Genomic DNA, 88387 nt, shown 5'->3' with positions numbered 1-88387 from the left:
TCTTCGAACAATTGAAGGATATATAGTTTCAACTCGAGTGAATGTTTGCTTCGCCCCATAAAAAATACTCCCCTTAGATAAACAGATTTTATTTTTTCATCTGTCTACCTAATAGGGAGCATATCACTAAAATATGTTTGGTCTATTTTTTTGTTTTGTTCGTTCTAACTAACAGAGCAGTTTAATGGAGTCTCATATACAGGGATTTCTCCAAAATTAAATCTTTTATGAGAGGAAAAATTTATTTAATACTTAGTAAGCCTAGTTTAATAGCTGTTACAACAGCACCTAAACGAGTTTCTGCATTTAATTTGCGAATAATAGAAGATATATGATATTCCACTGTTCTCCTACTCATACCTAATTCTAAACTAATCTCATTATTGGTTTTGTCCTCAGCAATACGTTCTAAAATCTCATATTCTTTAGGTGTTAACTTTATCATATGTAATAATCCCCCCCATTTATTTTCAGAAGATATCGTATCAATAAATTCCGTTTTATTCTATATTCTGGATAAAAAATATCGTTTAATCAAATGTAAATAGTGACAATTTTTCAAAAAAATAATTAAATTTCACTAAGGTTGCGGAAATTACGGATACCTTATTTGAGAAATTTTGTTAAATTTGAACTACAAAACAAATTAATATTTACATATTAATACCTAATAATTAATTGTTTTGTTGGAGTTATAAGGGATTTGAGGAGGTGAAAAAATGCTCAAGAGAATTAATCATGGTTTTAATAGTGCTAGCTCTAGATCTAAATGGTGTGTTTTTTGTGATGCAAAAGATTATTGCAATAAGTGTGATGCTATGGATTGGGGATGTGCTGGAGGCTGGGAAACTTGTTTTAGAAAAGATACAGACGGTTAAAACAAGTGCTTAATTTTTTATTTGGCAATGTAGAGTAAAATCATTATTTACTCTACATTGTATCAAGAAATGGGGGGTATTTATGATTGAATCTATGGAGAAAAAAATTAAAGTATCAAATTTTAAAGAGTTAGAAGTTAATCATAAAAAATATATTTATGTACCGAATACTAATGGTTTATTTGAAATAGATGATATTATTTATTCTATTATATCAAGTGACAATAAAAGCATAGTGGAAGTTTTTAATCAATTAAAAGATAAAATAGCTGAAAATGAATTTAATAATATTATTGAATCACTAATAGAAAATAGGATTATCAATGATACTACTGATAGAAATGCTGTTAACGAAGAAAATGTTAAAAACATAAGTGCACTCACATTAATGATGGTCCAAGAATGTAATTTACGATGTAAATATTGTTACGCTGGTGACGGAGAATATAACGAAAAAGGCAGAATGTCTATAATTACAGCAAAATCAGCAATAGACTATTTGCTAGAACAGTCAGGTGATCGTGATGATCTATCCATTGTATTTTTTGGGGGTGAACCTTTATTAAATTTTCCAGTAATTAAGCAAGTAGTAGAATATGCAAATCACAAAGTAAAATTACATAATAAAAAAATTGGCTTTAGTATGACATGTAATGGAACGCTAATAAATAAAGAAATCACAAAATTTATTTTAGACAATAACATCGCTGTTCAAGTAAGTGTTGATGGGACTAAAAGCGAGCATGACATAAATCGTTTTTACGGAAATAAAAAGGGAAGTTATGATGTTATTTTAAACAGAACAAAAGAATTAAGGGAGCAAAAACAACTAGGAGTTAGGGCAACCATTACTCCGAATAATGTTGATTTGGTAAATATATATGAGCATCTATTCGACTTGAATTTTAGGAGTATCTATGCTGCCCCAGCTATGCAGATGTTTACAGAAGATCAATTCATTGAATTGTCTAAAAGTTATGATGAATTAATTTGTTATTTCGAATATTTGGTAAATAAAAAAGAATATTATAAAGCAGTCAAACTCAATAATATAATGAAGAATTTAGAACGTATTCATATTGGACACGAATCAACATATTTTTGTGGTGCAGAGGTTAATTTTTTAGCAGTTGATATTAATGGTGATTTATATCCTTGTCATCGTTTTGTCAATAATAAAGAGTATAAACAAGGAAATATTTTTGAAGGAACATATTCCATTGCTAAGTCAAAATTTTTAGAAGAAGCACATGTTTCAAATAGATTAAATTGTAATAAATGCTGGGCAAAAAATTTATGTGGGGGTGGGTGTCACCATGAAAATTTAGAATCAACAGGTAAAGTAACGACACCACCTTTACATTATTGCATTTTAACTCAAAAGCAATTAGAAGCTACCTTGCATTTATATTTACGTTTATCAGATGAACAAAGAGAACTATTATTAGAAAAGAAAAATACAAGAGAGTTTGTTAAAAATGGAAATCAAAATTAAGAATTTAACAAAAATTTATAAAAATAAAAAGGTACTAGATAATGTCTCCTTAGAAATTCATAATGGTGTATTTGGTTTATTAGGGGAAAATGGAGCAGGAAAAACAACATTGATGGAAATAATCTCTACATTACTTCCATTTGATGACGGAGAAATTGAAGTTGCAGGGCTAAACGTAAAAAAAGAACCACTTAAGGTTTGTGAAATATTAGGTTATCTTCCACAGAAGTTCGATTTTTTCCCTAAGGTTACTTTAGAAGAGTCATTTGATTATTTATGTAAATTAAAAGGAATGAATAATAGCGCAAGCCGAAAACAGGAAATAAACTTAAGACTTCAAGAGGTGGGGCTATTAAGCGAACAAAAAAAATATATTCAAGAACTTTCGGGTGGTATGAAACAAAGATTTGGCATTGCTCAAGCTTTAATTGGTAATCCCAAAATAATACTTATTGATGAACCAACAGTAGGTTTAGATCCTCATGAGCGCATTTCCTTTAGAAATTTAATTACTCGGATTAGTCGAGATAAAATTATTCTGCTTTCAACCCATATTGTACAAGATATTGCTTCTACATGTAAAAATTTGATGGTGCTACAAAAAGGAAAAGTGAATTACTTAGGTAGTACAATAGACCTTATTAATAAAGTTCAAGGGAAGGTATGGCTTTATAATGTTTTAGATGATGAAATACCTCATGTGGATTTATTTGTATCTTTACAAGATAAAGGCAGCAGTATTGAGATTCGTTACATTGCAGATAGTCCGTTACAAGGAAGTATATCGACAGAGCCTACTCTAGAGGATGCATATATTTATATAAATAGAAAAGAGTTATCCATATGAGAGAATTACCTTTTTTAATAAACTTTGAATTAAAAAGACTCATAAAAAGTAGAGCTATTTCCGTCATTCTTATACTAATAATGTTGGTTCTTCCAATTATAATGAATAACTTAGACACTCAGGAAACTTTGATTGAAAAATGGTATGGAACACTTCAGTTACAAATGGTATTTTTACTTATTTTAATACCGAGTATGGTTTCTTATGTTTGGAAGGGGTATCTTCAATCTTTTGAAAGAGCAGTCATCCTACTAAAATTGACAAATAGATCGATGTATATAGTTGGAAAAATCGTAGCAGTTATTCTTTTTGTTTCAGTGTATCTATTTTTCTTCTACGTAGTTTTTTTTATCTTTTATGTAAATAAAGTTCCTATTAGCATTCTATTAATTACATTGTTTCAAGTCTTCCTTTCTATTTTCTACAGCATTACCTTTAGCTTTTTCATTTCCTTTTATTTGAAACGTACTGTATATCTACACATTTTACTAATAATATATTTGGTATTCAGCATTTATTTAAATTCTCCTTATTTTTCTATATGGTTTAATCCTGATTTTATACAACATCAAATGACTGACCTGCTATTTAATGTAAAGAGAGGTATTTTTCTAAGTATTGGCATACTATTTATGTTTGGAAATGTGTTGCTATTTAAAAGAAGGGTGAATGACAAATGAGAGATATCTTTTTATTTTGGTCGAAAGTGGTCTTACGAAGTGATTATTTGTTGACTTATTATGCTATCGTCATTCTATTATGTATCTCTCAGTATTTCTTTACAGTCAGTGATGCTCAAGCATTGATTCCTTTATATGGGATTTTCTCAAGTGTTTTAACGATTCAAATTATAACTTTGCATCAAAGGTATCATGTAGAGAAAATTTTAATGATTTCCCCAATATCGAATGGAAAGCTTTTATTATGGCAATGGGTTTTCAGCTTTATTTTGACCACCCCTGCAATTATGTTATTAGTTGGTTTTGTAAAGTTTGTATATGTAGAGACACCGATATATAAAATTCTCCTTATTGTTTTTGTTTTTCAGCTATTTACTATATCCATTCCATTTTTGATGGCAACAATTTTTAAAAATCAAGCAGTGTCTATAATTTTAATTGTCATCATTTATTTTTTATTAATGTTAATGCATGGTTATAGACTAGAAACGATTCAATATATAGCTCCTACTCTTAACTTTATGTATCCAGATTTCATTCATTACTTAAATGTTATAGGTGTTTTATCCGTTTGTTTGTGCTCTATATTGTTCGCGATTTTATTCAGCAGGAGGGCCACAAATAAAACGGAAAAGTGGATTGCTGGAATTATCACCAGTATGATGCTTTTCGTTCTATTAAGCTTACATTTTTATAATGGATATAAAGAAGAGGAACTGTTAAATAAACCTTATCAAAATTATCAATATAACGGGCTTACTGTCCAATACAAAGGTGTGAGTATAGAAAAAGTGAAGAATTATGCGAATGTTTATAAAGACATTATTCAAATAATGGAGAGCTTCGGTGTCAACAACATTCCGTATCACACGCTGAAAATAACGAGGGTTTTTAGCCTTCCAGATAACAATAGTTTAGAAAATATTATTAGTAGTTCTGGCAACATCATTGAAATACGCCCGTATTCTAATAAATTTTTTGAATTTAATTATGGCTATAATATTACAGAAGACATGATAAATACATTAATGGATGAACAGTGGGAAACCAAGGAACAAACTAATTGCTATGAGGTTTTAAAAAGAACAATTGAGCAAAAGGTTATATACACCAACAAAAGCATGCTCTTTAGTGAGGCGAAAAAGAAGTCAGTAGAAAACTTGTTCATAAGTAATGAAAAAGATCCGTATATGGAAAAGTTTCTACAAATATTACAAGAAGAACCGAAAAATGCTTATCTGTATATCAAAAGGTTATAAGAAAACCTTAACTAAATCAGGGAGACAGAGTATTATTTCATGAAAATATTAGGTGAGGTATTTAAGTATACAAAGCCATACAAAGCAAAATTATTTCAAGTAAATATATTGATGGGCATTTCAATGATTTTAAGTATAGTACACCCCCTTTTATTTGGTAAATTTATTGATTCTATAACATTAAAAGACCTCAATTCCGCATTCATAATTATAGTGTTTATGGCTTTTTTGTTTCTTTTTAATTTATTTTTTAAAGTAATCCAAAAATATTATTTAACGAAATTTGCCTGCTATCTACAAATGGATATTAAGTTAAAGATAATAAAAAGAATCATGGCTATGGACATGGATGAGTATCAATTAAAAGCAAAAGGTGAACTGATGAATAAAATAGAAAATGATACAAAGGCATTTTCTGAAGTAGTATCAGAGTTTTTAAATATTGTTGTAGATTTTATCAGTATAATAATTGTGTTCGTAATATTGATAAATCTTAATTTTATTTTAGCTAGTATTTTATTCATTGCTTGTCCTTTAGCACTTATCATTTTTAAATATTATGGAAAAAAAATAAGGATGACGGATACTGCCATCAAAAAAGATTTAGATTCTTATTTAACCTATCTGGGAGAAATACTGTCATCATTTAAATTATTTAAGATATTTAATAATGAGATAAACGCCATAGATAACTATCAAAAGAGAATTACCTTATTATACAAAAATACTCTTGATAAAATGCGTTTAAGTATAAAATCAGGATCAATAATAGAATTATTAAACTTTACAAGTTATTTAATTATCCTTATTATAGGTGCCTACTTTATTTATAAAGGCAGCCTCACCTTAGGAGTATTAATAGCATTCACAACCTATGCCAATAACTTTAGTCAGTCATTTTTAAGATTTTCTCAACTAAATTCCTTTTTACAAGAAGCAATTGTGTCTGTAAATAGAGTAAAAAACTTAATGGGAGACAATAAATACAATATAAGGAAATTGATAGTATCAGACTATGTAAATTCATCGCATCATTTTAGAAAAGACAAAATAGTGTTACGGAATGTAAGCTTTACCTATACTAATGCATTATCTCCAGTTTTAGAAAATATAAATTTCCAAATACCTTTGAAGAAAATTGTATTGATTAAGGGAGAAAGCGGATCAGGTAAATCGACATTATTGAATATATTATCAGGTTTATACATTAATTATCAGGGTGAAATATTTCTATCCAATCAAAATATTAGATATATTCCTAATGATGTTTATAGAAAAAGGGTATGTTTGGTAACGCAAGAGCATTTTATAATGACAGGGACAATAAGGGAAAATTTGTTATTAGCAAAGCCGAATGCAACGGATGAAGAATTAATTCAAATTTGTAAAATGGTTAACATTTATTCATATATAGAAACGTTGGACTATAAATTTGAAACTCTTATTGGGCATAATGGGCTTGAATTATCTACTGGGCAACAGCAAAGACTTTCAATAGCAAGATCGCTTCTAAGAGATGCGGATATCTATTTGTTTGACGAGATTACTTCTGCGCTTGATAAAGACAACCAAATAAATATAGAAACATTACTTTTATATTTAAATAAAGAAAAACAAAAGACTGTTATATTGGTTACTCATCACCCTGTTTTAATAAGTGAAGCAGATAAAATATTTGAAGTTAATAACAATCAGGTGAACGAGAGGGATTCATTTGTTGTTACAAGCTCTTAATAAGCCTAAATTGTTTGAATAGCTGGTTGTACTAAGTTAACACTCAAAAAAATTTTTCCTCTTGACACTAAAAAAGTTGTAAAGTAGATTTAACATAATTACATAAAAGCAATAGGTGCCCACTTGGGAGAATAGGGAATAAAGTGAAAAGCTTTAGCGGACCCGCCACTGTATAAGGGAGTTTCATAGTGTATGCCACTAGCGAATTGCTGGGAAGGTGCTATGAGATGTTGAACTTGAGCCAGGAGACCTGCCTACATGCTTTAGAAGATATAGATGATGGAAAAGTCTGTAGTTTATTTGTCATGACAATAAACTACAGACTTTTTCTTTTTGTCTTAAAAAGAGAGGAGCAATTATCATGCAATTACTACAAGACACGATACAAAACATCCAAGGTGCTGACCTGAAGGTGATGGAGCAAGCTAGACAGCGTATAGATGCCCTATGTAAACCCCCTGGCAGTTTAGGAAAACTAGAGTCCATTGCAGTGCAGCTTTCTGGCATAACTGGACAATTATTTCCGGTGATTGATAAAAAAGTCATAATTGTTTGTGCTGCAGATCATGGTGTTTGCGAGGAAGGTGTAACCACGAATCCACAAGATGTGACGGTCTTTCAAACATTAAATTTTCCTAAGGGAGGTACAGGCGTTTGTGCGATTGCGGGCATTACCAATGCAAAGGTTGTCACAGTAGATGTTGGGGTAAAAGAAGATATTCCACTTGATGCAGGAGTCCTTATTCATAAAATTAAATACGGTACCGATAACATGGCACAAGGTCCAGCTATGGCCAAACAAGAAGCCATTCAATCGATAGAAGTAGGAATCCAGGTGGCCACTGAGGAAATCATAAAAGGTGCTGATGTACTTGGGACTGGAGAAATGGGCATCGGCAATACAACACCAAGTGCTGCGATATTAGCTGTTTTGACGGGATGCAAGCCTATCGAAGTAACGGGGTTTGGTGCAGGAGTAGGCCAAGGAGGCATTGCCTATAAAGCAGCAGTTATTGAAAAAGCAATTACCTTAAATAAGCCTAATCCAAATGATGTTATTGATGTTCTGGCTAAGGTTGGAGGATTAGAGATAGGGGCGATGACAGGCATTATACTTGGCGCTGCTGTCCATCGTAAACCTGTTGTCATTGATGGATTTATTTCAACTATTGCCGCGCTCATTGCTTATAAGCTAGAACCAAAAGTAAAAGATTATATTATTCCTTCCCATGCCTCAGAGGAACCAGGGGCTAAAATTGCCGCTGCATTACTAGGCATTGAACCGATGTTGCACATGAATATGCGTTTAGGCGAAGGTTCTGGAGCAGCCTTAGCCTTTCCTATTTTAGATGCAGCTTGCTCGATGATGAAAAACATGGTGACTTTAGAAGAATCAATGCAGTTGTTAAAAAGGTAAGTTAAATGTCTCTTTTTTAATCATATAAGGAATGAAACATTAGCTAAAACAATAAAACAGCCAATGACTTAATTTTTGGTCATTGGCTGAATGGTGTTTATGCTCGATTTAATTTACGTAATGGCAAGCGCCACTTCATCATATAGGAAAAGATACGTAAAACTGTAATCACTGCGAATAAAATATAAAGGAAAATGTCCCCTGTAAAAACCTCGAAACCGATTAACAGTCCAGCAAGAGCTGCCCAAACTCCATAAACTTCATCACGGAGAACTAATGGTTTTCTTCTAGCTAATAAATCTCGTACAATACCACCACCTGAACCTGTCAAAACAGCAGCTACAATGACTGCGCTCACTGGCATATCAAGCTTGACAGCATAGAGTGCGCCTTGAATAGCGAATGCTGATAAGCCAATCGCATCTGTGAAGTTACCCCAACGATGCCAATGTTGAATCAGATGATGTGGAAAAATAAAGAATATCGTAATCGCAGCAAGCGCTATTTGAAACATCATATCCTGTCCCCAAAGTGTTGTGACAGGTAGTCCAATGAGTAAATTTCGAATAGCTCCTCCACCAAAAGCAGTCACAATACCAAGTATATATACACCGAATAAATCGTATTCTTCTTCCATGGCAATAATTGCCCCAGAAATAGCAAAGGCAATTGTTCCTATGATACTAAAAACCTCCCAAGCCATCCCTTTCACCCCTTCTATCAATAAATAAACTTTTTTAAAAGTTAAAAGACGTTTTACGTAACAGAATTTATGAATTTAATAGCCAAAATCGGTCATTAAATACGCTTCTTGAAATGAGTCCGCACATTAGCTTAGCGTAAAATCCTCTTAGAAACAATAGGCAAGTTTTACAGGTACACATACAAATTGATAAAATGTGATTAAAATAAAGAAAAACATTCGTCAAAAGCGTTCATATACCAGTAGTTGGTTAGGAAATTCTAGAGTGATTGAAGTCAATTTAGATAGTTAATAAATCTTACTGATTGAAATGCGAGACATTGTGAAATGGAGAAGAAAGAATGACGTTTACATCAAATTTATCAATAGAAACGCTATCGTTAGCGGCAAAAGTAGAGGAGCAAGTTCGGCCTTATCATGCCAAGGTAGAAGAAATGGCATTCTACAATCAGCAGAAGGTGCTAGCAGCTTTCAGAAAGCATCAAGTAAGTGATTATCATTTACATCCATCAAACGGCTATGGCTATGATGATGAGGGACGGGATAATCTAGAGCGTGTTTATGCGGAAGTATTTGGTGCAGAGGCAGCCATAGTCCGACCACAAATTATTTCAGGCACACATGCAATCACGCTTAGTCTATTTGGTGTTTTACGTCCTGGTGATGAGCTGCTTTATATTTCTGGTCAGCCATATGATACATTGCAATCCATTGTCGATGGTGGTGATAAAGATACAGGTTCACTAAAAGATTATAAAATCGGTTATCGACATGTGGATTTACTAGATAACCAGGCCATTGATTGGGTAGGTGTAGAAGCGGCCATTACAGCACAAACCAAAATGATCGCGATTCAACGTTCAAAAGGCTATGCAACACGTCCATCCTTTACAATTGAAGAAATTGCAGATATGTGTGTAAAGGTACGTAAAATAGCCCCGAAAGCTGTTATTTTTGTAGATAACTGCTATGGCGAGTTTGTAGAGGCGCAGGAACCTACAGAGGTCGGTGCTGACTTAATGGCAGGCTCGCTCATTAAAAATCCAGGTGGAGGCTTGGCTAAAATTGGTGGCTATATTGCTGGCCGCGCAGATTTAGTGGAGAAATGTGCCTATCGTATGACATCTCCAGGTATTGGCGCAGAAGCGGGGGCCACATTAAATACACTAGGTGATTTTTATCAAGGATTTTTCCTGGCACCACATGTTGTATCGCAAGCACTAAAAGGGGCGATATTTACAGCTGCAATGCTCGAGGAAATCGGCATGAGCACTTCTCCGAGCTATGATGCGAAGCGTACAGATTTAATTCAATCAGTATCATTCCAAACAGCACAGCAAATGATTGACTTTTGTCGGGAAATACAAGCGAACTCACCGATAAATGCCCATTATGCTCCTGAACCAGCCTATATGCCAGGCTATGAAGATGATGTCATTATGGCGGCGGGGACATTTATTCAAGGGTCTAGCATTGAGCTAACAGCGGATGGCCCAATACGACCGCCATATACAGCATTTATCCAGGGCGGACTAACATATGAACACGTTAAATTTGCAATTTGCAGTGCGGTTCAAGCCATTCAAAAAGCATAACAAGACAATAGATAAAGCCTAAATATGAATAGTTTTTTACAATTTTTAATCTGATTGAAAAAAATAGTGCCAACCATGTTAGATAACCTTACATGGTTGGTTGACAGTAAAAAAATTTCGTTATATGATAAGCGGGTATTGGAGGAGGACTTAAATGAGTCGTGAAATTAGACGAACTATGCCGTTATTATCGATGAGTATCGTGATGCAATTAACAGAGCTTTCGGCAAGACAAATTCGTTATTATGAAGAACACCATTTAATTGAGCCGCACCGAACAGAAGGCAATCGACGTATGTTTTCACTAAATGACGTCGATACATTGCTTGAGGTTAAAGACTACTTAGAACAGGGTATGAATATGGCGAAGATTAAAAAAATATTTGCTAAAAAGAAAAATCCTGTTGCGACAACTGATGAGCAAGACTTAAGTGATTCAGAATTACGACAAATTATGCGCGAAGAAATGCGTCAAGCACAGCGCATGCAAAAATCGTCCATCCGAAGAGGGGATTTATCTCGATTCTATTAATAAATAGGGTAGGGTAAACATAAAAGCTAGACAAATTATAGGAGTGTGGAAAACTGTGGGTAAATACACAAAAGAGGACATTAAACGTCTCATCGAAGAAAAAAACGTAAGCTTTATTCGTTTACAATTTACAGATATTCTTGGCACTATCAAAAATGTTGAGATTCCTGTAAGTCAATTAGACAAAGCACTTGAAAATAAAATGATGTTTGATGGCTCATCTATTGAAGGTTTCGTTCGAATCGAAGAATCTGATATGTATTTATATCCTGATCTTGATACTTTCGTAGTATTCCCTTGGACTTCTGAAAAAGGGAAAGTAGCACGTTTTATCTGTGATGTATACACTGCGAAAGGCGAACCGTTTGCTGGTGACCCACGTAACAACCTAAAACGAATTCTTAAAAAAATGGAAGAAATGGGCTTCTCAAGCTTTAATTTAGGGCCTGAGCCAGAGTTCTTCTTATTCAAATTAGATGCAAAAGGCGAACCAACCTTAGAAGTAAATGACCATGGTGGTTATTTCGATTTAGCGCCAACAGATCTTGGTGAAAATTGCCGTCGTGATATCGTGTTAGAGCTAGAAGAAATGGGCTTTGAAATTGAAGCATCACACCATGAGGTAGCTCCAGGACAACACGAAATCGACTTTAAATATGCGGATGCTGTTACTGCGTGTGATAACATCCAAACATTCAAATTAGTGGTTAAAACAATCGCTCGTAAACATGGCTTACACGCTACATTTATGCCAAAACCACTATTTGGTGAAGCAGGCTCTGGTATGCACTTTAACGTGTCGCTATTTAAAGGTAAAGAAAATGCATTTTATGATGAATCTACAGAATTAGGTCTTTCTGAAACAGCTATGCAATTCATGGCGGGTGTTCTTGCACACGTACAAGGTTTCACAGCTGTAACAAACCCAACAGTTAACTCTTATAAACGTCTAGTACCAGGTTATGAAGCACCATGTTATGTAGCATGGTCTGCACAAAACCGTTCACCATTAATTCGTATTCCATCTGCGCGTGGCCTTTCAACTCGTGTTGAAGTACGTTCTGTAGACCCTTCTGCAAACCCATATTTAGCGATGGCTGTTATTTTAGAAGCAGGTCTTGAAGGTATTCGTCAAAGCCTAACTCCACCTGCTGCTATTAACCGCAACATCTATGTGATGTCGGAAGAAGAGCGTCAAGCAAATGGTATTGAAAACCTACCTGCAGCACTTGATGATGCACTAACATTACTTGCTAAAGATCAAGTAGCACAGGAAGCACTAGGTGAGCATATTTATGCAAACTTTAAAGAAGCAAAAGAAATCGAGTTCGATATGTACCGTACAACTGTTCATCAGTGGGAACGCGATCAATATTTAAAAATGTATTAATCATAAAGATACCGAGTCCCTGATAAAGGTGACTCGGTTTTTTTCTGAACATATTAGGAACGATGGGGTCATATGACAACCCCATCGTTATTTTAGTATTAGCGCATATGTTTATGATGGTGTGGCATAGGCATATGGCAAGGGTTAGGTGGCATACCGCACATTGTATGTGTTTCACAGCATTCATTCACGACAGATTCTGTGCATGGGAAATAGTACTGATGATCAATCATATGTTTGTTGACTGTTGTAACATGTGCAGGTTGTACGTGTGGAACAACCGTATGGATATAATTTGTGCGTACATATTGCTCTGGTGGTAAAAATTGTGGTGGATCATATTGCATTGGCATCATTTGTGGCGGACAGCAGTGTGGACCTTTTGCCGGATGGCGTCTTCGTTGAAACATGTTATTACCTCCTGTTTTGATAAGTTGTAGTTCATTATTAAGATATGAGATATACGTCGATAGGGTCTATTTATTTGCCTATTAATGCATAGGTAAATCTAACAAGTAACTAAAATAGTAGAAAATCTATAATCAATTTGCCTACGTCTTTGAGTGAAATGAAAGCATGACATATTGTTGAAAAAAGATGATGTCAACGGCAGGAAAAGCAATTTTGCGGGCGAGGCGTTTTCCGTTCCCTCATTGTCCTTTCCAAAGGGCGATGATCCTCCCCTCAATCATGCTGCAAAACTTCTTTCATACTAACAGTAGTGAACAAAATAGCACATATTTTCGAAGTGAAAAGTAAAAGCCTCTAACAACCATCCACTTGCTTTTTTTTCAACGCGATGAATAGGTTTTTTAAATAACGTTCTTCCTAGCGGCATAATGTAAAATAAATTTTTATTGAAAAAGTATGTTTTTTGAAAAAATAGATATTGTCAATAAAACAATCGTACAGTATACTCTTTAATTGATAATGATTATCGTTGTCGATTATTTCTTAGGAGGAAATGTATGCCAAAATTATCACTGCAGAAAAAGAACTTTTTTGTACTGTTCACACTACTATTAACCTTCGCGTTATTATTAGTTGGGTGTGGGGAGAAAACATCGAACTCCAGTAGTTCACAAGAGAACGACAAAGCAGAAGAAAGTAACACAGAATCAAAATCTTCTAGTCGTGAGATTACACATGCAATGGGTACTACAACGATTGAAGGCACACCTACAAAAATCGTTACACTATATCAAGGCGCAACAGATGTTGCAGTAGCTATGGGCATTAAGCCAGTTGGGGTAGTAGAATCTTGGGCTGAAGCGCCTGTTTATAATTATATGAAGAATGAGCTTGATGGCGTTGCAATTGTAGGACAAGAAACACAACCAAACCTTGAAGAAATTGCAAAGCTTAAACCAGATTTAATTATTGCTTCTAAAGTACGTCATGAAGAAATTTATGATCAGTTATCGCAGATTGCTCCAACAGTTGCTCATGAAACAGTTTTCGATTTCAAAGGAACAGCTGAAATGATGGGTCAAGCAATGAATCAAGAAGATAAGGTGAAAGAATTACTTGGCGATTGGGATACGCGAGTAGCTGATTTCCAAACAAAAATCAAAGAGAAGCTTGGCGATAAATGGCCATTCCATGTTTCTGTTGTCAACTTTAGAGCAGACCATGCTCGTATTTATGTGACAGGTTATGCGGGTTCTATTTTATCTGAGCTTGGATTCCAAGGTCCTAAAAATTTAACAGATGATTCTTTAGAAATTGTGAAGCTAACGGACAAGGAAAGTATTACACAAATGAATGCTGATGTTATTTATATGTTTATGGAAAATGATGAGACAGTGAAAAAAACTTATGAAGATTGGACAAACCATCCACTTTGGAAAGAGCTTGACGCAGTGAAAGCGAATCAAGTTTATCAGGTAGATGAAATCAATTGGAATCTAGCAGGTGGTATTACTAGTGCTAATTTAATGCTAGATGATATTTATGACAAGTTTGAATTAGAAAAATAGTGAATGAAGAATGGGCTGTTAAAAGTGTTAGAGAATACTTGAATAACAGCCCTCTCATTGTAGTGTTTGAGCATAATTGAAACCTACATAAGATAAATTGTGGATCAAGAAAGTTGGCATAACATGAGAATTATTCTTTCCAGTAGACCGATGAAACAAATAGGTTTACTCATCAGCTGTTTGATTCTTTTGCTGGCATTTATAATCAGCATAGCTATTGGTCAAACGTCCATACCTTTTTCGTCAATCTATGATGCTATTTTTCATTTTGATGCTGCTAATAAGGAGCATGTCATTATTCGAACATCTAGATTTACAAGAGCTGTGATCGCTACAGTAGTTGGCGCAAGCCTTGCCATTGCGGGTGCATTAATGCGAGCATTAACAAGAAATCCTTTAGCAGCTCCTGATATTTTAGGTATTAATGCAGGGGCCATATTTTTTATTGTCAGTGCTATTACTCTTTTTTCCGTTCAGTCTTTAATGAGCTATATGTGGATTGCCTTTTTAGGGGCAGGTGCAGCGGGAGCAATGGTTTTTTTCCTAGGCTCATTAGGAAGAGATGGGTTAACACCGATAAAAATAGTATTAGCTGGTGCAGCGATTACAGCTCTATTTGTCTCGTTTACGCAGGGGCTTTTAGTCATCGATGAACAAGGTTTACAAAGTGTCCTGTTTTGGTTAGCAGGTTCTGTATCGGGGCGTAGTATTGAAATGCTTGTGCCTGTCCTACCGTTTGTTTTAGGAGTGACAGTTGTGGCAATATTTATGGGGCGTTCAATCAATATTTTACAATCAGGAGATGATATTGCCAAAGGATTAGGACAACGAACAATGATCACGAAAATCTCGCTAGGCATAATTATTATCATACTTGCAGGTAGTTCAGTAGCTGTTGCAGGTTCAATAGGCTTTATTGGCTTGATTGTCCCTCATATGGCGATCCATCTTGTTGGCACGGATTATCGCTGGATTATTCCCTACAGTGCCGTGTTGGGAGCAATATTGCTACTGTTGGCTGATATTGCGGCAAGATATGTGATTATGCCATTGGAAATGCCGATTGGTGTCATGACTGCCTTAATCGGAGCTCCTTTCTTCATTTATATTGCACGAAAGGGGTTAGCAAAAAATGCCTAATTATGTGACAGTACGAACGAAATCTAATCGTATATCTTTTCAAATTGCTAAAAGATCGGCTTGGATACTATTACTATTAAGCTTATTATTAGTCATCATAACGGTTCTGGGTTTATCTGCTGGTAGTGAGTTTATTCATCCAGTGACAGTGGTGAAAGAATTGATGGGCTATGGGAATGGAGATTATGATTTTGTCTTACATACATTAAGGCTCCCGCGTGTCTTAATGGCCTTATTAGTTGGTGCTGCGCTGGGAGTTGCCGGTTTAATTTTACAAGGAATTATTCGTAATCCTCTTGCTGCCCCAGATATTATTGGTGTAACGAGCGGAGCATCGATGGGTGCAATTATTTTTATCGTGTACTTTATGGGATCAGTCAGCATTCAATTTTTACCGTTAGCTGCTATATTAGGTGCTGGTATTGTCTCCTTCATCATTTATCTACTGTCATGGAGAAAAGGAGTCACACCCATTCGCATGGTATTAATTGGAATTGGCATCTCAGCCTTAGCAAAGGCAGTTGTGACGATGCTGCTTGTGATCAGTAATGTAGCCGCTACAACGAAGGCTTATTTATGGCTGACAGGTAGTTTGTATGGGGCTAATATGCAGGATGTCTATTTGCTATTACCATGGCTAGTCATTTTAGTGCCACTAACATTTATTTTAGCAAGAACGGTGAATGTGAAGGAATTAGGCGATGAAATAGCGATAGGGCTAGGCGTAAAAGTACAAGTGTATCGTGTACTTTTTCTACTCATTAGTGTAATGCTAGCTGGTTCTGCAGTAGCTTTTGCTGGTGGCATTGCCTTTGTTGGATTAGTGGCTCCTCATATGAGCAGAATGCTTGTAGGGCGTTCCTTTGCAGGATTAATTCCTGTGGCAGCTATTATAGGTGGAATCATTGTCATTGTAGCTGATATTGTGGCACGCACAGCCTTTTTACCAAAGGATTTACCTACAGGGGTCTTTACTGCTGCAATTGGCGCACCATTCTTTATTTATTTATTATTTAGAACGCGCAATCAATAAAGCTCCATGTTAAAAAGTTAAAAGCGGGAGAAGAAGGTGACAGGATTTTGAAAAATGTCTTAGAAGCACAAAATTTACATGTAAGCTATGGAGAAAATCTTATTTTAGAGGATTTGAATCTTCAAATACCAAAAGGAAAAATTACAGTACTAGTTGGGGCCAACGGTTGTGGAAAATCTACACTACTTCGGACATTTGCACGACTACAAAAAGCGAAGTCGGGTGAAATTTTTTTAGATGAGAATAAACTAGAGGCCATTTCAACGAAAGAGGTGGCGAAACGTTTAGCTATTCTGCCGCAGGGCCCTGTTGCACCAGAAGGATTAACTGTTCAGCAATTGATTAAGCAAGGTCGTTATCCACACCAGAGCTGGTTAAAGCAATGGTCTACAGAGGATGAAAATATTGTAAACAATGCGCTTGCAGTAACGCAAATGACTGAATTTGCCGATCGTCCAGTAGATGCATTATCAGGTGGTCAGCGGCAGCGTGTATGGATTGCTATGACATTGGCTCAAAAAACAGATCTTATTTTACTAGATGAACCTACAACTTATTTAGATATGGCTCATCAAGTAGAAATTTTAGATTTACTATTTGATTTAAATGAAAATGAAGGGCGTACCATCGTTATGGTATTACATGATTTAAATTTAGCCTGTCGCTATGCCCATCATATTGTGGCGGTGCGTAATAAACAGGTTTATGCCCAAGGGAAGCCAGAGGAAGTGGTGACAACAGAGATGGTCCAGACTGTTTTTCGTATGGATTGTACCATTATTAAAGACCCGCTCTTTGGTACACCTTTATGTGTGCCACATGGCAAGGGGCGAACAGTTCAATCAGTGGAATTAGAGGAGGTAGGGATCTGTTGAGCCTCACACTGTCAGCTGAAGAAACATCAGTGTTACTAAGAGACTATCGATTGGCGATAGAGCCTGCAGTAGATGCTACATACTCTTTATATGCTAAAAATTTATTGGACAATGAACAAGCTCTAGATTATTTACAAAAAATTGCCCATTTCTTTCAATCGCCCTCTATCCTAGTTACGGCATCGTTATTTGCGAAGCGCTATAGTGTCTTAACGATAGCTTCAGCATTCTATGCTATGTCCAGATACGATAAAGGACTACATTGCAGAATTGAAAATATGTGGGTAGAAGCGGAATATGCAAAACCTTGGCTTCCTACTATTCGGCTAATTGATCGCACAGTGTCAATACCTACTGAAGACCGTGAAAAATGGCGTGATGAGGTTCTTAGAGAAATCTTTGCGAATAATTTAGCGAAGGTTTGGCGGTCATTAGCGAAAATAAGTAAAATCCCAAAAACAATCTTATGGGAAAACACAGCTATTTATGTGAATTGGCTCTATGAAACAAAAATAGGGGAAGGGGCCAGCGAGCAAGAAAAGGCTCGTATACAAGAGGATTATCACTATATTGTAAACCTAGCACCAGGCTCCATTTTTGGAGAAAGGAAAAATCCTTTGACGAACTACTGTGGTCCTAAAGTGAAAATTATGGAATCGGAGCAACCTGTACGCTTGAGAAAAACATGTTGTTTCTATTATCATACCTCTGATGAAGCAAATGATTTTTGTATCTCCTGTCCAAAAATAAAAAGATGATCATAACACAAAATCTCTAACCACCAAAAGTGAGTAAACACTTATATCATTTCATAAGTGTTTATTCACTTTTATGTTGATCATCAATACCTGCCAATAAATAAGGAATTACAGGTTTGATAAATTCTTCGGGTTGTATCTCCTGATTGCTAGTTCGCCATTCTATAGAAGCCCCATAGATTCCCCAGCTTAATATTACAGCAGTCATTTTTAGCGCTTCGTTCTCTGTCGCTGCATTTTGTTTCAATAACATTTTGTAAAAGATAATTTCAAGCTGCTCTCTAATAATTCGAGCAATTGTCTCTTCATAGCCTCTATGACAACGATTAGACAATGACTTTTGAAAATTAGTTATCGCTTTAAAGAGAATAATGAAAGCGCCTTCATTAAGTTCGTTATACTGTAGAAAGTCATCATTCAAATTAATTAATAATACTTCTGACAGTACCTTCTCTAACAAATCATATATATCTTCAAAGTGATAATAAAAAGTCGCACGATTAATCATGGCCTCTGTCGTAATATCCTTAACCGTTATATCCTTGAACTCTTTTTTACTAGAAAGTGCAATGAAAGAATCCATGATTAATTTACGAGTCCGTATAACACGAAGATCTGTCTTAGATGAGGTCATTACTTAGCACTCCTTTTTAAACAATTTCTAAAAAGTGTTGTATAAACAACAATTCAAATAAATTATTGGTTTAATGATGGTTTTATTATGAATAAAATACAACTGTAAGGCAAATAAGAGAGTTATATATTTATTCTTAACGAAAGTAAGAAAAGGGGATAGTCAATTGAAGAATCATCCAATGGTTTGTGATTTAGAGACAGGTGTATGTGGAGTAGCTAGCGAGGATGAATTGGGGATGATTGATTTTAATCAACCAAAGAAATCCGTTGAAGTATACTATGTAACTGATCCAATATGTTCTCATTGTTGGGCACTCGAACCCGTTCTTCGACGTTTTATAGAGCAGTACGGACACTATTTTAACTTTCATACGATTATGGGAGGATTACTAGAAAAATGGGGTGATGGTCCAGTAGACCCTGCAAATGGAATATCAGGACCTGCGGACGTGGTAGGACACTGGAGAGAAGTTGGAGAATATTATCGCATGCCAATAGATGGAACAGTGATGATGAATAATCCAGTGCAATCATCCTATCCGCCATCTCGTGTTTTTAAAGTGATTCAAAAAAATCAGCATGATGCTACAGCATTTGAATATTTGCGCAGAGCAAGAGAAGCGTTATTCATATTTAATCAAAATATTGCAGAGGAATCCGTTATGATTGACATTGTAAATAAGCTGGGGCTTGATGGAGGGGCTATTGTACATGAATCAGAACAAACAAGCGGGCAACAGTTATTAAATGAAGATTTTGATCTTGCAAGAAATCTAGGCGTAAGAGGATTTCCAACTATTATTATGATGAATGAGGATAATAAAGGCTTAAAAATTGTTGGTGGACGTCCATTTGTAAACTATGTGGAAGGACTAAAACAAGTTCTCAATTTTGAAGAGCTGCAACCAAAACAACAGCCATCTCTTTTAAGCTTACTTGAAAAAGAAAAACTTCTATTTTCCAAAGAAATTGAAGTCATGTATGATTTGGAAAAGTCAGAGGCTATAGCTTATGTGAAAAAAGAGCTTTCATCAGATCAATATGAAATGAAGGAAATGCTCGGTGAATGTTATATTACTACTAAATAATGAGGAGAATGGCAATGACATACGTATTACAGGTAGATTTTAAATTGGATGGACCATTTGGTGATGAGATGGCAGAAGCGTTTTCTGATTTAGCAAAAAGTATTTATGAAGAGGAAGGACTTTTGTGGAAAATTTGGACAGAGAGCCCTGAAACAAACGAAGCAGGCGGCATCTACCTATTCGAATCTAAACGCACAGCTGAACAATATATAGAAATGCATTCCAAAAGGCTAGCTGAATTTGGAATCACTACTATCAACGCAAAAATCTTTGCTATCAATTCAAAACTGACTGAAGTCACGAAGGGTCCAGTAAAACAATTAAAAAAAGCTGATGCATAGTAGAATTGCTTGCTAAATCAAAGGAGTCTAATTTCTAATTAAGAAGTTAGATTTTTCTATATTTAAGGATGAATAAATATTCAGAATATTGTGAGGTTGAACCAAATATGTTGTAGCGTTTACAATAGTTTTATAACACGTTTATGGTATAAAAACATGAATAATGTGAGTGTTATTCTATTTAATGCTCAATACTTCAAAGCTTTTATAATAGTCCTATAACAGAAGGAGGGATGAGATGTTGAATGAAAACAACATATTTTTGCTTGTATAGTAGTACAACAATTGATAAATAAATGTTTCTTATAAACACTATTTTAATTGTTGGAATGCAAAATACATAAATTATTGAGATAAAAAGAGATGAGGTTTTAGAAAAAAATGAAAAAGTATTCTGTTGCTACATATTTTTCCTTCATTATTCCTTCTTTAATTGGTATCTTTCTATTTATGACCCCCATTTTAACGGAAGAGGGATGGAAAGTACCCATTGCCATATTAGCTAATGTTTTAGCGGGGTTAGTGGCTCCAATCATTAGCTATTTTACAATTGGAATGTTTGCCATTTCTGCAATTGGTGCACTCATAGCGAAATTTATACCACGTAAAAATGCTAAAGAACCTAGTATTTTATATACATTGTTTTATGTTAATTGGTTTTGGACAATTACTCGTATTATCGGTTTAGCCTTTGCTTCAATGGTGGTCTTCAATTTTGGACCTTCTGCCATCAATAATGAAAATACGGGTGGACTCCTAATGGATCCAAATGAGGGGCTTGTGACGTTTTTATTTACCATTTTTTTGTTTGCAGGTTTCCTTTTACCATTTTTAACAAACTTCGGTTTACTTGAATTTTTCGGGACAATGATGGTGAAAATTATGCGGCCACTGTTTAAAAGTCCAGGACGTTCTTCAATTGATGCTCTTACGTCATGGGTTGGAGATGGCACAATAGGTGTGTTAATGACCAGTAAACAATATGAGATGGGGAACTACACAAAAAAAGAAGCTGCGGTTATTGCCACAAGTTTCTCAGTAGTGTCCATCACATTCTGTATCGTTGTATTGGATACTGTACATTTGGCACGCTATTTTATTCCTTATTATTTGACAGTAGTACTTTGTGGAATTGTATTAGCCATTATTATGCCTCGAATCTATCCCCTTGCGAAAAAGGAGGACACGTACATAGATGGGACACCAGTAGATTATTCACGTGAGAAATTACCAGAGGGCTATAATTCTGTCTCACATGGCTTAGAAAATGCACTTGCTATTGCGCATGCAAATCGTGATCCTCGACAATTTTTCAAAGATGGCTCTAGAAATGTAATTGATTTATGGGTGGGTGTTGCCCCTATCGTTATGGCTTTTGGGACAATTGCCTTAATGCTTGCTGAATTCACAAGTGTTTTTGTGATTTTAGGTAAACCATTTGAGCCAATTTTATCTGTCCTTGGCTTGCCTGAAGCAGCAGAAGCGGCACAAACAATGGTTGTTGGCTTTGCTGATATGTTCCTGCCTTCTATTTTAGGTGCTGGGATTGAATCGGATGTTACTAGATTTGTCATTGCTGTTGTTTCTGTGTCACAGCTGATCTATATGTCTGAGGTAGGCGGCCTTATTCTAGGTACAAAAATTCCATTGAAATTTTTCGATTTAGTCGTTATATTTTTATTACGTACAATCATTACACTTCCAATTGCCGCATTGGTTGGTCACCTACTCTTCTAACTAAAATGCCAAGTCTTAAATGGACTTGGCATTTTTCATGTTGTTGAAAAAGGTAATATCAACGGTAGAAAATTTCTTAACGCCATAAAAAATGGGGAGGTAACTGGTATTGGTAGGGACGTTTCACTCCTTTTCCATTACTCTTGGCGAAATCGATCTACAATACGGCAACCTAGCAAAATATATGAATATGCCTTCTGCGTTTGAAAATAGCTTGCATCACAAAATATTATCAAAAAATACTAGTAACTTGGCTAGAGTTCCATTTTTGCATATGTGTCACATAACCACTATGCATATACTGTGGCAAGAGGGGGGGAGGTGAGCTTTTATGAGAATTAACTGGAAGGTTCGTCTTCAACATATTCCATTTCTACTAGGGCTATTTTCATTGTTGCTCTTACTTGCACAACAAGTGGCTGCAATTTTTGGCTATGATTTTACAGGTGTGATGAGTGAACAAATAGCATCTATTTTAAATACAATCTTATCCATTTTTGTGTTAATGGGGGTCATTGTCGATCCAACCACACGGGGCACTAGTGATAGTGAACGTGCCTTAATGTATCGGAGACCGAGATAAAATGAACAAAAAGTGTAATTTTACAACAAGAATAAATATGTTATAATGTTAGAAAATTGATAAAGTGGGGAGGATGATTGAATGTCCCTTGAATTGGAGCGCAGAATTGTGAAGCTCGAGGAGGAAATGGCAGATTTACGTCAGGAGTTGTCAGTATTAAAAGGTTCGCAAAGCACTGAAAAAATTAATACTCTTGATGCCAGACAGTCGATGATCAAGCAATCAGAACCAATTAAACCAAAACCAGTACTGGAGTCGAAGCCTATCCCGACTAAAGTAGCGGAAAAAGAAGTGCAACCACAGCCATCGATGGAGGAACGTGTTATGTGGGCACTTCCAAAAGTATTCATGGTTATTTTAGTAATGGGTGTACTTTGGGGTCTAAAACTTGTCAGTGACTATGGCTATTTATCGGATGGCGTGAAAATCATCCTTGCCTATGTACTATCGGTGGGATTGGCGGTTATTGCCTATGTACTAGAGCGTAGGAAAGTAGGCTCATCGGCTATAACGATTTCTTTATATGGTGGGGCATTTATTGTCGGTATTTTAACAACCGCAGCGAGTGCCATATTATATGAAATCATTGGTCTTATCCCAGCACTAGGCATTACGCTGCTTTATATTGGTTATGGCATTGCCATTAGCTATTTGAAGAAAAATGAAGCACTAACTGTTTTTGTTGCCTTTACATCATTATTACTACCTTACTTACTAGAATATATGGATTTTAGTGCTGTCATTATCTTATTATTTGTGGTCGTATTGTTTGCTGCATTGCAATTAGTTATTTACCAGCACAAGCAAAAAATAGCCCTTTATATCGCCACATTCTTTTCAGTGCTAGCAGTGAGTGTTGTAGCATTTATGAATAGTGATCAGCAAGTAGTTTTTGCACTTGGCTTACTTGTGATTCTAGCAATCTTTTACGCAATATGGTGTTTACTGTATAACGCACAATCCAAATGGAAGCCACTTCACATCGGACTCCAATTTTCTTTAGGCTCATTTAGTTTATTACTGCTGAACCTGATCATTCGTTCTCTTGAAAATGGAGAAATGCTACTCTTCATTTTAATGGCTTTATTTGGCGCTGTAGCCTTTTATAGCTATCGTCAAAAATGGCAGGAAGTATTGGATAGTGCTGTGACACTCATGTTTATCGCCTTCTGTAATATGATACTTCTATTGAATATTCCGAATAAAGTGGATGATTTATTGTATCCTTTGATTGCATTTGCAGGCGTGATGATGAGCTTACGAATACGTGCAAGTATGATGAAGGTTGTTACTTCACTTTCCCTTGTGATGACATTTACACTAAACTATGTTTTCCATGAACCAAGTCCATTTTTCAGCATCGATCATTTAAGCTTATTTATGCCAATCATCTATTTCATCATTATTTATTTATATGCAAGACGTCCAAAAGAGACACTTTCACCTTTTGAAAAGGTCATGAAGGATTTGTATGTAATCGATATTTTAGCAGTGGTCACAGCTGGCTATTTCTTAGCCTATATTAGCAAGCTAGATGCCGTATACTTTACAGCAACAAATGGCATTCCATATATGGTGTGTATCGTATTAGCTGCCTTATTTACTGGTTCTTTATTTGTAGAGGAAACTTACAAAGGACGTGCTTTAACGCCAGTACTTGGCGCATTTTTCCTACTAGTCTCCTTGATGATTAGCACTAGAGTGACAATGTTGGAAAGCTTAAACAGTATCACTAGATTAATTTATATAGCAGTGATTGTAGCGATTGTCGCTGATGTGCTTGTAAAAGGAATTATTTATCGATTGTACGAGGACCGTCTGGGGAAATATGTGGACGCCATTGTAAGTACGGGTATCGTGCTCACGATGATTTCGATATGGGGGCTGATCCATCAGTTCACGTTTAACAACGCCCTTGATTGGAAGCTAAGTATCGCCCTTACAACTATTACATTATTCTTAACAGCTAGTGTTTCACTATGGATTAGTTCCACACAACATTTAAAAACATTGCGCACAACAGGCTTTATTATTTTAGTTATCGCATTTATTAAGCTAATTTTCTTTGACTTATCTGCCCTTGATTTATTAATTAGAGCTATTCTATTTATTACCATTGGTGGTATTGGGATGTTGTTGTCGGGTAGGTTGTTGAGGAAAAATGATTGAAGTTAGTGTGTATAGGTATCAGTAAATGGTAACCATAAAAATGTCAAAGCGTAGTTTAAACAGCGCTTTGACATTTTTGTTATAAGTTCCTCATCTCAGAACAATTAACGATTATCATATAAGCAATTACTAACAAAAAAAGTTTTCCTTATGAAATTATGTAAGACGAAAAACAGCCATACAAAAAATTCTCATGGCTGTTTTATATGGCGCGTTAATTTTCAATCATACTTGTTTCCTCAGTCCAGAAAAGATTATCTTTTACGTTTGGAGTAGGGTAATCTGATGTTTCTGTTTCAGGTACAACACCTGGAGGTAGAGGGGTAGCAGGTCCTCCATATGTGATACTAGTACCTCCACTTGAGGATATATTATTTGCAACTACAATACCTGTAATATTTCCCCCTCCTTTCAAATTAATAGTGGCATTCGGTGCAATTATATATTGCCCATTAGTTTGCATGCCTCCACTAATTTCTATGCTTCTACCTCCTGAAATAATATTTCCGTAGATAGCTGCTCCTGATGTTAAAACCATGTTTGAGCTTTTATTTATAATAGATCCAGCTATTTTTGAGTTAGCATTAAGATTTATTGTAGATGATCCTTGATGATAAATATTTAATTGAGATGGATTCCCATTTTGGTTGAAGGGGCCAATGAAATTACTTATATTTTTTGCATATATATTTAGCTTCCCGTTCCCTTTAATAAAAATTTTCCCGTTTTTAATATTCAAATTATCTATATAAATATCAACCTCCTTATCTCCTACATCAATTGTGAAATCATTACCTGTATCCACAGTGAAATTTCTAAACTTAATACTTGAAGATCCTGTAGAAAGGTTTAATGTATATTTTGGATCTCTCCATGTATGGGGAGCGTTATAGTTTCCTTGATTGTCAATAACATCATACGGATTCCATTGATTTCCTATTGTTTGTTTAGATGCATAAGATATATTGTTTGCAGCTAAAAACTTATCATCTGGAAAAAATGTAGGGGGTAGATAACTTTTCGGATCGATATTCAACTTCGGAACGGTAGTATACGAAAGCCAGTGATCCGCAATTATATTATTTGGATTTTCTAAACTTATATCTCCATTAACTTTTGCTCCACCTTTAAGTGTAAAAGTACCATTTTGCAAACTTACATTTCCTGTAACAGAACCACCCTCTGTAATGGAGATATTTCCTGAAACAATTGAAGCATAGCCATCAGGGAAGCTACCAGGTGGTTGTTCATTATTATTTTCACCAGTGCCATCACCACTATCACCGTCCTCCGAAAACGGAAGACGAGGTTCAATTTCGATTTCTTGCGTTACCTCCCGTTCTTTGGCACCATCAATGCTGCCCTTTGATACAATATTAATTCGATAAAGCAATGGTGTTCCATCTGCTGGTAATTCAGTATCTAATGTAATGGAAGCCACTTTTCCAGTCGAAATGGCATGTGATTCTAGTATAGAAGGGGCATTTTTAAACGCTTTAAATTCACTATTTAAAATTCTTCTGTATTCAGCCTCAGCCTCAGCCTTTTTTAAACGAGGAAGCTGAGGTCGAGTGTTTTTTCTTCTTGTATTTTCACTATCAATCCATTCCGTAATTTGCTGATAGGACCTACTTTGAATTTCTGTTAATTCTTTTTTTACTTCTAATTTCGCTAAACTCATCCCCGCCTCAGCAATATAAAAGACAGCCTGATCTTTTCTCTCGTAGTCTACTTGTTTTAGACTGTTAGAAGAGACACTGAGTAAAGAAATACCAAGGATGGAGATAATCACAACTAAAAATAATGCAAGGGCAAGTGCTGAACCTCGTTGATTTTTAATTTGTTTACTCATTATTTTCCTCTCCTTTGAGTAATATCTGTTGTTGCTGTTTGACCGTCTTCACTTATAATTTCAATAGCCCCTCCACTGATCGTAAATGATGATATTTTATATGCAATGACTTCTTCCCTACCATTTGAATTTCGAATAATTTGATTATTTTCTAATCTATAAGTTGATACAACTTCCTCACCTAACAGTAATGAGTGTAATTCTGTCGGAGGGTCTGTTGTATCATCAGATTCTGTTATAAGGTTATCACTTTTTCGAAAATCCTTCGTAATTACTTTTAATGCAAAAGATAAATCCTTAATATCGCGATTATGTGTACTTTGCTCAAGTTGTTGCTTTGTAGCAGATGTTACAATACTAATACTCAGCATGGATACGACGGCAAGAATAACAACGACTGTGAGCACTTCAAATAATGTAAGTCCTTTACTATTTAGGAGCCATTTCATCTTATTTTGCCCCCCCAAGTATATACACATTTTCCATTGTAGCTTTACTATCTGTACTGTTTTCAATAACTTCTAGATGTACATAAACCGCATTTTTATAAGCGGTATCTGCAGGAAATGTTTCTAATATTAAATAGTAAGTAAAACGATCTTCTTCATGTGGTAGATATTTATACACTTGGTTAGTGGGTAGAGAAGATGAGGACGTTTTAGCATTCTCTTCATCTAATTCATAGCCACCTGCTAAATCTTCATAAGTAACAGCTCCGCCAGACGCATTATAAATCTCCTCCATCTTTACTTGTGCCGCATAAGTAGCATCCATAATATCATTTGACTTATGTGTTGTTTTATTTGACTGAACGAGCAAGCCAAAAAATGAAATTAACACAATGCCTATTATTAAAAGGGCGGCAACAACTTCGATCAAAGTCATGCCTTGATTGTTTTTAAGATATTTTATCAAAATCAATTCCCTCCCTATATTACTATTGATATATCAATAGTTTGGTCTATGTTGAGTAACCGAAAAATATATTGTATGTCTATATTTAGCTCTATTTTGTTTTATTGATTTATTTTACAGTATCTTTGTCCACTCCTATGATCATGTAGACCTCACGGAGGAACGCTTTATCAATAGATTGACCTCTAACAAAGCTTTCATCATTTGGTGTTCATAATCATAAATTTCATAAAAAAGTGTGTAAAACCTCCTAAATATCATAATTATTTTTAATGCTAAAGATATAGTTAACTTCAATTTATTATAAAATAAAAATTTCTTAATATGTAAGTAAGTTCAAAAAGATAATGAATTATAATAGTTAATTAAGGCTATTATAACAAATTTTAAATATGTATCGAAAGAAATTTAAGGTTATGTGTAGTTCTTTATGGCTAATCATTGAATTATTTTTGAATTTTCATGTGAAATATCTAGTCAAAATCGGAACAAAGTTGCATTTTGGTAGTGTCAGAATACCATAGTTGTAGTATCATTTGTATATAAATAGAAAAACCACTAAGTTAAATAAAGGATGATGTGGATGAAAACATACATAAAAATAATTAGCTTGTTTTTGGTAATTGTTCTAATTGTGGGATTTTTTGTTCCATCATTTGTGCTAAATGACACGGTTTTTGCTAAAGAAGGTCCCGAATCTTCCACCATTGGAGGTATTGAGATCCATGATGTGAAAACAGCAGATTTAGCCACAACTTTACAAAATGCAATCTCAGAATGGCAAGGTGCCGAAATGGAAATTGTTAGTGATGGTATAGCCAAAACCATTGACTCGAAACAATTTATTTTTGATCCATCAGCAGCTATTGCTCAGTACGAAATGCTGACAAAAAAGCCTTGGTATGCTTTTTGGCAAAAAGAAAAAGTAGTTCATATTCCCATTCCTGTTACCGTCAATGAAGCAATTACGCAGCAAATAGATGAAGCAGGTGTTTGGGATACAGATAAAACACTCCAGAAACTAATCTTACAAGCCAGCTATTTGAAGGAGCATAATGTTGAAGCCGTTATCAATGAAGGTTCCATGCAAACCGGGGAAAGGATTGCCTTTCAGATTGCCGAGCTACCAGCAAATAGTCAAGGAGTAGCGAAAATCATTCCGTTATTAAATGATGTAAATCTAGTTCCAAATCAATCAATCTCGTTGCTTACACTTTTAGGTGAACAGGCTGGGGTTGTCAATGATGCAGGTTTAGATTTTGTGGCATCAATGCTATATAGTGTAATTCTTCAAACGGATTACGAAATTTTAGAAAGACACTCTCAGGAAATAAATCCAAGCTATTTGCAACAGGGAATTGAGGCAGATATCAATGCAGCATTAGCAAAAGACTTACAATTTATTAATCGGTCTGAGCAGCTCGGTAAACTGAAAGCATCTATAGAGGGTAATCAATTAAAGATAGAAGTTTTTGCAGCCGCGCAAGACAAGGACATAACTGTACGTGTTAGCAAGGATAAAATTGTAAAGCCCCGCATTATTTATCGCTACTCGAAGGAGTTAAAGGCTGGACAAGAAAGAGTGGATCAAGAGGGTAAAGAGGGTTCAAGAGTCGAAGTTTATCGTTCCATTGTAGAGAACGGAGCAACAGAGGAACAATTCATTAGTAGAGATTATTATGCACCTCAAAATCGAATTGTTACGCGTTCTTCGCAGGAGCCTGTTATCATCACAACGCCTACTCAGAACGTAGGAGCGGGTGCATCAGATCCTGATTTAGAAGTGGATTTAGATGGCAATGGCTTACCTGATATGAAACCTTCAAAACCGGAGGAAACAAAGCAAGAAGATGGACCAGAAATTGTGTATGGCTACTATGATAAGGGTGGTAATTTTGTACAAACAAGTCCATAACGATTGGAGGTATGTTTATGGCAATGAAGCCAGGGCGTAAACGTTTAGGGGATTTACTGGTGGAATCAGGTGTTATCACAGCTGACCAGCTAGAGTACGCATTAACTACTAAGATGAAAAATGAGAAGCTTGGAGATTTCCTTATCAAAGAAAATTTCCTAACAGAGCAGCAGCTTATTGAAGTCTTAGAATTCCAGCTTGGTATCCCTCATATCAGCCTGAATCAGTTTTCAATTAGTCCCGAATTATTACAGCTAATTCCAGCGGAGCTTGCAAAGCGGACAAATATTATGCCGATTCGCAAAGAAAAAAATAAATTGTTTATTGCAATGGAAGACCCGATGGATTATTTTGCCATTGAGGAAGTTCGTATGACAACAGGCTGTCAAATCGAGACAAGTATTGCGGCTAAAGATGATTTATATCGGACGATAACAAAATACTATGATTTACAGGAATCAATGGATGCGGCCATGTTGGATTTGGCTGCCACAAGTACAGAAACACAAGAGGAAATCGAGAATGAAGATTCACCTATTGTTCGTTTAGTGAATCAAATTATTGCGAATGGTGTCGCACAGCGCGCTAGTGATATCCATTTTGATCCACAAGAAACAGAGCTTCGTGTGCGCTATCGGGTAGATGGTGTGCTACGTACTGAGCGATCCTTGCCAAAGCACATGCAAAATGTCGTATTGGCTCGTATTAAAATTATGGGGAATTTAAATATTACAGAAAATCGTATTCCGCAGGATGGACGTATTAAAACCAATGTTAATTTTAGACCTGTCGATATCCGTTTAGCTACACTCCCTACAGTCTATGGTGAAAAGGTAGTTATGCGTATTTTAGATTTAACCAATTCAGCCAATGATATTGATAAATTAGGTTTTAGTGCAAGTAATGAAGCACTTTTCAGGAAAATGATAGCCCATCCAAACGGTATGATGCTGATTACTGGACCAACAGGCTCAGGTAAGTCCTCTACGTTATATGCAGCACTTTCTCATTTAAATGAAGAAGGCGTCAATATTATTACGGTTGAGGACCCAGTCGAATATCAGTTAGATGGTATCAATCAGATTCAAGTAAAAGAAGAAGTTGGCTTAACATTTGCGGTAGGGTTACGATCGATTTTACGACAGGACCCCGACATTGTAATGGTAGGGGAAATTCGTGATCTTGAAACAGCTCAAATTGCTATCCGTGCTTCACTAACAGGCCATTTAGTATTAAGTACACTGCATACTAATAGTGCCATCGAATCTATTTCAAGGCTCCATGATATGGGGATCGAGCCATTTTTATTATCCTCTTCTCTTGTAGGAATCATGGCGCAACGCCTTGTACGAAAAGTTTGTCGTGATTGTGCTGAACCATATATATTCACTTCTCGTGAACTTGAAATACTTGAGGACAATGGGGTGGAGGGCGTAACACATGGTAAAAAAGGGCGTGGATGTCCTGCCTGCAATCATACTGGCTACAGAGGACGGATGGCGATTCATGAAATCCTCCCTGTTGATCGCCAAATAAAAGATATGATTTTAAATCGTGTTGGTGATCGCGTCCTCCGTGATTATATGAAAGAAAAAGGTTTCCATACCCTATTAGTGGATGGATTACAAAAGGTTGTAGCAGGCCAAACAACCACATCAGAAATATTACGTGTTGCAAGTGCAGACTAGGGGTGAAAAAATGACAGCATATTCAATCGTTGAATTATTAACACGTGCATTTGAAGAAAAAGCATCTGATCTTCATTTAACAAAAGGTATTCCACCGGTATATCGTATCCATGGGCAGCTGGAGCAATATGGCACAGTCCCACTTGAAACAGAGGATTTGAAGGAAATGGTAAAGGTCATTCTTCCTGTCCATAAACAACAGGAATTTGAGGACAAGGGAGAAACGGACTTTAACTTTTCATTGCCTGGGAAATGTCGATTCCGTGTCAATGCATACCATCAACGAAATGAAGTGACGATTGCAGCTCGTTTAATTGAGGCTAAAATTCCATCTATTGAAGCACTCAATATGCCACAGGTGTTATATAAGCTTGCGGAAAAACCACAAGGCTTAATTTTAGTAACTGGCCCAACAGGCTCAGGGAAATCAACTACCTTGGCAGCAATGATAGATCATATCAATGAAACTAGATCTAAACATATTATTACGTTAGAGGATCCAATTGAATATTTGCATACACATAAGAAGTCTGTCATCAATCAACGGGAGATTGGTGTCGATACAATGAGCTTTGCCAATGGTTTACGAGCATCGTTGCGTCAGGACCCAGATATTATTTTAGTTGGGGAGATGCGAGATTATGAAACCATTTCAACGGCTATTACGGCTGCTGAAACAGGGCATTTAGTCATGGCTACACTTCATACAAGTAGTGCACCAACGACGATCGACCGTATTATCGATGTATTTCCACCGCATCAGCAGAGTCAAATTCGTGTGCAGCTTGCGAATGTACTACAAGGTATTGTTTCTCAGCGTTTATTTGTACGTAAGGATGTAAAAGGGCGTATTGCTGCGACAGAAATTTTAGTACAGGCACCTGCTATTTCAAATTTAATTCGTAACGAAAAAATTCACCAAATTCCAAGTGTGATGCAGACAAGTAAAGCATTAGGTATGCACACATTGGAGTATTCCATGCAACACCTAATTACGACAGGTAAAATTTCTCTAGAGGATGCAAGACCATATATGAACGCTGGTGATTATAGTTGACGATATTTCGTTATAGTGGTCGTACCAAAACAGGAGCACCTAAAAAGGGCATTATCGAGGCACCGAATAAAAAGGTAGCCATGGAAAAGCTTCGAGCACAAGGAATTAATGCACGAGAACTTCAGGAGTCAAATAGCATTTTACATAAAGATATTGCTTTTGGGACAAAAGTAAAGCACCAGGAATTTGTTATTTATTGTCGACAATATGCGACATTAATTCGTGCTGGCGTTCCCGTCGTTGAAGCGACCCATATTTTGGGCGAGCAAACACGGAGTAAACCACTAAAGCGAGCATTGATGCAGGTTGAAGAGGATATTCGAAATGGTATGGCATTTTCAGATGCAGCAGGCAAACACCCAAAAGTGTTCCCATTGCTATTTGTTAATATGATGCGTGCTGGTGAGGCTACAGGGAACGTCGACGATACATTAGATCGTCTTGCAAGCACACTAGAGAAGCAATACAACATTAAGAAAAAAATTCAATCTGCCATGACCTATCCAGCAATTTTATCGCTTTTAACACTAGTGGTTGGTATGTTTTTAATGGTGTTCATTGTGCCAACCTTTATGGATGCATTTAAGGAAATGAATTTGGAAATGCCGTTAATAACGGTCATTGTAGTGGGTATTAGTGATTGGCTCATTCAGTTTTGGTACCTTGTAATTTTAGGGCTATTGGTATTAGTAGTGGGCCTACACTATTTCTATAAAAATAATAAAGAGTTTCATTATGCCGTCAATGTATTTTTACTGCGTATGCCAATCTTTGGACAGCTATTGCAAAAGGATATTATCGCTAGAATGACAAGAACCTTGTCAACACTCTTTAGCAGCTCCGTACCAATCTTACAAGCCTTAACAATTGTCGAAAAGGTTGGTGGTAATCCGGTAATGGGTAAAGTAGTACTGGAAGCGCGCGATAATTTAGAAAAGGGTGGCACATTATCAGAGCCACTTGAAAAAAGCTGGCTCTTTCCACCACTCGTTACACAAATGACCTCAATTGGTGAGAAAACAGGCTCCTTGGACTACATGCTTGAAAAGATCGCTGATTTTTATGAAGAGGAAGTAAACCGTGCTGTCGATACCATGAAGTCACTCATTGAGCCTTTAATGATTGTGGTACTGGCTCTAGTTGTAGGAGTCATCGTTTCGGCTATATTCTTACCAATGTTCCAACTATATGAAAATATGTAATGTTTACAATATTGATATGGATGCCCTTTTGTTCCGCTTAATGGGAAATATCTACTTAGATTTGCTAACAAAAGGAAGCGGCAAGTAGGTATCTTCATGGTTAAGTATTAAAGGAGAGACTGGACATGGAAATTAGGGTAAAGAACGAAAAGGGCTTGACATTAGTCGAGTTATTGGCAGTCATTGTTATTCTAGCTATCGTTGCTGCCATTGCAATTCCAGCAATAAGTAATGTCATTGATAATTCACGTTATAAGGCATTAAAGGCAGATGCCATCAATGTTATTCATGCCGCACAGTTTTATTTTATGGAGCATCCAACCGCTGATCAATGGCAAATCGTCGAAGTGGAAAAATTAGTATCCGACGGGTATCTAGACAGTGCCGGTAAAATATTAGAGGCAGATAAAGAAGGTCAGAGTGCCAATGTCCAATTTATCGAAGGCACCTACTACTTCAATGCACATGCGATTTATTACAGCAATGGAAAATATATAAATTTTGATAATGCCACCTTACAGCATATTGCAGACGATATTCGCAAGGGAAGCAAAGGAACAGGTGGCAAATGTATTGGGCGAGATTGTGCAGCTTCGCCATAATGTTCAGAAGCGCGTGTACACACACTTCATATAAAACTATTAAGGAGGATTTCATTATGTTAAAAAAATGGAAAAATAAAAAACTATTGAAAAATGAGAAAGGTTTAACATTAGTTGAACTATTAGCTGTAATTGTTATCCTAGCAATTATCGCAGCAATCGCTGTACCTGCAATTGGTAATATTATTAATAAGTCGAAGGACCGTGCAATTTTAGCGGAGGCATCAAATATTCTTTCAGGAGCAAAGATTGCTTATATTGATGGTGCATGTACTGATGGTAAATGTAATGCTGCTGCATTAAAACAATTTGTAGATGGTATTGATCTAAAGGACACAGCAGCAGAGTATGATGGAAAAGAATGGAAAGTGACATATTATAGATTCTCAGACATTAAAACTCCTGGCCTTAAAGTAGAGAAAACAGTTAATGAAACCAAACTAAATGAATTATTAACAAAAGCAGGGGGAGATGTGAGTCAAGAAGAAAAAGAAGAGTAATCAGTCCTCCCAACCCACTCAGAAGCGCAAGTAAATTTGCGTTTCTGGCTGGGAAATGGATGACTAATTGAAAAAATCATTTATACTGAATAGGATAAGGAGGTCTTTTCACATGTTTAAGAGAAAAAGAAAGTCGCATGTTTCGATTGAGCTGAAGGATTATGTGCTACGTGCGATTGTGGCGAAAGGACCAGAGCCTAATCAGTGGCAGGGCTATGAACACCCTTTAGCAGCTGGAATCGTTGAAAATGGAACTATTATCGATGAGGTAGCTCTTTTTGAGGTGATTAAAGAGCAAGTAATGAAATGGACAGGGAAAAAACAGGCTGTTCGCATGTTTGTCCCTGATACGACGGTTCTATTAAAAAACTTTGAGCACCCTAAAGATGTAAAGCCTCAGGAATTACGAGGATATGCTGAAATGGAATTGGGACATTCCATTCATTTACCATTTCAAGACCCTTTAATTGATGTGTATGATGCAGATGCCGAGGATGGCAAGGCTATCTTATTTGCTGCACCTTCTGAAGAGATTACGAAACTTGTAGGGATGCTGTTAGATGTTTCATTAGAACCCGAAGCTGCTGATATTCGTGCGCTTTGTAATATACGCTTATTAGAGCACATGTCCTTATTAATGCCTAATAAAACATATTTAATAGCAGAATGGTCGATTAATGAACTCTCAATCAGTATTTTTTCCAATGGCCAAGTGGAGTTTTTGCGCTATCAAACCATTGAAGTAGATATGACGCAATGGCAGGGGAAGAAAGAGAATGAATATAGCTATCAATTTATCTATAATGGCGAATCAGAGAATTATCAAATGGTCGTAATGGATCAGGTTCTAGAGATTGATCGGATGATGAATTTCTTTAAGTTTTCTTTACATAAAGGTGAAAAAACAGTGGATGAAATTATCATGCTTGGCGATAACCCACTATTGAAATCAATTGGGAACTTACTCGCTTCTAATTTAGAACCACCCCTGAGAGTTGTCGATGGGAAAAAAATTGAGAAATCGTTTCCTCGCTTTAAGCGAGAATTTTCAACGTTGCTTGGCTTAGCTTTGAAGGAGGTTCGTTAATGGTTCCAGATATAAACCTCTTACCACAACTTGAAAAAAGAGCAGCCTCTCCCAAGCTTTTTTATAGCTTGGTGATTGTCATTGTGGGACTTATTGTAGCTTATTTACTTTTTTTATTTTTTACATCAAAAGGTGAATTATCACGATTGACTGCAGAGGAACAGGCATTAACAACACAGCTTGATCAATTGCAGCAGGAGCTAGACGCACGACAAAGTGTCGATCAGGGTTCGTTGGAAGAGTCTGTGACTTTTATTCAAAGCGTTTCTTATCCTGTAACACCGTTAATTGATGAAACAAAAACTTTATTACCAACTCATTCCTATTTACGTAGCTATGTTTTCGGAGAGAACTCGGTGAATATTGAAGTGGATTTTGAAACGATGACAGATATATCGAAATATGTGGAGCGACTTTTAATGAGTAGCTATTTTACAGATGCTCAAATTAACACGGTCTCAAACTTCGAAATAGAGCTAGGTGAACAAAGGGAGTTAACACCCCAACAAAAATTTAAAGAAGTACCGCGATATTCAGTGTCTATCACAGCGACAATCGATTTTATGTATTTAGCTGGAGGACGACGCTCATGAATAAATTAACGAGTAGTAAAAATTCATCTATGATTTTGTTACTTGCGCTGATAGCTGCTATTTTATTTGCGCTGTATTATTATTTGCTGTCACCAAAATTGAATGAAGTGAATGAAAAAGAGAGTAATGTATTGCAGGTGCAGCAAGAATTAGCTAATGTCAAAGAACAACTAGCACAATTAGACAAGGAGCAGGGACAGTCTACTATCAATATATTAGCCTTAAGACAAAAGCTACCTGCCACAAGAGCCGTTGAAAAGATTATTCTTGATTTAGCTGAGATTGAAGAGGTGACAGGAACTCGTATACTGTCTTTAACGGTTCAAGGTGAGGACGGCACTGTGACACCTTCAGATGTATCGAATGACCTCAATATGTTGGAGCAGGCTGAAGCAGAGGTCAATGGTGATCAGGAGAACAAGGAGAGTACTACACCGATTGCCTCTCTTTCGGAGGACTCTTTACCAGCTAATTTAAAGCTTATTACTTTTATATTAGAGGTGGGTGCGCTTGATTTTAATTCTCTTGAAAGCTTTTTACAGGAGGTTGAACAATTAGAGCGTGTCATGAAAACCGATAAGATTGAATTTAAATTGCCTGGAGAGCAGGCACAGCTTGAGAAAGATGCAGATCTTACGTTAAAGGCAACAGTGCAAGTGACGACGTTCTATTACGAAGAACAACAATAACTTTATTTTATAGGCGCGCCATACTTCATTTGTATGGGCGCCTATTGGTTTAGGAGGACATGAAATTGGAAATGGCTTATACGATCTTTATTTTTTTATTTGGACTTGTCTTTGGGTCTTTTTATAATGTAGTTGGCTTACGTGTACCACAGAAGGAGTCGATTGTACATCCTCCTTCACATTGTCCGAAATGTCAGAGACGACTAACGGCGCTTGATTTAGTACCAGTTTTGTCATATGTATTTTTAGGAGGAAAATGTCGGGGTTGTGGCAATAAAATTTCTTGGGTTTACCCAGTCATAGAATTAATGACAGGTGTATTATTTGCCTTTGCTTATTGGCAGCTAGGCTGGGGCATAGAATTGATAGTAGCGTTCCTTTTTATCTCCTTATTAGTTATTATCGTTGTGTCAGATTTGGCCTATATGCTAATTCCTGATAAGGTGTTAGTATTCTTTTTACCTGTGCTAGCTATTGGACGAGTGCTGTCACCAATAACACCGTGGTGGGACTCTCTTGTGGGTGCTGTGGTTGGTTTTGGCATATTATATATCATTGCTGTGCTATCGAACGGTGGCATGGGTGGAGGCGATATTAAATTATTCTTTTTAATTGGTCTCGTTCTGGGTACGGTTGATACACTGTTAACACTATTTTTAGCAGCAGTTATTGGTATGATTGTTGGGATTACCATGTTATCGAAAAACAAACAGGGGAGAAAAACACCCATTCCGTTTGGGCCATCTATTGCATTGGCCGCAGTTATTGTTTATTTCTATGGCGATCTATTAATCAATTGGTATATAAGCTTTTGGTAATTGTTCAATTTTCAGGAATGTGGAGGGAAGCAAGTGAAACCGATTATTGGTATTACAGCCTTTGTTGAGGATGATTTATCCTCTCGATTAAATGTGGCTTACAGCAAAAGCATCATTGAAGCTGGTGGAATTCCATTGATTATTCCAATTGGGGTAGAAGAAGAGGCAGCACAGATTTTAGCCCTTACAGACGGATTATTATTATCTGGTGGTCATGATGTGCACCCATTTCTATTCGGGGCTGAGCCTTCATTAAAGCTTGGAAAAATTCATCCAGCGCGAGATACGATTGAGTTAGCATTAATTGAAGCCGCATTCCAACGGAAAATGCCTATTTTCGGGATTTGTCGAGGAATTCAAATACTAAATGTTGCTTTAGGTGGTACTTTATATCAGGATATTGATAGTGATCATTTTAGCACTAAATTACTTCAACATATGCAGCAATCAGGTCGAGCTGTAGCTACCCATTCTGTTCAGGTTATTGCTGACAATCTATTAGCGACTATCGTTGAACAAGAGAAAATAGCAGTGAATTCATTTCATCATCAAGCGGTGAATGTTTTAGCAGAAAAATTAAAAGTAGCGGCAAAATCTAACGACGGTATTATCGAAGCGGTAGTTCATGAGGAGATGCCATTTTGCTTGGCTGTTCAGTGGCATCCTGAGGAACTAGCCATAGCAGGAGATGAGGGTGCGCAAAAGCTATTTTCAGCCTTTGTGGAAGCGAGCTTAAAATTTAAGAAGGAAGCTTAGAAGAGGCATTGTACAAAGAATCCAATCGTATGTGGATTCTTTTTTTGCGTAAAAAAGAGGATACATGCTCTTAGAAGGAACATAATCCTCAAAACCTGCTTTAATCGTTAATGTACACGTCTGTAAAGACCTACAACTTGTCCTAAAATAGAAACTTGATCGACAATAATAGGTTCCATAGAAGAATTTTCAGGCTGTAAACGGAAATGGTTTTTCTCTTTAAAGAAACGTTTTACAGTTGCTTCATCTTCAGCTGTCATAGCTACAACAATATCCCCATTATTAGCTGTTGCCTTTTGTTTTACAATGACTAAATCTCCATCTAAAATCCCAGCTTCAATCATTGATTCTCCCATAATTTCTAGCATGAACAATTGATCTTCACTTGTGCCGTACGTATCGGGTAATGGGAAGTATTCTTCAATGTTTTCAATTGCTGTAATTGGAGAACCAGCTGTAACCTTCCCGACAAGTGGAACATGGATCACCTGTTGCTTTTGGATGGATTCTTCAGGCTCTAAAATTTCAATTGCGCGTGGCTTTGTTGGATCTCGACGAATAAAGCCTTTTTGTTCTAATCGAGCTAAATGTCCATGAACAGTTGAACTGGAAGCAAGTCCAACTGCTTCACCAATTTCGCGTACTGATGGTGGATATCCTTTAGCTCGTACCTCTTCCTTAATGAAAGCTAAAATGTCCTCTTGTCTTTTCGAAACTTTTTTCATGAGTGCTCACCTCTTTTTTCTAAAATCATTCTTCTTATTTGATAGTATAACAGAATGCGAACATGTATGCAAACATAGGTTCGAAAAGTGTTTGACAAAAACGTTTGTTCGCTTTATTATGGGAACATACATTCCGAACAAACATTCTTAAAAAGGGGTAATGATTATGACATGGTTGAAGAAAAACACACATATCTCAATTTTAATAGGAGCTTGTTTATTATTTGCAGCATACCTTTACATTACTGATCCAGGAAAAGTTAGTTACGCAGAAATTCAAATCGAACATGGGGATAGCTTGTGGTCGTTAGCCGAGCAATATCGTGGTAAAATGAGTACTGATGATTGGATAAAGCTTGTAAAAACTGAAAATGAACTAGCAGATATTAAAATTGTAGCAGGAAAATCTCTAGTTATTCCTGTAGTGAGTGATCAAGCCAGTCCCATCAATACTATCGAAATTGCGAGAAATGAACAATGATAAATAATCAACTATCGGCTGTTGTCTATTGTCGCGTAAGTACCGAAAAAGAAACACAAAGCTCCTCATTAGAGCGCCAACAGGAAGAGTTGCTGCGCTATGCTACAGAGCAAGGCTATGCGGTGAAGGGCGTGTTCAAAGATCAACATAGTGGCTATGATGTAGAACGTGAAGGCTTACTAGAAATGCTTGATTTTATAAAAGATAAGAACATTAATGCTCTTTTTGTCCAAGATGAAACTCGTTTAGGACGAGGCAATGCAAGGATGGCTGTATTACATTTATTACAAAAGTCAGCAACTGACGTTTTTTCTATGCGTGATGCAGGCCCAGTCCAATTAAATGAAATGGATACGATGCTGCTTGAAATTTTAGCGATTGTAGAGGAATATCAGCGTAGAATTCATAATGCTAAAATTCGACGAGGTATGCGACGTGCTGTAGAAAACGGTTATCGTCCAGAAAATAATTTATCGAACCGAGGTAATCCGCAGGGGCAGGAGCGTAAAGATCTACCTGTAGAGGAAATTGTAAAGCTACGCAAACGTGGATTTACCTTTGAAGAAATTTCTATAACGCTTAGAGGGTTAGGCTTTGAGGTAAGTAAGGCGACTGTACATCGTCGTTTCCAAGAGCACCAAGAAAGATTAGCAGGAAAATAATATTCCTGCTAATTTTTTTCTGTAAAAAACTACTGAAGGGAAGAAAAGCTTTCGATGATAACATGACTAGGCAGTTGGAAAGGGTGCTCTTTATTTATTCGATCATAAAACATGATGCCATTTAAATGATCGATTTCATGCTGTACAACGATGGCCCCATAGCCCTGTAACTGTACAATGATTTCATGTCCATCGATGTCATAAGCTTTGACTTTAATTCTCTCATATCTCGGTACAAAACCAGGAACAGGTCGATTTACAGATAGACAGCCTTCTCCCTCCGGTAGATAAATCATATTGATGGAATGACTTATTATTTTAGGGTTAAAGAGCATCATTTCTTGGTCATCAAAGAGTACAGCAAACATTCGTTTATCTACGCCAATTTGATTAGCAGAGAGTCCACTTCCAGGGCGAAGCTTATATTTTTTTGCTAGCGTTGGATTTTGGCTATTTTTCAGATATTGTAGCATGGCTAGGAGGGTATTTCGATCCTCAGTGGTCACTGGTATCGACACTTCTTGAGTTTGTTTTCTTAAAATTGCCGAGTGTTCTTTCACGAAGTCCTTCATTGTAATCATATAATTTGGGTGAAATTTAGTCATAAATAAACACCTCATCAATACGGCTATTAAGAACCTTAGCAATCTTAAAAGCTAATTCAAGAGTCGGATCATATTTATCATTTTCAATGCTATTAATCGTCTGTCTCACAACTCCACATTCTTTTGCAAGTGCAGCTTGTGTAATGCCTAATTTTTTTCTTAAAATTTTGATGATGTTCTTCAGAATTATCCCTCCATTTTGTCCAAAGTATTAGACATATACAATGGATGTCCAATTAATTGGACATTTCTTAGTGAAAAACAAAACAGTCAATTAAAGGGTAGAAATGGATTTCCGTTGCAGGCTACTTGCTTTCCTGTTGGCGAGCACTAAATCGCTTCCTCCGCTACCGCTCCGTTTAGAGTTTCGCCTGTTTCGCTATCCCACGGGAGTTAAGTAGCCCTCCACTCCAATCCATAAATATTTATCTTTTTTAGCAAATGTTTTCAGATAAAGTAAAGGTGTTCACTACTCTTTATAGAGGGGGAGACACGCATCACTTTTCCACATTGAAAATAAAAATCCCATCCCCCTAAGAATACAGATATTGGACTATTTGATTGCTCTGCTAGTATGAAGTAAAGACATTTTGCAGAATGGTTGATTGGAGAGGAGCCAGCGTCACAGATGAGACCCTTGAGCGAACGAAAGTGAGTAAAGCTGCTCTTCACCCTGGAAAGGACACTGGCGGAACGGAAAACACCGTTCGCCTTGTTAAAAGGTCTCATTCTACTAATGACATCATCTTTTTTCAACCACATGAAATGTCCGATTAATTGGACATTTGGGTTTTAGATCCTCACTTAATACCAATTTTCATCAAAATTTAGTTTTAACGCATGCCCGAAACAAATACCGAAAGGAATAAAACCTCTTCCTCTTGCTGTAATGATATTGCCATCTTGTACCACTAGTTCATCTGAATAGTTGTGAAGCTCAAAGCACCCTAACTGCTTCATGCCATCTAAAGGTAGTCCTACTGTATATTTTTTGTTTTTTAAGACACCTGCTTTTGCTAATAGGTAAGGGGAGCTAGAAATACTTGCAATCATTCCTCCTTTTGCAGATAGATGACGAATGAAATCTAGTAAGCTCTCTTCAAGTTGTAATGTAGAAATATCCATACAGCCTGATAATAGTAGACTATCAATATCGTCCAGCTCAACTTCATTCATGGATAAATCAGCTATACAATTTAAACCAGATTCTCCTCTAATAGGTTCGGTATTCGATCCTAGTGTGATGATGGGTTTACCTCCTTGCATTAATATGGACAAAGCAACACTCAATTCATATTCACTAAATTGTGGGTATAATAACACCGCAGTTTTCTTCATTTCATACACCTCTTCCCTTTAGATCATTCCATTCTTCCTCTAAAATAGCGTAATAATATTCATCCCACCAAGTCTCTCCATGAGGTATGCATTTTTTAAAAAATCCTTCTTGGCGCATCCCGATTTTTTCCATGACTCGGTAAGAAGCGATATTTTCTGGCTGGCATGTGGCAATAATTCGATGAAGTTTCATTTTAGTAAAGCCATAGTCTAATAGGGCCTGAGCAGCTTCAGAAGCATAGCCATGATTGTGATAGGCAGGATTCATAACCCATCCAATTTCATACGTATGGTCGCCAAAGTATTTGTGGAAAACAAGATGACCAATGACTCGCTGTTGTTCACGTAAAACAATGGCGAAATGTTTTGCTTGCTCGTTACTATTCTCTGTTATGAAATGTTGAACCTGATTTTCATTCAACACACCTTCTGGCATATAGTGCATGACTGTTTTATCTGACATATAGCTATAAACAGCCTGCCAATCTTGGGCTTCAAATGTTCGAATAAGTAGTCTAGGTGTTGTGATGTTCATGGTAGCTCCTCCTATTATCTATCAAATTTTTCCTTTTATTATTAGTTATACACCTCTAACATCTGGAAGTCATGTAAAGAATGGCTAAGAAGTGTTTTTAAGGGTTGGTATAACTGCATTTTAAGGGAAACCATGCTATACTTTGCATACTGAGGACATTAAGCTAGGTACTGAAAGGTGTGTAACCATGTTATCAAAGGAAAAAATTAACCGAATTAATGAATTATCTGCTAAAGCGAAAAGCGGACAATTAACAGAGGAAGAAGCAAAGGAGCGAACAGCGCTTCGCAAGGAGTACTTAGATACGTTTAGAGCAACGATGCGAGATACGATTGAAAACGTTAAAGTGGTCGATGCAGAAGGAAATGATGTAACTCCTGAGAAGGTAAAACAAGCGCAAAAAAATAAATTTCTAAATTAATGTGACACAATTCAATAAAGTATGTATGAAAACGCAAATAGTATAACAAAAGCATTGTTTTCTAAAGCAATGTTGACTAAACTGTAAAAGAACAATATATAGGACGAGAAAGGATGTCACAATATAATGACTCAACACGCGGATCTTTTAGCAATTAATGCTATCCGAACTTTGTCAATCGATGCTATTGAAAAAGCAAATTCTGGTCACCCAGGTTTACCAATGGGAGCAGCGCCAATGGCTTATACGCTTTGGACAAAACAATTACGCCATAATCCAGCAAATCCAAAATGGTTTAACCGTGATCGTTTTGTACTGTCAGCAGGCCATGGTTCAATGCTTTTATACAGCTTACTTCACCTTGGAGGCTATGGTTTACCAATGGAAGAAATTCAAAACTTCCGCCAATGGGATTCATTAACACCAGGACATCCTGAATATGGTCATACAGTAGGGGTAGAGGCAACAACTGGTCCTCTTGGACAAGGAATCGCTATGACTGTTGGTATGGCAATGGCTGAGCGCCATTTAGCGGCTACTTACAATAAACCAGGTCATGACATTGTTGACCACTACACATTTGCGTTATGTGGCGACGGTGACTTAATGGAAGGTGTTGCAGCAGAAGCGATTTCATTAGCTGGTCACTTAAAACTTGAAAAATTAATCGTGCTTTACGATTCTAATGATATTTCTTTAGATGGTGACTTAGAAAAGTCATTTTCAGAAAACGTTCAAAAACGCTTTGAATCTTATGGTTGGAATTATTTAAAAGTGGCAGATGGTACAGATGTAGATGCTATTAATGCAGCCATTGAAGAAGCCAAAAAATCTACTGGCAAGCCAACATTAATTGAAGTGAAAACAGTGATTGGTTTTGGTTCTCCAAATAAATCTGGTAAAGCAGATTCTCACGGTGCACCTCTTGGTACAGATGAAGTTGTCTTAACGAAGGCTGCCTATGAGTGGGCACATGAACCATTCCAAATTCCTGCAGAAGTTTACGATACATTTAATGCAGCTGCTGAAGTGCAAGGTGCACAGCCAGAGGAAGCTTGGAATGCAAAATTTGCTGCATACAAAGAAGAATTCCCAGAATTAGCAGCTCAATTCGAGAAAGCGATGAATGGTGAATTACCAGAAGACTTTGCTTCTGAGTTACCAGTATATGAAGCAGGTAAATCTGTAGCAACTCGTTCTTCTTCAGGCGATGCAATTAATGCTATTGCGAAGAAAACTCCTTCATTCTTTGGTGGTTCAGCTGACCTTGCTGGCTCCAATAAAACAACGATGAAGGGTGCAGGAGATTTCTCAGCAGACGACTATGCTGGACGTAACATCTGGTTCGGTGTTCGTGAATTTGCAATGGGTGCTGCTATGAACGGAATGGCTCTTCACGGTGGTTTAAATGTATTCGGTGGTACATTCTTCGTATTCTCTGATTACGTTCGTCCAGCAATTCGTCTATCTGCATTAATGGGTCTTCCTGTCACATATGTATTCACACATGATTCGATTGCAGTAGGGGAAGATGGTCCAACACATGAACCAATCGAACACCTTGCATCATTACGTGCAATGCCAAACCTATCTGTTATTCGCCCTGCGGATGCAAATGAATCAGCAGTTGCATGGGAGCTTGCAGTAGCAGCAGAAAAAACACCAACTGTTCTTGTATTATCTCGTCAAAACTTACCTGTTCTTGACGCCTCTATTGAAACAGTACGTGAGGGCGTAGCAAAGGGTGCTTACACAGTGTCTCCAGCTACAAAAGAAGTGGCAGATGCTATTTTAATTGCAACAGGCTCTGAGGTTTCGCTTGCTGTCGAAGCACAAAAAGCATTAAAAGCAGACGGTATAGATGTAGCAGTTGTTTCTATGCCATCTATGGATCGCTTCGAAAAACAAGACGCAGCTTACAAAGAATCTGTTCTACCAAAAGCTGTTACAAAACGTCTTGCAATTGAAATGGGAGCATCATTCGGCTGGCATAAATATACTGGCTTTGAAGGCGATGTTCTAGCAATTGATAAGTTCGGTGCATCTGCTCCAGGTGAATTAGTAATGGAAAAATACGGCTTCACTGTTGAAAACGTAGTAGCAAAAGTGAAAGCACTATAATTTACAACAAATACCACAACACTCAGCGGAATAAACATCAGCTAAGTGTTGTGGTACTTTTTTTAGCGGCAAACATAGTCATGTAAAAACTCAATAGGAAGGGTGAGCGAATGAAGAATTATAGCGTTGTGTTATTTGACTTAGATGGAACATTATCTGATCCCAAAATAGGAATCACTAAATCAGTGCAACATGCTTTACAGAAGGCGGGCATCATGGTGAATGATTTGGATGAACTGGAACCATTCATCGGACCACCCTTACAAGTATCTTTTCAAGAAATCTATGGATTCAATGCTGCACAAATAACGCAAGCAATTAGTGATTACCGAGAACGATTTACGGAAAGGGGAATGTTTGAAAATAAACTATATGAAGATATTCCTGCTTTGTTAGCTCATTTAAAGCAACAAGGATATATACTGACTATTGCCACTTCAAAACCAACTGTCTTTGCGGAACAAATCGTAAAGCATTTTCAGCTAGAGTCCTATTTCGATCTTGTCGTAGGAAGCCACTTAGATGGTTCCCGGTCTGACAAAAGTGAGATTATTAAAGAAGTGCTTCAACAGTTTGACTCCTATCCAAAAGAGCGATTTATTATGGTTGGGGATCGAAAATATGATTTAATCGGCGCTCGGGAAAATCAAATCGATGCCATCGGTGTGAGATATGGTTTTGGGTCACTAGAAGAATTAAAAAATGAAGAGCCTACATATATTGTGGACCATGTAAATGATCTCCTAAAATACCTCTAAAAACACGAAAAACTGCATGTCAGCATGCAGTTTTTTTATGTAGGGTTATTTAGCAAGTCCATTTTGGAATGCGTAGACGACGGCTTGTGTACGATCTTGAACTTCTAGCTTTGATAGAATATTACTAACATGCGTTTTTACTGTTTTCAAGGCAATATATAGCTCATTAGCGATTTCCTGATTGGCTTTACCCTGGGCCATTAACAATAATACTTCCATTTCACGTTCAGTCAATTGTTCGTATAGTGGCGTACTATTGCCGTGGCGCATGCGGTGCATCATTTTGGAAGTGACCTCTGGCTCTAATACCGTTTCGCCACCCATCGTTTTTCGAATAGCATCTGCAATTTGTTTGGCATTAGATGTTTTTAAAATATAGCTTACCGCGCCAGCCTCTAAGGCAGGATATACTTTATCATCATCTAAAAAACTAGTCACCATCATGATTTTTGCCTCAGGCCATGCTGCTAATATTTCCACTGTTGCCTCTGCTCCTGTCATAACAGGCATCACATTATCCATTAAAATAATATCAGGCCTTAGCGCTAAGGCACGTTCCACAGCCTCTTTACCGTTCTCAGCCTCACCTACAACCGTAATATCTGGCTGTGCTGAAAGATAGGCTGACACACCAATCCGTACCATTTCATGATCATCCACTATGAGCACTTGTATCATCGACATTGACCTCCTCCTTTTGTAAAGGAATTTTAACCTCTACAATTGTTCCTTCACCAGGCACTGATACAATTTTATAGGTGCAGCCAATTTCAACTGCTCGTTCAGCTATATTTTGTAAACCGTATGATGTGGATTTATCTTCCTCCACATCAAAGCCTAAACCATTATCTTGAATTCGTAAAATAGCTAAGTCGTCTCGTGCCACAAGAAGTAATTCCACCTCACTTGCTTTGGCATGACGCAGCGTATTGGAGAGAGCCTCCTGTGCAATACGAAATAAATGATCTTCCTCTGCTTTAGTTAAGGCCATTTCTTCTAATTCATATTCTATATGGAAATAAACTTTTTGCTGAAGTTCAATAATTAATTCCTCTAAGCCTTGTGCCAATGTTTTATTGTGTAAAGCTACAGGTCGTAAGTGTAGCAGTAATGCACGCATTTCTAGCTGTGCCTGCTGAACGATTTTCTCCACCTGTTTTAAGCTAGTAGCATGTTCGTCATTTTCAGTTAATGCAGAGAGTAACATAGAAGCAGCAAATAGTTGCTGTGAGACAGAATCATGTAGTTCTCTAGCTAGTCGTTGGCGTTCAGCAATAATACGCTCCTGAATAATTTTATCATTGGCCTCAGCCCGTTCATTGGACAAGCGCTGTAGACTTTTACGTTGCGTATCGATTAATTCACTCGTTTGGACAAGTGCCTTTTTTAACGATTTCGGAAGAGCTTCTTTTTTAGGAAAAACAAAATCAGGCTCGATCAGTTGTTTCACTATTCGTGTTGCCTGCGCTTCTCGTGCCCTTGCCGTCATACTTATCCAGCTGGCAAACAGGAAGCTAAGTATAAACAGGCTAACTATGATGATGCCACCTAGAGGGATATTATCGTAATTCTGCTGCCATAAGGGCTGCCATGTTTTTTCATCAGGATTGCCCCATAGTGCAACAAGAAGACCGAAAACAGCACTCATTAAAACAAAAAATAATGTAAATAATCTTGAGATAAAGGCAATCATTTTCGTAGCACCTCCAAATCTCCAAGCCAGGTTGCGACATGAATAATCAGTACACGTTTAGCATCCTCAGGGTTGCCGTCTGAGAAAGTAATACTTTCATTTAATATACGTTGCGGCCCTACATGTAAGCAGGTAAGCTCACCAAATAACGTCGTATACTGTAAACGGAATGGAATTTCATAAGGAACATAAATTTGAACTTTACCAATACCTTGTCGAATTGTAATAAGACTAGTGCCAGCTGGTAAAATCGTTTGCGTTGTATCGATGGTAATATCTCCAGCGAGGCGCTGAATTTGTACATCTTGCCATTTATAAGCTTCTATAGGCGCTGGCATTGTACCAATTAAGTCATTTTTAATCGCAGGGAGTTTTTCAAAAAGCTCTGCGCCAACTACTTTTGGCTCGTTTTCTCTTTGCAAGTATTGATAGAGCATATATAAGAGCATGATGACGATAAATAAACGTAAGCTCCACATCGTGAACAAAGCAATGGCAATAAAGAAAATTCCTGTCCATTTAAAAAATCGAACTTTTTTGGAAAAACTTAAATAAAGAAGTACAGCCCCAATCAATAAACAGAAGGCGCCACCATTATTAAATATAGTTAGCTCCACAAAGACGAGTAAAAAGAAGCAAAGAACCCAAAATGTGAGCTTATTTGTTGTGAAATTTTGCATGAGGGTCACCCTTCCTTCTACTAATAGTATAAGAGAGGGAATGGGACCCTCTATTCTTAAACGTGAAAGAATGCGCCTTTTAATGTTGGCGCATTGGTTTCATTATACCATGTTATTTATTTTCAATTAGCAGTGGTGAGCTTTCTTCTACTGCTTTTTTTTCTAATTCTGCCAGTCTTGCCTCAAAAGTTGTAAGCTCATGGTCTTTATCGATTTGATAAGCTAATTTATCGATATATGCTTCTAAATCTTCAAAGTTTGTTTTATTATTTTTGGCAATCATTCCATCCATTTGATGATGGGCACGAGTTACATTTTCTTTCCCCATCAGCTGTAATTGACGCACTTTCATATCTTTAATTTTATGCTTCATTGTTTCAAATTTACGCTCGAGCTCGAAGTATTCACGAGTACTTGCTTCAATGCTCGCTTGTAATGTAAGGTTACGAGCTGAATAAGCTGTTACTTCATCCGTAGCGAAATCAATTAAGTCCTGCTCTCCGCTAGATTTTGCTAATGCTAATTGAGATTCACGTTTCGCTAGTAAATCAGCGTTCTCTTTATATTCTTGCTCTAGCTTTTCTTTTAATTGCCCTTGTCGCTCTAATAATTTGCCTGTTTGTTCTGTTTGCTTTTCTGCTTCACGAATGTATTGATTTAACATCGCAATCGGATTTTTTTGTTCCTTCTTATCAAATAATTGGTGTAAGTCTGCCTCTACTGTATATCTAAAACGTTGAAATAAGTTCATTTAAAATCGCTCCTTTTATTTTGATAAATTTGACCATTCTTTTTCAAAGTTTGTAAATGGATCTTCTTCTTTTTTCCCTTCAATTGTTGGGATTTTTACATCTTCGCCATTCCATTTTTTATAGATAACATAGATAATGGCGATCGCAGCAAGACCAACCATTGCTGGAATGTTAGACACTGCTGATAGGACACCGATTAGACCAACTGTAAACCAGAAAATTTTACCGAAAGATGACTTACTAGCAATGTAGAAGTGCATGCCCAGTGCTACAAATAATCCAGAGAATAATAACCCTGCCAGTGGTCCAATTAACGCTAGTGCAACACATGCTGCAATGACGCCTCCTGTTAATAAAAGAAATTTTTTCATTTGTTTTAGCTCCTTTCGTTTGTACCTTTATGTTACCTATTTACAAGATTGTCTAAAACGGACTCGAAATTGATTTTGAACTAGGTCTTGAGGCTGAGAGTCATCTAAGCAACCGCAATAAAAGGTTTTTGACCGTGTTTAACAAGCTTTTTTTCTTGTTTTTGGAAAAATATTAATTATTTTTGGATGGAAATACCATTTGTCATAAAGTCATTTATAGACCCGAAACTAGAATTTTTTCGACAAAAATAGAAGAGAGATCCCTCCTTCGTTTGACAAATAAACAAGATTGAATGAGCTATACTTATGAAAAAGAAACTGAGCGAAGGAGGATTTCTGGTGAGAACCTATTCTATATATAAGATAAAAGAAGAGCATTTAACGTTTATTTTTGGCAGAGAGCGTAAGTTGTTAGAGATGATGCAAGGTTGTGAAGATGCCAATGAGAAATCCTTAAAAGAGCTTGCATATATATGTGAATCCGTTCGTTTTGAGGAGATTGCAGCCATGTTAGAGCATCAACTTGATTCCAAATATGCACACCTAGAAAGAGCTCGTAATGCTTTGTTTTTAGAACATCCGATAAAAGGTAAAATGGCTATTTATTTAGTAGATCGTAAAATTTGTGTTTATTGTGAAGGTTCGCGAATGCTAGATTTAGATTTATTTCAAATGCTTGCTAAAATGAGTGAACGTTTTATTGCTTTTAATAAACAGGATAATGAGTGTGGGTGGTTAAAGCCGATGAAGTATACAATGCACTAGGAAAATTCACTACAATATATAGTAACACGCTATTATTTGGTGTATAATGGAGCGTGGAGAGTTTTTTCTCGGTATATTGTAGTGGAGGAGGTTGGTTGTATGCCTACATGGGGCTGGATTATTATCGTAATTATCGCATTAGCAGCGGGCGCAGCACTTGGTTTCTATTTCGCTCGTCAAGCTATGATGAAATATTTGAAAGAAAACCCACCTATTAATGAGCAAATGATTCGTATGATGATGGCGCAAATGGGTCGTACGCCGTCTGAAAAGCAAGTACGTCAAATGATGGCGCAAATGAATAAATTCCAGAAGTAATTTGGAATGAACAGAGCAACTAGTTCAAGCTTAACTAGTTGTTTTTTTATTTTTAATATTATTTAAATAATTCTTAAAAATCATACAACTCTATCGGGAAACTATGTATAATGGAGTTACTATACGGAAGGGAGTTGCGTATTTTGCAAAAAGAAAAAACAAATGTAGAAAGTTTTGATCTAGATCATACAAAAGTGAAGGCACCTTATGTTCGTTTAGCAGGTGTTAAAACTGGCAAAAATGGCGATGAAGTATATAAATATGATATTCGCTTTAAACAGCCAAATAAGGAGCATATGGAAATGCCTGCATTACATTCTTTAGAGCATTTATCTGCTGACATTATCCGTAATTACTCTGATCATATTGTTGATTTCAGTCCAATGGGTTGTCAAACAGGCTTCTATGTATCATTGATCAATCATAATGATTATGAGGATTTATTAACGATTTTAGAGAACACATTTACAGATGTTACAAAGGCAACCGCAGTTCCTGCCTGCAATGAAGTGCAATGTGGCTGGGCTGCTAGCCATAGTTTAGAAGGGGCTCAAGCATTAGCAAAAGAGTTTTTAGCGAAACGTAATGAATGGCATATTATTTTTGAAGATTGAATAAAATAAAAACCTTGCGAGTAAAATGACGCAAGGTTTTTCAATGCACTAAAAATGGAATGGAATGACATTGGAAGAAGAAGAATCTCGATTGATTTTTTGATAAATAAAATTGTCTAAAAAATCATGAATTAAATCCTCATATTCATCCATATTTTCATTAAAGGACTGTGCATGTGCTCCCGTATCAAAAAGTTTTAATTTTTTTGGACCGGATTTTTTATTGTAGAGATCAAGTGACATGGAAGCTGGAATAAACGTATCGGGAATACTATGGATAAAGAGCACAGGTTTTTCAATATGTGTGACAGCTTCTGCAGGTGTTACACTTTTAAATGAGTAACCATCTCTGAGACGAACAAAAAAGTCAGCAAAACGAATAGGAATAATGGAGCCATATTTAAATTCAGTTTTTGCAATTTGTTTGAGTAACATAGAAAAGTCGGAGAACGCACAATCTGAGATATAAAAATCAGCGCCATCCTCGACTGTTCCTGCATAGAGGAGCATGGTTGCAGCACCCATCGATTCCCCGTGAATACCAAGAATAGCATCCTCTCCAATCATGGCTTTTACTGTTTTCACTACAGCATCAAGATCGTTTTTCTCATAGTAGCCATAGCTTGTTGTCTTGCCTCCAGATTCACCATGGCGGCGGTGGTCAAATATAACAGAATTATAGCCAAGTCTTTCAAAAAGGCGCGCATATTTCACGGAATTTATTTTATTTTCGGTAACACCGTGGCAAATGATGATAGTGTTATTTGTTTGCAATGGCTGAAACATAATGCCTCGAATTGTATAGCCACTTGGAGAATCAATATTCAGTTCACATTTCAAGTTTTTATTGTACCAAGCCTCATCAAAGCGCTTTGCGGTCGTTTCTCGTTCCCGTATAAATTCAGGGTCTTTTTGTTGGATATACATTAATTTATTGGAAAGCGCGAAGCCGAACAGACCTGTTGCAGCGGCGGCTAGCGTTGTTGTAATACCAGAGAATAAAAGCATCTTCTTTTTCATCATAAAACACCTCCACATGCTGTTTCTTATTTGTAATGTTCCCAACTAAGATTGTTTAAAACACGTCAACATTTTACAATATCTTTGGCAAAACTGCGATTATTTCTATTATCGAAAATCGTCATAATATTTGTTAAAATATACATATCTGCTAGTAGCATATGCATGCAGTGTTGATTCTTGAACGGGGAAAAGGGGAGAATGATTATGACAAACGAGGTAGTAATCGTGAGTGCGGTGCGTACAGCAATCGGCTCATTTCAGGGGACATTAAAAGACGTACCAGCGACAACGTTAGGTAGCATTGTCATTAAAGAAGCAATAGCGCGTGCTGGCGTAGCAGGAGAACAGGTCGATGAGGTCATTATGGGGAATGTTTTATCGGCTGGACTTGGACAAAATCCAGCGCGTCAAGCGGCAATTAAAGCGGGGTTACCTCAAGAGGTATCAGCCTTAACAATTAATAAAGTATGTGGATCTGGTTTAAAGGCTGTTCATTTAGCAACACAGGCGATTTTAGCGGGAGATGCAGAGATTGTTGTTGCAGGTGGATTTGAAAATATGAGCCAGGCTCCATACGTCTTAAAAAATGCACGAGAAGGCTTCCGAATGGGTGACCAAAAGGTAGTAGATACAATGATTCATGATGGCCTATGGTGTGCTTTTAACGATTATCATATGGGCATTACAGCTGAAAATTTATGTGATATGTATCAAATCTCTCGAGAAGAGCAGGATGCTTTTGCAGCTCGTTCTCAGCAACGCGCAGAGGCAGCGATTGCAGCGGGCAAGTTTGAAAATGAAATCGTTGCTGTCGAGATTCCACAGCGCAAGGGAGAGCCACTTCTTTTCAATAAAGATGAATTTCCACGAGCAGGTGTGACAGCGGAATCATTAGGTAAGCTACGACCAGCATTTAAAAAGGATGGCTCTGTCACAGCGGCGAACGCGTCTGGTATTAATGATGGTGCGGCAGCGGTAGTGGTGATGTCAAAGGAAAAAGCACAAGAGTTAGGCATTCAGCCAATGGCGATCATTACAGCGAATGCTAGTGCTGGTGTAGATCCTGCAATTATGGGTACAGGTCCTGTAAAAGCAGTACAAAAAGCGCTGACAAAGGCTGAGATTACTTTAAACGATATCGATTTAATTGAAGCAAATGAAGCATTTGCAGCACAATCAATTGCTGTAGATCGTGAATTAAGCTTTAATCATGATAAACTAAATGTTAACGGGGGTGCCATTGCTCTTGGTCACCCAATCGGTGCTAGTGGTGCTCGGATTTTGGTAACGCTATTACATGAGATGGAAAAGCGTGATGTGAAAACGGGCTTAGCCACATTATGTATCGGTGGTGGACAAGGCGTAGCAACAGTTGTGAAGCGCCCTTGATGTCAATAAGAAGGTGAATAAAATGGGAAAGAAACGTAAACAGCAACAACATACTGACAATAGCGTAACAGCTAGTCTACCTAAGCAAGAGGCCGTTACATTAGCAGATCAGCTAGGTGGCGATGTGCTAGCAAAACTAAAGGCAGCGAAGCAAGATTTAACTGCTAAAGAGCAGGCGGCAGAAGAAGAGCGTCAGGCAAAACTAGCCTTTGAACGTAAACAACGAGAAAAAAACAAATCGTTTGAAGAACTTTTGAACGAATACGGCGATAAAGGTACTAAATATTAAGAGAGAACAGTGAATTCACATAGGTGGGTTCACTGTTTTATATTTTACAGCATAAAATCTATATGGTTGTGGTCGATATATAGGGAGTGATTTTTGAAATTAATGGAACGGGAGACGCTGCCAATAACATATACCTAATTGTAGTTTAGTATCAATTAAATTATGTTAGGAGAACAACATGGTAGAATTACAAACAGAAAGAATAAGATTAATTCCTTTAAACGCCGAGTATCTAAAGTTACTAATAGAGCATGAGGAGCAAATGGCGGCGGAGTTGTCATTGAGTAAAGGTGTAGGGGGTTTAGATTGCGAGCTTAAACAAGCGTTGTATTTTAGACTTTCCAAAGTATTAGAAGATGAGCAAAATTATCTGTGGCACACGAATTGGTTACTTGTATTAAAAGAAAAAAATTGTGCTGTTGGTGGCATCATGCTAAAAGGTACGCCAAATGAGCAAGAGGAAGTTGGGATCGGGTATTATACTTTACCTCCTTATTGGGGGCAGGGCTATATGACAGAATCAATCATAGCTCTTAAAGACTGGTTACTCCATCAGCCAAATGCAAAATATGTTATCGCTGACACGGAAAAAGAAAATATGGCTTCCCATCGAGTTTTGGAAAAAGCAGGGGCTGTCTTGTTTAAAGAAACGAAGTCTCTCTATTTTTGGCGGTTCCACCTTTAAAATAAAAGACAAAAGGCTATAATTGAGCCTTTTGTCTTTTGTTTTTGAGTATTTTTCTTACTGCAACAACGAGACTAACAAAAACAATGGCTCCAGCTGTATCGACAAGCACATCTTGAGCACTCATTGTACGACCTGGCGTAAAGCCTTGACGAAATTCATCAAGCACCGCAATTATAGCTGTTCCAACGATAGCAATACTTGCTGTAAAACGCCTTTTTCCCCAGGCAAAGTAAAGGCCAAGTGCGATGCATCCAAATCCCATGAAGTGTGTCAATTTACGAATTAAAAACTCTACAAATGGAAAATAACCTCGCTCTTCCACTGAAACGATGGTTCCCCAATAGGGAATTTTTAAAATAGATAGTTGTTTTTCAAAAGGTTTATTGGCGAGCAAATCTTCTAATTCTGGTAGTATACTCTGTTGCTCATAGGTCATACTAGAGGAGATTACTAGTACAACTAGACAAATGAGTAAAATTAGCCATTTTTTCATCGATGTTCTTGATAGTACTCATTTTTTGTTAGCTCATTAGCTATTTTGAAATCTGCTATTGAATTAATTTTCTCGTAGGAAGCAAGTGTTTGTGTTAGTTGTTGTTGTGAGCTTGCGCCAATGACCGTAGAAGCGATTGTTGGCTCTTTCAGATTAAAAGCGATAGCCAAAGCATGCAAGTCATCATAGTGTAAAGCTAAGTCTGTTAACGTTGTTGTTAACTCCTCAGCAGTATAGGTGTTAAAACCATTAACATGTTGTAGACGTTGTTGCCAGCTATTCGTTAATAAGCCCTTTGCCACTGTGCCACGTGTGACAACAGATGCACCCTGTTTCGCAATAAAGTTAAACCATTCTTCAGGGCGGCGATCGAGGGCACTGTATTGCATCATGACGCTTCTAGCCGAGCTTGCAGGTAAAAATCGCTGCAATACATTCGGACGAATGGAGGATATACCATATTCACGAATAAGTCCTTCTTTTTTCAGTCCTTCAAATGTGTCAATTATCCCGTCCCAATCATCTTCGATTGTGCCACCGTGTAATTGATATACATCAATGTAGTCTGTTCCTAAACGTCGTAAGCTAGCATGGACAGCTTCTTTTATATAGGATGGTGATGCATCCCAATGCCAGCCATCTATCCCTTCTGCCCACCGATTACCTACCTTTGTTGCTAGGATGACATCGTGACGACGCTTACCTAACGTTGCGCCAATGATCTTTTCGTTTGCACCATAATCATATAAATCAGCTGTATCTATATAGTTAATGCCAGCATCTAATGCCATATCGACAATGGCAGCTGCTTGTGTTTTATCTGTCGAAAGAGACATGCCTCCTAAACTAATCTCTGAAATAAACAATTCACTTGTACCAAGCTGTCTTTTTTTCATACGAATGACCTCCTTCGATTTCTCTACTTGTAATGGTACAATGAACATATCTGAAGAACAAGCGAGGTTATCGTCAATGAAAAAGTTTGAGGAAAAAACAACGAAAACGACACCGATCTATGACGGAAGAATAATAAAACTACAAATTGATGATGTCACTTTACCAAATGGACAGGTTGCAAAGCGTGAAATAATTAAGCATCCAGGTGCCGTAGCAGTGATTGCTGTTACGGACGAGGGTAAACTAGTGTTAGTAGAGCAATATCGCAAAGCGCTGGAGCGTTCTATTATTGAAATTCCGGCTGGAAAGCTTGAGCCAGGTGAGGAGCCAGTGATGACAGCACGTCGAGAATTAGAGGAAGAGACAGGTTATGGCGCGCATCAACTTACTTTTTTACAAACATTTGCAACATCACCAGGCTTTGCGGATGAAGTTATTCATTTATTTGTGGCGAAGGGATTATATACAATAGACAATAAAGCAGATTTAGATGAGGATGAATTTGTCGAACTATTAGAAGTTTCGTTGGAAGAAGCACAAGTAATGGTGGCTGACCAGCGTATATATGATGCTAAAACAGCATTCGCAGTGCTATGGCTAGCTGCAAATTTAGAAAATAATCTTTTAGCATAATAGAGACGGACGAGCATAAGCTGTACAAACCTTGATAGAAAAGGAGCATGTTTATGTCTCGTACGGTGTCTATTTTTTATCACGCTTCCATCATTGCAGTAAGTTTTGTTTGTGGCGTTATTTTCTTTCATATTATTGGTGGACCGAAAGCGGAACCCTTTATATTATTTATAGAGCCTCGTTTAGCAGATGGGGACAGGCAATCCATTTTTCGTTTAGTACTGCCTGTTGCTATTTCCATAGGTCTTATATTATTACTAGCAACACATAGCGTCTTAAAGGTGTTAGTGCGTGTGACTGTAGCCATGCGTGCCACTTTTTTTGGCTTTAGTTCGGTTTTTTTATTACAAAAACTTGAAGCTTTTTGGCTTTATACGATTTGGTGGTTTCCATTTCAGCTCATCTATTGTATATTGTTGCTAGTCCTATGCAATTTACTTGTACCCGCTTGGTCAAAGCGAAAAATCGGGAAACAAGTATCTGGTCGGACAATTTTGTTGAATTTTATCGCATTTTTCATCATAATAGTTGCTGAGTTTATTGTTATTTCTTATGTGTTAAAATGATGGATTGAATAGACCAAAATTGTGATCAGATAAAAAAGTAGAAGCATGTTAGAAATCTATTCACTATCTTGTAATAGGATTTACTCCTTTGGTATAATGGAAAGAGTTTAGGGGGGCGTCACATGGAGAGCCGAATTGATCGTATAAAAAAACAGTTGCATAGTGCTAGTTACAAGCTGACGCCGCAGCGAGAAGCAACAGTTGCTGTTTTGCTTGAGCACGAAGAGGACCACCTAAGTGCTGAAGATGTTTATCTTTTAGTAAAAGAAAAAGCACCTGAGATTGGTCTAGCTACTGTTTATAGAACGTTAGAATTATTAACTGAGCTCAAAATTGTCGACAAAATCAACTTTGGCGATGGCGTATCGCGCTATGATTTACGCCAAGAGGGAGCTGCCCATTTCCACCATCATCTTGTTTGTATCGAATGTGGTGCTGTTGATGAAATTCAAGAAGATTTACTTGAAGATGTGGAAGCCGTTGTTGAAAAACGTTGGAACTTTATCATAAAAGATCACCGACTAACTTTCCACGGCATATGCTGGCGCTGTCATGATAAAAACGACGAATCGAATGAAGAAAAATAACGAAAAACTGTCTGTTTTAATCTTTGGTATAGATTGAATCGGGCAGTTTTTTGTTTTTTTATTGAAGTATAGACACCATTATGGTTGGTGGTTTATGTCGAATGGAGGGTCCTTTAGCACATTTCTTAAGGCCATGCTAAAATAGAGAATAATTGACAGTGAGGGGGCGTTGTGATGAATGAATTTCAATATGCAGTAGAGGACTATATCCATTTTATTCAGGTGGAAAGGCAGTTATCTGTTAATACATTAGCATCCTATCGCCGAGATTTAGAAAGCTATGTACATTTTTTACAGGAAGCAGAAGGTATGTCTGATTTTAGTGTGGTGGAACGGACAACTATATTACGCCATTTAGAGCAATTACGGGCACAGGGAAAGACTAGTCGTACCGTTGCCCGTCATATTTCATCGATTCGGAGTTTCCACCAATTTTTACTACGAGAAAAGCGCGCAGAAACTGATCCGACAGTCCATTTGGAGATGCCGACAATTGAGCAAAAATTACCTAATATTTTATCTATCGAAGAGATTGAAGCTTTACTAACAGCTCCAAATAAAAGTAAGCCACAAGGTATACGTGATCTTGCCATGCTGGAGTTATTATATGGGTCTGGTATGCGCATCAGTGAACTTATTGCACTGGATTTAGCTGATATTCACTTAACCATGGGCTTTGTGCGTGTATTTGGGAAGGGTGGAAAGGAGCGAATCATACCGCTCGGCAAAAGCGCACTTTCGGCAATAAATGCCTATTTAAATGGTGCTCGTGGTCAATTACAGGGAAAGTACCCCAAAACAGATGCGTTTTTTATTAATCAAAGAGGGAAACGTTTAACAAGGCAGGGTTGTTGGAAATTAATGAAGGAGCATGCGTTAAAGGCAGGCATCCAACATGAATTAACACCACATACATTGCGTCATTCCTTTGCCACTCATTTGGTTGAAAATGGAGCCGATTTACGAGCGGTGCAGGAGATGCTTGGTCATGCAGATATTTCTACTACGCAGATTTATACACATATTAGCAAAACAAGATTATCTGAGGTCTATAAGCAATTCCATCCACGTGCTTAAAAGTTAATAGGAAAAAATTATATTTCAGTCGGATGTCTGACCTTTATTTTTCGCATTTTTTTGGTAAAATAGAGTCATGAGATTAGGAGGCAACCATTATGAATAAACCATTTAACAAAATCCATGTTGTTGTCATGGATTCCGTAGGTATTGGTGAAGCGCCAGACGCTGCAAATTTTGGGGATGTTGGCGCACATACACTAGGACATATCGCTGAAAAAATGAATGGGCTTACAATGCCAGTAATGGAGTCATTTGGTTTAGCGAATATTGAACCATTGCATGGAATGCATGCAACTACTGACCCTAAAGCATACTACGGTAAAATGCAAGAAGCATCAGTTGGTAAAGATACGATGACAGGCCATTGGGAAATCATGGGATTAAATATTGATAAACCATTTAAAGTGTATCCAGATGGGTTTCCAGCGGAGCTAATTGATGAGCTAGAGAAACGTACAGGTCGCAAAGTGCTATGCAATCAGCCAGCAAGTGGTACACAAGTAATTGAAGATTTCGGGAAGGAGCATATGGAAACAGGTGCGATTATTGTTTACACATCAGCCGATCCTGTTTTACAAATTGCTGCTCATGAGGAAATCATTCCACTAGAAGAGCTATACAAAATTTGCGAAATTGCTCGTGAATTAACATTACAACCTGAATATTTAGTAGGTCGCGTCATCGCTCGACCATTTGTAGGTACGCCTGGAAACTTTACTCGTACATCCAATCGTCATGATTATGCGTTAAAGCCATTTGGTCGAACAACGATGAATGTTTTGAAGGATGCGGGATTAGATGTGATTGCTATAGGAAAAATCTCGGATATTTTCAACGGTGAAGGTGTGACAGATTCTGTACGTACAAAAAATAATAGAGATGGTATGGATCAATTTGCAGAAGTTGTACGTCGTGACTTCCACGGTCTGAGCTTCTTAAATTTAGTGGACTTTGACGCCAATTTTGGCCATCGTCGTGATCCACTAGGCTATGGACAGGCATTACAGGAATTTGATGCGCGTCTACCAGAAATTCTAGAGGCAATGTCAGAGGACGATTTATTAATCATTACAGCAGATCACGGCAATGATCCAACCTTCCCAGGGACAGATCATACACGTGAATATGTACCACTAATTGTCTATTCACCACGTTTCAAAGGTGGAGCGGAACTTCCGCTTCGAGAAACTTTTGCTGATATTGCGGCAACAGTTGCAGAAAACTTTCATGTAGAAGCACCACCATTCGGTAAAAGTTTCTTACATGATTTGAAATAAGGGGGTTTTTTTGTATGAATATGGTTCAATTGTTTGAAAAGAAAAAACAAGGATTAGAGCTTTCTCAAGCTGAAATTCAGTATTTTGTTGAAGGCTATACGACAGGCTCAATCCCAGATTATCAAGCAAGCTCTTTATTAATGGCGATACGTTTACTAGGCATGTCAGATGATGAGACATTTTATTTAACAAAGGCAATGATCGAATCAGGCGATGTCATTGATTTAACATCTATTGAAGGCTTTAAAATTGATAAACACTCAACAGGAGGAGTTGGTGACAAGGTCACACTTGTTGTTACGCCAATTATTGCTGCTCTCGGAATTCCTGTTGCGAAATTTAGTGGTAAAGGCTTAGGGATTACTGGAGGAACAATTGATAAACTTGAATCCATTCAGGGCTTTAAAACAGAGCTTTCATCCCAGGAATTCATTGATAATGTCAATCAGCATAAAATTGCAGTTGCTGGACAAACAGGTAATCTTGTACCAGCCGACAAAAAATTATATGCATTGCGTGATGTGACAGGTACTGTCGATTCTATTCCACTAATCGCCGCATCAATTATGAGTAAAAAAATTGCTAGTGGTGCCGATGGTATTGTACTAGATGTAAAATGTGGCTCAGGTGCGTTTATGAAGACGCAGGAAGAAGCACAGCGTTTAGCAGATACAATGACGGCCATTGGAGAAAAACTTGGCCGTAAAGTCATCGCACATATTAGTGATATGGATAATCCATTAGGGAAAATGATTGGTAATAAGCTTGAGGTAGTAGAGGCTTATGCCCTATTAAGTGGACGCTTGGAAGAAACGCATGAAGATTTGGTTGATGAATGTGTTGTCATCGCTTCCTTGATGTACCAAATTGCGGCTGGTGTGAATGAAGCGGAAGCGACAGCTGCTGTTAAGCGAGTGCTAGCAGATGGCTCTGCAGCTGCAAAATTCGAGGAGTTTATTGTGGCGCAAGGCGGAGTAGTCACTGATATTGTTCAAAATGACACAGCTCATAAAGTTGCAGTGACAGCGGTTTCAGTAGGCACTGTGGAAACTATAAATGCTTTATTAGTTGGTGAAGCAAGTGTTAGTCTAGGCGCTGGACGTTTAACGAAAGAATCAAAGCTAGATTATGATGCAGGTATTCAGCTAATCGCCAAAAAAGGTGATCATGTCACTAATGGCGATACGATTGCTTATTTGTATTCAAATCAGCCGATTGACGAAGAGACAATTAATAAAATTCAGCAAGCTTATACAATTGCATAAAGATTATTAGCGAGAGCCCTCACTTATGAGGGTTCTCGCTTTTTTGTGTGTTCGATGAATCGCCAAAATTTAGAGCTCGATAGCGTTTAGAAATTGTAGATTTATCCCATACTGCACTTAACCTAAAAAGCTATAAGTATGTCGATTAGACACTATTTCAGAAGACTTTGCACTAGTTCTGTCAGCCACAAGGATTCAACCTATTGAATGTGGAATTGCACGAGGAGGAGGCGATGTTCATGCATTATCAATTAGAAATGGTCACAAGAGAGACAGTCGTTATACGTTTGTTTGGGGAGCTCGATCATCATGCCGTTGAACAAATTCGAGCGAAAATTTCTGCAGCAATTTTTCAAGGCACTGTGACGACTATCATTTGGAACTTGGAAGGACTATCTTTCATGGATAGTTCGGGAGTTGGTTTAGTGCTTGGTCGTATGCGTGAGTTAGAGGCAGTTGCTGGGCGAACTATATTATTGAATCCATCGCCAACAATGCGAAAAGTATTTCAATTTTCAGGGTTAGGACCGTGGATGATGGATGCAACAGAGGAACAAGCGATTGATCGCGTAAGGGGGATTGTAAATGGATAACGAAATGACATTAACTTTTTTGGCACTTAGTGAAAATGAAGCTTTAGCGCGTGTAGCTGTTACAGGCTTTATTGCACAATTAGACCCAACTATTGATGAGCTATCAGAATTTAAAACAGTTGTCTCAGAAGCAGTTTCCAATGCTATTATTCATGGCTATGAAGAAGATGGTAAGGGTGTTGTGACAGTTCATGCTAAACGTGAGGATGATATTGTGACAGTGTCTGTCATGGATAAAGGGATAGGAATTGAAGACGTTAGTCGAGCGATGGAACCATTATTTACAACAAAAAGTATGATGGAGCGTTCGGGTATGGGCTTCACGATTATGGATAGCTTCTCAGATCAGCTGACAGTTATATCAAAATGGCAAGAAGGAACAACTGTAACATTCACGAAGAAATTTTACACAGTTCGCACAGCGGTAATGTGAGGTTAAATCCGTGAAGCCGTTAGAACAGTCGTCCGATAAGCTATTGTCTCAGGAGGAAATGCGTGATTTAATTGCACGCGCACAGCAGGGCGATCACGAGGCTCGTAAACGAATGGTAGAAGGCAATACGAGACTTGTGTGGTCCATTGTTCAACGTTTTACAACGAGAGGTGTTGAGCTTGAGGATTTATTCCAGATTGGCTGCATAGGGCTCATGAAATCTGTGGATAAATTTGATTTAACCTATGATGTGAAATTTTCAACCTATGCTGTACCGATGATCATTGGAGAAATTCAGCGCTTTTTAAGGGATGATGGCATGGTGAAGGTGAGCCGCTCTATTCGTGAGCTCAATTTTAAAATCCGTCATGCTACAGATGAATTTATTAAAAAGAACGAACATCCACCAACCATTCAAGAGCTTGCTCAGGTGCTTGGTGTGACAACAGAGGAAATTGTTACCGCATCCGATGCACTGAGAGACCCTGCCTCTCTTCATGAGCAATTGTATGAGAGTGAGGGGGATTCCATTACACTAATGGATCAAATGAAGGATGAAAAATCCGAGCAACCCTTTGATTACATCCCATTGAAAGAAGTACTAACGAGACTTGAGCCAAGAGAGCAGTCTATCATATATCTTCGCTATTTTTCAGATTGCACGCAAACTGAAATTGCAAATAGATTAGGTATTTCGCAGGTACAGGTCTCCCGTTTAGAGAAAAAAATCCTTGCCCAGCTGAAAAGTTGGATGGCAACAAGTGCAACAGTGGAGCAGGAAGTAATAAAAAAAGACATCTAAGAAAATGGTGACAGCATGACAAATAAATTATTTAACAGCTTAGAAGAAGCCGAAGATTTTCTTATAGAACAATTTGGTGACGGCGAATCGTTTGACGTTGGTATTAAACACTTATATGTCAAAGATTTGCCGGTCCTTTGTGCATATATTAGCGGGCTTGTAGATGGAGAAGCTTTAACACAGTTACTGTCTAGCATGCTTCCTGATGAGGACATTGAAATTGATGTAGAGGATGAGAAGGAATATTTTGAGTCTTACTTTAATTTCCATGGACGTTCAGAAGAAACAGAGCGTAAAGCCTATTTACTAGCCATTTTAAGTGGACAAGTCACCTTTATTACTAAAAGTGGCTATTGCTATGTTGCAGAGCTTAGAAACTATCCAGGGCGTTCTCCAGAAGAGCCAGATAATGAAAAAGTTATCCGTGGATCAAGAGATGGCTTTACAGAAGGGATTTCTCAAAACACAGCCTTAATACGTAGGCGAATTCGTAATAGTAATCTACGTTTCGAGCTACATAAAATATCCAAAATCGGTCAAACCGACGTGGCGATCGCGTTTATGAAGGATGTTGCCAATGAAGATATGCTCGAAAGTATACGACAGCGTCTTGGACAAATAAATCATGATGGCTTGACGATGGCCGATAAATCATTAGAAGAATGGCTATTTAAACAAAAGTTCCACCCAGTTCCATTTGTACGTTATACGGAGAGACCCGATATTGCTGCAGCTCATCTGCTTGAAGGGCATATAGCTATATTAGTCGATACTTCTCCATCCGTTATTTTAGTACCTGTTACAGTGTTTCATTTATTGCAACATGCAGAGGAATATCGTCAGGCACCCACAGTAGGGACGTTTGTACGTTTTATGCGATATTTTGGCTCTGTAATGGGTTTACTTTTATTGCCATTGTGGTATGTATTTGCAACGAATGAATCCCTACTTCCAGATGCCCTCTCCTTTTTAGGAACAGAGGAGAAATCGCATGTCCCTTTATTACTACAAATTTTGATTGCAGATATTGGAATAGAGTTTTTGAGGATGGCCGCCATTCATACTCCGTCACCATTGTCCACAGCGATGGGGTTGGTTGCGGGGGTAATCATTGGTCAAATTGCGATTGATGTTGGATTATTCTCTTCAGAGGTGGTTCTCTATACAGCAGTTGCAGCCATTCTTATTTTCATTATTCCATCCTATGAGCTTAGTATCTCCATTAAAATTTTTAGGTTACTGTTACTTCTGATGACGGGTCTCTGGGGTGTCAATGGGTTATTTATTGGTTTATTTTTATTGTTTACGTATTTATGTTCATTACGACCAATGCAGGCACCTTATTTATGGCCGCTTGTTCCATTCTTTCCAACCGCAATGCTTCGCGTCATTATTCGTTTCCCAATGACAGCGGATGCACTAAGACCTTATGTAGTCGCTTCCAAACAGCGAAAAAGATCATAGGAGCCGTTGCACTCGTTTTTTTCATGTGATAAAGTTCACATATAGTATTTTGTGATTTTTGCAAAAATTATTTTCATTCAAGAAAAAGCAAGAACTATACATTTGAAGGAAATAATTTTTTTGATGGAATGGTTCTAATATAGTAAAGAACGATTCCACTTTCAAACCGTAAAAATAACAAGATGGAACGATGTGAAAAGGGAGAGATGCACATGCATTTATATGGAACACAAGCGATTTCTGAAGATGGTCATTTAACAATTGGACAGGTAGACACATTAGAGCTAGCAAAAGAGTATGGTACACCACTTTTCGTGTATGATACGGCACTTATTCGTAAGCGTGCACGCAGCTTTATCGATACGTTTAAAAAACTAGGTGTAAAAGCAGAAGTAGCTTATGCTTCAAAAGCATTTGCATGTGTAGCGGTGTATCAATTAGCAGCAGAAGAAAATTTATCATTGGATGTTGTATCTGGTGGAGAATTATTTACGGCCTTAAAGGCAGGTTTCCCTACAGAGCGCATTCATTTTCATGGTAACAATAAAAGCATTGCTGAAATAGAGCTAGCTTTTGACTCCAAGATTGGATGTATTGTTGTAGATAATTTCTATGAAATACAGCTTTTAAAAGATATTTCGGAGCGCCGTCAGCAAAAAATGCGTATATTATTACGTGTTACACCAGGTGTTGAAGCACATACGCATGATTTCATCACGACAGGTCAAGCAGATTCAAAATTCGGCTTTGACTTAAACAATGGTCAAGCAGATGAAGCATTCCAACAAACATTTAACCATGAATTCCTAGAGCTACTTGGTTTACATTGCCATATTGGCTCACAAATTTTTGACACTGCAGGTTTTGGATTGGCTGGAGAAAAATTGATTGACAAAATTTCTGATTGGAACAAGACTCACGGATTTACATGTACTGTGTTAAACTTAGGTGGGGGCTTTGGTATTCGTTATACTGAAGAAGATGCACCGCTTGAACCACAAGTATATGTAGAGGATATGATTACAGTTGTCAAAAATAAAGCAACTGTTCTTGGACTGAAGATGCCGGAAATTTGGATTGAACCAGGTCGATCACTTGTAGGTGATGCAGGAACATCTCTTTATACAATCGGTTCACAAAAAACTGTGCCAGATGTGCGAAAATATATTGCTGTTGATGGAGGTATGAGCGATAATATCCGTCCCGCATTATACGACGCTAAGTATGAGGCAGTCATCGCAAGTAAGGCGAACGAGCCGAAAGATGAGCTCTATACAGTTGCTGGTAAATTATGTGAATCTGGCGATAAATTAATTATTGATGCTAAACTACAAGATGCTGCTTCAGGTGATGTGTTAGCCATCTTCTGTACAGGTGCGTATGGTTATTCGATGGCTAGTAACTATAATCGTGTGCCAAGACCTGCAGTTGTATTTGTAGAGGATGGACAGCATCAACTAGCTATTCGCCGCGAAAGTTATGAAGATATTGTGCAGAACGATCTCCCGCTAACTTTAAAAAAGGGTGAGTAAATTTGAGGAAAAATAAGTGGGTATTACTAGCGTCCATTACAACATTTATTTTATTATGGGGCGTAGTCTATTGGGTGTTGGCGTCGAAAGGTATTCTCGGACCTGGTTCGTAAGACAGAAATTGGCTTGCGGTAAAAGTACAAATCGTGTAGGATAGTCAAAGATTATGTACAGCTAGAAAAAGAGGGAATAGACAAATATGTTAATTCGATATAAAAAAGCTTTAGAGAAAATAGCAATGGGGCTACTTTCATTTATGCCTAACGAAAAAGACGTAAAAAAGCTTACAGAAACCATCCACTCCTATGAAAATGACGATAATTGGGTTTTATACTTATGGAAAAAGAATGATGAATATGTTGGCATTGTAGGGCTTGTTGTTGACGAGCATAATATAGCTACAATCCAACACGTGTCGGTGATCCCTTCCTATAGGGGAGAGGGAGTAGCAACGGAGATGCTTCAAGAAGTGGCGGAACTTGGCCAATATGAAAGTATGCGTGCTACAGATGAAACACGTAGTTTTGTTCAAAAATGTATTCATTGTATCGATGAAAAAGCAGACGATTAACAACGTCTGCTTTTTCTTTGTTTGCTTTCTTGTCGCTCTGCAAGAATATGTGAGCGATCTCGAAGCATATGTTTATGAAGAAGATAATTTGAGCTATTTGATGGCAAAAGCTTTATACGTGCTAGGGCTAAATCCAGCAAGTGAGGTGAAAGAGGGAGCTGGAAAGTTTGAAAGGACTTGCCCGTTTTAATCGAAGTGATAGCTTTTGTTATTTGTGTTAGGAGTTCAAGATAATCAATTTCTTGGAAAAAAACATGCCCTTCATTTTCTTGAAAGTTATGAAGTGCTTTTTCTAGTATTCGTATAGCACCAGTGTTGTTACCACGTCGCCAATGATAGAAACCTGTTGCCAGCTGCACATAGCCGACAAGTGGATGCATTTTATCGCCAGGTGCAATTTCCTTCCAATATTCCTCTAGCACTTCATGGCATTCAAAAAAATCTTGATTGCCATTAAAATAGGCACAGTAATCTATAAATAAAGTATGATGCTGTGGATGCATTTTGGACTCCTTTCCACTATACTTAAAGAACATAGAATCTCAGGGTGGTAAAATAATGTCTTATGAAGTAAAATTAGAAGCCTTTTCAGGGCCTCTTGATTTATTATTGCATTTAATTCACAGATTGGAAATTGATATCTATGATATCCCAATGGCTGAAATTACACAACAATATATCGACCATATACACGCAATGCAAGTACTAGAGTTAAATGAAGCAAGTGAATATTTAGTGATGGCAGCAACGTTACTGGCAATTAAAAGCCGCATGTTATTGCCAATTCACGAAGGAGAGATGGAGGACGCAGAATTAGAAGTGGACGGCCCTGACCCTCGTGAAGAACTGGTGCAACGCTTAATCGAATATAAAAAATACAAAGAAGCAGCTAGTAATTTGCAGGAGCTTGAAACAGACCGAGCACAGGTATTTACGAGGCCACCTGCTGATTTAACAGGATTAGCCTCAGAAGAACAGATGGCTTTATTTGATTTGAATGTGAATATCTATGATATGCTTGGCGCATTTCAAAAATTGATGCGTCGCAAAAAATTAAAAAAACCATTAAAAACTACTGTAGCAAGGCAGGAGCGATCAGTAAGAGATCAAATGCGCTCTGTTGTGGATTCGTTACGATTAACAGGTGGACGTGCATCATTTTTCGAGCTTTTTCCCTATGAAGATAAGCCAACACTTATTCTGACGTTTGTATCTCTTCTTGAACTGATGAAACGTCAGGTCGTCATCGTAGAGCAAGATGGTAACTTTGAAGAATTAACGGTTACCTTACAGAAGGAGGAATGGGAAGATGACGAAAACATCAATGTTACAGAGTAGAATTGAAGCCTTATTGTTTGTTGTGGGAGATGATGGCTTAACGATTAAACAACTCTCACAACTTTTAGGAGAACAGGAAGAGTTGATCCTTCAAACAATGAATACATTAAGGGAAGCGTATGATGAAGATTTAGCAAGAGGAATTACGGTGAAAGAAATTGCAGGCGTCTATCAGCTCATTACAAAATCTGAGTTTGCCGATACGATTCAAAGATTAGTAGAAAATCCAACTGCGCAATCCTTATCCCAGGCCTCCCTCGAAGTGTTGGCAATAGTGGCATACAAACAGCCCATTACACGTGTAGCGATAGAAGATTTGCGCGGTGTCAAGTGTGAGCGTCCAATCCAGACGTTAGTTTCGCGAGGATTAATTAAAGAGGTAGGTCGGTCAGAAGGGACTGGACGTGCCATCTTATATGGAACAACAAAAGAGTTTTTACATTATTTTGGCTTAAATAGTATAGAAGAAATGCCTCCTCTACCTGAGGAGGATCTTGTTGAAACAGAACAAGAAACAGATTTATTTATGACCAAATTCCAAGAAACATTTAGTGTGGCAAAATAATGTTATAATGCGTTGTCTTCAACATAAATAATATCTATAATTTCCTATCACATTGAATAAGGAGTGGCTCCTTGCTTCGGTTATTTCGTTTAACACTGTTTATGATCATTGTGTTAATGGTAATGCTTCCTCAGACTAGTTTAGCAAGAGGAGGAAGCGGCTATGCTGTCTTAGATGGCGAGACTGGACGGATTTTAATAGGGTCCAATAGCGATGAACGATTACCTATTGCTAGTCTAACGAAAATTTGGACAGCACTTGTGGCAATTGAAAATAGTGACTTGCAGGAAGAAGTTGTCATATCTCCGAAGGCTGCTATGGCTGAGGGGAGTTCTATTTACTTACAGGCTGGTGAAACGGTGACAGTTGAAACGTTATTGTACGGCTTAATGCTACGTTCCGGCAATGATGCTGCAACAGCTTTAGCCGAACATGTAGGAGGGTCTCTAGAGGGTTTTGTCAAATTAATGAATGAAAGAGCTGTTATTGCAGGTCTTACCAATACCGTCTTTATGAATCCTTCTGGTCTTCATCATGATGAGCATTTATCGTCTGCAAGAGATACTGCTGAGATGTTAAGACTTGCTTTGCAAAATAAAACATTTGAGAAAATTGCTTCAACGGTACTTTATCGGGCAAATACAGTAAATGGAATGCTATGGGAAAATAAACACCGACTATTAAGAGAAGGCTCAGGAATGGCGGCAGATATAGATGATGAGACAGAACAGCCTGTAAGTTCCTTAAAGTCAGCCACTGGTACTGCTTTCGCTGGAAAAACGGGCTTTACTAAGGTTGCTGGACGAACACTTGCAACGGCCTTTCAAAAGGATGGGCAAATCTGCATTGTCGTTACATTAAATGAATCAGACGATTGGAATGTACATCGAGGCTTATCCAATAAAGTATGGCAAGATTATAGTCTTGAAACAGTAGTGAAAAAGGGTAAATACAATGTCAATAAAAAGTTGGCTATTCGTTTACAAGAGCCCGTTCGACTACAGTTAAATAAAGAGGAAAAAGAACAGGTGAGGCAAGTATTACATGTTTCAAGGAAACGCCAAGAAGCAGTCTTGTCGATCTTTATTGGAGAAGAACGTATTTATGCAACACCAGTAAAAGTTGAATCAGCGGATCGTTAAAAACGATTTGCTGATTTTTTACATTATTTGATTAATTGCTATTAAATTTGGTAAAATGATAATGAATGTAAAATTCTTAATTTTCGGAAAGATGGTGAGGAAATTGAGGAATGCTTCTATGGAAAGTAATGGTAGGCAAATTCAGTTTGGTCTAATCATTATCTTATTCTTATCAAGTTTAATTGTCCCTGTCATTCTACTATATCCAATTCAAGAGATACTATATCGACCTAATGAATTTTATTATTTTGCACCTTATTTTAATGCTTATATTATCTTTATGGTCTCTTTATTTGTTATGGCCCTCGTACTACTAATCAATTATTTGATCATACCTAAAACGAAAAAAAGAAAGAATATAAAACGTGGTCTAGTATCTACTTCCTTATTAATTGCCGTAGGTTTCATCGCATTAAGCTTTAATACTTATAAATGGATAGATTCAAGAGGTATTCATATGAATCCATTATTTAGTTTAAAAGTAAATTTTGTCGAGTGGGAAGAAATAGTGAAAGTTGAGCAGGTTAATCTAGAAAAAAGCGGTGTGACAAAGCCTGATCATCTGGTTTTTACATTTCAAGATGGTTCTACAATTAAAGAACCTTTGGCAGGCAACATGATACTGGCTAAAAACTATATAGCCAATGAGTTAAATCAACGTGGCCTAACAATTGAAAATGTATACAAATAAAAGCTGCCGAATGGTAGCTTTTTTGTCTGTAAAAATAAAGGTTTTACGAATCGCATCACCTTTTTGTCAAATGAGTATACTGCAAGTAAATAAAACAAAAAGTAGGTTCAATGTTAAGAAATTAGCGAATGAGAAATTAGTCGGAATACTCAATTAAAAAATGTGAAATTTGTTTTTCTTTAATAATGTCTAAAAGTATGACATAATTTTCACAGATTAGCGGGAAAAATAACCCTATTCATTGGATCGAAATCGAATGATGACGAACGTGTCAATGTGAAAGAAAACTAGAGGTGAAAAAATGGAAAGATTACAAAAGGTCATTGCCTATGCAGGTGTTGCGTCAAGGCGCAAGGCAGAGCAATTGATTTTAGAAGGTAAAGTTAAAGTAAATGGTGTAGTGGTTCGTGAGTTAGGAACAAAGGTATCTAATTCCGATACAATTGAAGTAGAAGGTGTGAAACTAGAAAAAGAAGATAAGGTATATTTCTTGCTTTACAAACCACGTGGAACAATTTCTGCAGTTACAGATGATAAAGGACGCAAAACTGTCACAGATTTATTTCATCATATTCCGCAACGTATTTTCCCAGTTGGTCGTCTTGATTATGATACATCTGGATTATTGCTATTGACAAATGATGGAGAATTTTCCTATATGTTGACACATCCGAAATTTAAAATTGACAAAACATATATCGCTCGTGTCAAAGGTGTGCCAACAATTGAAGGGCTTAAAAAGCTTCAACGAGGGATCAAATTAGAGGATGGTAAGACAGCACCTGCTAAGGTAAGTATGACATCTTTCGATGAAAAAGCGGGCAAAGCTATTTGTGAAATCACGATTCATGAAGGGCGCAATCGCCAAGTTCGTCGTATGTTTGAAGCGATTGGAACACCCGTTGTTAAATTAAAACGCGAACGCTTTGCTTTCTTAGATTTATTTGGCCTTGCTCCAGGAGAATACCGTGAATTATCAAAGCATGAAGTAAAGCAACTACGTGTGTTAGCAGAAACAGGAAAGCTTGATTAATGCAATTTTGCTAGAAGAAAGTGTGGATACCACAAGAGGTATTTGGATGTTTACACTTTCTTTGTGGTGAAATCGTTCATAAATCATTCATAATTAATAGCTAAGTGTTTTTGTATCATTTTGCTATAATAGGTGAGAATAGTACACCTAGTAGCAGTTTGTTCAAATAAGCTGTAACACATTTAATCCGGTATTGTTGACGTCAATGTGAAAGAAGTTTTTACATACTTATAGACGTATAGAGAGTGAAAAAGTTCTATTTGTCTCTTCAATATGTAAAAACAACGCAAGCCGTAATTGATAGGGGGTTTATTAACTTGGAGAAAAAGAAAAAGCGTCTTGTACTGCGAACTGTCATTTTAGCTGTGTTAGCGTTGGCAATCGGGTACACAGTATATGGAACAGCAACAAAGGAAAAAGTAGAGTTAGTAGCAGTGGGCTCTGAGGCACCTGACTTCACGTTAGTAGATTTAAACGGTGAAAAACATAAATTGTCGGATTATAAAGGACAAGGGGTATTTTTAAATTTCTGGGGAACTTGGTGTAAGCCTTGTGAGAAAGAAATGCCCGCAATGGACAATCAGTATCAAGAATTTAAAGATCACGGTGTACAAACATTAGCTGTTAATATTGCTCAAACAGATTTTGAAGTACAGAATTTTGTCGATCGATATGGGTTGTCATTTCCAGTAGTTATCGACAAAACAAAAAGTGTTATGACTGCTTATAATGTAGGACAATTACCTGCAACAGTGCTAATTGATCCAGAAGGCAAAGTGGCCAAAATTATTACAGGTGAAATGACGGAGAAAGATATTGCTTCGTACATGGAATTAGTGAAGCCAAATAAGGAGTAAATGACGATGGAAAAAATCATTTGTGCTTGTGGTCATAGTAATCCATACGGCACGAAGCTTTGTGAGAAATGTGGTCGTCCTTTAACTGAAGAAGAAAAACAAAATAAGGTTGTTGATATGCGCTATGATGGTATGGCCATTCGCTCCAAAACATATAACAAATCATTTGTTGATAAAATATGGAATTTCTTCTCAAGTGTTAAAGTGGGTATATCCTTAATTATTATCACATTAATTGCTGCTTCAGTCGGAACATTACTACCACAAGAGTTTTACGTAAAAGCTTCTGATATGGAGAAGGGGGCTTACTACGCAGACGTATATGGTACATTCGGTAAAATCTATTATACGCTGGGGCTTTCGGATTTATATAGCTCATGGTGGTTCCAGATTTTGGTTGGTATGCTAGCGGTATCAATTATAGTGGCAAGTCTTGACCGAGGCATTCCACTTTACAAATCATTAAAGAATCAACGTGTTAAAAGACATGAAAGCTTTATGAAGCGTCAGCGTATTGTTGCAGAAGGACAAGTGTCAACGAGTGCGGAGGAAACGCTTGATAAAGTGGCTCAAAAAATGACTGAGATGAAGTATTCTGTTCGTCGAGATGGTAGCGCTCTCTTAGCTGAAAAAGGACGCTTTTCTCGTTACGGTCCGTACATAAACCATGTAGGTCTCATCATTTTTTTAGGTGGGGTCATGCTACGTCTAGTCCCAGGATTCTATGTTGATGAATCGATATGGGTGCGTGAAGGTGAAACACGTGCTATCACTGGAATGGAAGGCTATTTCATTGAAAACCGTGATTTTGTTTTAGAAACACATGATAATACACCTCAAGGTGAGCAAGTTAAACAGGGTGTGAATGTAGTGGCTAAAAACTTCCAAACCGATATTACACTATACAAGCAACCTGAAGACGCATTGCCTGGGGATACGGAAAATCTAGAAAAAGTAAAAGACTATTCCATTCGTGTAAACCATCCTTTGAAAGAAGATGGCTTTGCTCTTTACCAGATGGATTATCGTCTAAATGAATTAAAACAGATGAACTTTGAATTAATTAATAAGACGACAGAGAAATCATTAGGTAAGGTAGAGATTGATTTAACAAATCCTAAAAAAGAATATGATTTAGGGAATGGTTCATCCGTTCAAATTCTTGTCTATACACCTGATTTTGATGGATTTGAAAATGGTGAACCTCAGACAAAAACGTCTATTCCAAATAATCCTGCATTTTTATTTAAAATGACTACACCAGAAACACCTGAAGGAGAAGTAAGCTTTGTTGAAATTATGCAGCCTCCTTTAGAACCACTGGGTGAAAATAAATATAGAATGAAATTTGCTAGTGCAGAGATGCGTGATATGTCAGGTATTACGGTGCGAAAAGATAGCACCATCCCTATTCTGTTTGTTGGTGGGGTCATCTTTATGATCGGTGTTGCCATTGGCTCTTACTGGAATCATCGTCGTTTATGGCTTCAAGTGGAACCAGACGGCCGTGTGTTAATGGCTGCCCATGTCAACAAAAATATGTTCAGCATGAAAAAGGATTTAGATGCTGTTACAACATTTGCTGCATTGCCTCCGTATAAAGATCAGTTAGAGAAAGATGAGGCTGGCGAAGAGTCCACTAATGGTGGCATTAAAGAAAAGGAAGGTGACAACACCTTATGAGTTTGATTGACTTAAGTGGAAACTTACTATTTGTAGCGTTTATTGCTTATCTAGTTGCGACATTATTATTTGGTGGTTCAATTAAGCAAGGTAATGCTACTGGTAAAAATACTGGCAAATGGGGCAAGCTTGCCATTGTGGTTACTATTATTGGTTTCCTATCACAGCTTGGCTATTTTATTACGCGTTGGATTTATACAGGACATGCGCCAGTAAGTAATATGTTTGAATTTACAACTGCCTTTGGTATGTTCATTGTTGGCGCGTTTATCTTAATTTATTTTATTTATCGTTTGACTGCACTTGGATTAGTGGCATTACCTGTAGCGCTTTTAATTATTGCTTATGCAGCAATGTTCCCGAAAGAAGTAAGTCCATTAGTGCCTTCATTACAAAGTCATTGGTTAACAATTCACGTTATTACAGCAGCATTAGGGCAATCTATTTTAGCCATTAGTGCTGTGGCAGGACTTATTTACTTATTAAAAGTAGTAGATTTAACAAAGCCCTCTAAACAACGTTTTTGGTTAGAAGCAGTCATGTACTGTCTTGTAGTAGTTATTGGATTTGTTGCGGTAACATCTACATTTAGTGCTATGGATTATGAGTCTAGCTATAATTATGTGGATAAAGAAGGAACTACTCGTAAAATTATTTACAATTTACCTCCAGTATTCGGTATGAATGAATATGAAGTGATAGAAGAACATGGCATGTCACCATTAGTAGAAATGCCAGCGTTAATTAATGCTAAAAAATTAACAACTGTTGTTTGGTCATTAATGGTAGGATCTGTGTTGTATTTATTAATTCGTTTAATTGCTCGCCGTCGAATTAGTGCCATTTTCCAACCACTTGTTAAACGTGTCAATTTACAATTACTTGATGAAATTGGTTATCGTTCAGTGCTGATTGGTTTCCCTGTATTCTCCCTTGGTGCTTTAATCTTTGCGATGATTTGGGCACAAATTGCTTGGAGTCGTTTCTGGGGTTGGGATCCAAAAGAAGTATGGGCTCTTATTACATGGTTATTCTATGCAGCATTCCTGCATTTACGTCTATCAAAAGGCTGGGAAGGTCGAAAATCTGCTTGGTTAGCACTAATTGGTTTTGGGATTATTTTATTCAATCTAATTGCTGTTAACTTAATTCTTGCAGGTTTACACTCCTACGCATAACCTGTGAAGCAACAAGCCTTTTCGCTGTAGCGAAGAGGCTTTCTTTTCTTTTCAATATGTGTCACACCATGTACAATAGAAGTTAGAGAAAGATTGGAAGAGAGGGATCGTGAAAGTGTCAGAAAATATTTCAGTATTAGTAGTAGATGACGAGGATCGTATTCGCCGCTTATTAAAAATGTATCTTGAGCGAGAAGGATACCTTGTTGACGAGGCCGAAAATGGAGAACAAGCGATCGAGAAATCTTTAGAAAAAGAGTATCACTGTATTTTACTTGATATTATGATGCCTGAAAAAGATGGGCTAGAAGTGTGTGCAGAAATTCGAGAGCGCGCAGCAACGCCAATTATTTTATTAACTGCCAAAGGCGAAGAAGCAAACCGTGTACAAGGCTTTGAGCTTGGTGCAGATGACTATATCGTAAAACCATTTAGTCCTCGTGAGGTTGTGTTACGTGTGAAGGCTATTTTACGTCGTTCACAGGCTTTCTCACCAACCACTAATGCGTCTTCTTCAAAAGATTTAGTGGTGTTCCAACACTTAATGATTGATCATGATGCACACCGTGTGACTGCAGAGGGCATTGAGGTTAATTTAACACCGAAAGAGTATGAATTGCTGTACTTTTTAGCGAAATCACCAGACAAAGTATTTGACCGTGAACAACTACTAAAAGAGGTATGGCATTATGACTTCTTTGGTGATTTACGTACAGTGGACACACATGTAAAACGTTTACGTGAAAAACTCAACCGAGTTTCTGAAAACGCTGCTAAAATGATTGTGACGGTTTGGGGCGTTGGATACAAATTTGAGGTTGTCAATGAATAGAATATGGAATAGTGTTGTCGGGAAGCTATGGGTAACCATATTGCTTCTCGTTTCATTTGTATTATTTGTTTTCACGGTATTAATGCTTGAATTTCTTCAAAATTACCATATGCAGCAAGCGGAAATTTCATTGCGACAAACAGCTGCAACGGTAGCAAGTATAGTAGATGACAATGAAACAGCCGAATCTACCTCGGAATTATTAAAAGATATTTTACCTACAGGGACCAATGCATTGATCGCAATCAGTCATGTTGAAGTGTCTTTTGCGATGCAAGAGGGTGTCAACAAAAAAGAAATACAAGATACTATTTTAGCCAATAAATCTTTTCATGAAGTGTTTCAATCAGATGAACCAATTATTAAAGAAATGATGATGCCATCTTCAACTGATCAAGAAAAGATGGAATCTTATGTCGTACTTGGTTTTCCCTTAAATGTGGAAAATGCAGTACATGGAGCTGTCTTCATCTATCAAAGCCCAGATGCGCTACATAAAACGTCTAAGGAAACAACGAAAATTGTCTTTTTAGCAGCCTTCATAGCATTTGTGTTGACGACATTCTTCGCATTCTTCCTTTCTTCACGTATAACTTCGCCATTAAGAAAAATGCGTGAATTAGCTTTTGAAATTGCAAAAGGGAATTTTGAAGCAAAAATGCCTACTACCCAAAATGACGAAATTGGTCAGCTTGCCGTTGCCTTCAACCAAATGGGCCGTCAATTAAAGCATAATTTAGAGGTTATCAATCAAGAAAACGAACAGCTTTCTAATATTTTGACATCCATGACAGATGCAGTGATTACATTTAATCGGGATCGTACAATATTATTAAGTAATCCACCAGCTGAACGTCTAATGCAAAAGTGGTTTGTGAATAAAGGCTCACAAAGTGCAAAACCTATCCCGCCAGAGCTGTATCATATGCTTGATCATGTGCTGATGTTTGAGGATAAACTAGAAGAGGAAATTGAAATGGATGGCAGCTATTATACATTTACTATTAGTCCCCTTTATAGTGGTGAAATGATACGTGGCGCTGTGGCTGTAATTCGTGATATGACTGAACAGCATCGCTTAGAAAAACTAAGATCCGATTTTATTGCCAATGTCTCTCATGAGCTCCGAACACCGATTGCCATGCTTCAAGGTTACTCGGAAGCATTAATGGATGACGATTTTATTCAGGATCAGGAAGAGCGAAATGAGATTACCAAGATTATTTATGATGAATCGAAGCGAATGGGCCGCCTTGTGACAGATCTATTAGATTTGGCACGCATGGAATCAGGGCATATGACGCTTTATAAAGATGAATTACCAATTAATTCTACATTTGAACGTATTACACAAAAGTTTTCACAAGTAGCAAAAGAAAAGCACGTTCGTTTGTTGTTTGAAAGTGAATTTAATGACGAGGCCATGATTAATATAGATGAGGATCGCATTGAACAAGTGCTTACAAATTTAGTCGACAATGCCCTTAGACATACAGATGAAGGGTCTGTGTCTGTGAAAGTAGAGCAGGAGCCGACATTTGCTAAAATATCTGTTCAAGATACAGGACATGGCATTCCTCAAGAGGACTTACCCTATGTCTTTGAACGTTTTTATAAAGCCGATAAGGCACGTACTCGTTCCAAGGGTGGAACTGGTCTCGGCTTAGCCATCGCTAGAAATATTGTGAAGGCACACTCAGGTAATATTATGGTAGACAGTGTGTTGAAAGAGGGTACGACCTTCACGTTTTATTTACCGTTCGATTAATAACAAGTATTGCTATTAATTGGCTGTAACTTCTATGAATGTAAGACGACAAATATTATAGAACGGGGGTGGAGTGCTTTGAATGACTCCGTGTTCCATCGACTATACGATGCATATCACCAAGACGTGTTTCAGTTTTTAATCTATTTAGTAAAAAACCGTACACTTGCCGAAGATTTAGCACATGAAGTTTATGTACGAGTGTTGCGCTCATACGATCAATTTGCAGGGAATAGTAGTGAGAAAACTTGGCTATTTGCTATTGCTAAAAATGTAGCGATTGATCATTTTAGAAAGCAAGCTGTACGTCAAAAGCATTCACATGATTTCTTTGACTGGGAAACGGAACAGCTCCATTCAACCACGCCATCACCGGAAGATATGCTACAGGCCAGTGATGAATTTATGCAGGTAGATTCAGCACTTGAAAACTGCACAGGCGACCAAAAAATGGTCATTATAATGCGCTATTTTCAAGATTTATCGATTGCAGAAACAGCGCAAATACTAGATTGGACAGAAGCTAAGGTAAAAACGACCCAGCATCGAGCCATTAAATTTTTAAGGCAACAGCTACAGCCGATTAGAGAACAGGAGGCGAAACGGCAATGACACATAAGCCATTTGATGATGAACAGCTTGAACATGTCTTGAACAATGCCCCTAAGCTTTCTGACCGCCGTTCAAAAGAAGAAATATTAAATCGGTTAATGGCAGATGCTCGCTTGCAGGATAATAGTCACCTTCAAGAAGCAATACAACAACCTATAGAGAATGAAGAAGCACAACCAGAAAGTAAACCTTTAATTCAAGATGAACGACCATCACGCTTAAAGTTCCGAAAAATGCCGATTTTTACGAGTGTAGCAGCAGTTTTCGCGATAACGGTACTCGTTGGCTTCATGTTCATGAATAATGGCGCTAGCCAAAAAGATCTCGCTAGTACGCCAGAAAAGGCTAATTACGCTACGTTACAGGAAGATCGTTCTGCTAAAGAGGCAGCAACCCAGGATGAGGCACTTCAATCCAGTATTGTATCGGAGCATGAGCGTATGTTATCTTTACGGTCGTCTGTCTATGAGGAAGATGTGAAAGATGCTGTCGTTTTCCGTATTGGTTTGGCAGGACGCGATGCAGAAAGTGTTCCGATGACATATGTGATACCAAATGAGCGTGTAGCAACTGATTTTGGAACAGAAAAGCCTTCTACCTTACAGATGTATGAAAAATATGCTCCTCAAATAGATGAAGAAGCCAAAGGGTTTACGGAATATCATCCTTTTAAAGGTGAACTGAAGGAGAAGGAAGACAAGCTTGTCCACGTTTTACCAAAGGACAATGACTATGATGTTGCATCAGCTACCGTTAATGAATACAAAGGGACTTTAGAGGATACCTTCTCGGATTCTGAATATACGGAAGTTGAGATTCAAAATGAAGATGGCACACCTTATGAGTTTTCTCAAGAGGGTGAGCCAAGTCAAGCCATGTCATTAACAAACGCTAAGCATTTTAATTATTATTTATACCAAGATGGTAATGGGGCAGAATATCTGTCACCAGATTTCCGTCAAACATTTGCTAATGTTACAGAGGCACTTACACTAATGAAAAACAAAAATGATGATGTTTATGTAACAGTGGTTCCTGAAAACGTAACATATACCGTGAAAGAGGAAGCGGAAGGTGTAGTCGTAACATTCGATATTCCCTTAGATTTAGCATCGATGGAGCCGATTCGCGCTACCCAATTGATTGAAGCTATGATGTTAACTGCTGCTAGCTTTGACCAACAATTACGCTTAGATAATGTGGTCCAAGAAAGCTGGGAAGGATTCGATTTAAAAACGTATTTGCCAAAGCCTGTGGGGCCAAATAAACAATCTATGCCTTAGTCAGAATCAAAAATGGAGCATCCCTGTAACATGGAATGCTCCATTTTTATAATACATACAAATCTAATCGGATTTTTTTAAGCAGAACTATTTACTTTTTCTTAATAATTAATTATAGTAAGGTTGTAGTATAAAATAATATGATTCATCTTCGGGGCAGGGTGAAAATCCCGACCGGCGGTAATAGAGTGGTGAACCGTTAATGTTTCCATTAACTCGAATGGTTTATGCTTCGCTCTTCAGCCCGCGACCTGTGCAAATTTATTTGCATGGCTGACTTGGTGTGATTCCGAGGCCGACAGTTAAAGTCTGGATGGGAGAAGATGGAGGTACGATCGTCATTCATTGTTATGAAATAAACTATGACCGAGCGCTTTTTTTGTATGGCTTTTTAAACGGTGCTCAAAAATAGTTTAAATTGACGCTTATTCGTCATGCCTTTCTCCCTTGTGCTCTTCATGCATAAGGGTTTTTTCGTGCTAACAATTGAAAGATCGTCACCTTTCTTCTTGCGAGATTGAATCAGCAAAGAGGAGAGAGTTTTCTATGAAGAAAAATGTTAAACTCCAATCGTTTATTACGATTGGCATGCTGAGCAGTATTTCGTTTTTATTAATGCTTTTTAATTTCCCAATTCCACCATTCCCAGCATTTTTGGAAGTGGACTTTAGTGATATGCCTGCATTAATAGCAGCCATCACAATGGGGCCTGTAGCTGGTATTTTAGTAGAATTATTTAAAAATGTATTGGATTGGATTTTCTCTGGAACGCCAACAGGTGTGCCAGTAGGTCATATGGCCAACTTTGCAACGGGTATTTTATTTATTTTACCAGTAAGCCTTATTTTTAATCGCTTTAAAACAATTGCTGGTCTTGTTGGAGGTTTAGCGACTGGGACAGTTGTAATGGCAGTAGGCATGAGTATTTTAAATTACGCAGTATTTTTACCGATGTACACATACTTCTTAGGTATGGAGCCTGTTGTAGGTGATTCACTTTATAAAATGATTATCGCTGGGATTTTACCATTTAACATTGTGAAAGGTATTTTATTAACGGCTATTATGGCATTTTTATTTACAACAATGCGCAAATGGATCGACCGCCAGCGTTCTATCTATATAACAAAATAATTTTTACTAACCTCGGGTCAATATACCTGAGGTTTTTTTGTTGGAAGGAACGATGGATAGGAAAAGGTGTGAAGAATAGAAAGGCAAAACTAACGGATAAATATAGAAAAAAGTAATAGAGTAAAATAGCTAAATAGTACTTTATGATTATAACCTAGTCGAAAGCTACATTTTCATGTAAAATAGAGAAGAGTTTAGAATGTTTGAGGAGTTTGAAGAGATGAGTGGAAAAAAAGGACAATGGTCTAGTAAATTAGGTTTTATTTTAGCATCAGCTGGTGCGGCGATCGGACTAGGGGCAATTTGGAAACTTCCCTATGTAACAGGACAAAGTGGTGGGGGAGCATTTTTCCTTATCTTTGTGTTATTTACCTTGTTAATAGGGCTACCGATGTTATTATCCGAGTATGTTTTAGGACGTGGTACACAATCCGAGGCTGTAACAGCGTATAAAAAAATTGCTCCAACTAAGCCAGGCTGGGCTTGGATTGGTCGAATGGGCGTGCTAGGTTGTTTTTTATTATTAACTTTTTATAGCGTAGTTGGAGGTTGGATCTTTATTTATAGTGGGCTAGGTGTAGCTGGCGCGGTAATTGATCCGGCAGTAGATCCAACTGAATTATTTGGAAAAATTATAGGCACACCTTGGATTACGCTAGTTGGTCTAGTGTTGTTTACATTGGTCAACGTACTTGTGATTTCATTAGGTGTACAAAATGGGATTGAAAAGGCCAATAAATGGATGATGCCGTTACTTTTCATAATGTTCATTGTCCTTGTTGTGCGTGCTGTTACATTAGATGGGGCAATGGAAGGGGTAAAATTCTTCTTATGGCCAGATTTCTCGAATATTACGGGTAAGGCATTATTAGAAGCCCTAGGGCAATCGTTCTTTGGGTTAGCAGTAGGCTTTTCTTGTCTAGTTACATATAGCTCTTATCTAAAAAAAGATGTCAGTCTTCCGAATTCAGCAGGTTCTGTAGTGTTGTTAACCGTGCTTGTTTCATTTTTAGCAGGATTAGCAATTTTCCCTGTGGTGTTCGCCTTTGATTTAGAGCCAGCAGCAGGTCCAGGTTTGCTATTTATGGTGCTACCAACAGCTTTTAGTCAAATGCCATTCGGTGAAGTGTTTTTAGCTATGTTTTTATTGCTATTTTTATTTGCTACATTAACGTCATCATTTAGTTTATATGAGATTATTGTCGCAGCATTTATGGAGAATAGTCAGAAATCCCGTCCAATGTGGACACTTTTACTTGGTATAGTCGTGTTTATTGCAGCTATTCCAGCTGCACTTTCTTCGAGTGTTTTGTCGGATATAATGATTTTTGAGAAAAGTATTTTTGATGCAACCGATTTTTTAGTGTCAAATATCATGCTTCCACTAGGGAATTTATTCATTGCTATTTTTATTGCCTATGTAGTAGATAAAGAATTTGTGAAGAGAGAATTGCTAACGGGTAGTCAAATGGGACAAGGCTATTATTCGACATACCGTATGTTAATGTTAGTTGTTGTACCGATTATCATTCTAGTTGTGTTTGTTAATATGCTACTGCAGTATTAAAGAAAAGGTGTATTCCTATTAGACGGAATACACCTTTTTATTAGTATAACAAAAATTAATAGTCGTTAAGCGATAGCTCACCTAGCCAATCTTCTTTAATAATCTTCCTTGCTTGTTCTTCACTTTCGGCAATAGGGAATACTTTATCAACCTGTGAAATAGCGAATAAGTTGCGAATGAAATCATCGACGACAATAATGGCGATTTTCTTATCTTTTACAGACACCTTCTTAGCGAAATTAACGATCATACCGAATCCAGTACTATCAATATTTGTTACCCTTTGCATATCGATAATGTATCCGTGTTTTGTGTCTAAGCTAAGTGTTTGAAGCTCTGACTTTATTTCTTCAATCATCCCGTATTCTAAATCGCCTGTAAACGCAATCACAATATAATCAGCCTTTGTGTCAATATTCATTGCAATTTTCTTCTGATTCATCCTATAGCGCCTCCATTTTTCTTTTCTTGTTTGGGGATTTATTCAAACTTAAATTTATTCACTTCATTTTGTAATTTATCAGCAATTGATGATAACTCATCTGAGCTTTGTGTAATTTCTGCAACAGTCGCATATTGCTCTTCTGAGGTTGCGGCAATCTCTTCTGTAGCTGCTGCAGCATCCTCGATGATGCGAGAAATATCTTGGATAGCCTGTTGCACACCTAAGGAGTTGTCGTTAACATGTGTAAATGCCACTTTCATTTGTTCGACACCTTCTTCAGTTTCGACAACTTTCTCCACAATTTCTTTTAAGGCACTTCCGCCTTTATTGATGATTGTTACTTGCTCCTCGACAGCTAGTAAATTACTTTCCATTGTCCGTACAGTCACAGATGTTTCCGCTTGGATATCATTAATAAGATTAGTAATTTGTCCAGCTGCTAAACTTGACTGTTCAGCTAACTGACGAACCTCTGATGCAACGACAGCAAAACCTTTTCCTTGATCACCTGCTCGTGCTGCCTCGATGGCCGCATTGAGTGCTAACAGATTCGTTTGTTCTGCGATGCCAGTGATAACGGTAATAATACCACCAATTTCTTCAGAGCGCTTGCCTAATTTTTGGATAGAATCAGTTGCATAAGACACTGTTTTCGTAACATCACTTAGATGCATAATCGCTTCATTGATGGCTTCTTCTCCTTTACGCGCGATATGTGTGGATTCGATAGCGCTGTTTAAAGTGATTTCGGCCTTTTGTAAGCTGTTTGATACTTCTTCAATCGTTTTTTGCATCATTGAAACTATTCGCTCAGCCTGATCAGATTGAGTGGTAGTACCAACGGCGATTTCATTCATTGTTAGTGCGATCTGATTAGATGCTTCACTTGTTTGATGTGATGATTCTGCCAAAGTGTGTGACGACTTTGCAATTTGATGTGCACTACCAGCCACAATCTTTATCGTCTCTGTTAAATGATTTTTCATACTACTAAATGCGCGAGCTAATTCAGCGATTTCATCTTTGCCTTTAGGGTTTAACAGTTTAACATTTAAATTTAGTTCTGCTAGTTCCTTGGCATTGGTACTTAGAATGTTAATAGGATTAACAATTTGCTTTTGTAAGAACCAACTAATTCCTCCGATCATTACAATGGCGATTACTAAGGAAATAGCTACATTCTCCAGTGCTGATTTTGTGGCAATGCTTATATAAGGAGCGGTAGGGACAGCGGTTGCCCATACACCGATAACCTCGCCTTGACTATTTACAATTGGATCATAGGCTGCTTGATGCAAACTTCCTAAGACATTTGCAGAACCGATAAAGCGCTTTTTTTCTCCTAGCACAACAGTAGCAACCTCGTCGGAAACCTTGGTATTTAAAGCGCGTTGACCATTATCCACTATATTGGTACTTATACGCGTATCGTTTTGAAAGATGGAGACAGCATTCCCGTTTGTGAGTTCTCCAACTTTATCAGCTACCTCAAAGTTTTCTACCATATTGATATTGCCCTTATAGAGTTGGTTGTTTTTAATGGACCATTCTCCAGGATATTTAGCGTCTAAATATTCATAGCTTAACTGTATATCTGATAAAAGCTTTGTATCAGCACTTTCTAATAGATTGTTCTTGGCAACAAAAAAATTGACTCCTGCTAAAAGGGAAGTAAGTAAAATAATACACCCAAATATAAGCAGATTCATTTTCTTTCGTATAGATAACTTCATTAAAACGCCCCCAATTTTACGTTTACTTTATAGATGAATCTTTTTGGAAATACCAACTAAAAATTTTGTTTTAGAAATATTTTCGAACCAAATATGGTCGACCATATTTTTGACAAAAAATAAACCGCGTCCACGATCAGCATAATCAAGTTTGTCTAAATCGAATTGAAGAACTTTGTCCCAGTCCTTTTGGTCAATGCCTTTTGCTTCGTCAGTGACTGTTATTTTTATTTCTTCGTTTGATTGGGCTACATGTATTTGAATCTCCTTTTGAACGGGTGTATTAATTTTTCCCATAGCCTCTACGGCATTGATGACTAGTTCATGAACAACAAATCTTAATTCTCGTTTATAAGGTAGATTATATAAATCTGTATAATTCTCCATAACTTGATCAATAAAGGCTATAGCTTGTGTATCAGGATTTACATTGAGTGTGAATTCCATCTTCAATCACCTACCCTTTAATGTAATTGTTATTGAAACGACTGTGATGTCATCGCTGTAATCATTATCAAATAAATTGTACTTTTGAGAAAACTTTTGTAGTGCATAGCTGTTATCCTGTGAAGCATAAGCGTAGAAAAAGTCCATATCAATTGAGTTTTGCTCGTTCAATGTTAATAGTCCATCCGTATAAAGAATAATACGATGCCAGCCTGATAAAGGTATTGTTTTTTTATTTATTTGAATAGTAGGGAATAGTCCGAGGATAGGCGTATTCGCTGGGAGGAAGACTGTTTCTCCATATTTTCCAAATAAAAAACCAGAAGGATGAGCCGCATTCACATAGTGCAAAGTTCCGTTTTTTGTATCTAGAAGTATGTAGATTGCTGTCATTAAAAAACGGTCCATATCTTCATCAGAAAATAGCTCGTATATTTGGCGGTTAAGTTCTTGGATTACTGCTACTGGATCAATTAACTTAGTAATCATTCCTTTTAGTAATGATCTGATAGACATAGTAACGAGTGATGCAGCTATGCCATGCCCCATTGCATCGTACAGAAGAATGGCGGTTAAATGGTCATTAATCTTAAACCAACAGTACATGTCACCTCCTAGTGTATTGGATGTTACATAAAGACCATCAACCTGAAGTTGCTCAAGATTTAATGGAGGAGATAGTGCGTTCTTTTGGAATTTTTTTGCAACAAACAAATCTTTTTGAATCATACTTTCTTGCTGCTTTCGAAGCTTAGCTTCCCTCTGATATTTTAAGGCTACTTGAATTCGAGTCTTAAAATGAGTAAAATCAAACGGCTTTAAAATAAAGTCGAAAATTCCTGCTTCAAAAACCCTATCGAGTGTTATGTTTTTTTCGTAGGTAGTAGATAGTAGGATAGGGACATCTATCCAATTTTTAAGTACATGAATGTGCTGACAAATTTCCTCGCAATTGCTGAGTGTCATTTTAGTGTCAAGTACGATTAATTCCAGTTCATCTTTCAAAGATGAATCTACTAAATAGTTCATTGCTGCTTCCGTTGTTGAAAAGCAATGAATATTTGGGATGCTTATACGATGAAAATACTTTTGCAGACGTAGCACATCATTACTTACGCTGCCAATAATTAATACTGACATGCCTACTAAATTCACCGCCTTATGTATCTATAACTAAATATTTCCTGGAAGCCAACATAATGATTTCTAACCATAATTATATACTCCGTATTTACTTATAATATGAATAAAATAAAATTCTAATTTGCTATAAATTTACCAATAAATATCGCATTATACAAGGCTTTTGTGATATAAAGTAAAACTTAATCAATAGGATTTTTGACATCTTGGTTCTTGGATCGTGTTCACGCGTTATCTTTTTAACGATGTTCTTGATATATCTACATTTGATACATGTGGAAGAAATGAATCCCTCCTCTCTAGTCATGATACTAGACTGTTTGTTTTTAGAGGGACGGAGAATTTTGTAAGACTAAAGGCCTTTTGTAAAAAGTAGTAATTTTGCCCTTATTTAAAGATGAAAGATCGCTATTTGAGATGGAATGTGGTTAGAAAAATTAATCTAAAATAGGGATTAATATATTCGATAAAATGTATGTTATAAAACCTTACATAAATATTGCTTATTCTAAAAATTTAATGTATTTTAAGATCAGTTATAAAAATGCGTGTTAATTAAAATTACATTGGAGTGGTGAAGAATGAAACATTATACCAAAGAAGATATTATACGCCGAGTGAAGGAAGAAAATGTGAAATTTATTCGCCTACAATTTACGGATATTTTAGGGACAATCAAAAATGTGGAAGTTCCTGTCAGCCAATTAGAAAAAGCGCTAGATAATAAAGTTATGTTTGACGGCTCTTCAATCGAAGGCTTTGTGCGTATTGAAGAATCAGATATGTATTTAAAGCCTGATATCAATACCTTCGTGATTTTTCCTTGGACTGCTGAAAAGGGGAAGGTAGCTCGCTTTATATGTGATATTGCAAGACCAGATGGCACACCGTTTGAAGGAGATCCGCGCTCCAATTTAAAACGCGTATTGAAGGAAATGGAGGAGCTGGGCTTTACGTCGTTTAATTTAGGGCCAGAGCCTGAATTTTTCCTATTCAAGTTGGATGAAAAGGGGCATCCGACACTGGAATTAAATGATAGTGGGGGCTATTTTGATTTAGCGCCAACTGATTTGGGAGAGAACTGTCGTCGTGATATTGTTTTAGAGCTAGAGGGAATGGGCTTTGAAATTGAAGCGTCTCATCATGAGGTAGCACCAGGCCAACATGAAATCGACTTTAAGTATGCGAGTGCTATTGAGGCATGTGACAATATCCAAACATTTAAACTGGTAGTAAAAACGATTGCTGCACAGCATGGTCTCCACGCAACATTTATGCCAAAGCCACTATTTGGGGTCAATGGATCAGGAATGCATTTTAATCTCTCATTATTTGAAGGTGATAAAAATGCCTTTTACGATGAACATGCAGACTTGCAATTAAGTACAACCGCACGTAGCTTTATGGCAGGAGTTATGAAGCATGTGCATGGCTTTACGGCTATCACGAATCCACTTGTCAATTCCTATAAACGATTAGTACCTGGCTATGAAGCCCCTTGCTATGTAGCGTGGTCTGCTCAAAACCGCTCACCATTAATTCGCATTCCAGCAGCACGTGGACTATCTACACGAATTGAATTGCGTTCAGTTGATCCAGCAGCAAACCCCTATTTAGCAATGGCTGTTATTCTAGCATCTGGGCTGGATGGCATACGAAAAGATTTAACGCCACCAGCTGCGGTAGACCGTAATATTTATAAAATGACAGCAGCAGATCGGGAGTTGAACGGGATTGATAGTTTACCATCCTCATTAGAATTTGCGCTTATCGAATTAGAGATGGATGCCATTGTTCGTAATGCATTGGGTGACCATATTTATGATAAATTTACAGCTGCCAAAGAAATTGAATGGAATAAATATCGCACACGTGTCCATAACTGGGAGCGTGAGGAATATTTAACGATGTACTAAAGGTGTTGGGGCTTTTTTAGCTCCAACTTTTTTATGTGACATGTACTTCTTTTTGC

At 37.4% G+C, this 88387-nt stretch carries 92 protein-coding genes, 1 pseudogene and 2 riboswitches; of the genes and pseudogenes, 68 read left to right on the top strand and 25 right to left on the bottom strand.

Features of this window, described 5'->3' with window-relative positions; genetic code table 11:
* Positions 1 to 241 precede the first annotated feature (241 nt).
* Positions 242 to 436 (bottom strand): annotated as a pseudogene (locus tag RCJ95_RS04280) (response regulator transcription factor); the annotation flags it as partial.
* A 283-nt stretch (positions 437 to 719) separates the two neighbouring features.
* On the opposite strand from RCJ95_RS04280, the gene papA reads away from it, so the two are divergent.
* The 6 genes from papA to cobT all read left to right on the top strand — a co-directional run bounded on the left by papA (position 720) and on the right by cobT (position 8310).
* Positions 720 to 878 carry a freyrasin family ranthipeptide gene (papA, locus tag RCJ95_RS04275; RefSeq protein WP_156113266.1) on the top strand — a complete coding sequence of 53 codons (159 nt, stop codon included), beginning with the start codon at positions 720 to 722 and terminating at the stop codon, positions 876 to 878.
* An 82-nt stretch (positions 879 to 960) separates the two neighbouring features.
* Entirely contained in the window at positions 961 to 2373 is a 1413-nt protein-coding gene (papB, locus tag RCJ95_RS04270) for a PapB family radical SAM/SPASM ranthipeptide maturase (RefSeq protein ID WP_221680430.1), read from the top strand.
* Positions 2357 to 3220: an ATP-binding cassette domain-containing protein gene (locus tag RCJ95_RS04265; protein WP_221680431.1), complete on the top strand. Its 864-nt coding sequence runs from the start codon at positions 2357 to 2359 to the stop codon at positions 3218 to 3220. Before papB ends, RCJ95_RS04265 begins: the two co-directional genes overlap by 17 nt.
* A 676-nt stretch (positions 3221 to 3896) precedes the next feature.
* Complete coding sequence (locus RCJ95_RS04260) at positions 3897 to 5159, top strand: hypothetical protein (protein WP_446721936.1); 1263 nt, start codon at positions 3897 to 3899, stop codon at positions 5157 to 5159.
* A 39-nt stretch (positions 5160 to 5198) separates the two neighbouring features.
* Positions 5199 to 6893 (top strand): ABC transporter ATP-binding protein, encoded by a 1695-nt coding sequence (locus tag RCJ95_RS04255; RefSeq protein WP_446721935.1) that lies wholly within the window; start codon positions 5199 to 5201, stop codon positions 6891 to 6893.
* Between the two features lie 96 nt (positions 6894 to 6989).
* Positions 6990 to 7165: riboswitch (cobalamin riboswitch) on the top strand.
* Between the two features lie 89 nt (positions 7166 to 7254).
* The gene (cobT, locus tag RCJ95_RS04250) at positions 7255 to 8310 is read left to right on the top strand and encodes a nicotinate-nucleotide--dimethylbenzimidazole phosphoribosyltransferase (RefSeq protein ID WP_446721934.1); all 1056 of its coding nucleotides are present in this window, start codon (positions 7255 to 7257) and stop codon (positions 8308 to 8310) included.
* A gap of 97 nt (positions 8311 to 8407) precedes the next feature.
* On the opposite strand, the gene RCJ95_RS04245 is transcribed toward cobT, so the two are convergent.
* The gene (locus tag RCJ95_RS04245; protein ID WP_221680435.1) at positions 8408 to 9013 is read right to left on the bottom strand and encodes a trimeric intracellular cation channel family protein; all 606 of its coding nucleotides are present in this window, start codon (positions 9011 to 9013) and stop codon (positions 8408 to 8410) included.
* A gap of 341 nt (positions 9014 to 9354) precedes the next feature.
* Here RCJ95_RS04245 and RCJ95_RS04240 point away from each other — a divergent pair, with 341 nt between their 5' ends.
* The 3 genes from RCJ95_RS04240 (at position 9355) to glnA (RCJ95_RS04230) (ending at position 12530) form a co-directional block, all read left to right on the top strand.
* A complete protein-coding gene (locus tag RCJ95_RS04240; RefSeq protein ID WP_257521345.1) occupies positions 9355 to 10608 on the top strand; it encodes a methionine gamma-lyase family protein in 1254 nt (417 codons plus the stop codon).
* Between the two features lie 154 nt (positions 10609 to 10762).
* Positions 10763 to 11140 carry a MerR family transcriptional regulator gene (locus RCJ95_RS04235; RefSeq protein WP_004225812.1) on the top strand — a complete coding sequence of 126 codons (378 nt, stop codon included), beginning with the start codon at positions 10763 to 10765 and terminating at the stop codon, positions 11138 to 11140.
* A 55-nt stretch (positions 11141 to 11195) separates the two neighbouring features.
* On the top strand, positions 11196 to 12530 hold the full coding sequence (gene glnA, locus RCJ95_RS04230; RefSeq protein WP_004225810.1) for a type I glutamate--ammonia ligase: 1335 nt from the start codon (positions 11196 to 11198) through the stop codon (positions 12528 to 12530).
* 98 nt (positions 12531 to 12628) lie between these two features.
* Here glnA (RCJ95_RS04230) and RCJ95_RS04225 read toward each other — a convergent pair whose 3' ends face one another.
* Positions 12629 to 12940: a CotD family spore coat protein gene (locus RCJ95_RS04225; protein ID WP_004225802.1), complete on the bottom strand. Its 312-nt coding sequence runs from the start codon at positions 12938 to 12940 to the stop codon at positions 12629 to 12631.
* 558 nt (positions 12941 to 13498) lie between these two features.
* On the opposite strand from RCJ95_RS04225, the gene RCJ95_RS04220 reads away from it, so the two are divergent.
* From RCJ95_RS04220 to RCJ95_RS04200, 5 genes are all read left to right on the top strand, one after another.
* Positions 13499 to 14509: an ABC transporter substrate-binding protein gene (locus tag RCJ95_RS04220; protein WP_221680437.1), complete on the top strand. Its 1011-nt coding sequence runs from the start codon at positions 13499 to 13501 to the stop codon at positions 14507 to 14509.
* 123 nt (positions 14510 to 14632) lie between these two features.
* Positions 14633 to 15649, top strand: coding sequence for a FecCD family ABC transporter permease (locus RCJ95_RS04215; protein ID WP_221680438.1), 1017 nt, complete (start codon positions 14633 to 14635; stop codon positions 15647 to 15649).
* A complete protein-coding gene (locus tag RCJ95_RS04210; RefSeq protein WP_221680439.1) occupies positions 15642 to 16682 on the top strand; it encodes a FecCD family ABC transporter permease in 1041 nt (346 codons plus the stop codon). The genes RCJ95_RS04215 and RCJ95_RS04210 overlap by 8 nt, the downstream gene beginning before the upstream one ends.
* A gap of 47 nt (positions 16683 to 16729) precedes the next feature.
* Positions 16730 to 17557, top strand: coding sequence for an ABC transporter ATP-binding protein (locus RCJ95_RS04205; RefSeq protein WP_221680440.1), 828 nt, complete (start codon positions 16730 to 16732; stop codon positions 17555 to 17557).
* The gene (locus tag RCJ95_RS04200) at positions 17554 to 18315 is read left to right on the top strand and encodes an IucA/IucC family C-terminal-domain containing protein (RefSeq protein WP_221680441.1); all 762 of its coding nucleotides are present in this window, start codon (positions 17554 to 17556) and stop codon (positions 18313 to 18315) included. Before RCJ95_RS04205 ends, RCJ95_RS04200 begins: the two co-directional genes overlap by 4 nt.
* Positions 18316 to 18376: 61 nt before the next feature.
* On the opposite strand, the gene RCJ95_RS04195 is transcribed toward RCJ95_RS04200, so the two are convergent.
* Entirely contained in the window at positions 18377 to 18949 is a 573-nt protein-coding gene (locus RCJ95_RS04195; protein ID WP_257521348.1) for a TetR/AcrR family transcriptional regulator, read from the bottom strand.
* A 166-nt stretch (positions 18950 to 19115) separates the two neighbouring features.
* On the opposite strand from RCJ95_RS04195, the gene RCJ95_RS04190 reads away from it, so the two are divergent.
* From RCJ95_RS04190 to RCJ95_RS04170, 5 genes are all read left to right on the top strand, one after another.
* Positions 19116 to 20039, top strand: coding sequence for a DsbA family protein (locus tag RCJ95_RS04190; protein ID WP_313150398.1), 924 nt, complete (start codon positions 19116 to 19118; stop codon positions 20037 to 20039).
* Positions 20040 to 20053: 14 nt separating this feature from the next.
* The gene (locus tag RCJ95_RS04185; RefSeq protein ID WP_004225776.1) at positions 20054 to 20380 is read left to right on the top strand and encodes a monooxygenase; all 327 of its coding nucleotides are present in this window, start codon (positions 20054 to 20056) and stop codon (positions 20378 to 20380) included.
* 381 nt (positions 20381 to 20761) lie between these two features.
* On the top strand, positions 20762 to 22117 hold the full coding sequence (locus RCJ95_RS04180) for a YjiH family protein (RefSeq protein WP_446721933.1): 1356 nt from the start codon (positions 20762 to 20764) through the stop codon (positions 22115 to 22117).
* Between the two features lie 331 nt (positions 22118 to 22448).
* Positions 22449 to 22700: a phage holin gene (locus tag RCJ95_RS04175; RefSeq protein WP_274772055.1), complete on the top strand. Its 252-nt coding sequence runs from the start codon at positions 22449 to 22451 to the stop codon at positions 22698 to 22700.
* A gap of 81 nt (positions 22701 to 22781) precedes the next feature.
* Complete coding sequence (locus RCJ95_RS04170; RefSeq protein WP_446721932.1) at positions 22782 to 24869, top strand: DUF2339 domain-containing protein; 2088 nt, start codon at positions 22782 to 22784, stop codon at positions 24867 to 24869.
* 214 nt (positions 24870 to 25083) lie between these two features.
* Here RCJ95_RS04170 and RCJ95_RS04165 read toward each other — a convergent pair whose 3' ends face one another.
* From RCJ95_RS04165 to RCJ95_RS04155, 3 genes are read right to left on the bottom strand one after another with little or no spacing between them, the layout of a single operon-like run.
* Positions 25084 to 26721 (bottom strand): DUF7305 domain-containing protein, encoded by a 1638-nt coding sequence (locus RCJ95_RS04165; RefSeq protein WP_446721931.1) that lies wholly within the window; start codon positions 26719 to 26721, stop codon positions 25084 to 25086.
* Positions 26721 to 27170: a PulJ/GspJ family protein gene (locus tag RCJ95_RS04160; protein WP_313150406.1), complete on the bottom strand. Its 450-nt coding sequence runs from the start codon at positions 27168 to 27170 to the stop codon at positions 26721 to 26723. Before RCJ95_RS04160 ends, RCJ95_RS04165 begins: the two co-directional genes overlap by 1 nt.
* Before the next feature lies 1 nt (position 27171).
* On the bottom strand, positions 27172 to 27636 hold the full coding sequence (locus RCJ95_RS04155; protein WP_313150407.1) for a type IV pilus modification PilV family protein: 465 nt from the start codon (positions 27634 to 27636) through the stop codon (positions 27172 to 27174).
* Between the two features lie 583 nt (positions 27637 to 28219).
* On the opposite strand from RCJ95_RS04155, the gene RCJ95_RS04150 reads away from it, so the two are divergent.
* The 11 genes from RCJ95_RS04150 to RCJ95_RS04100 all read left to right on the top strand — a co-directional run bounded on the left by RCJ95_RS04150 (position 28220) and on the right by RCJ95_RS04100 (position 38543).
* The gene (locus tag RCJ95_RS04150) at positions 28220 to 29551 is read left to right on the top strand and encodes a G5 domain-containing protein (RefSeq protein WP_446721930.1); all 1332 of its coding nucleotides are present in this window, start codon (positions 28220 to 28222) and stop codon (positions 29549 to 29551) included.
* A 17-nt stretch (positions 29552 to 29568) separates the two neighbouring features.
* Entirely contained in the window at positions 29569 to 31239 is a 1671-nt protein-coding gene (locus RCJ95_RS04145) for a GspE/PulE family protein (RefSeq protein ID WP_370635348.1), read from the top strand.
* A gap of 10 nt (positions 31240 to 31249) precedes the next feature.
* Entirely contained in the window at positions 31250 to 32296 is a 1047-nt protein-coding gene (locus RCJ95_RS04140) for a type IV pilus twitching motility protein PilT (protein WP_221680454.1), read from the top strand.
* A complete protein-coding gene (locus tag RCJ95_RS04135) occupies positions 32293 to 33498 on the top strand; it encodes a type II secretion system F family protein (protein ID WP_446721929.1) in 1206 nt (401 codons plus the stop codon). Before RCJ95_RS04140 ends, RCJ95_RS04135 begins: the two co-directional genes overlap by 4 nt.
* 125 nt (positions 33499 to 33623) lie before the next feature.
* The gene (locus tag RCJ95_RS04130) at positions 33624 to 34100 is read left to right on the top strand and encodes a prepilin-type N-terminal cleavage/methylation domain-containing protein (RefSeq protein WP_054550585.1); all 477 of its coding nucleotides are present in this window, start codon (positions 33624 to 33626) and stop codon (positions 34098 to 34100) included.
* Between the two features lie 56 nt (positions 34101 to 34156).
* Positions 34157 to 34600 (top strand): prepilin-type N-terminal cleavage/methylation domain-containing protein, encoded by a 444-nt coding sequence (locus RCJ95_RS04125; RefSeq protein ID WP_446721928.1) that lies wholly within the window; start codon positions 34157 to 34159, stop codon positions 34598 to 34600.
* Positions 34601 to 34712: 112 nt separating this feature from the next.
* Positions 34713 to 35687, top strand: coding sequence for a type IV pilus biogenesis protein PilM (gene pilM, locus RCJ95_RS04120; RefSeq protein WP_446721927.1), 975 nt, complete (start codon positions 34713 to 34715; stop codon positions 35685 to 35687).
* The gene (locus RCJ95_RS04115) at positions 35687 to 36280 is read left to right on the top strand and encodes a PilN domain-containing protein (protein WP_313150412.1); all 594 of its coding nucleotides are present in this window, start codon (positions 35687 to 35689) and stop codon (positions 36278 to 36280) included. Before pilM ends, RCJ95_RS04115 begins: the two co-directional genes overlap by 1 nt.
* Complete coding sequence (locus tag RCJ95_RS04110; protein WP_446721926.1) at positions 36277 to 36969, top strand: hypothetical protein; 693 nt, start codon at positions 36277 to 36279, stop codon at positions 36967 to 36969. The genes RCJ95_RS04115 and RCJ95_RS04110 overlap by 4 nt, the downstream gene beginning before the upstream one ends.
* A gap of 65 nt (positions 36970 to 37034) precedes the next feature.
* Positions 37035 to 37787, top strand: coding sequence for a prepilin peptidase (locus RCJ95_RS04105; RefSeq protein WP_337976133.1), 753 nt, complete (start codon positions 37035 to 37037; stop codon positions 37785 to 37787).
* A gap of 33 nt (positions 37788 to 37820) precedes the next feature.
* Complete coding sequence (locus RCJ95_RS04100; RefSeq protein WP_257521361.1) at positions 37821 to 38543, top strand: gamma-glutamyl-gamma-aminobutyrate hydrolase family protein; 723 nt, start codon at positions 37821 to 37823, stop codon at positions 38541 to 38543.
* Positions 38544 to 38650: 107 nt separating this feature from the next.
* Here RCJ95_RS04100 and lexA read toward each other — a convergent pair whose 3' ends face one another.
* Complete coding sequence (lexA, locus tag RCJ95_RS04095; RefSeq protein ID WP_004232118.1) at positions 38651 to 39268, bottom strand: transcriptional repressor LexA; 618 nt, start codon at positions 39266 to 39268, stop codon at positions 38651 to 38653.
* 166 nt (positions 39269 to 39434) lie between these two features.
* On the opposite strand from lexA, the gene yneA reads away from it, so the two are divergent.
* On the top strand, positions 39435 to 39749 hold the full coding sequence (gene yneA / locus RCJ95_RS04090) for a cell division suppressor protein YneA (protein WP_066036589.1): 315 nt from the start codon (positions 39435 to 39437) through the stop codon (positions 39747 to 39749).
* The gene (locus RCJ95_RS04085) at positions 39746 to 40411 is read left to right on the top strand and encodes a YneB family resolvase-like protein (protein WP_221680460.1); all 666 of its coding nucleotides are present in this window, start codon (positions 39746 to 39748) and stop codon (positions 40409 to 40411) included. Before yneA ends, RCJ95_RS04085 begins: the two co-directional genes overlap by 4 nt.
* A gap of 29 nt (positions 40412 to 40440) precedes the next feature.
* Here the strand turns inward: RCJ95_RS04085 and def are convergent, their stop codons facing one another.
* The 4 genes from def to RCJ95_RS04065 form a co-directional block, all read right to left on the bottom strand.
* The gene (def, locus tag RCJ95_RS04080) at positions 40441 to 41016 is read right to left on the bottom strand and encodes a peptide deformylase (RefSeq protein ID WP_221680461.1); all 576 of its coding nucleotides are present in this window, start codon (positions 41014 to 41016) and stop codon (positions 40441 to 40443) included.
* Complete coding sequence (locus tag RCJ95_RS04075) at positions 41009 to 41200, bottom strand: helix-turn-helix transcriptional regulator (RefSeq protein ID WP_066036592.1); 192 nt, start codon at positions 41198 to 41200, stop codon at positions 41009 to 41011. The genes def and RCJ95_RS04075 overlap by 8 nt, the downstream gene beginning before the upstream one ends.
* A gap of 620 nt (positions 41201 to 41820) precedes the next feature.
* Entirely contained in the window at positions 41821 to 42354 is a 534-nt protein-coding gene (locus RCJ95_RS04070; RefSeq protein ID WP_446721925.1) for a DJ-1/PfpI family protein, read from the bottom strand.
* Between the two features lies 1 nt (position 42355).
* Positions 42356 to 42889, bottom strand: a complete 534-nt coding sequence (locus RCJ95_RS04065) for a GNAT family N-acetyltransferase (RefSeq protein ID WP_446721924.1) — start codon at positions 42887 to 42889, stop codon at positions 42356 to 42358.
* A 187-nt stretch (positions 42890 to 43076) separates the two neighbouring features.
* On the opposite strand from RCJ95_RS04065, the gene RCJ95_RS04060 reads away from it, so the two are divergent.
* The 3 genes from RCJ95_RS04060 to RCJ95_RS04050 all read left to right on the top strand — a co-directional run bounded on the left by RCJ95_RS04060 (position 43077) and on the right by RCJ95_RS04050 (position 46189).
* Positions 43077 to 43310 (top strand): DUF896 domain-containing protein, encoded by a 234-nt coding sequence (locus RCJ95_RS04060; protein WP_004232132.1) that lies wholly within the window; start codon positions 43077 to 43079, stop codon positions 43308 to 43310.
* A gap of 126 nt (positions 43311 to 43436) precedes the next feature.
* Positions 43437 to 45431, top strand: a complete 1995-nt coding sequence (tkt, locus tag RCJ95_RS04055) for a transketolase (RefSeq protein ID WP_036080190.1) — start codon at positions 43437 to 43439, stop codon at positions 45429 to 45431.
* Positions 45432 to 45541: 110 nt separating this feature from the next.
* Positions 45542 to 46189, top strand: coding sequence for an HAD family hydrolase (locus RCJ95_RS04050; protein WP_446721923.1), 648 nt, complete (start codon positions 45542 to 45544; stop codon positions 46187 to 46189).
* 45 nt (positions 46190 to 46234) lie between these two features.
* Here the strand turns inward: RCJ95_RS04050 and RCJ95_RS04045 are convergent, their stop codons facing one another.
* The 5 genes from RCJ95_RS04045 to RCJ95_RS04025 form a co-directional block, all read right to left on the bottom strand.
* A complete protein-coding gene (locus RCJ95_RS04045) occupies positions 46235 to 46867 on the bottom strand; it encodes a response regulator transcription factor (RefSeq protein ID WP_320939124.1) in 633 nt (210 codons plus the stop codon).
* A complete protein-coding gene (locus tag RCJ95_RS04040) occupies positions 46842 to 47882 on the bottom strand; it encodes a sensor histidine kinase (RefSeq protein ID WP_221680465.1) in 1041 nt (346 codons plus the stop codon). Before RCJ95_RS04040 ends, RCJ95_RS04045 begins: the two co-directional genes overlap by 26 nt.
* The gene (gene liaF / locus RCJ95_RS04035; protein WP_446721922.1) at positions 47879 to 48562 is read right to left on the bottom strand and encodes a cell wall-active antibiotics response protein LiaF; all 684 of its coding nucleotides are present in this window, start codon (positions 48560 to 48562) and stop codon (positions 47879 to 47881) included. The genes RCJ95_RS04040 and liaF overlap by 4 nt, the downstream gene beginning before the upstream one ends.
* A 112-nt stretch (positions 48563 to 48674) precedes the next feature.
* On the bottom strand, positions 48675 to 49313 hold the full coding sequence (locus tag RCJ95_RS04030; RefSeq protein WP_009370701.1) for a PspA/IM30 family protein: 639 nt from the start codon (positions 49311 to 49313) through the stop codon (positions 48675 to 48677).
* Between the two features lie 15 nt (positions 49314 to 49328).
* Positions 49329 to 49685, bottom strand: coding sequence for a lmo0954 family membrane protein (locus RCJ95_RS04025; protein WP_221680466.1), 357 nt, complete (start codon positions 49683 to 49685; stop codon positions 49329 to 49331).
* A 339-nt stretch (positions 49686 to 50024) separates the two neighbouring features.
* On the opposite strand from RCJ95_RS04025, the gene sirA reads away from it, so the two are divergent.
* The 3 genes from sirA (at position 50025) to RCJ95_RS04010 (ending at position 51382) form a co-directional block, all read left to right on the top strand.
* A complete protein-coding gene (gene sirA / locus RCJ95_RS04020; RefSeq protein WP_004232148.1) occupies positions 50025 to 50450 on the top strand; it encodes a sporulation inhibitor of replication protein SirA in 426 nt (141 codons plus the stop codon).
* A 99-nt stretch (positions 50451 to 50549) separates the two neighbouring features.
* Positions 50550 to 50768, top strand: a complete 219-nt coding sequence (locus tag RCJ95_RS04015; protein ID WP_004232154.1) for a YneF family protein — start codon at positions 50550 to 50552, stop codon at positions 50766 to 50768.
* 110 nt (positions 50769 to 50878) lie between these two features.
* The gene (locus RCJ95_RS04010; RefSeq protein ID WP_221680467.1) at positions 50879 to 51382 is read left to right on the top strand and encodes an S-ribosylhomocysteine lyase; all 504 of its coding nucleotides are present in this window, start codon (positions 50879 to 50881) and stop codon (positions 51380 to 51382) included.
* A gap of 48 nt (positions 51383 to 51430) precedes the next feature.
* On the opposite strand, the gene RCJ95_RS04005 is transcribed toward RCJ95_RS04010, so the two are convergent.
* Positions 51431 to 52402 (bottom strand): alpha/beta hydrolase, encoded by a 972-nt coding sequence (locus tag RCJ95_RS04005; RefSeq protein ID WP_320938917.1) that lies wholly within the window; start codon positions 52400 to 52402, stop codon positions 51431 to 51433.
* A gap of 207 nt (positions 52403 to 52609) precedes the next feature.
* Between RCJ95_RS04005 and RCJ95_RS04000 the strand changes: the two genes are divergently transcribed.
* The 3 genes from RCJ95_RS04000 to RCJ95_RS03990 all read left to right on the top strand — a co-directional run bounded on the left by RCJ95_RS04000 (position 52610) and on the right by RCJ95_RS03990 (position 54768).
* Complete coding sequence (locus RCJ95_RS04000) at positions 52610 to 53794, top strand: acetyl-CoA C-acetyltransferase (protein ID WP_221680468.1); 1185 nt, start codon at positions 52610 to 52612, stop codon at positions 53792 to 53794.
* Positions 53795 to 53816: 22 nt separating this feature from the next.
* Positions 53817 to 54083 carry a YqkE family protein gene (locus tag RCJ95_RS03995; protein WP_036080173.1) on the top strand — a complete coding sequence of 89 codons (267 nt, stop codon included), beginning with the start codon at positions 53817 to 53819 and terminating at the stop codon, positions 54081 to 54083.
* A gap of 178 nt (positions 54084 to 54261) precedes the next feature.
* Complete coding sequence (locus tag RCJ95_RS03990; protein ID WP_446721921.1) at positions 54262 to 54768, top strand: GNAT family N-acetyltransferase; 507 nt, start codon at positions 54262 to 54264, stop codon at positions 54766 to 54768.
* A gap of 16 nt (positions 54769 to 54784) precedes the next feature.
* On the opposite strand, the gene RCJ95_RS03985 is transcribed toward RCJ95_RS03990, so the two are convergent.
* Together RCJ95_RS03985 and RCJ95_RS03980 are read right to left on the bottom strand one after the other, a co-directional pair.
* Entirely contained in the window at positions 54785 to 55264 is a 480-nt protein-coding gene (locus RCJ95_RS03985; RefSeq protein ID WP_446721920.1) for a VanZ family protein, read from the bottom strand.
* The gene (locus RCJ95_RS03980) at positions 55261 to 56160 is read right to left on the bottom strand and encodes an aldo/keto reductase (RefSeq protein ID WP_446721919.1); all 900 of its coding nucleotides are present in this window, start codon (positions 56158 to 56160) and stop codon (positions 55261 to 55263) included. Before RCJ95_RS03980 ends, RCJ95_RS03985 begins: the two co-directional genes overlap by 4 nt.
* A 76-nt stretch (positions 56161 to 56236) precedes the next feature.
* Here RCJ95_RS03980 and RCJ95_RS03975 point away from each other — a divergent pair, with 76 nt between their 5' ends.
* From RCJ95_RS03975 to RCJ95_RS03920, 12 genes are all read left to right on the top strand, one after another.
* Positions 56237 to 56794: an NUDIX domain-containing protein gene (locus RCJ95_RS03975; RefSeq protein WP_004232168.1), complete on the top strand. Its 558-nt coding sequence runs from the start codon at positions 56237 to 56239 to the stop codon at positions 56792 to 56794.
* 53 nt (positions 56795 to 56847) lie between these two features.
* Positions 56848 to 57360, top strand: coding sequence for a hypothetical protein (locus RCJ95_RS03970; protein WP_004232169.1), 513 nt, complete (start codon positions 56848 to 56850; stop codon positions 57358 to 57360).
* A 122-nt stretch (positions 57361 to 57482) separates the two neighbouring features.
* Positions 57483 to 57947 carry a ferric iron uptake transcriptional regulator gene (fur, locus tag RCJ95_RS03965; RefSeq protein ID WP_004232171.1) on the top strand — a complete coding sequence of 155 codons (465 nt, stop codon included), beginning with the start codon at positions 57483 to 57485 and terminating at the stop codon, positions 57945 to 57947.
* A 174-nt stretch (positions 57948 to 58121) separates the two neighbouring features.
* Positions 58122 to 59024: a site-specific tyrosine recombinase XerD gene (xerD, locus tag RCJ95_RS03960; protein ID WP_257521370.1), complete on the top strand. Its 903-nt coding sequence runs from the start codon at positions 58122 to 58124 to the stop codon at positions 59022 to 59024.
* Positions 59025 to 59122: 98 nt separating this feature from the next.
* Positions 59123 to 60304: a phosphopentomutase gene (gene deoB, locus RCJ95_RS03955; protein ID WP_016992981.1), complete on the top strand. Its 1182-nt coding sequence runs from the start codon at positions 59123 to 59125 to the stop codon at positions 60302 to 60304.
* A gap of 14 nt (positions 60305 to 60318) precedes the next feature.
* Positions 60319 to 61569: a thymidine phosphorylase gene (locus RCJ95_RS03950; RefSeq protein ID WP_446721918.1), complete on the top strand. Its 1251-nt coding sequence runs from the start codon at positions 60319 to 60321 to the stop codon at positions 61567 to 61569.
* Positions 61570 to 61808: 239 nt separating this feature from the next.
* The gene (spoIIAA, locus tag RCJ95_RS03945) at positions 61809 to 62162 is read left to right on the top strand and encodes an anti-sigma F factor antagonist (RefSeq protein ID WP_004232181.1); all 354 of its coding nucleotides are present in this window, start codon (positions 61809 to 61811) and stop codon (positions 62160 to 62162) included.
* Positions 62155 to 62595 (top strand): anti-sigma F factor, encoded by a 441-nt coding sequence (gene spoIIAB / locus RCJ95_RS03940; protein WP_004232182.1) that lies wholly within the window; start codon positions 62155 to 62157, stop codon positions 62593 to 62595. The genes spoIIAA and spoIIAB overlap by 8 nt, the downstream gene beginning before the upstream one ends.
* A 58-nt stretch (positions 62596 to 62653) precedes the next feature.
* Positions 62654 to 63397 (top strand): RNA polymerase sporulation sigma factor SigF, encoded by a 744-nt coding sequence (gene sigF / locus RCJ95_RS03935; protein ID WP_004232183.1) that lies wholly within the window; start codon positions 62654 to 62656, stop codon positions 63395 to 63397.
* A 15-nt stretch (positions 63398 to 63412) separates the two neighbouring features.
* Positions 63413 to 64861: a spore germination protein gene (locus RCJ95_RS03930; RefSeq protein ID WP_312128598.1), complete on the top strand. Its 1449-nt coding sequence runs from the start codon at positions 63413 to 63415 to the stop codon at positions 64859 to 64861.
* A gap of 212 nt (positions 64862 to 65073) precedes the next feature.
* Positions 65074 to 66393, top strand: coding sequence for a diaminopimelate decarboxylase (gene lysA, locus RCJ95_RS03925; RefSeq protein ID WP_446721917.1), 1320 nt, complete (start codon positions 65074 to 65076; stop codon positions 66391 to 66393).
* A 199-nt stretch (positions 66394 to 66592) separates the two neighbouring features.
* Positions 66593 to 66964: a GNAT family N-acetyltransferase gene (locus RCJ95_RS03920; RefSeq protein ID WP_009370710.1), complete on the top strand. Its 372-nt coding sequence runs from the start codon at positions 66593 to 66595 to the stop codon at positions 66962 to 66964.
* Here RCJ95_RS03920 and RCJ95_RS03915 read toward each other — a convergent pair.
* Positions 66961 to 67467 (bottom strand): DUF309 domain-containing protein, encoded by a 507-nt coding sequence (locus tag RCJ95_RS03915; protein ID WP_221680475.1) that lies wholly within the window; start codon positions 67465 to 67467, stop codon positions 66961 to 66963. The genes RCJ95_RS03920 and RCJ95_RS03915 overlap by 4 nt on opposite strands.
* A gap of 55 nt (positions 67468 to 67522) precedes the next feature.
* Here RCJ95_RS03915 and RCJ95_RS03910 point away from each other — a divergent pair, with 55 nt between their 5' ends.
* The 14 genes from RCJ95_RS03910 to RCJ95_RS03845 all read left to right on the top strand — a co-directional run bounded on the left by RCJ95_RS03910 (position 67523) and on the right by RCJ95_RS03845 (position 82647).
* Positions 67523 to 68302 carry a segregation/condensation protein A gene (locus tag RCJ95_RS03910; RefSeq protein ID WP_004232198.1) on the top strand — a complete coding sequence of 260 codons (780 nt, stop codon included), beginning with the start codon at positions 67523 to 67525 and terminating at the stop codon, positions 68300 to 68302.
* Entirely contained in the window at positions 68274 to 68867 is a 594-nt protein-coding gene (gene scpB, locus RCJ95_RS03905) for an SMC-Scp complex subunit ScpB (protein WP_221680476.1), read from the top strand. Before RCJ95_RS03910 ends, scpB begins: the two co-directional genes overlap by 29 nt.
* Positions 68868 to 68938: 71 nt before the next feature.
* Complete coding sequence (locus RCJ95_RS03900) at positions 68939 to 70009, top strand: D-alanyl-D-alanine carboxypeptidase family protein (protein WP_221680477.1); 1071 nt, start codon at positions 68939 to 68941, stop codon at positions 70007 to 70009.
* A 118-nt stretch (positions 70010 to 70127) separates the two neighbouring features.
* The gene (locus RCJ95_RS03895; RefSeq protein ID WP_446721916.1) at positions 70128 to 70700 is read left to right on the top strand and encodes a hypothetical protein; all 573 of its coding nucleotides are present in this window, start codon (positions 70128 to 70130) and stop codon (positions 70698 to 70700) included.
* A gap of 301 nt (positions 70701 to 71001) precedes the next feature.
* A complete protein-coding gene (locus RCJ95_RS03890; protein WP_004232209.1) occupies positions 71002 to 71733 on the top strand; it encodes a pseudouridine synthase in 732 nt (243 codons plus the stop codon).
* A gap of 317 nt (positions 71734 to 72050) precedes the next feature.
* Complete coding sequence (gene resA, locus RCJ95_RS03885) at positions 72051 to 72590, top strand: thiol-disulfide oxidoreductase ResA (RefSeq protein WP_004232210.1); 540 nt, start codon at positions 72051 to 72053, stop codon at positions 72588 to 72590.
* A 6-nt stretch (positions 72591 to 72596) separates the two neighbouring features.
* Positions 72597 to 74273, top strand: a complete 1677-nt coding sequence (gene resB, locus RCJ95_RS03880; protein ID WP_312128595.1) for a cytochrome c biogenesis protein ResB — start codon at positions 72597 to 72599, stop codon at positions 74271 to 74273.
* Complete coding sequence (ccsB, locus tag RCJ95_RS03875) at positions 74270 to 75451, top strand: c-type cytochrome biogenesis protein CcsB (protein ID WP_305068587.1); 1182 nt, start codon at positions 74270 to 74272, stop codon at positions 75449 to 75451. The genes resB and ccsB overlap by 4 nt, the downstream gene beginning before the upstream one ends.
* Before the next feature lie 115 nt (positions 75452 to 75566).
* Complete coding sequence (locus RCJ95_RS03870; RefSeq protein WP_004232215.1) at positions 75567 to 76283, top strand: response regulator transcription factor; 717 nt, start codon at positions 75567 to 75569, stop codon at positions 76281 to 76283.
* Positions 76276 to 78051 (top strand): ATP-binding protein, encoded by a 1776-nt coding sequence (locus RCJ95_RS03865; protein ID WP_202341593.1) that lies wholly within the window; start codon positions 76276 to 76278, stop codon positions 78049 to 78051. Before RCJ95_RS03870 ends, RCJ95_RS03865 begins: the two co-directional genes overlap by 8 nt.
* 78 nt (positions 78052 to 78129) lie before the next feature.
* Entirely contained in the window at positions 78130 to 78663 is a 534-nt protein-coding gene (gene sigX, locus RCJ95_RS03860; protein ID WP_446721915.1) for an RNA polymerase sigma factor SigX, read from the top strand.
* Complete coding sequence (locus RCJ95_RS03855; RefSeq protein WP_312128593.1) at positions 78660 to 79946, top strand: RNA polymerase subunit sigma; 1287 nt, start codon at positions 78660 to 78662, stop codon at positions 79944 to 79946. Before sigX ends, RCJ95_RS03855 begins: the two co-directional genes overlap by 4 nt.
* Before the next feature lie 143 nt (positions 79947 to 80089).
* A riboswitch (FMN riboswitch) is annotated at positions 80090 to 80275 on the top strand.
* A 217-nt stretch (positions 80276 to 80492) separates the two neighbouring features.
* The gene (locus tag RCJ95_RS03850) at positions 80493 to 81080 is read left to right on the top strand and encodes an ECF transporter S component (RefSeq protein ID WP_004232226.1); all 588 of its coding nucleotides are present in this window, start codon (positions 80493 to 80495) and stop codon (positions 81078 to 81080) included.
* Between the two features lie 220 nt (positions 81081 to 81300).
* The gene (locus RCJ95_RS03845; protein WP_255600956.1) at positions 81301 to 82647 is read left to right on the top strand and encodes a sodium-dependent transporter; all 1347 of its coding nucleotides are present in this window, start codon (positions 81301 to 81303) and stop codon (positions 82645 to 82647) included.
* 55 nt (positions 82648 to 82702) lie between these two features.
* Here the strand turns inward: RCJ95_RS03845 and RCJ95_RS03840 are convergent, their stop codons facing one another.
* Genes RCJ95_RS03840 through RCJ95_RS03825 form a run of 4 tightly spaced genes read right to left on the bottom strand, consistent with a single transcriptional unit; the run spans position 82703 to position 86412 of the window.
* A complete protein-coding gene (locus RCJ95_RS03840; RefSeq protein WP_009370722.1) occupies positions 82703 to 83089 on the bottom strand; it encodes an STAS domain-containing protein in 387 nt (128 codons plus the stop codon).
* A gap of 38 nt (positions 83090 to 83127) precedes the next feature.
* The gene (locus RCJ95_RS03835) at positions 83128 to 84825 is read right to left on the bottom strand and encodes a methyl-accepting chemotaxis protein (protein ID WP_446721914.1); all 1698 of its coding nucleotides are present in this window, start codon (positions 84823 to 84825) and stop codon (positions 83128 to 83130) included.
* Between the two features lie 27 nt (positions 84826 to 84852).
* Positions 84853 to 85272, bottom strand: coding sequence for an ATP-binding protein (locus RCJ95_RS03830; protein WP_221680482.1), 420 nt, complete (start codon positions 85270 to 85272; stop codon positions 84853 to 84855).
* A 6-nt stretch (positions 85273 to 85278) separates the two neighbouring features.
* Positions 85279 to 86412, bottom strand: coding sequence for a SpoIIE family protein phosphatase (locus tag RCJ95_RS03825; RefSeq protein ID WP_446721913.1), 1134 nt, complete (start codon positions 86410 to 86412; stop codon positions 85279 to 85281).
* A 584-nt stretch (positions 86413 to 86996) separates the two neighbouring features.
* Here RCJ95_RS03825 and glnA (RCJ95_RS03820) point away from each other — a divergent pair.
* Complete coding sequence (gene glnA, locus RCJ95_RS03820; protein ID WP_221680483.1) at positions 86997 to 88331, top strand: type I glutamate--ammonia ligase; 1335 nt, start codon at positions 86997 to 86999, stop codon at positions 88329 to 88331.
* The last annotated feature ends 56 nt before the right edge of the window (positions 88332 to 88387 follow it).

Source organism: Lysinibacillus sp. BSL11 (genome assembly GCF_052928325.1).
The sequence above is the reverse complement of the archived record's forward strand: the minus strand, read 5'-3'. Positions and strand labels throughout refer to the sequence as shown.

Coding starts and splice junctions, on each gene's coding strand:
- RCJ95_RS04045 (WP_320939124.1), bottom strand. CDS start 46,867: ATGATACAAGTGCTCATAGTGGATGATCATGAAATGGTACGGATTGGT.
- RCJ95_RS03830 (WP_221680482.1), bottom strand. CDS start 85,272: ATGGAATTCACACTCAATGTAAATCCTGATACACAAGCTATAGCCTTT.
- RCJ95_RS03985 (WP_446721920.1), bottom strand. CDS start 55,264: ATGAAAAAATGGCTAATTTTACTCATTTGTCTAGTTGTACTAGTAATC.
- yneA (WP_066036589.1), top strand. CDS start 39,435: ATGACATGGTTGAAGAAAAACACACATATCTCAATTTTAATAGGAGCT.
- RCJ95_RS03930 (WP_312128598.1), top strand. CDS start 63,413: ATGACAAATAAATTATTTAACAGCTTAGAAGAAGCCGAAGATTTTCTT.
- RCJ95_RS04015 (WP_004232154.1), top strand. CDS start 50,550: ATGCCTACATGGGGCTGGATTATTATCGTAATTATCGCATTAGCAGCG.
- spoIIAA (WP_004232181.1), top strand. CDS start 61,809: ATGCATTATCAATTAGAAATGGTCACAAGAGAGACAGTCGTTATACGT.
- RCJ95_RS04130 (WP_054550585.1), top strand. CDS start 33,624: ATGGAAATTAGGGTAAAGAACGAAAAGGGCTTGACATTAGTCGAGTTA.
- cobT (WP_446721934.1), top strand. CDS start 7,255: ATGCAATTACTACAAGACACGATACAAAACATCCAAGGTGCTGACCTG.
- RCJ95_RS04060 (WP_004232132.1), top strand. CDS start 43,077: ATGTTATCAAAGGAAAAAATTAACCGAATTAATGAATTATCTGCTAAA.
- RCJ95_RS04175 (WP_274772055.1), top strand. CDS start 22,449: ATGAGAATTAACTGGAAGGTTCGTCTTCAACATATTCCATTTCTACTA.
- RCJ95_RS04000 (WP_221680468.1), top strand. CDS start 52,610: ATGACAAACGAGGTAGTAATCGTGAGTGCGGTGCGTACAGCAATCGGC.
- tkt (WP_036080190.1), top strand. CDS start 43,437: ATGACTCAACACGCGGATCTTTTAGCAATTAATGCTATCCGAACTTTG.
- RCJ95_RS03895 (WP_446721916.1), top strand. CDS start 70,128: ATGGAAAGTAATGGTAGGCAAATTCAGTTTGGTCTAATCATTATCTTA.
- RCJ95_RS03845 (WP_255600956.1), top strand. CDS start 81,301: ATGAGTGGAAAAAAAGGACAATGGTCTAGTAAATTAGGTTTTATTTTA.
- lexA (WP_004232118.1), bottom strand. CDS start 39,268: ATGAAAAAAGTTTCGAAAAGACAAGAGGACATTTTAGCTTTCATTAAG.
- RCJ95_RS04225 (WP_004225802.1), bottom strand. CDS start 12,940: ATGTTTCAACGAAGACGCCATCCGGCAAAAGGTCCACACTGCTGTCCG.
- RCJ95_RS03950 (WP_446721918.1), top strand. CDS start 60,319: ATGAATATGGTTCAATTGTTTGAAAAGAAAAAACAAGGATTAGAGCTT.
- RCJ95_RS04195 (WP_257521348.1), bottom strand. CDS start 18,949: ATGACCTCATCTAAGACAGATCTTCGTGTTATACGGACTCGTAAATTA.
- RCJ95_RS04215 (WP_221680438.1), top strand. CDS start 14,633: ATGAGAATTATTCTTTCCAGTAGACCGATGAAACAAATAGGTTTACTC.
- lysA (WP_446721917.1), top strand. CDS start 65,074: ATGCATTTATATGGAACACAAGCGATTTCTGAAGATGGTCATTTAACA.
- RCJ95_RS04240 (WP_257521345.1), top strand. CDS start 9,355: ATGACGTTTACATCAAATTTATCAATAGAAACGCTATCGTTAGCGGCA.
- RCJ95_RS04150 (WP_446721930.1), top strand. CDS start 28,220: ATGAAAACATACATAAAAATAATTAGCTTGTTTTTGGTAATTGTTCTA.
- papB (WP_221680430.1), top strand. CDS start 961: ATGATTGAATCTATGGAGAAAAAAATTAAAGTATCAAATTTTAAAGAG.
- RCJ95_RS03980 (WP_446721919.1), bottom strand. CDS start 56,160: ATGAAAAAAAGACAGCTTGGTACAAGTGAATTGTTTATTTCAGAGATT.
- RCJ95_RS04245 (WP_221680435.1), bottom strand. CDS start 9,013: ATGGCTTGGGAGGTTTTTAGTATCATAGGAACAATTGCCTTTGCTATT.
- RCJ95_RS04065 (WP_446721924.1), bottom strand. CDS start 42,889: ATGAACATCACAACACCTAGACTACTTATTCGAACATTTGAAGCCCAA.
- RCJ95_RS04040 (WP_221680465.1), bottom strand. CDS start 47,882: ATGATTGCCTTTATCTCAAGATTATTTACATTATTTTTTGTTTTAATG.
- RCJ95_RS03835 (WP_446721914.1), bottom strand. CDS start 84,825: ATGAAGTTATCTATACGAAAGAAAATGAATCTGCTTATATTTGGGTGT.
- RCJ95_RS04160 (WP_313150406.1), bottom strand. CDS start 27,170: ATGAAATGGCTCCTAAATAGTAAAGGACTTACATTATTTGAAGTGCTC.
- RCJ95_RS04140 (WP_221680454.1), top strand. CDS start 31,250: ATGACAGCATATTCAATCGTTGAATTATTAACACGTGCATTTGAAGAA.
- liaF (WP_446721922.1), bottom strand. CDS start 48,562: ATGCAAAATTTCACAACAAATAAGCTCACATTTTGGGTTCTTTGCTTC.
- RCJ95_RS03915 (WP_221680475.1), bottom strand. CDS start 67,467: ATGCATCCACAGCATCATACTTTATTTATAGATTACTGTGCCTATTTT.
- RCJ95_RS04125 (WP_446721928.1), top strand. CDS start 34,157: ATGTTAAAAAAATGGAAAAATAAAAAACTATTGAAAAATGAGAAAGGT.
- RCJ95_RS04235 (WP_004225812.1), top strand. CDS start 10,763: ATGAGTCGTGAAATTAGACGAACTATGCCGTTATTATCGATGAGTATC.
- sigF (WP_004232183.1), top strand. CDS start 62,654: ATGCGTGATTTAATTGCACGCGCACAGCAGGGCGATCACGAGGCTCGT.
- RCJ95_RS03855 (WP_312128593.1), top strand. CDS start 78,660: ATGACACATAAGCCATTTGATGATGAACAGCTTGAACATGTCTTGAAC.
- RCJ95_RS04085 (WP_221680460.1), top strand. CDS start 39,746: ATGATAAATAATCAACTATCGGCTGTTGTCTATTGTCGCGTAAGTACC.
- RCJ95_RS03970 (WP_004232169.1), top strand. CDS start 56,848: ATGTCTCGTACGGTGTCTATTTTTTATCACGCTTCCATCATTGCAGTA.
- def (WP_221680461.1), bottom strand. CDS start 41,016: ATGACTAAATTTCACCCAAATTATATGATTACAATGAAGGACTTCGTG.
- RCJ95_RS03975 (WP_004232168.1), top strand. CDS start 56,237: ATGAAAAAGTTTGAGGAAAAAACAACGAAAACGACACCGATCTATGAC.
- RCJ95_RS04180 (WP_446721933.1), top strand. CDS start 20,762: ATGAAAAAGTATTCTGTTGCTACATATTTTTCCTTCATTATTCCTTCT.
- RCJ95_RS04115 (WP_313150412.1), top strand. CDS start 35,687: ATGGTTCCAGATATAAACCTCTTACCACAACTTGAAAAAAGAGCAGCC.
- spoIIAB (WP_004232182.1), top strand. CDS start 62,155: ATGGATAACGAAATGACATTAACTTTTTTGGCACTTAGTGAAAATGAA.
- RCJ95_RS04185 (WP_004225776.1), top strand. CDS start 20,054: ATGACATACGTATTACAGGTAGATTTTAAATTGGATGGACCATTTGGT.
- RCJ95_RS03995 (WP_036080173.1), top strand. CDS start 53,817: ATGGGAAAGAAACGTAAACAGCAACAACATACTGACAATAGCGTAACA.
- RCJ95_RS03990 (WP_446721921.1), top strand. CDS start 54,262: ATGGTAGAATTACAAACAGAAAGAATAAGATTAATTCCTTTAAACGCC.
- RCJ95_RS03920 (WP_009370710.1), top strand. CDS start 66,593: ATGTTAATTCGATATAAAAAAGCTTTAGAGAAAATAGCAATGGGGCTA.
- RCJ95_RS04005 (WP_320938917.1), bottom strand. CDS start 52,402: ATGAAAAAGAAGATGCTTTTATTCTCTGGTATTACAACAACGCTAGCC.
- xerD (WP_257521370.1), top strand. CDS start 58,122: ATGAATGAATTTCAATATGCAGTAGAGGACTATATCCATTTTATTCAG.
- ccsB (WP_305068587.1), top strand. CDS start 74,270: ATGAGTTTGATTGACTTAAGTGGAAACTTACTATTTGTAGCGTTTATT.
- RCJ95_RS04110 (WP_446721926.1), top strand. CDS start 36,277: ATGAATAAATTAACGAGTAGTAAAAATTCATCTATGATTTTGTTACTT.
- RCJ95_RS04050 (WP_446721923.1), top strand. CDS start 45,542: ATGAAGAATTATAGCGTTGTGTTATTTGACTTAGATGGAACATTATCT.
- RCJ95_RS03890 (WP_004232209.1), top strand. CDS start 71,002: ATGGAAAGATTACAAAAGGTCATTGCCTATGCAGGTGTTGCGTCAAGG.
- resB (WP_312128595.1), top strand. CDS start 72,597: ATGGAAAAAATCATTTGTGCTTGTGGTCATAGTAATCCATACGGCACG.
- RCJ95_RS03825 (WP_446721913.1), bottom strand. CDS start 86,412: ATGTCAGTATTAATTATTGGCAGCGTAAGTAATGATGTGCTACGTCTG.
- RCJ95_RS03840 (WP_009370722.1), bottom strand. CDS start 83,089: ATGAATCAGAAGAAAATTGCAATGAATATTGACACAAAGGCTGATTAT.
- RCJ95_RS04145 (WP_370635348.1), top strand. CDS start 29,569: ATGGCAATGAAGCCAGGGCGTAAACGTTTAGGGGATTTACTGGTGGAA.
- RCJ95_RS04165 (WP_446721931.1), bottom strand. CDS start 26,721: ATGAGTAAACAAATTAAAAATCAACGAGGTTCAGCACTTGCCCTTGCA.
- deoB (WP_016992981.1), top strand. CDS start 59,123: ATGAATAAACCATTTAACAAAATCCATGTTGTTGTCATGGATTCCGTA.
- RCJ95_RS04260 (WP_446721936.1), top strand. CDS start 3,897: ATGAGAGATATCTTTTTATTTTGGTCGAAAGTGGTCTTACGAAGTGAT.
- RCJ95_RS04030 (WP_009370701.1), bottom strand. CDS start 49,313: ATGAACTTATTTCAACGTTTTAGATATACAGTAGAGGCAGACTTACAC.
- fur (WP_004232171.1), top strand. CDS start 57,483: ATGGAGAGCCGAATTGATCGTATAAAAAAACAGTTGCATAGTGCTAGT.
- scpB (WP_221680476.1), top strand. CDS start 68,274: ATGACGAAAACATCAATGTTACAGAGTAGAATTGAAGCCTTATTGTTT.
- glnA (WP_221680483.1), top strand. CDS start 86,997: ATGAAACATTATACCAAAGAAGATATTATACGCCGAGTGAAGGAAGAA.
- pilM (WP_446721927.1), top strand. CDS start 34,713: ATGTTTAAGAGAAAAAGAAAGTCGCATGTTTCGATTGAGCTGAAGGAT.
- RCJ95_RS03850 (WP_004232226.1), top strand. CDS start 80,493: ATGAAGAAAAATGTTAAACTCCAATCGTTTATTACGATTGGCATGCTG.
- RCJ95_RS04170 (WP_446721932.1), top strand. CDS start 22,782: ATGTCCCTTGAATTGGAGCGCAGAATTGTGAAGCTCGAGGAGGAAATG.
- RCJ95_RS04210 (WP_221680439.1), top strand. CDS start 15,642: ATGCCTAATTATGTGACAGTACGAACGAAATCTAATCGTATATCTTTT.
- RCJ95_RS04255 (WP_446721935.1), top strand. CDS start 5,199: ATGAAAATATTAGGTGAGGTATTTAAGTATACAAAGCCATACAAAGCA.
- RCJ95_RS04010 (WP_221680467.1), top strand. CDS start 50,879: ATGGAGTTACTATACGGAAGGGAGTTGCGTATTTTGCAAAAAGAAAAA.
- RCJ95_RS03865 (WP_202341593.1), top strand. CDS start 76,276: ATGAATAGAATATGGAATAGTGTTGTCGGGAAGCTATGGGTAACCATA.
- RCJ95_RS04025 (WP_221680466.1), bottom strand. CDS start 49,685: ATGAAAAAATTTCTTTTATTAACAGGAGGCGTCATTGCAGCATGTGTT.
- papA (WP_156113266.1), top strand. CDS start 720: ATGCTCAAGAGAATTAATCATGGTTTTAATAGTGCTAGCTCTAGATCT.
- RCJ95_RS04220 (WP_221680437.1), top strand. CDS start 13,499: ATGCCAAAATTATCACTGCAGAAAAAGAACTTTTTTGTACTGTTCACA.
- RCJ95_RS04070 (WP_446721925.1), bottom strand. CDS start 42,354: ATGAAGAAAACTGCGGTGTTATTATACCCACAATTTAGTGAATATGAA.
- RCJ95_RS04265 (WP_221680431.1), top strand. CDS start 2,357: ATGGAAATCAAAATTAAGAATTTAACAAAAATTTATAAAAATAAAAAG.
- RCJ95_RS03910 (WP_004232198.1), top strand. CDS start 67,523: ATGTCTTATGAAGTAAAATTAGAAGCCTTTTCAGGGCCTCTTGATTTA.